Source organism: Methylovorus mays, assembly GCF_020531915.1.
GTDB lineage: Bacteria > Pseudomonadota > Gammaproteobacteria > Burkholderiales > Methylophilaceae > Methylovorus > Methylovorus mays.
This window is the reverse complement of record NZ_JAJAVG010000004.1, coordinates 802,307-893,677: the sequence shown is the minus strand read 5'-3', so window position 1 is coordinate 893,677 and position 91,371 is coordinate 802,307. Positions and strand designations below refer to the sequence as shown.

The 91,371-nt window shown below is 59.0% G+C and carries 98 protein-coding genes, 3 tRNA genes and 1 pseudogene (1 of these 102 running past the window's edge); 41 read left to right on the top strand and 61 right to left on the bottom strand.

Annotation, left to right across the window (positions count from 1 at the left end; translation table 11 throughout):
• Nucleotides 1–1,327: T6SS phospholipase effector Tle1-like catalytic domain-containing protein (locus LG203_RS06540; RefSeq protein WP_230345015.1), on the top strand; the 1,327-nt coding region annotated here is incomplete at its 5' end.
• A 3-nt stretch (nucleotides 1,328–1,330) separates the two neighbouring features.
• Here LG203_RS06540 and tadA read toward each other — a convergent pair.
• The 6 genes from tadA to LG203_RS06510 all read right to left on the bottom strand — a co-directional run bounded on the left by tadA (nucleotide 1,331) and on the right by LG203_RS06510 (nucleotide 7,302).
• Complete coding sequence (gene tadA, locus LG203_RS06535) at nucleotides 1,331–1,864, bottom strand: tRNA adenosine(34) deaminase TadA (protein WP_230345014.1); 534 nt, start codon at nucleotides 1,862–1,864, stop codon at nucleotides 1,331–1,333.
• Nucleotides 1,865–1,924: 60 nt separating this feature from the next.
• Entirely contained in the window at nucleotides 1,925–3,886 is a 1,962-nt protein-coding gene (locus tag LG203_RS06530; RefSeq protein WP_230345013.1) for a transglutaminase TgpA family protein, read from the bottom strand.
• Nucleotides 3,883–4,860 carry a DUF58 domain-containing protein gene (locus tag LG203_RS06525; RefSeq protein WP_230345012.1) on the bottom strand — a complete coding sequence of 326 codons (978 nt, stop codon included), beginning with the start codon at nucleotides 4,858–4,860 and terminating at the stop codon, nucleotides 3,883–3,885. The genes LG203_RS06530 and LG203_RS06525 overlap by 4 nt, the downstream gene beginning before the upstream one ends.
• A 19-nt stretch (nucleotides 4,861–4,879) precedes the next feature.
• Nucleotides 4,880–5,800, bottom strand: coding sequence for an AAA family ATPase (locus tag LG203_RS06520; RefSeq protein ID WP_230345011.1), 921 nt, complete (start codon nucleotides 5,798–5,800; stop codon nucleotides 4,880–4,882).
• A 4-nt stretch (nucleotides 5,801–5,804) separates the two neighbouring features.
• The gene (locus LG203_RS06515) at nucleotides 5,805–6,287 is read right to left on the bottom strand and encodes a phosphate-starvation-inducible PsiE family protein (RefSeq protein ID WP_230345010.1); all 483 of its coding nucleotides are present in this window, start codon (nucleotides 6,285–6,287) and stop codon (nucleotides 5,805–5,807) included.
• Between the two features lie 112 nt (nucleotides 6,288–6,399).
• Nucleotides 6,400–7,302, bottom strand: coding sequence for a LysR family transcriptional regulator (locus LG203_RS06510; RefSeq protein WP_230345009.1), 903 nt, complete (start codon nucleotides 7,300–7,302; stop codon nucleotides 6,400–6,402).
• 246 nt (nucleotides 7,303–7,548) lie between these two features.
• On the opposite strand from LG203_RS06510, the gene LG203_RS06505 reads away from it, so the two are divergent.
• The 5 genes from LG203_RS06505 (at nucleotide 7,549) to LG203_RS06485 (ending at nucleotide 11,038) form a co-directional block, all read left to right on the top strand.
• The gene (locus tag LG203_RS06505; protein WP_230345008.1) at nucleotides 7,549–8,118 is read left to right on the top strand and encodes a flavodoxin family protein; all 570 of its coding nucleotides are present in this window, start codon (nucleotides 7,549–7,551) and stop codon (nucleotides 8,116–8,118) included.
• A gap of 31 nt (nucleotides 8,119–8,149) precedes the next feature.
• On the top strand, nucleotides 8,150–8,725 hold the full coding sequence (locus LG203_RS06500; protein ID WP_230345007.1) for a YceI family protein: 576 nt from the start codon (nucleotides 8,150–8,152) through the stop codon (nucleotides 8,723–8,725).
• A gap of 70 nt (nucleotides 8,726–8,795) precedes the next feature.
• Nucleotides 8,796–9,872, top strand: coding sequence for an alkene reductase (locus LG203_RS06495; protein WP_230345006.1), 1,077 nt, complete (start codon nucleotides 8,796–8,798; stop codon nucleotides 9,870–9,872).
• Nucleotides 9,873–9,932: 60 nt separating this feature from the next.
• Nucleotides 9,933–10,532: a nitroreductase family protein gene (locus LG203_RS06490; protein WP_230345005.1), complete on the top strand. Its 600-nt coding sequence runs from the start codon at nucleotides 9,933–9,935 to the stop codon at nucleotides 10,530–10,532.
• 116 nt (nucleotides 10,533–10,648) lie between these two features.
• Complete coding sequence (locus tag LG203_RS06485; RefSeq protein WP_013441814.1) at nucleotides 10,649–11,038, top strand: thioredoxin family protein; 390 nt, start codon at nucleotides 10,649–10,651, stop codon at nucleotides 11,036–11,038.
• A 94-nt stretch (nucleotides 11,039–11,132) separates the two neighbouring features.
• Here LG203_RS06485 and LG203_RS06480 read toward each other — a convergent pair whose 3' ends face one another.
• The 9 genes from LG203_RS06480 to purB are packed head-to-tail and all read right to left on the bottom strand — an operon-like array spanning nucleotide 11,133 to nucleotide 17,957.
• Complete coding sequence (locus tag LG203_RS06480) at nucleotides 11,133–11,465, bottom strand: hypothetical protein (RefSeq protein WP_230345004.1); 333 nt, start codon at nucleotides 11,463–11,465, stop codon at nucleotides 11,133–11,135.
• A gap of 27 nt (nucleotides 11,466–11,492) precedes the next feature.
• Complete coding sequence (locus LG203_RS06475) at nucleotides 11,493–12,527, bottom strand: peptidoglycan DD-metalloendopeptidase family protein (protein WP_230345003.1); 1,035 nt, start codon at nucleotides 12,525–12,527, stop codon at nucleotides 11,493–11,495.
• A 14-nt stretch (nucleotides 12,528–12,541) separates the two neighbouring features.
• Nucleotides 12,542–13,210: a protein-L-isoaspartate(D-aspartate) O-methyltransferase gene (locus LG203_RS06470; protein WP_015829760.1), complete on the bottom strand. Its 669-nt coding sequence runs from the start codon at nucleotides 13,208–13,210 to the stop codon at nucleotides 12,542–12,544.
• A 9-nt stretch (nucleotides 13,211–13,219) separates the two neighbouring features.
• Nucleotides 13,220–13,963 carry a 5'/3'-nucleotidase SurE gene (gene surE / locus LG203_RS06465; protein ID WP_015829761.1) on the bottom strand — a complete coding sequence of 248 codons (744 nt, stop codon included), beginning with the start codon at nucleotides 13,961–13,963 and terminating at the stop codon, nucleotides 13,220–13,222.
• 53 nt (nucleotides 13,964–14,016) lie between these two features.
• Nucleotides 14,017–14,406 (bottom strand): DUF2069 domain-containing protein, encoded by a 390-nt coding sequence (locus LG203_RS06460; protein ID WP_230345002.1) that lies wholly within the window; start codon nucleotides 14,404–14,406, stop codon nucleotides 14,017–14,019.
• Nucleotides 14,403–15,116 carry a HugZ family pyridoxamine 5'-phosphate oxidase gene (locus LG203_RS06455; protein ID WP_230345001.1) on the bottom strand — a complete coding sequence of 238 codons (714 nt, stop codon included), beginning with the start codon at nucleotides 15,114–15,116 and terminating at the stop codon, nucleotides 14,403–14,405. The genes LG203_RS06460 and LG203_RS06455 overlap by 4 nt, the downstream gene beginning before the upstream one ends.
• A 41-nt stretch (nucleotides 15,117–15,157) precedes the next feature.
• Entirely contained in the window at nucleotides 15,158–15,751 is a 594-nt protein-coding gene (wrbA, locus tag LG203_RS06450; RefSeq protein ID WP_230345000.1) for an NAD(P)H:quinone oxidoreductase, read from the bottom strand.
• The gene (locus LG203_RS06445; protein ID WP_230344999.1) at nucleotides 15,748–16,575 is read right to left on the bottom strand and encodes an NYN domain-containing protein; all 828 of its coding nucleotides are present in this window, start codon (nucleotides 16,573–16,575) and stop codon (nucleotides 15,748–15,750) included. Before LG203_RS06445 ends, wrbA begins: the two co-directional genes overlap by 4 nt.
• 11 nt (nucleotides 16,576–16,586) lie before the next feature.
• A complete protein-coding gene (purB, locus tag LG203_RS06440; RefSeq protein ID WP_230344998.1) occupies nucleotides 16,587–17,957 on the bottom strand; it encodes an adenylosuccinate lyase in 1,371 nt (456 codons plus the stop codon).
• Nucleotides 17,958–18,320: 363 nt separating this feature from the next.
• Between purB and LG203_RS06435 the strand changes: the two genes are divergently transcribed.
• Entirely contained in the window at nucleotides 18,321–18,596 is a 276-nt protein-coding gene (locus LG203_RS06435; protein WP_230344997.1) for a calcium-binding protein, read from the top strand.
• A gap of 91 nt (nucleotides 18,597–18,687) precedes the next feature.
• Here the strand turns inward: LG203_RS06435 and LG203_RS06430 are convergent, their stop codons facing one another.
• Entirely contained in the window at nucleotides 18,688–20,721 is a 2,034-nt protein-coding gene (locus LG203_RS06430; RefSeq protein WP_230344996.1) for a bifunctional diguanylate cyclase/phosphodiesterase, read from the bottom strand.
• Nucleotides 20,722–21,460: 739 nt separating this feature from the next.
• On the opposite strand from LG203_RS06430, the gene LG203_RS06425 reads away from it, so the two are divergent.
• The 6 genes from LG203_RS06425 to LG203_RS06400 all read left to right on the top strand — a co-directional run bounded on the left by LG203_RS06425 (nucleotide 21,461) and on the right by LG203_RS06400 (nucleotide 27,590).
• Complete coding sequence (locus LG203_RS06425; protein WP_230344995.1) at nucleotides 21,461–22,099, top strand: S24 family peptidase; 639 nt, start codon at nucleotides 21,461–21,463, stop codon at nucleotides 22,097–22,099.
• Nucleotides 22,100–22,388: 289 nt separating this feature from the next.
• Nucleotides 22,389–24,953: a bifunctional aconitate hydratase 2/2-methylisocitrate dehydratase gene (acnB, locus tag LG203_RS06420; protein ID WP_230344994.1), complete on the top strand. Its 2,565-nt coding sequence runs from the start codon at nucleotides 22,389–22,391 to the stop codon at nucleotides 24,951–24,953.
• Between the two features lie 208 nt (nucleotides 24,954–25,161).
• Nucleotides 25,162–25,896 (top strand): CsgG/HfaB family protein, encoded by a 735-nt coding sequence (locus tag LG203_RS06415; protein WP_230344993.1) that lies wholly within the window; start codon nucleotides 25,162–25,164, stop codon nucleotides 25,894–25,896.
• A 3-nt stretch (nucleotides 25,897–25,899) separates the two neighbouring features.
• On the top strand, nucleotides 25,900–26,259 hold the full coding sequence (locus LG203_RS06410; RefSeq protein ID WP_230344992.1) for a DUF4810 domain-containing protein: 360 nt from the start codon (nucleotides 25,900–25,902) through the stop codon (nucleotides 26,257–26,259).
• On the top strand, nucleotides 26,256–26,924 hold the full coding sequence (locus LG203_RS06405; RefSeq protein ID WP_230344991.1) for a DUF799 domain-containing protein: 669 nt from the start codon (nucleotides 26,256–26,258) through the stop codon (nucleotides 26,922–26,924). Before LG203_RS06410 ends, LG203_RS06405 begins: the two co-directional genes overlap by 4 nt.
• A 153-nt stretch (nucleotides 26,925–27,077) precedes the next feature.
• Nucleotides 27,078–27,590: a DUF3016 domain-containing protein gene (locus LG203_RS06400; protein WP_230344990.1), complete on the top strand. Its 513-nt coding sequence runs from the start codon at nucleotides 27,078–27,080 to the stop codon at nucleotides 27,588–27,590.
• Between the two features lie 3 nt (nucleotides 27,591–27,593).
• On the opposite strand, the gene LG203_RS06395 is transcribed toward LG203_RS06400, so the two are convergent.
• The 4 genes from LG203_RS06395 to sodC all read right to left on the bottom strand — a co-directional run bounded on the left by LG203_RS06395 (nucleotide 27,594) and on the right by sodC (nucleotide 30,358).
• Nucleotides 27,594–28,229, bottom strand: coding sequence for a hypothetical protein (locus tag LG203_RS06395; RefSeq protein WP_230344989.1), 636 nt, complete (start codon nucleotides 28,227–28,229; stop codon nucleotides 27,594–27,596).
• Nucleotides 28,230–28,335: 106 nt separating this feature from the next.
• On the bottom strand, nucleotides 28,336–28,875 hold the full coding sequence (locus LG203_RS06390; protein WP_013441832.1) for a TIGR00645 family protein: 540 nt from the start codon (nucleotides 28,873–28,875) through the stop codon (nucleotides 28,336–28,338).
• A gap of 97 nt (nucleotides 28,876–28,972) precedes the next feature.
• A complete protein-coding gene (locus LG203_RS06385) occupies nucleotides 28,973–29,818 on the bottom strand; it encodes a 23S rRNA (adenine(2030)-N(6))-methyltransferase RlmJ (protein ID WP_230344988.1) in 846 nt (281 codons plus the stop codon).
• Nucleotides 29,819–29,836: 18 nt separating this feature from the next.
• Nucleotides 29,837–30,358, bottom strand: coding sequence for a superoxide dismutase family protein (gene sodC, locus LG203_RS06380; RefSeq protein WP_230344987.1), 522 nt, complete (start codon nucleotides 30,356–30,358; stop codon nucleotides 29,837–29,839).
• Between the two features lie 190 nt (nucleotides 30,359–30,548).
• On the opposite strand from sodC, the gene LG203_RS06375 reads away from it, so the two are divergent.
• The 9 genes from LG203_RS06375 (at nucleotide 30,549) to LG203_RS06335 (ending at nucleotide 37,298) form a co-directional block, all read left to right on the top strand.
• Nucleotides 30,549–30,848, top strand: coding sequence for an EF-hand domain-containing protein (locus tag LG203_RS06375; protein WP_230344986.1), 300 nt, complete (start codon nucleotides 30,549–30,551; stop codon nucleotides 30,846–30,848).
• Between the two features lie 117 nt (nucleotides 30,849–30,965).
• Nucleotides 30,966–31,967, top strand: a complete 1,002-nt coding sequence (locus LG203_RS06370) for a cation diffusion facilitator family transporter (protein ID WP_230344985.1) — start codon at nucleotides 30,966–30,968, stop codon at nucleotides 31,965–31,967.
• A 72-nt stretch (nucleotides 31,968–32,039) separates the two neighbouring features.
• Entirely contained in the window at nucleotides 32,040–32,222 is a 183-nt protein-coding gene (locus tag LG203_RS06365) for a tautomerase family protein (protein WP_230344984.1), read from the top strand.
• A 126-nt stretch (nucleotides 32,223–32,348) separates the two neighbouring features.
• Nucleotides 32,349–34,151: an excinuclease ABC subunit UvrC gene (uvrC, locus tag LG203_RS06360; RefSeq protein WP_230344983.1), complete on the top strand. Its 1,803-nt coding sequence runs from the start codon at nucleotides 32,349–32,351 to the stop codon at nucleotides 34,149–34,151.
• Between the two features lie 44 nt (nucleotides 34,152–34,195).
• On the top strand, nucleotides 34,196–34,765 hold the full coding sequence (gene pgsA, locus LG203_RS06355; RefSeq protein ID WP_013441840.1) for a CDP-diacylglycerol--glycerol-3-phosphate 3-phosphatidyltransferase: 570 nt from the start codon (nucleotides 34,196–34,198) through the stop codon (nucleotides 34,763–34,765).
• A gap of 57 nt (nucleotides 34,766–34,822) precedes the next feature.
• Nucleotides 34,823–34,898 (top strand) — tRNA-Gly (locus LG203_RS06350).
• A 69-nt stretch (nucleotides 34,899–34,967) separates the two neighbouring features.
• Nucleotides 34,968–35,041: transfer RNA gene (locus LG203_RS06345), tRNA-Cys, on the top strand.
• Nucleotides 35,042–35,047: 6 nt separating this feature from the next.
• Nucleotides 35,048–35,123: transfer RNA gene (locus LG203_RS06340), tRNA-Gly, on the top strand.
• Between the two features lie 225 nt (nucleotides 35,124–35,348).
• Complete coding sequence (locus LG203_RS06335) at nucleotides 35,349–37,298, top strand: tyrosine-type recombinase/integrase (RefSeq protein WP_456085639.1); 1,950 nt, start codon at nucleotides 35,349–35,351, stop codon at nucleotides 37,296–37,298.
• Nucleotides 37,299–37,438: 140 nt separating this feature from the next.
• Here LG203_RS06335 and LG203_RS06330 read toward each other — a convergent pair whose 3' ends face one another.
• Nucleotides 37,439–37,720 carry a hypothetical protein gene (locus tag LG203_RS06330; RefSeq protein WP_230344982.1) on the bottom strand — a complete coding sequence of 94 codons (282 nt, stop codon included), beginning with the start codon at nucleotides 37,718–37,720 and terminating at the stop codon, nucleotides 37,439–37,441.
• 99 nt (nucleotides 37,721–37,819) lie between these two features.
• Here LG203_RS06330 and LG203_RS06325 point away from each other — a divergent pair, with 99 nt between their 5' ends.
• Nucleotides 37,820–38,707 carry a LysR family transcriptional regulator gene (locus LG203_RS06325; RefSeq protein WP_230344981.1) on the top strand — a complete coding sequence of 296 codons (888 nt, stop codon included), beginning with the start codon at nucleotides 37,820–37,822 and terminating at the stop codon, nucleotides 38,705–38,707.
• Between the two features lie 175 nt (nucleotides 38,708–38,882).
• Here the strand turns inward: LG203_RS06325 and LG203_RS06320 are convergent, their stop codons facing one another.
• From LG203_RS06320 to LG203_RS06300, 5 genes are all read right to left on the bottom strand, one after another.
• Nucleotides 38,883–39,875, bottom strand: a complete 993-nt coding sequence (locus LG203_RS06320; RefSeq protein ID WP_230344980.1) for an aldo/keto reductase — start codon at nucleotides 39,873–39,875, stop codon at nucleotides 38,883–38,885.
• 81 nt (nucleotides 39,876–39,956) lie between these two features.
• Entirely contained in the window at nucleotides 39,957–40,637 is a 681-nt protein-coding gene (locus LG203_RS06315; RefSeq protein ID WP_230344979.1) for a dienelactone hydrolase family protein, read from the bottom strand.
• Between the two features lie 69 nt (nucleotides 40,638–40,706).
• The gene (locus LG203_RS06310; RefSeq protein ID WP_230344978.1) at nucleotides 40,707–41,120 is read right to left on the bottom strand and encodes a nuclear transport factor 2 family protein; all 414 of its coding nucleotides are present in this window, start codon (nucleotides 41,118–41,120) and stop codon (nucleotides 40,707–40,709) included.
• 48 nt (nucleotides 41,121–41,168) lie between these two features.
• A complete protein-coding gene (locus LG203_RS06305) occupies nucleotides 41,169–41,918 on the bottom strand; it encodes an SDR family NAD(P)-dependent oxidoreductase (protein ID WP_230344977.1) in 750 nt (249 codons plus the stop codon).
• Between the two features lie 43 nt (nucleotides 41,919–41,961).
• Nucleotides 41,962–43,023, bottom strand: coding sequence for an aldo/keto reductase (locus LG203_RS06300; RefSeq protein WP_230344976.1), 1,062 nt, complete (start codon nucleotides 43,021–43,023; stop codon nucleotides 41,962–41,964).
• Between the two features lie 154 nt (nucleotides 43,024–43,177).
• Here LG203_RS06300 and LG203_RS06295 point away from each other — a divergent pair.
• Nucleotides 43,178–43,394, top strand: a pseudogene (locus tag LG203_RS06295) (IS3 family transposase); the annotation flags it as partial.
• Nucleotides 43,395–43,497: 103 nt separating this feature from the next.
• Here LG203_RS06295 and LG203_RS06290 read toward each other — a convergent pair.
• From LG203_RS06290 to LG203_RS06265, 6 genes are all read right to left on the bottom strand, one after another.
• Entirely contained in the window at nucleotides 43,498–44,388 is an 891-nt protein-coding gene (locus LG203_RS06290) for a LysR family transcriptional regulator (RefSeq protein ID WP_230344975.1), read from the bottom strand.
• 118 nt (nucleotides 44,389–44,506) lie between these two features.
• Nucleotides 44,507–44,845 (bottom strand): SDR family oxidoreductase, encoded by a 339-nt coding sequence (locus tag LG203_RS06285; protein WP_230344974.1) that lies wholly within the window; start codon nucleotides 44,843–44,845, stop codon nucleotides 44,507–44,509.
• 87 nt (nucleotides 44,846–44,932) lie between these two features.
• The gene (locus LG203_RS06280; protein WP_230344973.1) at nucleotides 44,933–45,988 is read right to left on the bottom strand and encodes an aldo/keto reductase; all 1,056 of its coding nucleotides are present in this window, start codon (nucleotides 45,986–45,988) and stop codon (nucleotides 44,933–44,935) included.
• Nucleotides 45,989–46,042: 54 nt separating this feature from the next.
• A complete protein-coding gene (locus LG203_RS06275; RefSeq protein ID WP_230344972.1) occupies nucleotides 46,043–46,303 on the bottom strand; it encodes a DUF6506 family protein in 261 nt (86 codons plus the stop codon).
• Nucleotides 46,304–46,329: 26 nt separating this feature from the next.
• Nucleotides 46,330–46,923, bottom strand: coding sequence for a flavin reductase family protein (locus LG203_RS06270; RefSeq protein WP_230344971.1), 594 nt, complete (start codon nucleotides 46,921–46,923; stop codon nucleotides 46,330–46,332).
• Complete coding sequence (locus LG203_RS06265; RefSeq protein ID WP_230344970.1) at nucleotides 46,901–47,554, bottom strand: NAD(P)H-dependent oxidoreductase; 654 nt, start codon at nucleotides 47,552–47,554, stop codon at nucleotides 46,901–46,903. Before LG203_RS06265 ends, LG203_RS06270 begins: the two co-directional genes overlap by 23 nt.
• Before the next feature lie 424 nt (nucleotides 47,555–47,978).
• Here LG203_RS06265 and LG203_RS06260 point away from each other — a divergent pair, with 424 nt between their 5' ends.
• From LG203_RS06260 to LG203_RS06250, 3 genes are all read left to right on the top strand, one after another.
• Entirely contained in the window at nucleotides 47,979–48,827 is an 849-nt protein-coding gene (locus LG203_RS06260) for an SDR family NAD(P)-dependent oxidoreductase (protein WP_230344969.1), read from the top strand.
• 228 nt (nucleotides 48,828–49,055) lie between these two features.
• The gene (locus LG203_RS06255; protein WP_230344968.1) at nucleotides 49,056–50,555 is read left to right on the top strand and encodes an aldehyde dehydrogenase family protein; all 1,500 of its coding nucleotides are present in this window, start codon (nucleotides 49,056–49,058) and stop codon (nucleotides 50,553–50,555) included.
• A gap of 435 nt (nucleotides 50,556–50,990) precedes the next feature.
• Nucleotides 50,991–52,172, top strand: coding sequence for an NAD(P)H-dependent flavin oxidoreductase (locus LG203_RS06250; RefSeq protein ID WP_230344967.1), 1,182 nt, complete (start codon nucleotides 50,991–50,993; stop codon nucleotides 52,170–52,172).
• Nucleotides 52,173–52,337: 165 nt separating this feature from the next.
• Here the strand turns inward: LG203_RS06250 and LG203_RS06245 are convergent, their stop codons facing one another.
• On the bottom strand, nucleotides 52,338–53,258 hold the full coding sequence (locus LG203_RS06245; RefSeq protein ID WP_230344966.1) for a LysR family transcriptional regulator: 921 nt from the start codon (nucleotides 53,256–53,258) through the stop codon (nucleotides 52,338–52,340).
• 125 nt (nucleotides 53,259–53,383) lie between these two features.
• On the bottom strand, nucleotides 53,384–54,265 hold the full coding sequence (locus LG203_RS06240; RefSeq protein ID WP_230344965.1) for a LysR family transcriptional regulator: 882 nt from the start codon (nucleotides 54,263–54,265) through the stop codon (nucleotides 53,384–53,386).
• Between the two features lie 141 nt (nucleotides 54,266–54,406).
• Between LG203_RS06240 and LG203_RS06235 the strand changes: the two genes are divergently transcribed.
• From LG203_RS06235 to LG203_RS06215, 5 genes are all read left to right on the top strand, one after another.
• Entirely contained in the window at nucleotides 54,407–55,180 is a 774-nt protein-coding gene (locus LG203_RS06235) for an SDR family NAD(P)-dependent oxidoreductase (protein ID WP_230344964.1), read from the top strand.
• A 102-nt stretch (nucleotides 55,181–55,282) separates the two neighbouring features.
• Nucleotides 55,283–55,747: a putative quinol monooxygenase gene (locus tag LG203_RS06230; protein WP_230344963.1), complete on the top strand. Its 465-nt coding sequence runs from the start codon at nucleotides 55,283–55,285 to the stop codon at nucleotides 55,745–55,747.
• A 121-nt stretch (nucleotides 55,748–55,868) separates the two neighbouring features.
• Nucleotides 55,869–56,216 (top strand): putative quinol monooxygenase, encoded by a 348-nt coding sequence (locus tag LG203_RS06225; protein WP_230344962.1) that lies wholly within the window; start codon nucleotides 55,869–55,871, stop codon nucleotides 56,214–56,216.
• A gap of 39 nt (nucleotides 56,217–56,255) precedes the next feature.
• Nucleotides 56,256–57,389 carry an NADH:flavin oxidoreductase/NADH oxidase gene (locus LG203_RS06220; RefSeq protein WP_230344961.1) on the top strand — a complete coding sequence of 378 codons (1,134 nt, stop codon included), beginning with the start codon at nucleotides 56,256–56,258 and terminating at the stop codon, nucleotides 57,387–57,389.
• Between the two features lie 269 nt (nucleotides 57,390–57,658).
• Nucleotides 57,659–58,639: an aldo/keto reductase gene (locus LG203_RS06215; RefSeq protein ID WP_230344960.1), complete on the top strand. Its 981-nt coding sequence runs from the start codon at nucleotides 57,659–57,661 to the stop codon at nucleotides 58,637–58,639.
• A 62-nt stretch (nucleotides 58,640–58,701) separates the two neighbouring features.
• Here the strand turns inward: LG203_RS06215 and LG203_RS06210 are convergent, their stop codons facing one another.
• The 5 genes from LG203_RS06210 to LG203_RS06190 all read right to left on the bottom strand — a co-directional run bounded on the left by LG203_RS06210 (nucleotide 58,702) and on the right by LG203_RS06190 (nucleotide 62,419).
• Nucleotides 58,702–59,232, bottom strand: a complete 531-nt coding sequence (locus LG203_RS06210; protein ID WP_230344959.1) for a cyclic nucleotide-binding domain-containing protein — start codon at nucleotides 59,230–59,232, stop codon at nucleotides 58,702–58,704.
• Between the two features lie 21 nt (nucleotides 59,233–59,253).
• On the bottom strand, nucleotides 59,254–59,883 hold the full coding sequence (locus LG203_RS06205) for a LysE family translocator (RefSeq protein ID WP_230344958.1): 630 nt from the start codon (nucleotides 59,881–59,883) through the stop codon (nucleotides 59,254–59,256).
• Between the two features lie 255 nt (nucleotides 59,884–60,138).
• Nucleotides 60,139–60,630, bottom strand: coding sequence for a DUF1097 domain-containing protein (locus tag LG203_RS06200; RefSeq protein WP_230344957.1), 492 nt, complete (start codon nucleotides 60,628–60,630; stop codon nucleotides 60,139–60,141).
• A gap of 98 nt (nucleotides 60,631–60,728) precedes the next feature.
• Nucleotides 60,729–61,625 (bottom strand): SDR family oxidoreductase, encoded by an 897-nt coding sequence (locus LG203_RS06195; protein ID WP_230344956.1) that lies wholly within the window; start codon nucleotides 61,623–61,625, stop codon nucleotides 60,729–60,731.
• Nucleotides 61,626–61,678: 53 nt separating this feature from the next.
• A complete protein-coding gene (locus LG203_RS06190; protein ID WP_230344955.1) occupies nucleotides 61,679–62,419 on the bottom strand; it encodes an SDR family oxidoreductase in 741 nt (246 codons plus the stop codon).
• 134 nt (nucleotides 62,420–62,553) lie between these two features.
• Between LG203_RS06190 and LG203_RS06185 the strand changes: the two genes are divergently transcribed.
• Complete coding sequence (locus tag LG203_RS06185) at nucleotides 62,554–63,453, top strand: LysR family transcriptional regulator (protein WP_230344954.1); 900 nt, start codon at nucleotides 62,554–62,556, stop codon at nucleotides 63,451–63,453.
• Nucleotides 63,454–64,057: 604 nt separating this feature from the next.
• On the opposite strand, the gene LG203_RS06180 is transcribed toward LG203_RS06185, so the two are convergent.
• Nucleotides 64,058–64,996: a LysR family transcriptional regulator gene (locus LG203_RS06180; protein ID WP_268867356.1), complete on the bottom strand. Its 939-nt coding sequence runs from the start codon at nucleotides 64,994–64,996 to the stop codon at nucleotides 64,058–64,060.
• Between the two features lie 97 nt (nucleotides 64,997–65,093).
• Between LG203_RS06180 and LG203_RS06175 the strand changes: the two genes are divergently transcribed.
• Entirely contained in the window at nucleotides 65,094–65,843 is a 750-nt protein-coding gene (locus tag LG203_RS06175; RefSeq protein WP_230344952.1) for a glucose 1-dehydrogenase, read from the top strand.
• Between the two features lie 160 nt (nucleotides 65,844–66,003).
• Here LG203_RS06175 and LG203_RS06170 read toward each other — a convergent pair whose 3' ends face one another.
• Together LG203_RS06170 and mobH are read right to left on the bottom strand one after the other, a co-directional pair.
• The gene (locus LG203_RS06170; RefSeq protein ID WP_230344951.1) at nucleotides 66,004–66,927 is read right to left on the bottom strand and encodes an AraC family transcriptional regulator; all 924 of its coding nucleotides are present in this window, start codon (nucleotides 66,925–66,927) and stop codon (nucleotides 66,004–66,006) included.
• A 236-nt stretch (nucleotides 66,928–67,163) separates the two neighbouring features.
• The gene (gene mobH / locus LG203_RS06165) at nucleotides 67,164–68,972 is read right to left on the bottom strand and encodes a MobH family relaxase (RefSeq protein ID WP_230344950.1); all 1,809 of its coding nucleotides are present in this window, start codon (nucleotides 68,970–68,972) and stop codon (nucleotides 67,164–67,166) included.
• A 305-nt stretch (nucleotides 68,973–69,277) separates the two neighbouring features.
• Between mobH and LG203_RS06160 the strand changes: the two genes are divergently transcribed.
• The 3 genes from LG203_RS06160 to LG203_RS06150 are packed head-to-tail and all read left to right on the top strand — an operon-like array spanning nucleotide 69,278 to nucleotide 70,458.
• Nucleotides 69,278–69,595, top strand: a complete 318-nt coding sequence (locus LG203_RS06160; RefSeq protein ID WP_230344949.1) for a type II toxin-antitoxin system PrlF family antitoxin — start codon at nucleotides 69,278–69,280, stop codon at nucleotides 69,593–69,595.
• A complete protein-coding gene (locus LG203_RS06155; RefSeq protein ID WP_230344948.1) occupies nucleotides 69,595–70,053 on the top strand; it encodes a type II toxin-antitoxin system YhaV family toxin in 459 nt (152 codons plus the stop codon). Before LG203_RS06160 ends, LG203_RS06155 begins: the two co-directional genes overlap by 1 nt.
• A 27-nt stretch (nucleotides 70,054–70,080) precedes the next feature.
• The gene (locus LG203_RS06150; RefSeq protein WP_230344947.1) at nucleotides 70,081–70,458 is read left to right on the top strand and encodes a DUF3742 family protein; all 378 of its coding nucleotides are present in this window, start codon (nucleotides 70,081–70,083) and stop codon (nucleotides 70,456–70,458) included.
• A 13-nt stretch (nucleotides 70,459–70,471) separates the two neighbouring features.
• On the opposite strand, the gene LG203_RS06145 is transcribed toward LG203_RS06150, so the two are convergent.
• The 17 genes from LG203_RS06145 to LG203_RS06065 form a co-directional block, all read right to left on the bottom strand.
• Nucleotides 70,472–71,989, bottom strand: a complete 1,518-nt coding sequence (locus LG203_RS06145) for a conjugal transfer protein TraG N-terminal domain-containing protein (RefSeq protein ID WP_230344946.1) — start codon at nucleotides 71,987–71,989, stop codon at nucleotides 70,472–70,474.
• A 15-nt stretch (nucleotides 71,990–72,004) separates the two neighbouring features.
• A complete protein-coding gene (locus LG203_RS06140; protein WP_230344945.1) occupies nucleotides 72,005–72,364 on the bottom strand; it encodes a hypothetical protein in 360 nt (119 codons plus the stop codon).
• A complete protein-coding gene (locus tag LG203_RS06135) occupies nucleotides 72,361–73,758 on the bottom strand; it encodes an integrating conjugative element protein (protein WP_230344944.1) in 1,398 nt (465 codons plus the stop codon). The genes LG203_RS06140 and LG203_RS06135 overlap by 4 nt, the downstream gene beginning before the upstream one ends.
• Before the next feature lie 9 nt (nucleotides 73,759–73,767).
• Nucleotides 73,768–74,715 carry a TIGR03756 family integrating conjugative element protein gene (locus tag LG203_RS06130; RefSeq protein WP_407665360.1) on the bottom strand — a complete coding sequence of 316 codons (948 nt, stop codon included), beginning with the start codon at nucleotides 74,713–74,715 and terminating at the stop codon, nucleotides 73,768–73,770.
• Nucleotides 74,712–75,158, bottom strand: coding sequence for a TIGR03757 family integrating conjugative element protein (locus LG203_RS06125; RefSeq protein WP_230344943.1), 447 nt, complete (start codon nucleotides 75,156–75,158; stop codon nucleotides 74,712–74,714). Before LG203_RS06125 ends, LG203_RS06130 begins: the two co-directional genes overlap by 4 nt.
• Before the next feature lie 157 nt (nucleotides 75,159–75,315).
• A complete protein-coding gene (locus LG203_RS06120) occupies nucleotides 75,316–75,810 on the bottom strand; it encodes a JAB domain-containing protein (RefSeq protein ID WP_047350887.1) in 495 nt (164 codons plus the stop codon).
• Nucleotides 75,811–75,994: 184 nt separating this feature from the next.
• Nucleotides 75,995–76,759, bottom strand: a complete 765-nt coding sequence (locus LG203_RS06115) for a DsbA family protein (RefSeq protein ID WP_011871455.1) — start codon at nucleotides 76,757–76,759, stop codon at nucleotides 75,995–75,997.
• Between the two features lie 13 nt (nucleotides 76,760–76,772).
• Nucleotides 76,773–79,640, bottom strand: a complete 2,868-nt coding sequence (locus LG203_RS06110; protein WP_230344942.1) for a conjugative transfer ATPase — start codon at nucleotides 79,638–79,640, stop codon at nucleotides 76,773–76,775.
• Nucleotides 79,640–80,080, bottom strand: a complete 441-nt coding sequence (locus LG203_RS06105; RefSeq protein ID WP_230344941.1) for a TIGR03751 family conjugal transfer lipoprotein — start codon at nucleotides 80,078–80,080, stop codon at nucleotides 79,640–79,642. The genes LG203_RS06110 and LG203_RS06105 overlap by 1 nt, the downstream gene beginning before the upstream one ends.
• Nucleotides 80,061–81,479 (bottom strand): TIGR03752 family integrating conjugative element protein, encoded by a 1,419-nt coding sequence (locus LG203_RS06100; RefSeq protein WP_230344940.1) that lies wholly within the window; start codon nucleotides 81,477–81,479, stop codon nucleotides 80,061–80,063. Before LG203_RS06100 ends, LG203_RS06105 begins: the two co-directional genes overlap by 20 nt.
• A complete protein-coding gene (locus tag LG203_RS06095; protein ID WP_230344939.1) occupies nucleotides 81,469–82,386 on the bottom strand; it encodes a TIGR03749 family integrating conjugative element protein in 918 nt (305 codons plus the stop codon). Before LG203_RS06095 ends, LG203_RS06100 begins: the two co-directional genes overlap by 11 nt.
• The gene (locus tag LG203_RS06090) at nucleotides 82,383–83,072 is read right to left on the bottom strand and encodes a PFL_4703 family integrating conjugative element protein (RefSeq protein WP_230344938.1); all 690 of its coding nucleotides are present in this window, start codon (nucleotides 83,070–83,072) and stop codon (nucleotides 82,383–82,385) included. The genes LG203_RS06095 and LG203_RS06090 overlap by 4 nt, the downstream gene beginning before the upstream one ends.
• On the bottom strand, nucleotides 83,069–83,479 hold the full coding sequence (locus tag LG203_RS06085) for a TIGR03750 family conjugal transfer protein (RefSeq protein WP_230344937.1): 411 nt from the start codon (nucleotides 83,477–83,479) through the stop codon (nucleotides 83,069–83,071). Before LG203_RS06085 ends, LG203_RS06090 begins: the two co-directional genes overlap by 4 nt.
• A gap of 12 nt (nucleotides 83,480–83,491) precedes the next feature.
• Nucleotides 83,492–83,851 carry a TIGR03745 family integrating conjugative element membrane protein gene (locus LG203_RS06080; protein WP_027015295.1) on the bottom strand — a complete coding sequence of 120 codons (360 nt, stop codon included), beginning with the start codon at nucleotides 83,849–83,851 and terminating at the stop codon, nucleotides 83,492–83,494.
• A 16-nt stretch (nucleotides 83,852–83,867) separates the two neighbouring features.
• Nucleotides 83,868–84,101 carry a TIGR03758 family integrating conjugative element protein gene (locus LG203_RS06075; RefSeq protein WP_003050225.1) on the bottom strand — a complete coding sequence of 78 codons (234 nt, stop codon included), beginning with the start codon at nucleotides 84,099–84,101 and terminating at the stop codon, nucleotides 83,868–83,870.
• Complete coding sequence (locus LG203_RS06070; RefSeq protein ID WP_009876602.1) at nucleotides 84,098–84,478, bottom strand: integrative conjugative element protein, RAQPRD family; 381 nt, start codon at nucleotides 84,476–84,478, stop codon at nucleotides 84,098–84,100. The genes LG203_RS06075 and LG203_RS06070 overlap by 4 nt, the downstream gene beginning before the upstream one ends.
• 136 nt (nucleotides 84,479–84,614) lie before the next feature.
• Nucleotides 84,615–85,517 carry a bacteriophage abortive infection AbiH family protein gene (locus tag LG203_RS06065; protein WP_017514686.1) on the bottom strand — a complete coding sequence of 301 codons (903 nt, stop codon included), beginning with the start codon at nucleotides 85,515–85,517 and terminating at the stop codon, nucleotides 84,615–84,617.
• Between the two features lie 104 nt (nucleotides 85,518–85,621).
• On the opposite strand from LG203_RS06065, the gene LG203_RS06060 reads away from it, so the two are divergent.
• The 4 genes from LG203_RS06060 (at nucleotide 85,622) to LG203_RS06045 (ending at nucleotide 90,225) form a co-directional block, all read left to right on the top strand.
• Complete coding sequence (locus tag LG203_RS06060; protein WP_011871451.1) at nucleotides 85,622–86,296, top strand: hypothetical protein; 675 nt, start codon at nucleotides 85,622–85,624, stop codon at nucleotides 86,294–86,296.
• A complete protein-coding gene (locus LG203_RS06055) occupies nucleotides 86,289–86,447 on the top strand; it encodes a hypothetical protein (protein ID WP_230344936.1) in 159 nt (52 codons plus the stop codon). The genes LG203_RS06060 and LG203_RS06055 overlap by 8 nt, the downstream gene beginning before the upstream one ends.
• Nucleotides 86,448–87,500 carry a DUF3800 domain-containing protein gene (locus LG203_RS06050; protein ID WP_230344935.1) on the top strand — a complete coding sequence of 351 codons (1,053 nt, stop codon included), beginning with the start codon at nucleotides 86,448–86,450 and terminating at the stop codon, nucleotides 87,498–87,500. It abuts the gene before it with no gap.
• A 100-nt stretch (nucleotides 87,501–87,600) separates the two neighbouring features.
• Nucleotides 87,601–90,225, top strand: a complete 2,625-nt coding sequence (locus LG203_RS06045) for an ATP-binding protein (protein WP_230344934.1) — start codon at nucleotides 87,601–87,603, stop codon at nucleotides 90,223–90,225.
• 29 nt (nucleotides 90,226–90,254) lie between these two features.
• On the opposite strand, the gene LG203_RS06040 is transcribed toward LG203_RS06045, so the two are convergent.
• Nucleotides 90,255–91,004, bottom strand: coding sequence for a TIGR03747 family integrating conjugative element membrane protein (locus tag LG203_RS06040; RefSeq protein WP_230344933.1), 750 nt, complete (start codon nucleotides 91,002–91,004; stop codon nucleotides 90,255–90,257).
• Nucleotides 91,001–91,371: the final stretch of a type IV conjugative transfer system coupling protein TraD gene (gene traD, locus LG203_RS06035; protein WP_230344932.1), read on the bottom strand. Its footprint extends 1,816 nt past the window's final position; the window shows 371 of its 2,187 coding nt (coding positions 1,817–2,187); its start codon lies off the right edge, out of view; it ends in the stop codon at nucleotides 91,001–91,003. Before traD ends, LG203_RS06040 begins: the two co-directional genes overlap by 4 nt.

The window sequence follows — 91,371 nt, the reverse complement described above, 5'->3', positions numbered from 1 at the left end:
CGATACGCATAACAAAGATGAGTTTATCAATACGGGGGCCATGTTCGGTGACAAGGGCGAACACCGTATTTTGTGGGCGATGATACAACTGCTGAATGCCCCGCAACGCTATGTAAAGCGGGGGAATTTTCCGTTACTTCCCGATTCTGAAGCCAAAGTCTGGTGTGATAAATTGGCACCGATTAGCGTACCCTCGGCCATGCGCGTTACCCAGTTCAAACGGTGGCAATTCGAGCTCCAGAACACCCTGTATGCCTATAAACCGAAGATCACCACGCTGAATGTATCAGTGTTTGGCTTCAGCCGGGGCGCTGCCGAGGCGCGCGTGTTTGTGAACTGGCTGATGGAGGTGTGTGAACGCACGGCGCATGGCTGGCTGTTCGCCGGGATACCGCTCAATGTGCAGTTCCTTGGGCTGTTTGACACGGTAGCCTCGGTAGGCGTGGCGGATACGATGGGGGGTGGCACGCTGGAAGGCCACATGAGCTGGGCGGATAACGCCTTGCAGATACACCCAGCCGTGAGGCGTTGCGTGCACATGGTGGCGGCGCACGAGGTAAGAGCCTCCTTCCCGCTGGATTCAGCGCGGGTACATGGTCGGTACCCCGGTAACGTGCAGGAGATCATGTACCCTGGAGCGCACTCGGATGTGGGCGGCGGCTATGCCCTGGGGGCTATCGGGGTATACCCGCGCATGGGGGATAACCTGAGTGTATTTGCCGGGCAGGACATGTACCATGCAGCGCGGATTGCAGGGGTGCCACTTGTTCCTTGGCAGAAGCTTCCTGACTTTGTATCGTCCGCCTTGTTACCTTCGAAAGAGCTCATCCGCGCCTACAACGGTTATCTGAATGCTTGTGGGGTGGGTGCCGGGCCGGTGGATGAAATGCATCGCCAGCACATGGGGCTTTACCACAGCTACCGTTATAAATGGCGCAATGAGTTCACCACCCGCAAGATGGCATATCGGCATGCACGCACGGCAGCCGAGCAGCAGGGCTTGCTCAAGGTGCAAAACCGATTTTTGCAGGCAATGGCCTTTGGTGTGACACCTCCTGACAAGACTGGCATTTCGCCTGTTGCTGCAGCCCAGCTTTTTGAGCGAAAGCACATTGAGCTTGGCCTTCAAATGACAGCTGAGGGCAAGCAGCGTATGGAAGTTGCGCGGTATATTCAGCCTGAACGGGTAACGCCTGAAATCGACTTCTTGTTTGACTGGTTCGTGCACGACTCCATGGCAGGCGCTTTGGGAGAGGGGCTGGATGAGTTTAAGTACAACATTATGGGTGCAGCCAGATTCAGGCGGATTTTCAAGGGAAATGATTGAGCTTTATTGGGATTCGGCGGTATCCGGCTTGCTGGATAGCGCTTTTTTGCTGGCACGGCGGGCCGAGAAAAAGCGGCTCAGCATGCTGCCGCATTCTTCGGCCAGAATGCCGCTTTCCACTTCGGTATGGTGGTTGAGCCTGGGTTCTGCCATCAGGTCGATCACGCTGCCGCAGCTGCCGGTCTTGGGGTCGCGGGCGCCGTATACCAGCCGCGCAATGCGGGCATGCTGGATGGCGCCGCTGCACATGGCGCAGGGTTCCAGCGTGACATACAGCGTGCAGCCTACCAGTCTGTAGTTGCCAATGGCGGCGGCGGCCTCGCGCATGGCCTGGATTTCTGCGTGCGCAGTGGGGTCGTGGCGGCCTATGGGGGCATTCATGCCGCGCCCGATGATAGCCCCATCCAGCACGACGAGCGCACCGACAGGGACTTCACCAGCGTCAGCGGCGGCTTGCGCCAGTTGCAGTGCCTGTTGCATGAAGGCCTGGTCGATGGCGAGCTGTTCGTCTGGGGTGAGAGGTGTTGGCGGCGTCATGAGTAAATGGTTTGCTAATGAGTGAGTTATAACTGTTATAGACTTGTAAGTTGTTAATACTTATAGATTCCTGATCTGGCGCTTGAGCATTTGCAGCGAGGCCGCAGAGGGCCGGCCGTAACGCAATTGCAGATAAAGCGCCGTGATCGCCGCGATCTTCGCTGCCTGCATGGGCAACTGCTGTTGGGCCCGGCGGCTGAAATCCTGTGCGCCTTCCTCGGGCGCTTGCTGCAAGCCTGCGCGCGCCATTTTTCGCAGAAATCTGGTATACACCTGTTGCAGCGGGTCGCGCGTTGTTTTGTCTCGCAGCAGTACCCAGCTAATCAGGCCTAGCGCCAGTGCCGTCACCGCGATAAACAGCGCCGTGAGTAGCGACAATGGAAAAGACGCGCCAAAAATCCGGGATAGCAACTCAGCCTGTTTTTGCTGATTGTAACCCAGCACCCACTGGTTCCAACCGTTGTTGATGGCATCCCAGTTGAGGTAGAGCTTGCGCAGCATGGGGTAATCGCGCCGTGCCAGCAGCGGCAGGCTGGCAGTTTCGCTAATGGCGCTGGCGATGCCCGCTTCGATACGCGATGGCGATACGGCGGCCGTGGGGTCTACCCGCACCCAGCCGCGATGGGGCAGCCAGACTTCGGTCCAGGCATGGGCGTCAGATTGGCGCACGATCATGTACTCGCCCACCGGATTCAACTCACCGCCCTGATAACCCGTGACCACCCGTGCTGGTATCCCCGCGGCCCGCATCAGAAAGGCAAAGCTCCCGGCATAGTGCTCACAGAACCCGCGGCGCGAGTTGAACAGAAAGTCGTCGATACTATTTGCGCCCAATGGCGGCGGGGTCAGCGTGTAATAGAAGTCCTGTTGGCGAAATATGCGCAAGGCCGCCTCTACAATGGCCTGATGGTCTGGCAGTTGCGCACGCCATTGTTCGGCCAGGGTGCGCGCCTTGGGGTTGCCCTGCTGCGGCAACTGCAGCAGGTAGCGTTCTGCCACAGGCGATAACTGATCCGCCAGCGTGTACTCGAGATGCGATACGCCTTCATAGCGTATGCGGGTGCGTACCGGTTCCCGCGCCAGAATCTGAAGATCCGGGCTCGCCAGGGCGCCTTCGGGCAATTGCGATGGCATGTCCAGTACCAGCATCCATGGCTGGTTGTGCGGTTCCAGCGTCACGCTATAGCGGACAGGTTCTCCACGCACCGAGAGCGATTCCCTTGGCAGATAAGCAGCGCGAGCATCGGCACGCCATTCCCGGCCATCAAAATAACCAAACACAGGCCCGCGCCAGTAAAGCTGGCTGGGCATGGGTGGCGCTCCGGCAAAGCTGACCCGAAACGCCGTGGCACCAGACAGGCTGAGTTCGCTGATATCGCCCGGGCGCATGCGGTCAGAAAGACCGGTCATGCTTTTGTAGCTATCTTTGGGTACGCCCCACAACGGCCCCGGCAGGCGCGGGAATAGCACAAACAACACCAGCATCAGCGGAATGGCCTGCCCCAGCAGGGTGAGCGCAAGGCGTAACTGCAGGCCTTGGTCAGAGGCCGCCTGCGGCTTCTGCAGGCCGATCAGGGCAGCTGTCAGGCCCGTCACCGGGATCAACATGCCAGCCGCGACCAGCATGGATTGACCGAACAGGAAGGCGTTGACGGTGAGGAAATAGGCAATGAAGATTACCAGCATGAAATCGCGGCTGGTACGGGACTCCAGCAGCTTCAGCCCTAGCATGAGCGTGAGCAGGGCGACGCTGGCATCGCGCCCGAACAGCCCATCGAAGCTGGCGACGATGCCGGCAATACCGAGCAATGTTAGCGGCAGCAACACTGGCATGCGCGGCAGCGACCAGCTGCGTGACTCAATCAGCCAGCGCCAGCCGAAGATGAGGGCCATCAGGCCATTGATCCACAGCGGCAAATGCGCGATGTGCAAGCCCCATACCGCCAGCAGGGAAAGCAGCAGCCAGATCACATCATGGCGCTGCGGCGTGAAGTTGCGCAAGGCGTGGCGGGTGACGCTCATGTGGGCAATTCCATCAGCGCCAGGGCTTGCAGGCAGCGATGGTAATGTGCTTCACCGCGATCTGCCGCCAGCGTGAGCTGCGGCAAACGCAAGCCATAGCGGCCGCCACCCTGATGCGCTTCCATCACCCAGCGTACCAGCTGGCAGATGCGTTCTTCGCCATCCGTCCCTTTGGTTTCATGCCAGTCCAGCCAGGCGCTGGAAACGGGCTCCCCCTGAAAATGCTTGCTGTACATGCCTTGCTCGCGAGAAGAGGCCTTCCAGTCGATGCGGCGTGGCGAGTCGCCCGGACGATAATGGCGCAGTCCGGCAAAATCCTGATCCCCCAGCAGACTGTCCCGGCTGCCTTTGCCTGCCTGATCCGTGCTGGTGGCATGACTGCTGCCAGATGCTGCCGGGCGCGGGTAAACCAGTACCCGGCAATCCGTGTCGGCATACGACCATGCCTGCAACAGGCCCAGCGGAAATACCGTAAACAGGGTCAGGCGCCCGGGCTCGCTCCAGCCGCGCCGGGTGGTGGGGTAAATCAGCGTGATCGTACCGGATTGCCTGGGGGGGACGTCGGTGCTCTGCGGCTGCAGGCAGCTTTCGCAAGAGGCATAAATGGCATGGCGCATGCGGCCGGAGGATTCCTTGAGCCGGACTTCCAGCGCGGCATCTTTGCCGGCAAAGACCGGGCTGGCCTGACAGTGGCTGACTTCAAGCCAGGCGAGATTGCGCCAGGTATGCAGCATGCAGACGATGCCCAGTGCAGCCAAAAGAAAGGTCAGTACAAAGCCCAGGCTCAGGCTGTAATTGATGCTGCCCAGCAGCATGGCAATGATGATGGTGCCGTAAATGGCGCCAGCGCGAGTAGGCAGGATGTAAATATGGCGCGTGGTGAGAACGGGGCCGCGGCGGGCATCCGCGCGTGCAGTGCGTAGCCAGCGTGTCCAGTTCAGGGAATGTTTTATAAAAGCGGTGGGGCGGCTCACAGGCGTTGGGCTGGCCGCGCTAGGGGATGGCGACCGCGTTCAACAAATGCAGCCCGCTATCCGCATGCGACTCCATGCCGACGGCCCATTGCAGGCGGTGGCCTGCTACTCCGGGAAGCACGGCCTGGATGTCTTCCGGAATGACAAAGTCGCGGTTGTGCATCAGTGCCCAGGCTTGCGCGCATTGTCGCAAAGCGAGTCCGGCGCGTGGCGATAGCCCGGCGGTGTAATCCACCGCTTGCCGGCTGTATTGCAGCAGGGCTTGCAGGTAATCGAGCAGGGCATCTGAAAGGTGCACGTGGTCTACTTCGGCCTGCAAGGCCATCAACTCGACCGCACTGATGCAGGCTTCGACTTCGCCAACATGGGCCCGGCCACCATTGTTTTGGAGCAAGGCGCGCTCGGATTGCGGATCAGGGTAGCCCAGCCGGATGCGCATCAGGAAGCGATCCAGTTGCGATTCCGGCAGGGGGAACGTCCCGATATGGTGGGTGGGGTTTTGTGTGGCGATCACGAAAAAGGGCGTTGGCAACGGGCGCGTTTCGCCTTCCAGGGTGACCTGGCCTTCTTCCATGACTTCCAGCAGCGCGCTCTGGGTTTTGGGTGTGGCCCGGTTGATCTCGTCGGCCAGCAGCACGTGAGTGAAGACCGGGCCGGGGTGAAACGTGAAGGCGCCGATATTGCGGTCATACACTGAGATGCCCAGCACATCGCCAGGCAACAGGTCGCTGGTGAATTGCACGCGGTTGAACTGCAAGCCCAGCACCTGCGCCAAGGTATGCGAAAGGGTGGTCTTGCCCATGCCGGGCAAGTCTTCGATCAGCAGATGTCCGCGCGCCAGAATGCACGCCAGCGCCAGCTTGATCTGCTGCTCCTTGCCCAGAATGATGCTGGAAGTGGCATGGATGATCTGGGCGGCAACAGGGTGCAGGCTGGACATAGGCTTAGTTGGTTTTGCCGAATTTGTTGGACCAGCGCACCAGCACATACATGATGCCCAGCATCAGGCCCGCGCCAACCCACAGGGCGACATCGGAAGGGATCAGCGAGCCATCTTCTACTGGCATGACGATCAGCTTGCGCAGGACCACGATCATGGCAACTTCGATAAAGGCTTCCACTTCCAGCTGGCTGCCACGCAGGTAACGGATCTCCGCGGTAATCAGCGCCGAGATGGACCACAGCAGCATGAGGGTGCCGAGGGCATGCAAAAAGCCATGTACCAGATTGTGGGCGGAGGCCGCATCGCGAACGTCTACATAAAACAGCCAGGTAAACATCAGCACAGCCACGGCCAGTGCCAGCCCGATAATGATGTGGGCAAAGCCATTGAGCCATACCATGGCTTTGACGGCATAGCGGTTAACGGCATACAGCTCGCGTGGAATATGCACTTTGTCGAATTGTTCTGGTTTTTCTCTGATCATGATGGCAACTCTTGATGGATGTTGGTGAGTGAAATGGCCTTCCCCCGGCCATGCCCTTGGTGTTGTGCGCTCTCTGATAGGAGGCACTATGGACACACCATGGATTTTGGCACTAGATCAGCAGTTCATCCAGTGCTAGTTTGGAAAATTCGCGAATCAACCAGGCCTGGGCTTTGCCACCATCGCTGCGCCAGGCAAGGAAACACGGAACTTCTGGTTTGGGTTCGGCTACCTGTTTGATCACCAGCGTGCCATTGGCAACGTGTCTGGCGGCCATGGAGCGGGGCAGGTAACCCACCCCCAGGCCGCGTTGCTGGGCCAGAAGTTTGGATGCCATGTCGGATACCGTCAGCACATCCTGCCCCTGCAGAATGCCGGAGGTGCGCGGAGCCAGGTCACGCGAGCTATCGGCGGCCGAGATGGAGCGGTATTGCTGGATATCCTGGTTTTGCAAGGGTTCGGGCAGCGCGGCCAGTGGATGATGCGGGGCTACCACGTAGTCAAACTCCACCGTGCCCATGGTGTGGGTAATGTAACCGCCGCCCGGCGGACCATCGCCCGGCGCACCTATGGAAATGTCGGCACGCCCGGTGACCAGGGCATCCCAGCTGCCACCATACACCTCGCGCATCAGCCGGATGCGCGTACCAAAGCCTTGCGCATAAAACTTTTCCAGCACCTGATAGACCGGCGCGACGGTAAACAGATCGCTCAAGGCAATGCCGAGTTCGGTCTCTACGCCGGTGGCCACGCGCTTGACGCGGGATTCGATCTCCTGCGCCGCCTGCAATAGGCGTCTGCCTTCACGCAGCAGCTCGGCGCCTGCTTCTGTCAGCTCCGCCCGATGGCCTTTGCGATCAAAAATGGCAATGCCAAGATCACTTTCCAGCTTGCGAACTGTGTAGGTGATGGCCGATGGCACGCGAAACAGCGATTCTGCGGCCGCCGCGAAGCTGCCCTTGCGCGCGATGGCATCCAGCACTTCCAGTGCATCCATGGTGAGAGAGGTGTTCATATTTTTTGAATGAGATATGCAAAATTATTTGCTAATGTCGGCTTTGCCTTAGGTTTAATATGCTTAAAGTCATTCAATATAATTGAATCAATCATTCATGATCAAGCGGAGAACGTCGTACGGAAAAATGGCAGGCACCGTAGCAGAGGTGCTTCTGTTTGATCTGCCTGCCCATCACATTTCCGCAACGCAGTCGTTCTAAGGTCTTTTCTGTCTATCTCACTTAACGCATCAGGAGCATACCCTATGGCAACAATTGCAATCGTGTATCACAGTGGCTACGGCCACACCGCCGCACAAGCTCAGGCCGTTGCACGCGGTGCAGGCAAATCCGCCGGTACGCAAGTTCACTTGCTGACCAGCGAAGAGGCTCAGCAGCAATGGGAACTTTTGGCAGGGGCCGATGCCATTATCTTCGGCAGTCCGACTTACATGGGCTCGGTGTCGGCCAAGTTCAAGGAGTTCATGGAAGCGAGCTCCAAGATCTGGTACGAGCGTGGCTGGCAAGACAAGCTTGCCGCTGGCTTTACGACGTCTGCCAGCCAGAGCGGCGACAAGCTGGATAGTCTGATCCAGCTGTCCGTGTTTGCCGCTCAGCATGGCATGCTCTGGGTCAGTCTGGGGCTGTTGCCCGGCAATAATCATAGTCAGGGCTCAGTAAACGATTTAAATCGACTGGGCAGTTTTCTGGGCGCAATGGCACAAGCCAATAGCGACCAGGGTGCCGATGTGGCGCCTATACAAAGTGATCTGCTGACTGCCGAACATCTGGGTGAACGCGTAGCCGAGCTTGCCAAGCGTTTGCAGACTTCTTAATTTATAGCTCTATTTTTTCATGGGGATTTCAATGAAACACATCATCGCCTCTCTGGCGCTCGTAAGCTTTGCTGGCGTTGCATCTGCCGCTGTCGATACCTACAACATCGATACCGCACACAGCTTTGCCAACTTCAAGATTCGCCACGTGGTTTCCAAGACTGCAGGTAGCTTCAATGACATCAAGGGTGTGATCAAGCTGGACCCGGACAATCTGGCGAATTCCAGTGTTGACGCCCGCATCAACGTATTAAGCATTAGCACCGGCCTGGCCAAGCGCGATGAGCATATCCAGAAGCCTGAGTATCTGGATGCTGGCGCCTTCAGTGAGATCCAGTTTGTCAGCACCAAGATCGAAGCCAAAAGCAAAACTCAGGGTGTGATTACCGGTAAATTTACGCTGCATGGCGTGACCAAGGAAATTTCCTTCCCATTCCAGGTGCTGGGTTATGGCAATGACCCATGGGGTGGCCAGCGTACCGGGATCGAAGCCTACGCGGTGATCAAGGCTTCTGATTATGGTTACACCTGGGGCCAGAAGGTCGGCTCCCCGGTAGGTGACGATATTGAAGTCAATCTGCTGATTGAAGCAGTGAAGCAAAAGTAGGGTAATTCCTGATCCTCAACTTTGGCGTGCTTGCACGCCATTTGTATTTAAAACGTAAAGGAATATCACAATGACGGATCTATTCAGCCCGGTAAGCCTGGGTTCCATCCAACTCAAAAACCGCATGGTCATGGCGCCATTGACCCGTAACCGTGCCGGCACCGGCAATGTGCCGACCGACCTCAATGCGCTCTATTACCAGCAGCGTGCCAGTGCTGGATTGATCATCACCGAAGCCACGCCTATTTCCGCCATGGCCCATGGGTATCCAGCAACGCCTGGCATCCATACCCCGGCGCAGGTAGAAGGCTGGAAAAAAGTCGTGCAGGCCGTGCATGCCCAAGGCGGCAAGATCGTTCTGCAACTCTGGCATGTAGGCCGCATCTCGCATCCTTCCTTGCTGCCGGACAATGCCTTGCCCGTGGCCCCCTCTGCCATCAAGCCTGCCGGGCAGGCCTTTACCTATCAGGGACTGCAGGATTTCGTCACGCCGCGAGCACTGGAGCTGGCCGAGTTGCCCGGCATCGTGGCTGATTACGCCGCCGCCACCAAACATGCGCTGGAAGCGGGTTTTGACGGTGTGGAAGTGCATGCCGCCAATGGGTATCTGCTGGATCAGTTCCTGCGCGATGGCAGCAACAAGCGCACGGACCAATACGGTGGCAGCCTGGAAAATCGCAGCCGTCTGTTGCTGGAAGTGGTGAACGCGGTGGTCGCCGTGGCGGGGGCAGACAAGGTGGGCGTGCGTATTTCGCCACTCAATCCGTTCAACGACATGGCGGATTCCAATCCTCAGGCACTGTTCAATCATGTGGCCGACGTATTGAGCCCGCTGGGGCTTGCCTATCTGCATGCCGTAGAAGGTGGCATGGGCGGGGGCGAGGTAGCGCCATTTGATTTCAATGAATTGCGCAAACACTTCAAGGGCCCATACATCGCCAATCTGGCTTATGACAAAGCAAAGGGCAACGCAGCGATTGCCAGCGGACATGCCGATGCTATTGCCTATGGCGTGCCTTTTCTGGCCAATCCGGATCTGGTGGAACGCTTCCGCCAGAATGCGCCATTGAATGCGCCGGATCAGGCCAGCTTCTACGGTGGCACGGAAAAGGGCTACACTGATTACCCGACACTGCAGCAAGCATAATCTATCGCTTTCAGCCCTGATCTGATCAGGGCTGATTTTCATCAGAACTAAGGAGTACACATGAAAAAGCCAGCTACCACGCAAGTCCCTGTTGCTGACATTATCGCCAACCGTTGGAGTGGGCGCGCGTATGACGCAGCCAAAGCCATTAGCCGCCAGCAGATCATCAGTTTGCTGGAAGCCGCGCGCTGGGCACCATCCTGCTTTGGTGACCAGCCATGGCGTTTTATTGTCTGGGATCGCAACCATGATGCCGGCGCCTGGCAGCAAGCCTTCGAGTGTCTGGTTGAAGGCAATCAGTCCTGGGTGCGCAATGCGCCGGTGCTGTTGCTGGTGACCGCCAATACGCTATTTGATCACAATGGCAAGGAAAACCGCTGGGGCAGCTATGATGCGGGCGCCGCCGCTGAAAACCTGTGCCTGCAGGCGGAAGAACTGGGCCTGATGGCGCACCAGATGGGCGGGTTTGACACGAAAAAGACGCGGGAAGTCTTCGCTATCCCTGAGCAATTTCAATTGATGGCCATGATTTCGGTGGGCTATGCCGCAGATGTCTCCACGCTTTCCGGTGACATTCTGGAACGGGAAACGGCTCCGCGTGCGCGCAAAGCCTTGGGCGATATCTTTTTTGATGGGGCCTGGGCCAAGCCAGTAGCATAAGCCGGACTTGATTCTGTCGCAGGCTGGATATCGATTCGGGGCGCCTTTGGGTGCCCAGAACGCTTTTTCATCTGCTAGAATCGCAGCCTATTTACTATAAAAGCAGGGGTCGGATCATGGCAGTGGTAACCTTAAATCGCAGTAACTTCAAAGACACAATCGTCAACAATGCCATCGTCATTGTCGACTTCTGGGCGCCATGGTGTGAGCCTTGCGTGAACTTTACCGACGTATTCACCGCGGCTTCCGAGAAAAATCCTGACATCGTGTTTGGCATGGTGGATACGGATGATCAGCCCGAGATTGCCGAATACTTCGAAGTGAAAAAAGTACCTGGCATTCTGGTGATTCGCGAGCAGGCAGGCATTCATGCGCAAATTGGCGAGATCGGTGCACCCGCGCTGGACAAGCTGATTGAATGGACGCGCGATTTTGATATGACGCAGGTACGTGCTTATCTGGCGGAAGAAGACGCCCGCCTGGCAAAAGAAGCTGCCGCCAAGTAATTCCCGGATACTACATCCATCTGGATCGGGTACAGCATGTCTTGAGCATGTGCTGCACCCGACGCCATCCCAATAGCGGCGTTCGCCGCCATGCTCATAAACTTCCGGTTGTCATCAGGCGATACAGAAAGTAGGCGCCTATGCCCATCATGATGTACATGGGCAGATCGCCACGTGTTGAGGATTTGCCATCCGTGGCCGTGCCGAGCCAGCGGTTGAACAGATAGAGCGCCAGCAGTGCCAGCGGGATGGAGAATATCCCGAGTGGGGAATCCAGCATTTTTGTGAATAATTGCTTCAGCAGGCCGTTGTCACGAAAAATCTCCACCGCCAGGCCGACGATACCGAGCAGCATGATGCCGATTTTGGCTACTGCCAACAGAGTGCTTTTCAATGAATCCGGTTTTTCGGGCTGGCTGGTTTTCATGATGCAGACACTCCCATGAGATCGCGGTTACGGATTGCTGCCGGGCAGGTATTTGGCGGGGTCGACCGATTTGCCTTGCTGGCGTATTTCAAAGTGCAGCTTGACCTTATCGGTATCGCTATTGCCCATCTCGGCAATTTTCTGGCCGCGGCTCACCTGCTGGCCTTCCTTCACCAGAATCTGATTATTGTGTGCATAAACCGAGAGATAGGTCTTGTTGTGTTTGATAATGACCAGCTTGCCATAGCCACGCAGGTCTGAGCCGCTGTAGATCACCTTGCCAGGTGCGGCTGCCACTACGGGCTGCCCCTGCGAGCCTGCAATATCAATGCCTTTGCCACTGCCTGTGTCGCTGAAGGTGCCGATGACCTTACCGTTGGTGGGCCATATCCATTCCAGGGATTCGTCGTTGCCAGCAGCGGCAGTATCCGTTTTGGCGGCGGTATCGGCAGGCTTCGCGTCGGCGGGTTTGGTCTCGGGTGCCTTTGCTGTGTCGCTTGGTGCGGCGGCGGGCACTGGCGTCACCGCTGGTTTGACCGGCGCCACCTGCATGGCTTGCTCGCTGTATGGCACACGCAATGCCTTGGGCTCGCTCAGCACCGGAATGCCAGTGGCCGGGCTGGTGGCGGAGGCGGGAGCGCTACTGTCGCTGCCCAAGGGACGGATCACGACATTGCCATCGCCACTGCCCAGGGGCGCTGTTACCACCCCCGTTGTCGTATCGGTCGATTCCTTGCTGTCCAGCGACTTCAGCTGTAGCTGCTGGCCGATGCGAATGATGTAAGGGGGCGGGATGTTATTGGCCTGTGCGATTTCCTTGTAGTCATAGCCGTATTCCAGGCCAATGCTGAACAGGGTATCGCCTTTTTTTACGGTGTAGCGATCAGGGCGCCAGTCTTTGCCGGGCTGGCTGGCAGCAGCAGAGCTGGAAGATTTTACGGTGGGTGCCTTGCTGGTCGGAGGCATGCGGTCTATGACAGGTGCTGGCTCATGGGTGGCGCAGGCTGCCAGCACGAGTGCGGATGCAGCCGTCAGATAGCGAAAAACAGGTTGTATACTCAAATGATGGTTTCCACTCAATTCGTTCCGCCCAGAAGAGGGACGAATTTCACCGGCTCGAGCTTGGTTTGCCGGTATTCGCTGCCATTGGTGGTGGCAACATGTTCAATCAGGTAGAGGATTTGTTCTTCGGTGCCCACCGGGATCACCATGCGTCCCCCTACCGCCAGCTGCTCCAGCAGCTCTTGTGGTACATGACTGGCAGCCGCTGTGACAATAATGCCGTCGAATGGTGCCATCTCGGGCAAGCCCATGGTGCCATCCGCATGCTTGAGCTTGATGTTGCTCATGCGCAGCTCGCGCAAGTGGCCGCGGGCTTTCATCAGCAGGGGGCGTATGCGCTCTACCGAGTAGACCTCTTTTGCCACTTTGGACAAGACCGCGGTCTGATAGCCGCAGCCGGTGCCGATTTCAAGCACGTTACCGAGCGGTTTGCCAGCACGCAGGATTTCCGTCATGCGGGCGACGATATACGGTTGGGAGATGGTCTGACCGAAACCGATAGGCAGCGACACATCCTCATAGGCGCGGGAAGACAAAGCCTCATCGACAAAAATATGGCGGGCAATGCTGCCCATGGCAGAAAGGGTGACTTCATCGCGGATGCCTTGCTCACGCAGACGCGCCAGCATGCGCTCACGCGTACGAAGAGAGGTCATGCCTATGCCACGGATTACGCTACTCATGGGTCTTGATCAGAAGTCTAGCCAGGTTTTCAGGGAGCTCAGCTGGTTGTAGTGCGTGAGATCAATCTGCAGGGGTGTCATGGAGACACGGTTGTTGGCAACGGCATAAAAGTCGGTGCCATCACCTGCATCCTGCGCGCCACCTGCGGCACCTACCCAGTATACGGTTTCGCCACGCGGCGTAGTCGACTTGATCACCGGTTCTGCCTTGTGGCGCTTGCCCAGGCGGGTAATCACACGTCCTTGCAGGGCATCGTAAGGCACATCGGGAATATTCACATTGAGCAGCATGGGCGGCGGCATGTCTTTTTTCTGGATATGCTGCACCAGCTCAACGGCTACGCGGGCGGCGGTCTCGAAATGGGCCGGATTATGCTGCGACATGGAGAACGCAAAGGAGGGCACGCCCAGCAGATAGCCTTCCATGGCGGCGGCCACGGTGCCGGAGTATATCGTATCGTCGCCCATATTGGCGCCATCATTGATGCCGGAAATCACCATGTCGGGCAACTGGTCCAGCAAGCCGGTCACGGCAAGGTGCACGCAGTCGGTGGGGGTGCCGTTGACATAGTAAAAACCATTAAGCGCCTTGCGCACGGTCAGTGGGCGATCGAGTGTCAGTGAGTTGCTGGCGCCGCTACGGTTGCGCTCGGGGGCGACCACGACGACTTCGGCGATCTTGCTGATGTGCTCGGCCAGAATGCTGAGGCCAGGCGCAAAGTAGCCGTCGTCGTTGGATAGTAGAATTCTCATGCAATTATTATAAGGGAATAATGACGGCGTTGGGGCAGGCTTAACGCGATTGGTCAGCTTGGGGTTTGGCCTTGCGCTGACGCTTTATTGGCTGCAGTAGCCATCTGGCTGGGGCGAGTAAGACGGGCATAAAAAATCGCGCAGGTGAAAAACACCAGCGTCAACGCGACTTCCAGCAGGGCTAGTCTCGCGGATAATCCCTGATCTGCCCATGCGCGTACGCAGCCTTCGGTAAAGTAAAACAGGATAAACATGCAGGCCCACTGATAGGTGTAGCGCTTGCCGCGCAATACGCCGAAAAGCGCCGGCAGCAGAAAGGCGGCTTTCCAGATCAACATGGAGCCCCCGGGGCGCAAGGGCGCGAGCCAGCCTTCCCAGGCCAGACACAATAAAATCAGGGCAATCAGGCTGATGCTGGCGCCGAGTCGCAGACCTTTGATCATGGGCGGCACGCCTTTGCCATCGCTACCAGTGCCTGGCGGGCTTGCATGGCATCCTGAATGGGTTGCTCGAATTCAAAGCGCAGTATGGTGGGCGGCTGGTGTGCCTTGGAGGCACGTACGTCAAACCCCAGGCTGTCTATGCCTATCATCTCGGCCTGTTCGGTATCCAGCTGGTGAACGTGCTGGCAATACGCACGCAGGTTGTCGGCGTGGTCAGTATTCATGTGCTCGATGATGCCGGTTTCCTGCTGTGCCAGCGGCGGCAACGGCGTGGTGAGCGCAGCGCCTGCTTCCCAGCCCATTTTGCCAAAGCCCGCGATGTAGCGCGCTTGCACCGGCGTAATGCGATAAAACGAGAAATCATGCATATCAAAATAGCCCGCGGCTTGGGGGAAGTAGCGCAAATAGCGGGCACGCAGATCGGCATCGGCTTTGTCAGCCGCCTGCGCTTGCCCGAGTACGGTCAGGCGCGCATTGGCCTGCATGTCATCGGCATCATCCAGCACGATCAGCGAAACGTGCGGGTTTTGCAGGATATTTTTGGTGTGCTCGGCCAGTGTGCTGATGAGTATGATGGGGCAGCCGGTATGGTCCACCACAAAAGGCGCGATGGAGCCAAAGGGGTAACCCGCAAAGCGCGCCGAGTGCGTGGATAGCACGCCCTTGCGCGAACGATGCAGAAATTGTCGGGCTTCAGTGCTGAGGTTCATGCGTCAGGTTTTGTATCGGATTGGCTGCCATGGTGTTTGAATCAGGCGATAAGCTTGGCTGCGGTGGTGGCCAGGCGCTTGCCCAAGGCAATGCACAGCTTGCGTTCGTCTTCGGTAATTGGCCGGTCATCGCTGGCGCCACCGATATGGCTGGCGCCATAAGGCGTGCCACCGCTGGTGGTGGATGCCAGGGCTGGCTCGGAATAGGGCAGGCCGACAATCAGCATGCCGTGGTGCAGCAAGGGCAGCATCATGGTCAGCAATGTGCTTTCGTTGCCACCATGTTGCGAGCCGGTGGACGTAAACACGGCGGCAGGTTTGCCGATCAGTGCACCCTTGAGCCAGAGGCTGGTGGTGCCATCCAGAAAGTATTTCATGGGGGCTGCCATATTGCCGAAGCGAGTGGGGCTACCGAGGGCCAGGCCCACGCATTCTTCCAGGTCTTTCAGTTCAACATAAGGGGCGCCAGATGCCGGAATATCCGGCTCGGTCGCTTCGCAATTGGCTGACACTTTAGGTACCGTGCGCAGTCGCGCCTGCATGCCCGGTACGCTATCAATCCCGCGGGCTATCAGTTGCGCCATGTCGCGCACGGCGCCGCCCTGTGAGTAATACAAGACCAGTATGTCGCTCATTTCTTGCGCTTGTCCTTGATGCGTTGCTTTTGCGTGTCGGCTTCAAACAGGCCGGTGGCCTTGATCAAGTCGCTGAATTTGCCATAGCCATAATTGCGCGAGTCGAATGCCGAGAAGTTTTTCACGATGTGTTTTTTGACCTCGCCCATATGGGCGAAGCCATCATCGTCCGACAGGGCTTCAATTGCCGAGCGTATCAGCGTCACCAGCTTGGTATCCATCGCCAGTTCCTTGGCGCTTTTGCGGATGCCGGGGGCGGTGGCAGGCTCAACGGCAGAAGGTCTTGCAACCTTTGCTGTTCTGCCCTTGGTCGTTTTGGCAGCCTCCTGCGCTGCTGGTTCCGGCTCGATGGGAGCGCTATCTGCCAGCTTGTTCTGCGAGAGAATCTCGATGTAAATGAACTGATTGCATGCCGCCATCAGCGACTCAGGCGTTTTTTGCTCACCGAAGCCGTACACCATTTTTCCGGATTCACGGAAACGGATCGCCAGACGCGTGAAATCGCTATCGCTGGACACAATGCAGAAGCCATCAAGCGGGGCGGTATACAGCAGGTCCATGGCATCAATGATCAACGCGCTGTCAGTTGAGTTTTTGCCCTTGGTATTGGCATATTGCTGTATCGGCTGTATGGCGTGCTTGGGCAGGATTTCCTTCCAGCGATTCAGCTGGTTTTGCGTCCAGTCACCATAGATGCGCCGGACGCTGGCATCGCCAAACTTGGAAATTTCCTCGAACAGCTCGTCGATGATGTCGATCACCTTGAAGGTATTGTCCGCGTCTATCAGTACAGCCAGACGAGGATTGTTCCGGTCGGTGATCATGGCATGCTCGATCAAATGCGCTTGGCCAGCTCAACCGCCTTGCCGATGTAACTGGCGGGAGTCATGTCGAGCAACAATTGTTTGGCATCCTGCGGAATTTCCAGATCCTGAATAAATGCCTGCAGGGATTCCTTGCTGATGCCGCCCTTGCCACGTGTCAGCGCTTTCAGCTGTTCGTAGGGGTTGGCGATGCCATAACGACGCATCACGGTCTGGATTGGCTCTGCCAGTACTTCCCAGTTGTTGTCCAGGTCTTCCAGCAGGCGCGCACGGTTGGCTTCCAGCTTGTTCAGGCCTTTGAGGCAGGAGTCGTAGCCTAGCAAGGTGTAACCCAGGGCGACGCCCATGTTGCGCAGCACGGTGGAGTCGGTAAGGTCACGCTGCCAGCGCGAGATCGGCAGTTTTTCAGCCAGATGGCGCAGCACGGCATTGGCCAGGCCCAGATTGCCTTCGGAGTTTTCGAAGTCGATCGGGTTGACCTTGTGCGGCATGGTGGAAGAGCCGACTTCGCCTTCTTTCACCTTTTGCTTGAAGTAGCCCAGGGAAATGTAACCCCAGACATCGCGATCCAGATCGATCAGGATGGTATTGATGCGCGACAGGGCGTCATAAAGCTCGGCCATGTAGTCATGCGGTTCAATCTGAATGGTGTAGGGGTTGTAGGTCAGCCCCAGCGCGGTGACGAATTTCTGGGCAAAGTTTTCCCAGTCAAAGTCAGGATAGGCCGACAGGTGGGCGTTGAAGTTGCCGACGGCGCCATTGATCTTGCCCAGAATTTCTACCTCAGCCAGTTGCTTGTGCTGACGGCGCAGGCGATAAACCACATTGGCAATTTCCTTGCCCAGGGTAGTGGGCGAAGCAGGCTGCCCGTGCGTGTGCGACAGCATGGGTGCATCGGCCAGGTCATGGGCAATCTCGGTCAGGCGCGCGATCATCTGCTCCAGCATGGGCAGCATGACCTGGTTACGGGCTGCCTTCAGCATCAGGCCATGGGAGAGATTGTTGATGTCTTCAGAAGTACAGGCGAAGTGAATGAACTCGCTCACCTTGCGGATTTCGCTGTTGCCGTCGAATTGCTCCTTGAGCCAGTATTCGAGGGCTTTGACGTCGTGATTGGTGCGCGATTCAATGGCCTTGACCTGTGAGGCTTCCACTTCGCCGAAGTTGGCGATGGCCGCATCCAGATCCTGAATGGTTTGCGGGCTGAATGGCGCGATTTCTGCCAGCGCAGGCTCAGCCGCCAGTGCTTTGAGCCATTCGACTTCCACCAGGGCGCGATGCCGGATCAGCGCATATTCGCTGAAAAAAGGGCGTAACGGATCCAGTTTGGCTTGATAACGACCATCAAGCGGTGAAAGTGCATTGAGTGATGTGAGTTCCATCAGCAGCCTTTGCTCAATTGTAAAAAGAACAAGATTTTACCCTACATCGAGGGTGGGCAAAAATCTGATCATGAAATATTTGGAATGTCATGCCGATGACGAGGTCAGAGGATTGAGGCTCGCACGGTTGAGATTGATCGGCTGTGTGATCCATCATGCTTTCCGTAGCGATCAGCGCCATACAGGGTAATGATCATGAATGGTATCCGGGGCAAGGGCTTATGTGGTTAAATAACAAGCAGCTAACGGTCTGCTTAGGTGTTTCAATCGTGTGCCGCAATCCGCTTGGCGTCAATGAAAATTTTGTTTTTTCAAATGGCGATGAAGGCCATTCATGCAATCGGGAACGAAGGTGGAATCAAAATGGACATCATGAAGATCGACATGTGGAAATTGGCCGGGCTTGCCATTGCCGCCTGTGCTATTCCGGTTGCCGCCGCCGAGTCGCCATTTATCACGGTGGAAGAGCGCTTGCAGAAAATGGACAAGGACCATGATGGTATGGTGACGGTGGATGAAGTGCGCGCCTATATCGAAACCGTGCATGGCAAGGATTTCAACAAGCCGGTGATGGACGAAATGGTGTCGGCTGCTAACAGTAAAAGCTGCGGTTCGCCATTCTCCCGTTCGTTTTACTAGAGACTCTCCAACGGATACCGCATTTTTTGTTGCTTTTCCCCTTGTCAGCCTTTGAGCTTGCGTTGGTGACAAGCCCTCCTCATTCATAGTCTCAGTGCTTCAGCATGTCATCCAGTGGGGCCGGTTTGTGGCGCAGGTAGCCCTGCGTATAGTGAATGCCCATGCCGCGCAGCAGGTTTTCCACTTCTACGGTTTCGACATACTCTGCAATGGTCTTTAATCCGGTGCCGTTGGCAATTTCGCAGATGCACCGCACCATGGCCTGATCAATCACATTGCTATCAATCGCACGAATGAACTGACCATCAATCTTGAGGTAATCCACGTCCAGATTCTTGAGGTGTCCAAACGAGGATACGCCACTGCCAAAATCATCTAGTGAAAAGCGAATGCCGAAGCGGCGCATGGAGGCAATAAAACTGTTGGCATCGGCCAGGTTGGTAATGGCGGCGGTTTCCGTGATCTCAAAACATAATTTGGAGTAAGTGGCTGGCGTGGAAACGATCAGTTCCAGCATATATTCATGAAAGGCCCGATCACCGATGGATTGTCCGGAGAGATTCACGGATAGCACATCAATATGGTCGATCACATGCTCATGCTCCATGATCCAGTGCAGCACGCGTTTGGTTACCCAGCGATCAATGCGGGAGGTGATGTGAAAGCGTTCCGCCGCTGGCATGAAAGCGCCAGCAGGGATCATGCCGCCGTTGCCATCTGGCAGGCGCAACAGGATTTCGCCATGCATGCCGCTGTTTTCGTTGAGCGGAAGAATGCGCTGGCAATACAGGCTGAAGCGGTTTTCTTCCAGGGCGAGCTCCAGCCGGTTTACCCACTGGATTTCCTCATGATGTTTTTTGATGGCGAAGTCGGTATCGCGATAAAGATGCGTGCGGTTACGTCCCTCCTGCTTGGCGGTGTAACAGGCGGCGTTGGCGATTTGTAACAAGGCACTGATATCCTGCCATTGGTGATCTATTCTGACCAAGCCTATGCTGGCGCTTACATGAAAGCGTTTTTGCTCATGCGCAAAGCGGAATGCTTCAATTCTGTTGCATATGTCATCGGCAATCTTGCCAGCGGCATCGCTGTCGCAGCATAGCAACAGAATGGCAAACTCATCTCCGCCCAGCCTTGCCAGCAGGGCGTCTGCGCTGAGGCAGCCCCGTATGATGCTGACGATTTGCTTGAGTAGAGCATCGCCAACGGCATGACCGCAGGTATCGTTGACGATCTTGAACTGGTCCAGATCAAGATACATGAACATATGCCGCTCGCCCTGCGTATGCGCAGAAGTGAGCGCGGCTTGCAGGCGGGTTTCAAGAGTGATGCGATTGTGAATGCCGGTCAGCGGGTCCATTTCCGAATGGCTGAAAGAGGCTGCGTGCCAGTGTTGCATTACGATGATGGTGCCTGCTTTCTGTCGATCTTCTGGCCTGAAAGGAGTGATGGTGCTACTCATCATGTCTTGCTCATGCTTCTGTCGAGCCAGCAGGCGCAACGGAAGGTCAAGTCGGCGGTTCTCTCGCATGCTGATTTGCAGCGCGTCATCAATCGCTGCCGACGGGCTACCCTTTGCCAGACTGATAAAGTGACGTAGAGGCTGACCGCCAACATGGCTGAGTGCTTGCCCCAGCAGTTTCTCGGCTGCGACATTCAGAAACTCGATATGGCCGCGATGGTCTGTGATGATGACGGCGTCCCGCACTGCTGACAGCGTGGTATGCCAACGCTGCTGTTCCAGCTGAAGGGCATCGCGTATGCGATTGTGTTCCGTCAGGTCATGTACGACACGTGAAGCGCCAATGATGTTGCCCAGGAGATCCCAAAGTGGGGTGAGGGTGTTAAGGATGAGCAGCATGCTGCCATTCTTATGCTCTTGCTCAGTCTCAAAGTGCATGATACATCTGGCTTCACGCAGCTTGCTAAGGCGGTTTTTCTCCAGGGCTTGCTGATCTGGTGTGCACAAGGCACTGAATGGTTGGCCAATGACTTCTAGTGACGAGTAGCCAAACATATCTTCTGCGCGCTGATCCCAACCAGTAATGATGCCATCCAGGCTTTTTCTGATATGTGCGCCCCTGGAGCACTTGATTATTTCTAGCGGTGGGTTAGATTTCATCATGGCCTGATTTGCTGAAAATGGCGATGTGGTTTATCAAGGGCTGGAGGCGCATGGCGAGGTCAGCGATGCCGTTTTCGATATTTGCCTGAAAGGAGGCGTGGAACAGATGGATGAAATGCCTGTATCTCTTTGGCTTGCGCGGGCTGCGGCGGTAGTATGATGAGGTACGAAGTCAGGCCAAAGGGGGCTTGTTTGCCAGGCAGGCATTGGTAATACAACTGCAGTAAGTCAATCTGCATGGTGGTACCCCCTTAATCCAATGGCAGTCATTGGTAAATTTATTCCGCCTTGCATCCATAAGTGTTGCAAGGTTATTCATCAAGGGCTGCCCAATCGAAGCGGGAAGCCGGGTTGAATAGTTACTAAAGCCGCAGAACTGAGGGAGTGAACGTGAAGCAGCCGATGCGAGTAGATTTGGCGATAAGCGCTAAATCCAGACGCGGACTGAAAGCAATTGCACCCCCTTGTACGGTTTTAATTTCGCTTGATTTGCGTGAGCAATCAAAGCGTTTTTGGTTGTGAGGCAATGTTAGGAAATATTTCTCAACTTGTCAACACGATCTTGTGAATTTTTACGAATAAAAACCAATATCAATAAATATATATAAAAAACATATAGTTAAATAAATACGCATGCCTAACATTTTCCCAACATTTTTATTAACCGGGACGAATCCATATGGGCATTAAGCAATGGTTTTCCGCATCCGAGTTGGCTTTACTCTCTCAGCATTTGGTGGTGAGGTTGCCGAACTCCATTCGCGGCTGCAGAGACAAAGCAAAAAGAGAGAGTTGGCCCTCCCGTCAAGTCAACGGCAAGGGCGGCCCCAATGGCATTCTGAATGAATATTTGCCTCCTCCTGAGCTTGCTGAAGCCATCAGCGTATTTCTCGAGTCTCGTCCGGATTTTTTTGGGTCCGCCCCGCGCGTCAAAATGGTCGAGGTTTTTCATGATGAAAGTTTATGCGTGGAGCGCTATTGTGCGGACCATGCCTCATCGAGTCAGCTGCTGATTCATGAAAATCATCTGATCAAAAAGGTAGAGCTCAATGCTGATTCCGGGCTGGGGGGCGTGCCGTCGCGCTACCTCAAGCTCGTGCATGTGTATGGCGATGGCATGGAGCCTTTGTTGAGCGATGGTGATGAAGTGTTCATTGATATTCGGTGCAATGCTTTCGATGGGGATGCCCTGTATGCCATCCGCCAGCACGGACGCATCATGATCAAACGGGTGCAGGTGCGACTGGATGGCAGCGTCGCCATCAAATATGACAACGATGGTGGTTTCCCTATCGAAGTCTATTCAGCAGAAAACGCAAAAGACGTGGAAGTGGTGGGCAAAGTCATGCCCTTCAAGTTCGGCAAGTTCCGAGCCTAAGCGCGGGCACCAGTTTGGGGCATAGTCCCGGCTGGGGAGGACTGGTGCCGCTCAATCGCGCCGGACGCTTCCTCCCGTAGTCCTCATGCTGGAGCCATGGCAGCCACGCTGGCGAGTCCTTGGTCGCGTGCTTGCCCGGGTGGCTGTGGCTCGTCTTTGAAATGTGAATGCCGCATCAAGGCAGGCACAGTCATTGCATATAGTTTGCATGTTGCTGCCCGCACGATTTATAGCGCTTGCAGCGCACTGTATAATCCCATCATCTATTACTTATCCTCGAATGAGTGCCATGCTGAAAAATTACCGTGAACATGTAGCCGAGCGCGCCAATGCCGGTTTGCCTCCATTACCCCTTACCGCTGAGCAAGTTGCCGAGCTGGTGGACCTGCTGAAGAATCCGCCAGCCGGTGAGGCGGACGCCTTGCTTGAGTTGCTGGCAAACCGCATTCCGGCCGGAGTGGACCAGGCGGCTTACGTCAAGGCTGCCTTTTTGGCAGACATTGCCAAGGGCAATGCCACATCGCCGCTGGTCAGCCCGGCCAAGGCAGTAGAGCTGCTGGGCACCATGCTGGGCGGTTACAACGTGCAGGCACTGGTGGAGCTGCTGGATGGCACCATGGCCGAAGATGCAGTCAAGGCGCTTTCCAAGACCATACTGATGTTTGATGCCTTCCATGATGTGGCCGAGAAAATGAAAGCGGGCAACCCGCATGCCAAGAAGCTGGTTGAATCCTGGGCAGCTGGCGAGTGGTTTACCAACCGCCCGGCCTTGCCTGCGGAGATTCGTGCCATTGTGTTCAAAGTGCCTGGCGAAACCAATACCGATGACTTGTCGCCTGCGCAAGAGGCATGGTCACGTCCAGATATTCCGTTGCATGCCAAGGCCATGCTGGTCAACAAGATGCCTAATGGCTTGCAGACCATTCTGGACCTGCAGCAAAAAGGCCTGCCGCTGGCCTATGTTGGCGATGTGGTCGGTACCGGTTCCTCACGCAAATCTGCTATCAACTCCGTGCAATGGCTGATGGGTGACAACATTCCGAATATCCCCAACAAGCGTAGTGGCGGCATTGTGCTCGGCGGCAAGATTGCCCCGATTTTCTTCAATACCGCAGAAGACTCGGGTGCGTTGCCCATCCAGTGTGACGTTGGCCAGATGAATACCGGCGATGAAATCATCATCCAACCCTATGAAGGCAAAGTGCTGAATGCCGCTGGCGAGGTGATTTCCACCTTTGATCTGGCGCCATTGACCATGCCGGATGAAGTCCGTGCTGGTGGCCGAATTCCCCTGATCATCGGCCGCGGCCTGACTACCAATGCCCGCCAGTTGCTGGGTCTGCCGCCATCCGATCTGTTCATCAAGCCCATCGCCCCCAAGGATACCGGCAAGGGTTACACCCTGGCCCAGAAGATGGTTGGTCGCGCATGTGGCTTGCCAGAAGGGCAGGGCGTGCGCCCTGGTACCTATTGCGAACCGAAAATCACGACCGTGGGTTCGCAGGATACGACGGGCGCCATGACCCGTGACGAGCTGAAAGAGCTGGCCTGCCTGGGCTTCTCGGCAGATCTGGTGATGCAGAGCTTCTGCCATACCGCTGCTTACCCTAAGCCGGTGGATATCAAGCTGCAGCACAGCCTGCCTGAATTCATGTCCAGCCGTGGTGGCGTCAGCCTGCGTCCTGGCGATGGCGTGATCCACTCCTGGCTGAATCGTCTGATTCTGCCTGACACCGTCGGTACCGGTGGGGATTCGCATACCCGCTTCCCGATCGGGATTTCCTTCCCTGCAGGCTCTGGCCTGGTCGCGTTTGCCGCCGCCATGGGCGCCATGCCGCTGGATATGCCGGAGTCGGTGCTGGTACGCTTCAAAGGCGAAATGCAGCCTGGCATTACCCTGCGTGATCTGGTGAATGCCATTCCGTATGCCGCCATTCAGAAGGGTGATCTCACTGTAGGCAAGCAAGGCAAGAAAAATGTATTCAACGGCCGTATTCTGGAAATTGAAGGCCTGCCTGACCTCAAGGTCGAACAGGCATTCGAGTTTGCCGATGCCTCCGCCGAACGCTCGGCCAATGGCTGCACCGTCAAGCTCAACAAGGAGCCAGTGATCGAGTTTCTGCAGTCCAACATCGTGTTGATGCAGAACATGATCGATAACGGCTATGCTGACGCCCGTACCCTGCAACGCCGTATTGAAGCCATGCAGGCCTGGCTCGCCAGCCCCCATCTGCTGGAGCCGGATGCCGATGCCGAATACGCCTATGTGCTGGAAATCGACCTCAATGAAATCAAGGAACCGCTGGTGGCTTGCCCCAATGATCCTGATGACATCAAGCCGCTTTCTGCCGTCGTAGGCGACAAGATAGACGAAGTGTTTATCGGCAGCTGCATGACCAATATCGGCCACTACCGTGCTGCCGCCAAGGTGCTTGAAGGTTCGGGTGGCATTCCAACACGCTTGTGGATTGCGCCGCCTACGCGCATGGACGAGAACCAGCTGCGAGATGAAGGCGTGTATTCCGTGTTTGGCGTAGCGGGCGCGCGTACTGAAGTGCCGGGCTGCTCGCTGTGCATGGGTAACCAGGCGCGCGTGGCCGACAAGGCGACTGTGTTCTCCACCAGTACGCGTAACTTTGATAACCGCATGGGCAAGGATGCCCGCGTATATCTGGGTTCCGCCGAACTGGCCGCTGTGTGTGCTCGTCTGGGCCGCATGCCGACGCCTGCCGAGTATCTGGAAACCGTGGGCGACAAGCTCAGCAAAAACGCCGACAGCATCTACAAATACCTTAATTTTGACCAGATGCCGGAATACACCAAAAAGATCATCCCGATTGCCGAGGTTATCTAGCAGCACGTTGGTGAAGTTAAATAAAAAAAGCCGCGAAAGCGGCTTTTTTTATTTGCCGCAATTGAGCCGTTTCCGATCATATCAACACCGCAAATAAAGGCTGGCACCCTCGTCTGGTGATGGAAAACACAGAAAGTAAGCCGTCATTCATTGCGCATATGGCCGTTGTTATATAGTCCGGCCTTGTAGCTAGCTCGCATAGGGCGACATGGCCATCAGTATATTCGTCGTGTTGATTATCCCCATCTTGTTCAACCCCAAATTGTGTAGAAACGGTATGAAAAAAATAGCCCTTTTCACATTAAGCGCTTTAATCATCAGCGCCTGTTCGACCCATGAAACCTCCAGGACATTACCTGTGGCCAAAGTTGCTACTAGCGACACTAACTATAGTGGGCAGAAAACTACCTTGGCCATAGGTAAATTTGACAACCGCTCAAGCTTTTTGCGCGGATTGTTCTTTGATGGCGTAGATCGCCTGGGTGGGCAGGCCAAAACCATTTTGCTTACCCACCTTCAACAGTCCCGGTATTTTAATGTTGTGGAACGGGACAATCTGGCTGAAATAGCCCAGGAAGCCAAGTTTAACCAGCAAGCTCAAGCCATCGTCGGCGCGCATTATGTGGTTGTAGGGGATGTCAGCGAATTTGGCCGCAAAGAAGTGGGTGACCAGCAGTTGTTTGGCATTCTTGGCCGGGGAAAATCCCAGGTAGCGTATGCCAAGGTCAATCTTAATATTGTGAATGTGAAAACTTCCCAAGTGGATTTTTCGGTGCAAGGTGCGGGTGAATACACCTTAAACAATCGCGAAGTTGTCGGGTTTGGAAGTACCTCCAGTTACGATTCCACACTGAATGGCAAGGTGCTGGACCTGGCGATTCGTGAAGCAGTAAATAACTTGGTTGCGGGCGTTCAAAACGGCAGTTGGAAACCCGTTGAATAGCGCATGCAGTTACCTATTTTGTTTATATGGCCTGCCGCCTGTCTGTTGCTGCTGGGTGGTTGCGCCACTGAGCCCAAAACGCTTTATGGCTGGGGTGGATATCAAGCGCAGCTTAACCATTATTTCAAAGCAGATTCAGCGCCTGAACAGCAGATTGGCGAGCTTGAGGCTGAGCTTGCCAAAATGCAAGTCAAGGGGCAGAAGCCGCCGCCTGGTTATCTGGCCCACATAGGATTTTTATATGCTTCCATTGGCAATGCTGGAAAATCTGCTGAGGCATTTAATAACGAGAAAAAACAGTTCCCAGAGTCTGCCGTATTCATGGACTTGATGCTGAAAAGATTGAAGGGGGACGCTCAATGATGAGGATGCTCGCCCATGGGGTGGCCGGTGGCATGTGGCTGCTCGCGCTCTTGCTCTCAGGCTGCGCGACCCCGACTAAGGCTGGCTATGATTATTCTGAATATCGCCAGGCCAGGCCATTATCCATACTGGTGTTGCCGCCGCTGAATAGCTCGGTGGATGTCGCAGCAAGCGACGGTATGTTGGCGCAGGTGACCTTTCCATTGGCCGAGTCTGGCTACTATGTCATGCCAGTGGCAGTGACGGCTGAAACCTTCAAGCAGAATGGCTTGAATAATCCAACAGATGTACATGGCTTGCCTATCGCAAAACTGCGGGAGCTATTTGGGGCGGATGCCGTTTTGTATATTGATGTGAAAGAGTACGGCACGTCTTATAAAGTGATTGCGAGCTATACCAATGTCAAGGCTCAGGCAAAGCTGGTGGACCTGAGATCGGGCAAGCTGCTGTGGGAGGGCGAGTCTTGGGCTTCCAACCAGGAGGGGCAGCAAAGCCAGGGCAGCTTGGTGGGTGTGCTGATTTATGCAGTAATTAACCAGGTGATAAGCAATCTTACTGATCAAATTACGCCTGTCGCAGCGGCTGCTGCCAATCGTTTATTGGCAGCAGGCCAACCCAATGGCATGTTATATGGCCCACGATCGCCGCTCTATCAAAAAGATTAAAGTTAATAGGTCAGTATCAAAAGAATAAAGCGCCTCAGGGCGCTTTATTCCTTCATGGAGGCATACGCTTGGTACAGTTTTATCGCCCGATGTAACAAGAATTTATATGGAGATTCAGCGTCATATGCCATATTGCATACATGGATGTGTAAGATGGATTTCAGAGTGATGGGCATGCGATGTGGCGCGATGGCGATGCTGGTATGTGGCTTGACCAATGCGTATGCGGAGCCGCCAGCGGGCGCGGTGGCGGTGGAGTTCGTTCAGCCCGAGAAGTTTACCGATGCGGGTAATGACAGTTTTGGCGGATATAGCGCGTCCATATTGGCATCGTTACGAAAATATATAGAACGCACGGCTCTGCGCTATTTGCAGCCGGGGCAGCAGCTCAGCATCCGAATTACCGATATCGATCTTGCCGGTAGTTTTGAACCCTGGCGCGGCCCGGAGCGTGATGTGCGAATTGTGCGCGATGTGTATCCGCCACGCATCAAGTTGCAATATGAATGGCGCGATGCCGATGGGCATATCCTTGGGCAGGGCGAGAAAAACTTGCGCAATCTGGGGTTTCAGATGACGACAGTAGCGCGGGACAGCGATGCATTGCGCTATGAAAAAGCGCTGATCAATGACTGGCTGGCGAGCGAATTTTCGCCATCCAGATAAGCATCAAAACAGGGTGAATGCCTTGGCGATCAGCGACTTGAGGGTGGCGAGGTTGAGGTTTTCAGCGCGTAGCCGATCCAGTTTTTGTTTCAGCGAAGGCGCGCCTGCCAGAATGCGGGCAGAGACCGCCTGATCCTTGATCTGGCTGCGGATAATCTCGTCAAACTCGCTGCCCGCCCGCTCGGCGTGCTCCATGATCAGCTCCAGCAAGCGTGCCGCTGAGATGCGCAAGACTTCACGGTTCAAGGTGTATTCGGCGTGATGCCCGCGCGATTTCAAAAAGTTTTCCAGCTCGCGTCGTTCCAGCGGGTCTTCAAGCGAGATATCAATTTTGCCATCGCTCAGCTCGGCAAATTGCTGGCTGCCGATCAGCCGCTCCACCACCCTAGCCAATATCGCACGCGGGTTGATGTCCTGATGGCGCAAGGCGGCATTGAGCTTGAGTGATTTGATGCGTGATTCTGGGATGCCAAAGGTATTGGCGAGTTCGTAATTGGATTTGCCCCTGTGCTCGGCACTCTGGATCAGGGCATGAAACACAAACAGATCAATCTCGCGCTTGGGCAGGCTACCCAAGCCCATGGAAAGATAAAGCGTGAGAAAGTCGTCGGCAAACGCGATTTTTTCCTGTGGCGTCATGGAGCTTCCTTTGCGTGGTGGCAGCTGTTACCCGAAGCTGCGCGTTTTTTGATCTGCAAATGGATTGCAAGCCGCGTGGGCGGCTTGCAGGAGATACATCAGGTACTTAATGCTTATTGTCAGCGTGCGTCATCAGGCGGTCTATCCAGGCAATCGATACCGCCGACAGCACAAAGGCCATATGAATGATGGTTTGCCATATCAGCGTTTTTTCATCCAGATTGGGCGCGTTGATGAAGGTCTTCAGCAGGTGGATGGAGGAAATGCCGATGATGGCTGTGGCCAGCTTGACCTTGAGCAGATTGGCATTCACATGCGAGAGCCAATCAGGTTCGTCAGGGTGGCCTTTGAGATTGAGGCGTGAGACGAAGGTTTCATAGCCGCCCACGATCACCATGATGAGCAGGTTGGAGATCATCACCACATCAATCAGGCCCAAAACGATGAGCATGATGTCGGCTTCATGCATGTCGGGTACTTTTTGCACCAGATGCACGAGCTCGACCATGAAGTGAAACACATACACACCCTGCGCCACAATCAGGCCAAGGTAGAGCGGCAATTGCAGCCAGCGGCTACCGAACAGGATGGTAGCCATCGGGTGCATCTTTTGCGTCGTATTGCGGGTATTGCTAGCGGTCGCCATGAAGGTTCCTCGTCAAAATAAAATCGGTATGGGTCTTGCTGCCTGAAGTCGAGAGGATGCAGACATTATGCATGATGAATCCTCTCGGCAGATGGGTTCAAGGGATGAGATGCTCCAAGGTATAGTCGGCACCGTTGTCCTGGCCAAGAGACTCGGTCAGCCAGGGTAAAGTTTCTTGCAGCGTGGCAGGCAGCGTCCAGGGTGGATTCACAATAAACAGCCCGCTGCCATGCATGCCGAAGCCTTCTTCCGATGGGTGTTGCACCGTCAGCGTGACATGCAGCCAGCTGGGCAGTTGCAAACGCTTGAGTTTGTCTATCATCTGCTGGGGCTCGGCACGCTGCAACAGGGGATACCAGATGATGTAAGTGCCAGTGGCAAAACGTTGCAAGGCATCCTGCAGGGCGGTCACCACGCGCTGGTAATCCTGTTTTTCTTCGTAGGGCGGATCTATCAGCACCACGGCCCGCCGCGGTGGTGGTGGCAGCAGGGCCTTGATGCCAGCAAACCCGTCATCGGCAAACAGCATGACCTTGCGCCCGCCATGTTGAAAGGTCTGACGCAGCAGCTTGAAGTCATTCGGATGCAGTTCAAATAGCCGCATGCGATCTTCATCGCGCAGGCAGGCTTCGGCAACCGCGGGAGAGCCGGGGTAAAGGCGCAGCTTGCCATCCGGATTCTCCTGTCGGATCAGGTGCACATATTCCGCCAGCGGGGCGGGCAGGTCGGTGGCTTGCCACAGGCGCGAAATGCCGCTTTCAAATTCGGCATTTTGTGTCGCGTAGCCGGTATCCAGTGCATATTTTCCCGCGCCAGCATGGGTGTCGATATACCAGTAAGGCTTGCCTTTCTGGCCGGTGTACTGCAGCACTTGCATGAGTACAAAATGTTTAAGCACGTCGGCATGATTCCCCGCGTGAAAGGCGTGACGATAACTCAGCATGTGCTTGTTGTTTCCCTGTTATTCAATAATGCCGCAAGCCACACGGGCGCCACCACCGCCCAATGGTTTTGGCTGATCGCTGTAATTGTCGGCACCGGCATGCACCATCAGGCTGCGGCCAATGATGTCAGAAAGCTTGAGATTGGGCGCGACCAGTATCTGGGTAGCGCTGCCATCGGCCTTCACCTGCAATGCAGGCAGGTCACCGGCATGACCGTGTCCCTGCGGACCTTCGTGCTTGGCTGTTTTGGTGGGGTCATAATGACCGCCTGCAGCAAGACCGGCAGTTTTTTTGCCATCTTTGTCAGCGGCTTCACAACTCGGATTTTCATGCACATGCAGGCCGTGTTCGCCGGGGCTGAGGTCGCCCAGGTCGGGGTCTATAACCAATCCCTTTTCGCTATCGCTCAGCTTGACGGTGCCGATGATCTTGCCGACACCATTGTCGCTGATGGCATTCACCACGACGATTTTTTCAGCCGCCAGTGCGGGCAGGCTGGATAGCAGAAGGGCGGTTAATACAGAGGTGACGATTTTCATGGCGGACTCCTTGGCGATGGATGGCTATATTATAAGGCGGTGTCAGCGTGGTGCTGGCAATTTTGCATGAGGAATTGGTCAACGCGATTGACGGCAGGTTCATTTTGCCTAAGGTATATGCTATGTATATGAGGCCTGTACGTTTTTACCTGGCGTGGTCTCCCTCCATTTCACAAGGAGATTTTGAAGCATGCAACATGGTTACTGGATAGTTCCTCCCATGGTCTTGTTAATCGGCCTGGCGCATGCTGCTGAAGATGGTGCATCCCCCAAAAGGCACCATATGCGGGCAGACACCAATGGCGACGGTCGCATCAGCTTGCAGGAGTTTCGTGAGTCCGAGTTCAAGCCTTCAGAAAAAGTGTTTAAGCGCATGGACAGTAACAAGGATGGGTTCATTGACCCAGCCGAGAAGGCATCCGCCAAGGAGAAATTTCGTGCACGTATCCGCGCAAAAGACGGCGAGCTTACCGCGCCGCCTGCGCCTTGATCGATACCAGCTGGGGCTGTGATTTGACTGTTCAACCTGCCTTACGGCTGGCGTCAGCCATGCCAGGGGCTTTTTGTTATTGGATTTGCCATATCAGGCTGTTAGCATAGCAACTCTATGAAACACGACCATCACACCCACGCACACCAAGCTCCTGGACATGATCACGAGGGACATGGCCATCATGACCATGCGCATGGTTCAGATCACCATCATGGACACGCCCATTCCCACGCAGGTAACAGTCTCAAATGGCCCTTGTTGCTGACCCTGGCATTTGCCTGTATCGAGGCGGTGGGCGGCTGGTACTCCGGTTCACTGGCCCTGATGGGCGATGCCGGGCACATGTTTTCTGACTCTGCTGCGCTCGGCCTGGCCTGGCTTGGCACCTGGATTGCGTCCAAACCTGCCTCACAAAAGCATAGTTATGGTCTGATGCGTGCCGAAATCATTGTGGCCTTCGTGAACTGCCTGGTGATGCTGGCGGTTGTGGGGGCCATCGTTCTCGAGGCGATCCAGCGCCTGCAGAACCCGCAGCAAGTGCATAGTCTCGAAGTCATGGCCATCGCCTTTGTCGGTCTGCTGGTCAACCTGCTGGTGGCAAGGCAATTGCATCAACATCAGGATAACGTGAACCATAAAGCCGCGCTGCTGCATGTGTTGGGCGATATGCTGGGCTCAGTGGCGGCGCTCGCGGCAGGTGCCGTGATCTACTTCACCGGCTGGATGATGATTGATCCGGTTTTGTCGCTGCTGATCTCAGCCCTGATTCTGTTCTCCACTTTCCGATTGTTGCGCGAAGTGCTGCATGTGCTGATGGAAGGCGTGCCTTCGCATATATCAATTCAGGAAGTGACGCGCGCCCTGCATGGTGTGCCGGAAGTGCAAGAGGTGCACAGCGTGCATATCTGGTCGCTGTCTTCCGAGGTGAGTGCCTTGTCGGCACACATTGTCCTGAATGATATGGAGCAATGGCATGAAGTCTTGAATGCGATACGCACCTTACTGCATGACCGTTTTGATATCGAGCATGTCACCTTGCAGCCCGAAACAGTGGCAGCGCTCAATGCGGGCAAGGTGGGTTGCTGGCTGACCAAAAAGGCCGGGCAGCCAGCCTGAGCTGTCATTGGCCATGGACGGGAGGGCTTCCTCCTGTCACCGCGAATCTTCAACACGCAACAGGAGGATAAAATGCCTTATATCAATATCAAGCATGCCGGCCCACTGAGCCGCGAGCAAAAAGCAAAAATTGCCGAAGAAGTGACCAAGACCATGGAGCGCGTGGCGAACAAGCCTGCCAGTTATACCTACATCACGTTTGATGAAGTGGAATATGAAGACTGGGCAATCGCCGGGAAACTGCTCGACGCGTAATCGCCCGGCACACACTGCCAGCGGTGAGCGCTGCCCCATATAAGGGGCGTGACGCCTGCCGCTGGTGACCATGCGGGCTCAACTGTCTCTGCTTAACCCATCCAGGCTGGCCCTTACCTGAACCCTATGTTTGACCCTAAACCCATACTGAAAAACCTGCCGAATCTGCCGGGCGTATATCGCATGATCAACGCCGAGGATGCGGTGATCTATGTGGGCAAGGCGCGCGACCTTAAAAAGCGCGTGTCGTCCTATTTTCAGAAGAATCTGCCCAGCCCGCGCACGCGCATGATGGTGTCTCAAATCGAGCGCATCGAAACTACCGTCACCCGCTCCGAGGCGGAGGCCTTGCTGCTTGAGAACAATCTCATCAAGAGCTTCATGCCGCGTTACAACGTGCTGTTTCGCGATGACAAGTCCTATCCCTATATCACCCTGACTGGCGATGCGTTCCCGCGCCTGGCTTTTCATCGGGGCACGCAGCGCAAGGGCAACAGCTATTTTGGCCCTTTTCCCAATGCGGTGGCGGTGCGCGAGAGCATACAGTTGCTGCAAAAAGTCTTCCGCCTGCGCACCTGTGAAAATACGGTGTTCGCCAATCGCTCGCGCCCCTGTCTGCAATACCAGATTCAGCGCTGCACCGCGCCCTGCGTTAACTTTATTTCGGAAGAGGATTATCGGCGCGATGTCAGTCATGCCACCCTGTTTTTGCAAGGGCGTGAACAGCAGGTGATGGATGAGCTCAGCCACAAGATGATGCAGGCGGCCGAGGAGCAGGAATACGAGATGGCGGCTGTTTACCGTGACCGCATGCAAAGCCTGCGGCAGGTGCAGGCCAAGCAGTTCGTCAGCGACTTTACCATCAGCGATGCCGATGTGATTGCCTGCGCCGAGCTGCATGGTCAGCTATGTGTCAATCTGGTGATGATACGTGGCGGTCGCCATCTGGGGGACAAGAGTCATTTCCCCAAGAACGCTGAAGGCGCGGATGCCCGCATGACGGCTGAAGCTTTCCTGGAACAGCATTACATGCCGCAGAATACGCCGCCCCTGATTATCGTCGGGGTCGAAGGCATGGAGACGGCAGAGCTGGAAGAAGTGTTGAGCGAACAGGCCGGGCGAAAGGTCAAGATCAATACCAACCCCATCGGCGACAAACGCGTGTGGCTGAAGATGGCGCAAACCAATGCCGAACTTGCCCTGGAGCAGCGCAGTGCTGCCAATGCCAATCAGCAGGCGCGTCTGGTGGCCCTGCGCGAGGCCCTGGATTTGCCAGAAACGACGGAACGTATTGAGTGTTTTGATATCAGCCATACCATGGGGGAGGCCACCGTCGCTTCCTGTGTCGTGTTTGATCGTGGCGCCATGCAGAATTCAGAATACCGCCGCTACAATATTACGGGCATCACCCCGGGCGACGATTACGCCGCCATGCGCGATGCCCTGACGCGCCGCTATAAAAAGGTCGCGGCAGGCGAGGGGCTGCTGCCGGATCTGGTGTTTATTGATGGCGGCAAAGGGCAGCTTGGGGTTGCGGTGGAAGTCATGCATGAAGTAGGCTTGCCGGACATCCAGCTGGTGGGCATTGCCAAAGGCGAGGAGCGCAAGCCGGGCCTTGAGCAAATGTTCTTCCCTGATCGCGATACTCCCGTCGGGTTGCGCAATGATCACCCGGGTTTGCATCTGCTGCAGCAGATACGCGATGAAGCGCACCGCTTTGCCATTACCGGCCACCGTGCGCGTCGAGGTAAAGCCCGCATGCATTCAAGTCTGGAAGACATCACAGGCATTGGTGCCAAGCGGCGCCAGCGCCTGCTGACCCGGTTTGGCGGGCTGGATGGCGTCAAGAATGCCAGTGCCGATGAGCTGGCGCAGGTGGAAGGCATCAGCCCGGCGCTGGCGCAAAAAATATACGACGAATTACATTAACAATAACAACGCATTATCTGACCAGAAAAAAGGCGACCCCATTCATGCATTGGAACATACCCAATACGCTTACCGTGACACGCATCCTGATGATTCCGATTTTTGTCGGCATCTTCTATATGCCGGTCAGCGTGATCCCGGCACATTGGGTGAACTTCAGTGCTGCCGTGCTGTTTGCGCTGGCAGCGCTGACCGACTGGTTTGATGGCTACCTCGCCCGCAAGCTCAACCAGACCTCGGCCTTCGGCGCATTTCTGGATCCGGTAGCCGACAAGCTGATGGTGGCCGCCGCGCTGGTAGTGCTGGTGGATTTTGAGCGCGTGGGGGCGGTGATCGCCTTTATCATCATTGGCCGTGAAATCGCCATCAGCGCATTGCGTGAATGGATGGCGGGCATGGGCGAAGGCAGCAGTGTGGCTGTGGCGCAAATCGGCAAGTTCAAGACCACGGTGCAGATGGCGGCCATCCTGTTTTTGCTTTATCACGACCCAATCGCCGGGCTGGACATCCAACTCGTCGGCACGGTGCTGGTGTGGATCGCGGCATTTTTGACATTGCTGTCAATGGCTTACTATTTGAAGGCGGCCTGGCCCCGCATGAAAGAGAGAAAATAAGGCGTGGCGGGTGTTGACACAACCCCGAAAATCCTTAAAATGGCGCCTTCTTTCGATGCGGGAATAGCTCAGTTGGTAGAGCGCAACCTTGCCAAGGTTGAGGTCGCGAGTTCGAGACTCGTTTCCCGCTCCAGATTAAAAAAAGGGAAAGCAGCGCATGTATGCTTTCCCTTTTTTGCTCCGGATTGAACTCCGGCGCGATGGCGCGATAGCAAAGCGGTTATGCCGCGGCCTGCAAAGCCGTTTAGGCCGGTTCGACTCCGGCTCGCGCCTCCAGTACATGCGGGAATAGCTCAGTTGGTAGAGCGCAACCTTGCCAAGGTTGAGGTCGCGAGTTCGAGACTCGTTTCCCGCTCCAAATTATGATCTACAGACTTCCACTGGGGTCTGTAAGTCGTTGAAAAGAGGAGCTTCGGCTCCTTTTTTCATTCCAGCAAAAGCCACTGGAATCCACTGACAGCCAGCGTTTTTGAGGCCAAAAACAAGGCCAAAGAATGCGGGTGGTGTCGGTTCCGGGTTGTTGCTGGGGTTGGATCGGGATGACCAGCAGCATCGGGCCTAAGTCCAAGACTTAGGAGCTTCGATGATGGCACTCTCTGATCTGACTGTGCGGCAAGCCAAGGCCGCTGACAAAACCTACAACCTCCCCGATACCGATGGCCTCGGCCTGGTGGTCGCCCCTACCGGCGGCAAATCGTGGCACCTGCGCTACTACTGGCTCGGCAAGCAAAAGCGCATCTCTCTGGGCAACTATCCCGAGATCGGCCTGCGTGAAGCGCGCACCTTGCGCGATGAGGCCCGTGCACTCCTGGCCAAGGGCGTCAACCCTCACACCGACCGCAAGCAGAAGCGCCATGCCGTGAAGTTGGCGGCCGACTACACGTTCAAGGCGGTCTTCGATGCCTGGGTCGAGCATCGGCGCAAGGAACTCAAGGAAGGCCGTCAAAGCACCCTCTCGCAGATTCTTCGGATTTTCGGCAAGGACGTGCTGCCCACCCTCGGGAAGATGTCGATCTACGACATTCGCCGGCCCCAGCTTCTGGGCGTTCTGGCAAGAATCGAGGAACGCAAGGCCTTCACCACGGCAGAAAAGGTCCGTACTTGGTTGAGTCAGTTGTTCCGCTATGCTCTCGTGATCGTCGAGGGGCTGGAAGCCAATCCGGCTTCCGACCTGGATGTGGTGGCAGAGCCCAAGCCCCCGGTGACCCACAACCCGTACCTGCATCTGTCCGCGCTGCCCGAATTTCTCCAGAAACTCCGGCTCTACAACCCGCGTGGCTGGCAGACCCAGCTTGGTATCCGGCTGCTGTTCCTGACCGGGGTACGAACCGGCGAACTGCGGCTGGCGACCCCAGATCAGTTCGACCTGGGCCGCGGCCTGTGGATCATCCCGCCGCAGATCGTCAAGCAGCTTCAGGACGAGATGCGCAAGGCCGGCAAGCGTCCGCAGGACGTGCCGCCCTACATCGTGCCGCTATCCCTCCAGGCCATCGAGATCGTGCGTTACCTCCTGGGGGTGATGCGGCCGGCCCAGCGCCATCTGCTGGCGCACCGCAGCGAACTCAAGAAACGCATCAGCGAGAACACCCTGAATGCCGCCTTGAAGCGGATGGGCTACGAGGACCAACTGACTGGCCACGGCATTCGCGGGACCATTTCGACGGCGCTCAACGAGATCGGCTACCCCAAGATTTGGGTGGATGCGCAGCTTTCTCACTCCGACCCCAACAAGGTGAGTTCAGCATACAACCACGCCAAGTACGTGGAACCGCGCCGTCGGATGATGCAGGACTGGGCCGATCGCCTCGACTTGCTCGAACAAGGCGAAGTGGAGGCTGCGAGCGCGCACCTGACCATCCGTATCGACGGAGTCCCGGCGATGGCGGAAGTGGAGGAATCGGCGGAGGCAGCCCCCACGGTGGTCGAGCCAACTGCCCCCGACGTCCCGCCCGTGGGCGCCACGCCCATTGTCGTGACCCCGAATAGCGGCGGGATGACGTTCCAGCGACTGTCGCAGGTGCCGCCGCTTCCGACGCATGCCCCGGAACCGGAAGTCTCCGCGATCCAACGCGAGCGCGAGGAAATGCTGGCCATCTACGAGTCACCGAACAATCTGCCGGTCCCGCTGTTCGGGAAGCTAGCCGGGAAGTCTAAGGACCAGATCAACCGCGAACTGAAGGCGGGCAAGCTGCTTTCCATCAGCCTGGGTAACCGGGGGCAGCGAGTTCCCGACTGGCAACTGGTGCCGCTCAAGCACAGGCTGGCGCAGGTACTCATTAACCAGTGCCCGCATGCGGACTCATGGGATCTGTATCGAATGCTGACCCAGCCGCACTCTGACCTGGGTGATCGCGCGCCCATTGATGTGGTCACGCCGACTAACGTGCCTGCGATCATTCGGGTCATCATGGGCGACTACTACCAGCGCCATGTGGATGTGCCCGAGACCGTTGCCCTGGGCCCCATCCCCGAGAATGTGCGGCAGAGCGTCCGTCGGCTGGTGGATGGCGCAGTGGTGTTTGAGGGGGCGTAACCCCTGTACTTCAACTTATGGCCGGGGTGATGGCTCCGGCCATAGGGGGGCACGTCCTGGCAACTTGCAGCGCTCTGCTCACCAACTGCTCCGAAGCTGATTCAGCTTGTGCGCGAGGTCGTTGCAAATACGTCCAGATTTCATAGGGGGCATCGGCGAGCGGTCGCATGGTGATCCCCCGCCCATGGGCACGCTTGATGCGTGATCGCGGACACCCCGACGCCATATCCGGCTGCGACCCATGGTGCCATCATCTCGAAAGAAGTCACCCGCTGGATGTTCTCCTGATCCTCCGGCATGAGATAGCTCAGGTTCTCAACCAGCGGTGGGCAAATCTCTGCTTGCCAGCAGCGATAGAACGGGTATTCCTGGAGATCGGGTATGGTGAGCTTCGCCTGGTCGAATATCCGCATGGCCGCCATGATTAATGATGGACGGGTCAATGAGCGATTAATGAAATGTGAAAAGGAAGATTGAATTAAAAGATAATGAAGTTCTCATCCCGAAGAATCGAAGACCGTATGGACTGGAATGATCTAAGGTATTTCCTCTGCGTCGCCCGTCACGGCAGTCTGACTCAGGCGGCCGGGGACCTGAATGTGAGCCAATCCACGGTCAGCCGCCGTATAGGAGAGCTCGAGGCTAGCCTCGGAAGCAACCTCTTCGTCCGGAGTCAGACCGGTTACTTCCTGACCGATGAGGGCCGTGAGGTTTTGAAGCATGCCGAACAGGTTGAAGACCGCGTCATGGCGCTTGAGCGCGGCGTAGCAGGGCTGGACAGGACGCCTGTGGGAACAGTCAGGCTAGCGACGTCGGAGAATCTTGCAACGGACCTCATCATTCCTGCCATGCCTTCCTTCAGGAAGCGATATCCTGGTATTTGCCTTGAACTCATCACGAGCACTGTCACCGCAGAACTCAGTCGGCGAGAGGCCGACATCGCCCTACGGGTGATCCGGCCTGCTCGCGGAAATCTGAAGATCCGACGGGTGGGTCATATGACCTACTCGGTCTACGGTAGCCGAGCATATCTCGAGGAAAATCCTGCGGTGCCGGGCCAGCCGCTGGACGGGCGCCAATTCATCGCCTGGGATGAAAGCCATGCGCATCTGCCCGCCGCCACCTGGCTCGCCCGGGAGCATCCCGGATATAGAGCCGCGCTGGTCACGAGCAGCCTGCCGGCGCAGATTGCGGCGGTTCGAGCTGGCCTCGGGCTGGCCGTCATTCCCGACTTCCTCGCGGTAGGCGACGACTTCGTGCGTGTTGTCCCATCGGATCAGGTATTCAGCAATGAGTTGTGGCTGGTGACTCACGCGGACCTCGTTGCATCGGCGCGGATACGCGTCGTTGGCGATTTCCTTGCCGAACAAGTGGTAAATGCCAATCCCGATCTCACTCGTGATCGTTAGCGGTGATCGAAAGCTGTTGGGTTCGCGCCGGTGCGCACCCCCTCGCGCCTCGTTCATGTCCGCGAGGCCGCTATATGCAACACGGCAACATGCGAATTTTCCTGGGCCGGGCAAGGGACCTAATGAGCGTCAGGAGGCCGCGCAAGACCGCCCCTTGACGCTGAACCCGTAACCCCTAGCGTTTCACCGTAGCCATCCCAGCCGCAGCGTAACGCGGCCCAGCGGTTGCGCCGACAGGCGCGGCAGAAGACAGCGCGGCAAGATCGATCGCGCTCAGCTCGACGCCCGGCGCTTTTGCACTGTCGCGCATGGTTTCGAGTCGCTTCACGCCCGGAATTGGAACGATGTTTTCACCTTGAGCGAGCAGCCAGGCGAGCGCGATCTGAGCGTTGGAGACCCCATGGGCGGCCGCAATCGAGGAAATTGCTTCGACGATCGCCATGTTCTTGGGGAAGTTCTCCGGTGACCAGCGTGGATCGTTGCGCCGCCAATCATTGGCTGGCAAATCGTCCAGGCTTCGGATATCACCGGTCAGGAATCCACGGCCAAGCGGACTATAGGGAATGAAGCCGATTCCGAGCTCGCGGCAGATCGGCAGAATTTCTGCCTCCACATCGCGCTCCCAGATTGAGTATTCGGTCTGGAGTGCTGCGATCGGATGGACTTTTGCCGCCCGGCGGATCGTGTCGGGCGCGGCCTCGCTGAGTCCGATGTAGCGGACCTTTCCCTCCTTCACGAGCTCGGCCATCCCGCCGATTGTCTCCTCGATCGGCACATTGGGATCGACACGATGTTGGTAAAAAAGGTCAATCGTGTCGATGCCCAGCCGTTTCAAAGACCCTTCGCAGGCGCGCCGTGCGTTCTCGGGGCTTCCATCGATGCCGGTCGGCCTATTGCCGTCCCAGCGCATGGCGAACTTGGTCGCGATGACAAGCCCATTTCGTCGTCCCTTGATAGCACGACCGACAAGCTCTTCGTTTGTGAATGGTCCATACATTTCGGCGGTGTCGAACAAGGTGATTCCGAGATCGATCGCTTCGTGGATCGTGCGCTCGGCAACGCCTAAATCAACCTTTCCGTAGGTGATATTGCCGTCCTGGATCATCGGCATACAACCGATGCCAATGGCCGACACCTCGAGACCCTGACCAAGATTGCGGTATTTCATGAAGAGCTCCTGATAATTGTCGGAAGGTCATGCGTTGCCCGCAGGTTCTTCCAAGCGATGAATGAAGCCGCTGGATTGCGATCAACTGCTGCTCACGTTTTTCTCGAAGAGATCGAGCGTTCTCTGACGTGCCAGTTTCACGTCGGCGGGATCGGCATCCGGTCCCTCATTATTGAAGCCATGGCCCGAGTTTACGTAGATGTAGACGGGGAGATCGGGATGCGCCGCTTTCACCGCCGCCTCGCTCTCGGTGGCAGGGATGTAAGGGTCCTTGCCGCCGAAGTGGCAGATGATCGGACAAGACGGTTGCAACGTAGCTGATGCGGCCACGCCAGCGCCGTAGTAGCTTGAGGCAGCTGTCAGTCCTGTCGTGCGCGCCGCTGCGCGCCACGTGATCGTTCCTCCGTAGCAATAGCCGACGAGATACACCGGCCCCTTGTCTTTCAAGGCATCGATGCAGGCCTGGACGTCTGAGATCGGATTGTCCTCGCCGTTCTCACCTGCGTATTTGAGGCCAACCTGTAGTCCTTCGGCATCGTGCGTTGCAACGAAGCCGCGCTCTTGACGATCGAACATGGAGGGTGCGATCACCTCGAAGCCGAGTGCGGCCCAACGGGCGACGTCACGTTGCACCGCTGTATCGATCCCGAAGACCTCCTGGATGACGATGACCCCGCCACGGCGCGTCCCTTCCGGCTGAGCGTGCAGGGCGGTAAATTCAAAACCGTCGATCCTGGAGGTAAGCGTGATGGTCCTTGTCATAGGGGCCTCTTAGTATTTCGTTGATTGATTTTGTCCGCGAGACTCAGACTTTTGCGTACAGGCGGCCTTTTAGTCATGCTGGAACGAGCGCCAGAGAGCGTAGGAGTCCTCAATGAAGTTGTATGCGCTGACCTTGCCGTCTCTCACCGAGCAAATTGCGGCGAAGTCGCTTCCGAACTCCTTGCCCGTGCTCAGGATGCGGTGTTTGAAGTGTCCAGTCATGACAACCTGATCGCCGTTCTCGAAGGTTCGTTCGATCTGGAAGTCGAGCGGCTGGAAGTTGACCGGAAACAATGCCATCCACGCGCGAACCTCCTCTTTGCCGTACCGTACGCCGATCGTCGGCACGTCGGGGGCACCCTGCACCTTCCAGACGACGTCATCGGTCAGGCACTCGAGGGTTTTATCAACGTCCTTCTTGAAAAAGGTGTCGAGGTAGTGTTTGACGACCTGTCCGGGCGTCATGTCGGTTGTCGTTGCCATCTCAACTCTCCTTGCCGCCCCTCAGGCAGGCAAACGTGAATGTTCTGATTAGCGGTGTCCGCCAGCGAGCACCATGAATTCGCCCGTGGTCCAACTCGATTCGTCGGAGGCCAGGTAGACGACGGCGGGCGCGATATCATCGGGTACGCCGAGCCGGCGTAGCGGCGTCTTGGCTGTGGTCTCGCGACCGAATTCCGACTCCAAGAACCCGCCTGCCTGAACGCCCTCGGTTGCGACCACGCCCGGTTTGATCGCATTCACGCGTATCTTGAGTGGCGCGAGCTCGTTCGACAATGCACGGGTGAGCCCGTCGATCGCGCCCTTCGTCGCAGAGTAGACCGACGCGTTTTCCGGTCCGAAGAGCGTGACGGTGGAGCTCATATTGATGATGCTGCCGCCTATCGGCATGTATTTGACCGCTTCCTTGATGGCTAGCATGTAGCCGAAAACGTTCAGCTCGAAGTGCTTGCGGAAAAAGTCGAGCGTGAGGGTCTCGATGGGCTGGAAGTCATAGACTCCGGCATTGTTTACGAGCACATCGACGCGGCCATAAGCCTGGTTCGCCTGCGCGAAGAGCTGCTCGACTTCGGCTGGGTCACTCATGTTCGCCTTGATGGCAATGGCATTGCCGCCGGCTTTGACGATCTCGTTCACGACATCATCGGCTGCGCCTTTGCTGCTTGCATAATTCACCACCACCGATGCACCTTCGGCTCCAAAGCGTTTCGCGATGGCGGCGCCCAGGCCCTTCGAAGCGCCGGTGATAACGGCGACCTTTTCTTGCAGTCGATGACTCATGATCGTTCTCCTATTGGAATAGCAGTTATATCGCCGCTGACGGTTAGGAAGCGGACGACACCTTGCCGCCCCACAGATCGACTGGGCCGAGGCGATCTGCGCCTTGCGTGGCGAGCATCCAGCCTGGATATTCCGCGGGCAGTTCGCTGACTGCGTCGAGCTGGCGGATTTCTTCTTCGCTGAGTGCAATGTCCACTGCCGCGATGTTGTCTTCGAGCTGGCTCAGACGCTTGGCACCGACCAGCACCGACGTCACGATCGGCTTCGAAAGCAGCCACGCCAGTGCAATCCGAGCTGGGCTGCAAGCATGTGCTTCGGCGATGGGACGCATCACATCGATCACGTCCCAGGCGCGCTCTTTATTGACGATCGGGAAGTCGAATTCCGAGCGGCGCGAACCTTCCGGCGATTGGTTTTCTCGGTTGAATTTTCCGGACAACAGACCTCCGGCCAAGGGGCTCCAGACGAGCAAGCCCATCTTTTCCGCTTCGAGCAATGGACCCAATTCACGTTCGAGATCACGGCCCGCGATTGAGTAGTAGGCCTGCAGCGTGTTAAATCGTGCGAGGTTCAGGCGGGCCGAAATCCCGAGTGCGGTCGCGATACGCCATGCCTGCCAATTTGACACGCCGATGTAGCGGACCTTGCCATGGCGGATCAGATCGTCCAGCGCGCGCAACGTCTCTTCTGTCGGGGTCAGCGTATCGGTGGCATGGATCTGATAGAGGTCGATGTGATCGGTCTGCAGCCGCTTGAGGCTCGCCTCGACAGCATCCATGATGTGGCCGCGCGACGCGCCGACATCGTTTCGACCATCACCCATGCGGCTATACACCTTGGTGGCCAGCACATAGTCTTTGCGCGCGATGCCGAGGTTCTTGAACGATTGGCCGAGTGTGCTTTCGCTCTCGCCACCGGAATAGACATCGGCTGTATCGAAGAAATTGATGCCAGCCTCGATACTCGCCTTAACGAGTTCATCGGCACCAGCCTGATCGACATTGCCAATATGCTTGTAGACGCCGCTGCCGCCACTGAAGGTCATCGTGCCCAGGCAAAGCTGCGATACGAGCAATCCGGTATCACCTAGTGTCTTGTATTTCATTTTGCTCTCCTTAAGAGGACTTCGAAGTGAATGCTGTGGACCTACCATCGTCCGTCGGGCTCTGGCTTGACGACAGTTTGTTCTTTCTTAAAATGAAAATGAAGACACATTTTCGCTAATTTATTTTCTATTTTTAGAAAACAATCGCGTGGCGCTACATGCCAAGATTGACCAGTTGACGCTGGAAAATGATTTTTAGAGGGCGCGCTCACCAAGGCGCGCTTGCTGAGCGCAAAGCGATGATCGACCGTACGCACCCGCTGCCGGTATCGAGGCAAGCGAAGCTTGTCGGCATTGCCAGATCGAGCGCGTATTATCGGGCTCAACCTGTCAGCCAGACCGATCAGTTGCTAATGCAGCGCATCGACGAGCACGTGCCCACGCTTCCCCCCCCCATACTGAAAATTTCTACGGCGCTAAGGATAATCGCGGCTTAACTGATGATGCCGGAAGGTGTCGGCCTGCGGGGTTTCGTCAGCCAACCGAAGAGTCGCGTAGGCGGACGATAAACCGCTCCAGCGAAGCCGATAAATTGCTGTTGTCGGGCCGAAGCAGATAGGTGGTAATCACTGCGGAATCCATTGCCAGGGGGCGGATCACCACATCCGGCCGTTGGGAGACCGGAATCTTGGCCTTCGTCATGAAGCCGACACCATAGCCTGCACCGACCAAGGTGAGCATCATGTCCAGCGAGGATACTTCCTCCACGACGTTCAGCTTGTGCTCCACCGTCTGCAAGATGCGTCCCAGCTCGCGGCAATAGCCCTCGCATGCGTGCGGATCGCACAAGACAAGTGGATGCCCTCCGAGTTTGTGGAGTGGAACCGCCTTGTGGGCGAGCAATGCGTGCCGGGCTGGCACGGCGATCACCAACGGATCTTGCCAGATGGGTTCGGCAACAATGCCCTCACCCACATCAGCAGTGTGCGCGAACCCGATCATGAAATCACCCGACCGCAGACCGCGCAACTGCTCGGACAGCGGCAGTTCGGAGAGGCGGATCTCGATCTCAGGTTCCTCTGCGCGGCAACGAGCGAGAAACGATGACAGCCGAGGATCGATAGCTCCGTCGGACACCACGATGCGCAAGCTGCCTCGCAAGCCGGAGCCAACGGCCTTGGCATTCTCTCGTGCTTGGTCCAACACAGTGAACAGACGGCGAACATCCTTCAAAAAGATGGCACCCGCTGCGGTCAACGCAGTGCCACGGCGGTTTCGGTCGAAAAGCACCGCCCCCAGTTCGTCCTCAAGCTCCTTGATGGCACGGGATAGAGGTGGTTGCTCGATGTGCAGGCGCTCTGCGGCATGCGTGAAATGCAATTCCTCGGCGAGGACTACGAAGTAGCGAAGATGTCGTAGCTCCAAAGGCCGCCCTCCTGGCTCAATCCGTCAAACACCGTTTCGTCCCTTATCGAGAAGCGTAGCTGCAGCCCACCAAGGCCGAGCCATCGGTGGTCGAATGCTCGACTTGGTACCGCGTACTTCAAAGGGTGTAGCCGCCGTCAGCTAGGAAGTCCGCAGCGGTCACAAAGGAGCTTTCGTCCGAGATCAGGTACCTCGCCAGTGACGCGATGTCCCCCGGGCACCCCAGGCGGTTGAAGACAGCGTCGATCACTCGCTCCCAATCCGACGCGGAGGAAACATCGTGGCGGACCAAAATTTCATGGCCGCCAAATGCTTCGGCTGCCGATGTGCCGTTGACCTCGTCGAGGTCAGTGAAGACGACGTACGCACCCGACTGCGCGAGCAGATCGGCTTCCGCTCGTCCGATGCCGTTGGCTGCGCCAGTAGCAATAGTGGTCTTGCCTTGTATAGAGGTCATGATTGGGATTTCCTTGCTGCAGCCGTGTCCGAACCGCAGGCGACTCGGACACGGCAGAAGACTTAGGCGAGATGCTCGTTACCGGTCTCAGGAAGTGCTAGCTGCCGACCACAGATCGACCGTGCCTAGCCTGTCGGCACCCTGGGTATTCAACATCCAGCCCGGGTACTCAGGCGGAAGTGCGCTGACTTCGTCGAGCTGGCGCAATTCATCCTCGGTCAGGATCAGGTCGATAGCTGCGAGGTTGTCCTGGAGTTGGTCCAGGCGCTTGGCCCCCATGATCACCGAGGTGACGACTGGCCGGGACAGCAGCCACGCCAAGGCGACGCGCGCCGGGCTGCAACCGTGGGCCTGTGCGATAGGCAGCAGAACGTCGATGATGTTCCAGGCGCGATCTCGGTTGACGATCGGGAAGTCGAACTCGGAGCGACGCGAATCACCAGGCTTCTGATTGTCGCGAGTGAATTTGCCCGAGAGCAGGCCGCCTGCAAGCGGGCTCCATACCAGCAGGCCCATCTTTTCCGCTTCCAGCAGCGGGCCGAGCTCCCGTTCGAGGTCTCGACCGGCCAGCGAATAGTAAGCCTGCAACGTTTCGAAGCGCGCCAGATTCCGATGCTCGGAGGTTCCCAGCGAACGAGCGATCTTCCAGGCTTGCCAGTTCGAGACGCCGACGTAGCGGACTTTGCCTTGTCGGACCAGGTCATCAAGGGCGCGCAGCGTTTCCTCCACCGGCGTCACCGTGTCGTTGGCGTGAATCTGGTACAGGTCGATATGATCGGTCTGCAGGCGCTTCAGGCTCGCCTCCACGGCATCCATGATGTGCCCACGCGACGCGCCCACGTCGTTGCGGCCTTCTCCCATGCGACTGTACACCTTGGTCGCGAGAACGAAATCCTTGCGCGCGATGCCAAGATTTTTGAAGGCCTGGCCCAGCATCTGTTCGCTGGCGCCGTCGGAGTAGACATCGGCGGTATCGAAGAAGTTGACGCCTGCGTCCAGTGCAGCCTTGACCAGATCGTCGGCGTCTTTCTGTCCCGCGGCGCCGATGTGCTTGTAGATCCCGCTACCGTCACCGAACGTCATGGTGCCGAGACACAGTTGGGAAACGAGAAGGCCGGTGTTGCCTAGAGTCTTGTATTTCATGATGGATCTCCAATAGGAATGAAGTGAAAAAAGCTGCCCGTAGGGCGGGATCTCTTACGGGTACGTCACGCGCCCGATCTCGCAGTCGGGGAAACGGCGACGCAGCTTTGTCGCCTCCTGCGCCGAGAAGCCGCCGCAAAGTTCGACAACCTGCGTACCTGCACCGGCAAGGTCTTCGATGGCAGCCAGCGCTTCGTCAAAGTCCTCCACACCGATGAATTTTGCGTCGAACGCAGGCGATTTCATGTGTGCTTTGTGCGTGTTCCGGCGGTAGCCGGGTGCCTTGATGATGAAGGCGTACTTGGTATGGTCCATATCCGAAACTCCAAAGGTGTACGCATTTACAGGTCAACTTGGAATTGCTTCCAAAGCGTCATGCGGTCTCGCAAATCGAAGCGCTCCCCGTCGGCAGTGAACGTGCCGTCGCCGTGGTGGTGCAAGAAGCGGCGTTCCTTGCGCGAATCGTTGGACCAGGCAGCAACAGCTTCGAGGATGAAAAGCTGATACTTGTCGACCAGTGTGTCGTCGTGCACGACACACTCGATGTTATAGAGGCAGTCGCTCAATAGCGGAGCTTTGACCTTCGCAGCTTTGGAGGTGGCCAAGCCGAAGTGTTCGAACTTGTCCACTTCCGCGCCACTGCAGTTTCCGACGTCAACGACAGTGCGCGCCAGGTCAGCACCGGGCACTGCGAGAACGCATTCGCCGGTCGCGCGGAGCGCGGTGAAGCTGTGATCCCAGGGGCCGACGACGCATCCGATCAACGGTGGCGCGTGCTGAACCATCATGTGGAAACCCATGGTCATGATGTTGGAGCGTGCGCCATCGTTTGTGCAGACCATGACGATGGGGCCAGATTCAAGTATCCGGTAGGTCTTTGACGCTTCAAGCCGGCGCATCGTGGTCCCCCGCTCAGGCAGTTGCTGCTTGCGCATGCCATGCCGCCGTCTCTTCTCCGCCGTCCGCTGCAGGGATCGGGAAGAGCTGCGCCAGGTGTTCGCGAAGCCGCACGATGTCCTCGGCCACATGCGGGTCCTTGATGACGTTGAAAGACGAGAAGGAAGGGAGAACCTCTGCGCCGCAGAACCGGTAGTTGGCGGTGTTGGCGACCATGACGTCGTCGACGGACTTTCCCTCGAAGAGGTACTGGCCTTTGTCGTCAAAAGCCGCGCGCGGGGCATTCCAGGTCAAGGACAGCATGTACTTCTTGCCCTGCATCAAGCCGCCAGTGCCGTACTGTTTGGAGGGATCGCCTAGGACACGCCCATCGTTCACGATCAGAACTTTCTGCAGTAGTCCTGCCGTAAATATCTCGTCGGCATACTTCTTGTAGATCCAAGGGGCGCCAAACCAATGGATTGGGGTCTGCAGGATGATTACGTCCGCCCATAGATGCTTTTCGACTTCTTCTTGTACGACGTAGCCCTGCTCGATATTCGTCGTTCGGACCTCGTAGCCCCTGCGCTCCAACTCCTCCTGGATTACGCTGGCCATCGTCTTATTGAGCTCTCCCTTGGAGAATCCTTCATACAACTGAAATGCATTAATAACTAAGGCGTGTTTCATATCAATCCTCGATAGATGTGGTAGTCGAACCGGAGCGTGCGCTGGAGAGGTATCGCCATTAGTCGCCCAAGTGGACTCGACATGTGGTGTCTCCAACCTCAGTAGCTGCGTTTACTATCGGGTAAAGCAGCGAAGTTGGGCTGTCTGTTCTTCCACAGTTAGTGCATAAAAATCCGAATTTTGACCCGGCAGATAGGTCGATGCGAACAAGTCAGTGAAGACTATCGTCTGCTACGAGCGTCAGGTGCGGCCCCAGGGAAGATTCGGACTTTTATGCATCATTAATCCCTGATCGTGCACATCGGTGGATATGGTGGAGAAGATAATCAATCAACCCACGCCGCAAGTGCGGCCAGCAGCGACACTGCCGCACGATGACCATTGCGGCTTGCATCGCTTTTATCCATCCACTTAGAGGATCATCATGAGTAAGAACGAGAAAACATGGCTTGTCACCGGTGCTTCAAAGGGCATCGGTCTGGCGCTAGTGCGCGAGCTTCTGAAAAGCGGTGCCAACGTGGTCGCTACGTCGCGTACATTGGCTTCGCTCGTCGATCTGATTGGGCCTGCGTCCGATACGTTTTTGCCCGTACAAGTCGATCTCGTCGATGAGCGCAGCGTGCAGGCCTGTGTCGCTCAAGCCATCGCTCAATTCGGGCGAATCGATGTGATTGTCAACAACGCAGGCTATGGTCTGCAGGGCACCATAGAGGGGACATCCGACGAAGAACTGCGTCGCAACTTTGAAGTGAACCTCTTTGCACCAGCACATGTCCTCCGCCACGTGCTACCTCATATGCGTCAGCAGCGCAGTGGACACGTCTTCAATGTCGGTTCGATTGCCGGCTTTCAGGGCGGGTATGCAGGATGGGGAATCTACGCGGCTACCAAATTCGCACTTGCAGGACTGACGGAAGCTCTCGCGGCCGAAGTCGCGGAATTCGGTATCAAGGCAACCTTGGTCTATCCGGGGCCTGTTCGTACCGAGTTCCTGTCGTCCGGTTCGCTGGTAGTCGCACAGCACAGCATCCGGGAATACACCGCCGCACAAACATTGCTCGACGTGCATCTGGATGAAATGGCCGGAAAGCAAGCGGGCGACCCGAACAAGCTCGCTTCTTTGATCATCCAAGCCGCAGGTGCGGCTGAGCCTCCCCTGCATCTGTTCGCGGGAAAGATTGCAAACGATCTTGCATTCCAGAAATTGGCAGCAGTGGAAAAAGATCTAACGGCCTGGCGCGAAGTATCTGACGCAACTGACTTCCCTGATTAAGTGGGGTGCATACGAGGGGCGGGCAGGCCTATTGGCGAGTCAAAGGGAAATATTCCCATCCCCAAGACCGCTGAAGATGCGGCGATATCTCTAGCGCCAACCCATCTCCAATGGCGCGTTGCGCCATCAGTCTTGTCATCTAGGTCCTTCCCTCGGTTTGAGTTGTGCCAGATGCTATCCCCGACCTTGCCGCACCCATTGGCTGCTTCTTAACCGGAGAAAAACATCATGTCTCATGTCGAATTTTCCGCTGCGGCGACCGCACCGCGGCGCTATGAAGGGTTTGCGGATCAGTACATCTCAGGCCATTGGCGGACGGGAAGGCTTGGCACTGTGCGGATGGATACCGATCCTTATACAGGCGAGACCTTGGTTGAAATCCCAAACGCCAACGCCAGCGATCTGGACGAGGCCTATCGCGCAGCAGAGCAGGCTCAACGTCAATGGGGTACCGCAGCGCCGCACGAGCGGGCACGAGTCCTGACCCGTGCTGCGGACATCATGATTTCCCGACATGAAGAAATCGTGGATTGGCTTATCAGCGAGGCGGGCAGCACCCGAACCAAGGCTGAAATGGAGTGGCAGGTCTCTGTTGGAATCACCCAAGAAGCTGCGACCTTCCCATACAGGACCGAGGGACGTCTGTTGCCCATTGATGCGCCTAGCAAAGAGAGTCGCGCGTATCGTCAGCCTCTCGGCGTGGTGGGAGTGATCAGCCCGTGGAACTTTCCTCTCTATCTAACCCAGCGGTCAGTGGCGCCGGCGTTGGCTCTGGGAAACGCTGTTGTTGTGAAGCCTGCCGAATATACCCCTGTCACTGGGGCTTTGCTGCTGGCGAAGATCTTTGAGGAAGCAGGATTACCTGGCGGCCTGCTCAACGTCGTCATTGGTCCATCCGAAGAGATTGGAGATGCTTTTACTTTGCATCCCGTACCCAGAATGATCTCGTTTACTGGCTCGACGCGGGTTGGCAGGCGGGTCGGGTCTCTCGCTATGACTGGGCCACGGATAAAGCGCGTTGCGCTTGAGCTAGGCGGTAACGCGCCGCTCGTTGTGCTTGATGATGCCGACTTGGAGCATGCTGTTCGTAGCGCTGTCGTCGGGCGATTCTTGCATCAGGGTCAGATATGCATGAGCTCGAACCGAATCATTGTCGACGCGAGGGTGCATGATGAATTCGTGGAGCAATTTGTCGAGCACGTCAGGACGCTCAAATATGGCGACCCGCGCGACCCGGCTGTGGCGATTGGGCCCGTAATTAGCCAAAAGCAGCTCACCGCACATCTCGCCATGCTGAAGCTCGCCCAAGATACCGGCGCTAAGCAGCTACTGGGAGGAGATGCTCAAGGTCTGGTGCTGCCACCCCATGTATTCGTCGATGTCAATAACGACTCCCCCTTTGCTCAAAGTGAAATGTTCGGCCCAATCGCGCCGATTATCAAAGTTTCCGGTGATGAGGAAGCTTTGCGCGTCGCCAACGAGACGGAATTCGGATTATCGTCCGCAGTGTTCACCCAAGACCAAGATCGAGGAGTCCGGTTCGCGCTGGGCGTCGAAGCAGGAATGACGCACATCAACGATCATAGTGTTGACGATTCACGCTCAGGCCCCTTTGGCGGCGAAAAGAACAGCGGTCTTGGGCGCTTCGGTGGTGAGTGGATTCTCCATGAACTAACAAGAGACCACTGGGTCACGATCCAGCACAACAAGGGAACTTACCCGTTCTGACAAGTGATTCGGCCTATAGGAACTTCCTGAAGTCCGCTAGCAGACCTGATGTATAGATGGCGGCAACCACGGATAGATTCACAGGGTGCTGTCGTTATCGAACCCGCCGCAACTCCTCGCGGCGGGTTTTTTTTCACACAGTTTCCGCAGACACACGTGTGCTTTTGACCAACTACGCCAGCTTATGCGGATTGTAGACCGCGTACCGCAGCGTGAGCGCCAGCGCGTTGTGGGCCAGCGGTCATCCCCCGCCCGCACTTTCCAGACTTACTGATACGGCACGAAGGCCGTCCCATCCGGGCAGGTGTGCGGAATGGTGGTCGCGCGGGTTGCCATATTTGAGCGTGCCGACGTGCTGGCCACTTCTCGGCAGAGATTCTCCTATCTAGATTTTATTTCGTCATAAATGACTTACTAAAGACGCATCGGAGCCGCTTGCACCTCAAGCATGTTCAGTCGAAAGAAGAAAGTATCGTCTTGAATATCGAGAAGCCGCTTGTTAAGAAAATCAATAACAGTGTTTTATCCGACGGGCTAATTTTTTCCGTCTCCACTTGGCGTAGCCTCTCGTTCAAGGATCATCGATTATCCGAAGCGCCCAATTTTTTGCTTTTACTGAATCTACACTGGAACGTCGCCATGCATATCAATCGCATCTGTAAAATTCTCGGAATCGAAAAGCCTGTTATTCAGGCTCCTCTCTCTTGGTTGACTGACGCGCGTCTAGTCGCGGCTGTTGGCAATGCCGGTGGCCTGGGAGTCCTCGGCCCCAACGCAGGACTAACTGCCGAGACCGCAGTATCGACTCCGGAGGAGACCGCCGAAAAGATGCGCGACGAAATCAGAAAGACAAAAGCGCTCACAGATAAGCCGTTTGGCGTTAACTTGATCCCGATGGCGGAGAACGACATTTGGACTCCGCATATCCTGAAAGTGATGAAGGAAGAGGGTGTCAAAGCGACCCTATACACCGGCTACGGTGAAGGAGCGGTAATTCCCAAATTGTTTGACGAATTAAAGGAGGCTGGGATCAAAATCATCTACCGCGACCTTAATCCTACGCCGGAAAACACTCGACTCGCCGAGAATGCTGGTGCTGATATTATTGTTGCTACTGGTTTTGACGAAGGTGGTACTCTGCCTGGCACGGCCCTTGGCACCTTCTCTATTGTTCCACTGATCGTCGATGCGGCAAGAGATGTACCCGTCTTGGCCGCCGGTGGGATCTCCGACAAGCGCACGGCTCGGGCAGCGCACGCCTTGGGTGCCAGTGGAGTTTCCGTGGGTTCCGCGTTTATTAGCACCGTGGAAAGCCGCGTTCCTCAATCTGTAAAGGACAAGATTGTCTCTTCCAACGGGCTTGATTTGCTTCTCTTCCGCACAATGCCTGATTACTACCGATCCCTGCCCGGAAAACTGGCGCATAAATTAGTAGAGTTGGATAAAGCGGGCGCCAGCAACGAAGATCTTGGCAAGCTGATGGGCGGGCTGCGTGGTTTGCGAATTGGTATGCTGGAAGGCAATACTGACGACGGCTATATTTCGCTCGGAACAGGTATTGGAAACATTCGTCGCATCAAGACTGTTGCCGAAGTGGTGGATGAGCTAGCCATATAACTCATCCGCCTCTTAGGGTGAATTGTCTGATCTGACGTTCCTCATTACTGGAATTGCGAAATTCAGCTTTCGCTGCCAATTTTCACCCCGTCTCCCCGCGCACTCGCTAGGAGGCGGGGCAAAGGGGCTTGGGAAGTTAAGACAAGTCTAAGGATGCCAGAGCGGCTAAGTTTGGCTTTCTATCCAAATATCGTCGATGCTCACAAATCTCTCCACTAACCAGTTGAAGAAAATTTGAAGGTGAGGTGCTAAATAGCTTCGTGTCGGATAAATGAGCGATATCGGCCGGGGCGCTGGTTTAATATCATCAAGAATCGCAATGAGAGCCCCGCTGGCAAGATGTTCATCAACGGCGATGCCGGGGGCTTGAATGATGCCGAACCCAGCCAAACCACATCGAATATACGCTTTCGATTCGTTGGCGCTTATGCTTCCGCGGCCGGTATAGGTACGATCTTCTCCGTTAATGCTGAAGTGCCATGGCAACGGGCGGTTGCTCATACCAGACACGAAACTTACGCTTCGATGGCTCGGAAGATCCTCGATTGAACTAGGGCTTCCGAACTCCGCAAAATAGCTTGGCGACGCGCAAGTCACCATTACCGCGTTGCCGATCCTCCGCGCCACCATGCTGGAATCGCGTAGCTCGCCAATCCTCAATGCACAGTCCACCCCTTCAGAAATCAAATCGACCGCACGATCGGTCACGCCAAGGATAAGCTCAATCCCAGGGTGAAGCCTGTGGAATTGCATCAATAGATCCATGAATTTTTGTTGTGCGAGCGCGGCAGAAATATTCAAGCGTACCCTGCCCGCAGGCGGTGCTCCGGAAGTACCGAACATCGTCGAAATCTCTGATACGCTCCGAAGAATCTCTTCGGCTCGTTCGTAAAAACTCTCTCCCTCCTGGGTGAGGCTGACCTTTCTTGTCGTTCTTTGGAAAAGTCGGACGCCGAGCTTCGTTTCAAGTTCTTGAATGGCAACCGTCACTTGAGGGCGACCAATTTCCATCGCATCGGAGACCTTCGTGAAACTTCCGAGCTCTGCCAATTTCGAGAACACACGCATTAATTGAATAAATTCCATCCGTCTCTCGCTTTTTTTCTAGAACGAAACAAGGTGATCTGCGGCACCCGATTCCATTAGATTGCTTGAACTGGCCCATCTCGCGGTATCGACCCCTGCATTTGCCGATCGAATCCGGTGTTACCTCACGCCTTCATGATCTCAACCAACGCTCTCAGCCCCGCCGATTGGTGCTTGCGGCTCGGGAAGTAGAGAAACACGCTTTCGTCGGTGGTGCACCAGTCTTCGAGGCAGCGGCGCAGTCGGCCGTCGCGCAGATACGGAGCGGCGCGATCCTCCCATATGTATGCGAGGCCCAGCCCCCTTGCTGCCGCATCCGCCATCAATTCCTGGCTATCGACCGTCAGGGGACCAGCGACCTCGACCTTCACTATCTCGCCCTCCTTGACGAACTCCCAATTAAAGGTAGTCCCGCTCGGAAAAGCATATCGAATGCAATCGTGATCATGCAGATCGTGAGGTGCCATGGGAGGTGGCTTCCTCTCGAAGTAGCTTGGTGAACCGACGACGGTAAATCGAAACTTTGGCTTGATTCGCACCGCGATCATGTCCTGCGACAGGCGCTCACCGAAGCGAATACCTGCATCGAAACCTTCCTGCACGATATCGACTAGCGCGTCGGTGGCAACGACTTCCAACTTCAGCCCAGAGTTGGCGGCCAAGAGTTCCATTGCATCCCCCAACACATAGGGCGCGATCGAGTTTGGAACATTTAACCTGATAGTGCCGAACGGTGTGGCACGGAACGAGTTCAACCCATCCAGGGCGCTCCGCATGTCAGCTAGTGCTGGCTGCAACCGGGCATGCAGCGCTTCGCCCGCTTCCGTCAGAGACACGCTGCGCGTGGTGCGATGAAAAAGACGCACGCCCACGCGGCCCTCGAGGCTGCGTATCGAATGACTTACCGCCGAAGCGGACGTCCCCCGTTCCGTAGCTGCTTGGCGGAAGCTCAGGTGCCTTGCAACTGACGCAAATACGGCCAACTCGGCGAGTTCTGCGTTCTCCATTGTTGAGCCTCATTCATCATCGTAACAAATATTGGCTACTTTATCATATCAATCGAACGCTCCAGAATACCGTCAAAGAAAGGAGTAGGAGTCCTATATCTCGCTTCTTTACGGTCTAACCATTTGAATCTGGAGAAAAAAATGAGCATTCAAGTCTCGCCCCGGACGCTTTCCGGGAAGGTTGCGTTGATCACCGGTGCAAGCTCCGGCATCGGCCGAGCTACTGCCATCGAGCTCGCTCGCCGTGGCGCCAAAGTAGTCGTCAGTGCGCGCCGTCGTCCTGAAATCGAAGCGCTCGCCGCCGAGATCCGGAACGAAGGCGGTGAAGCGACGGCCGCTGTTGCCGACATCAACATCGAGCAGGACGTGATCGATCTGGTCGCCACGACGATCTCGACCTATGGCCGGATCGACGTCGCTTTCAACAATGCTGGTACCGAAGGCGAGTTCACGCCGTTCGTGGAGCAGTCGAACGAGGTCTACGACACGATCTTCAATGCCAACGTCCGTGGCGTCTTCTGGTCGATGAAGCACGAGGCGAAGGCCATGCTGGCGCAAGGCGGCGGCACCATCATCAACAACGCGTCGATGGGCGGCGTGATCGGCTTTGCAAACGCCGGTCTCTACATCGCCAGCAAGCATGCAGTACTAGGGCTGACCAAGACCGCATCGATCGAACTGTTCAAGCAAGGCGTGCGCGTCAACGCCGTCAATCCTGGAATCATCGACACGCCGTTCCAGGACCGCATCTGGCCGAGCACTGAAGCGAAGGACGCTTTCGCGGCCTCGACCGTCCCCGGTCGGGCAGGCTTGCCGGAAGAGGTTGCGACCGTGGTGGCGTTCCTTGCTTCCGATGATGCGTCGTTCGTGTCGGGCCACGGCCTGCTGGTCGACGCCGGCTATTCGATCGCCTGATCGAAGACGACCTGCCAGACATCCGGCGGTGCTTATCCCGATTACAACGTCATCCCGTTCCGGGATAAGCCGCTGAATACTCAAACCTTTTAGGAGAATCTGATGAATAACTTCAAGAAATACATCCTGGGCGCTTTCGTCGCCGCAACGGCAATCATTTCGTCGCAAAGCGCGTTGGCCCTTGATATCAAGGCAGGGCCTACCGGCGAAGTTGCCCTCGTCGTCAACTTCGACGTGAAGCCGGGCGCCGAAGCCGAGTTCGAGAAGGTTTTCCAGCGCTCAGTCACTTGCTCTCGCCTGGAGCCCGGCAACGTGACTTTCAATGTCCACAAGGTTCTCGGTGCCGAGCGTAGCTATGTTCTCTACGAAATCTGGCGCAACAAGGAGGCTCTGGACAGTCACTTCGAGCGTCCCTATACCAAGGCGCTCTTCGCGATGTTCGAGCAGAACCTGGCGCGTCCGCTCACGGAAGGCGCGGGCGGCCTGAACTTCGTCGCCGACCTCGCCCCGGCGCCGCGCCCAGCGCCCGTGACGACGGACCCCACTTCTGTCGCCGAATGCCGTTGAGCTCAGGGACGAGCGCATCCGGGAAGCTGGATACACCCACGCGCGTTGCCCTGGCTAAAGGCTGCAGGATGCCGCTACCTGGTCGGCACGCAGCGTAATTTTACTGATTCGGAAGAAAATCATGACCGCACAATCCACACTCGCCACGCCGGCGCCGACATACGGCGTACAACTCACGCTCATCGCATTCATTCGAGCCAAGCCCGGTCTCGGTGACGAACTGGGAAGCCGTCTCGGCGCCCTGGTCGAACCCTCGCGCGCCGAGGCTGGCAACATCAATTACGACCTGCATCGTTCGAATGACGATCCGGATGTCTGGGTGCTCTACGAAAACTGGAAGGAAGAAGCTGATCTGACGTTGCATTTCGAGCAGCCCTACATGAAGGCATTCGTCGCGGCACTTCCTGAAGTGCTGGAAGGTGAAATGGATCTGCGCCGTTGCTCAATGGTCACCAATATCGCCGGATAACCAGCGCAACTTAAAACCTCACTAAAAAGGATCGGAAAAGTGAAACTCTTCGAACCTGTTGCGCTGCGCGACGTGACACTGCGCAACCGTTTGGTCGTTTCCCCGATGTGCCAATACTCGGCGCAGGAGGGTTATGTTAACGATCATCACCTCATCAATCTTGGGCGATTCGCCATGGGGGGCTTTGGCCTGATCATGGTCGAAGCGACGGCGGTCGTTCCCGAGGGCCGTATCACCCATGGCGATCTCGGCCTCTGGTCGGACGATCACATCCCCGGCCTGCGGCGCATTGCGGAGGCGCTCAAGATGTACGGCGCCGTGGCAGGCATCCAGATCGCGCATGCCGGGCCGAAGGCGGCCAGCCAGCGGCCTTGGCAAGGTAACGGCGCCCTCGATGACAGCGACTTCCAGCGCGGCGAGCAGCCGTGGCCGGTGGTCTCTGCCTCCAACAAGCCGTATGCCGATGGCTGGTTAAAGCCTACGGCTTTGACAAGCGCGACAATGGCCGATGTTAAACAGGCTTTCGTCGACGCGGCGCGACGTGCCGACGCAGCCGGCTTCGATGTGATCGAGGTGCATTGCGCGCACGGCTACCTGCTCAACAGTTTTCTGTCGCCCGTGACCAACGACCGAAAGGATGAGTACGGCGGCGACCTCGAAGGCAGAATGCGTTTTCCCTTGGAGGTCGTACAGGCAGTGCGAGCGATCTGGCCGCAGGATAAGCCGCTCTTCGTGCGGGTCTCTGCCGTCGATGGCCTACGTGAGGGCATGTCTATCGAGGACACGATAGTCTTTGCCCGTCGTCTCAAAGCGCTCAGTGTAGACATCGTCGACTGCTCGTCGGGAGGTATCGCCCCGCGCTACGAGTACCCGTCGAGCTATGGCTACCAGGTTCCCTATGCTCAGAAGGTGCGCAGCGAAGTAGGCATCGGCACCGCTGCGGTCGGTCTGATCGTCAATGGTCGTCAAGCGGAAGCTATCGTGGAAAGCGGCCAGGCAGATCTTGTCGCGATCGGCCGAGAGGCGCTGGCCGATCCGAACTTCGCTCTACATGCCGAAGCCGAACTTGGCACTGTCGATCCCAAAGCCCCATTTGCCTCGTGGCCCACACAGGTTGCCTGGTGGCTTCAGGGGCGGTCGGTACAGATCCAGACATTCAGTGGGCGGTCGTGAACAACGGCATGAGCGCACCACGGCCGAGGCGAGTACACCTTGCGAAGTATCGTGGCTGCGCTGCCGTCCCCGTCGATTGCATGAAACCGTTCCTAGACGAACACCGCAATCGTCCAGGAGCGGATCATGTCCACTCGGTCTATCTGGTGCGTGAAGTCTTTGAGCACTTTTCGCGCGCTCCTTTCGGGAACTGCGCTTGATCAACCCCTGGCGTCCAGGCACGGCCTGACTAGTCATCTAAGGCGCCACACATCTTTAAGGATACAGATATGGAGTACGTGAAATTCGGCAGGACGGGAATGGATGTGTCGCGCTTGGTACTCGGCTGCATGAGCTTTGGCGATGCTTCGCGCGGCGATCACGCCTGGACACTGGACGAAGCCGCCAGTCGGGAGATCATTAAACAAGCGCTGGAGACTGGCATAAATTTTCTGGATACGGCGAATGCCTACTCCGACGGTACGTCGGAGGAAATCGTTGGTCGGGCGATCAAGGACTACGCTCGGCGCGACGAGATCGTACTGGCAACGAAGGTATTCATGCGTATGCACGCTGGCCCGAACGGTGCCGGACTGTCACGTAAGGCGATATTCGCGGAGATCGACAACAGCCTGCGACGGCTGGGCACTGATTACGTGGATCTGTACCAGATCCATCGCTGGGATTTCGATACACCGATCGAAGAAACGCTGGAGGCACTGCACGATGTGGTGAAAGCAGGTAAAGCTCGATACATTGGGGCATCTTCCATGGCGACATGGCAATTTGCCAAGGCAATCTACACTTCTCGCCTCAATGGATGGACGCCCTTCGTCAGCATGCAGAATCACCTAAACCTGTTGTACCGCGAGGAGGAGCGCGAAATGCTGCCGTTCTGCCGCGACCAGGAGCTGGCGGTAATCCCATGGAGTCCCTTGGCGCGCGGTCGGCTCACTCGGGCATGGGATGAGACCACCAGTCGACTGGAGACCGACAAGATCGGACGATCACTCTATGTCGAAAGCGACGCTCAGATCGTTGAGAGAGTCGGAGCAATCGCGCAGGCGCGCGGAATTCCTCGAGCTCAGGTCGCGCTCGCCTGGCTACTCCAGAAACCGGGTGTCACGGGACCGATCATTGGCGCCACCCGCGCGCAACACTTGGTGGATGCCGTCGCCGCGCTGTCGGTGAAACTGACCGATGAAGAGATCAAGGACTTGGAGGCGCCATATACACCTCATGAAGTCAGCGGCATTACGGTGATCAGGTAATTTACGAGCGAGGACGAGACAGCTAGCTAAGGACATGAATTCTGCCATCTGGCTGCTGGCATCTATGGGCGGGGCGCCGCCGGCCCGAACAACATCCTGTAGTAGGCCTTGCCATCGCGCAGATGCGAGTCGAATGTGAAGTTCTTTGCCAACATAATGTCCATGTCCTCGCGGGTGATCCGCATAACGTAGCTGTGTTCAGTCGTGACTAGCCGCCAAGTGCCGCTGGCTTCGTTCGCACTGAACCACTTTCCTGGATCGGCATGGCCGGCCGGGTGCGAGCGGCCGTTCTCCTCCAACTGCCAGCGTCCGTCGAGCAATATCCAGATCGAGTCATCGGTCATCGCAGAATCTCCTGGTCCGGATGCGATAACTGCTCCTGGGTCGGTCTCCCATTCGCGCGAATGGTCGATTGTCCAGCGTAATTGCGATGTATTGAGCGACGTGAAGAACGGGGTATGACGCAAGAGGTGCAAGTAGGTGACGGAGGGCTTCATCGTGGAGGCGGCCTGGGTGGTGTGGCACGGTGCCACGGACAGAACACACCCGACCGTGAGCAGGGAAAGAAAGATCGCGAGAGAGCGGCGCATCATGATTGAACGTCTTATGGGGCTTCAGCGACGCGAGGTCACGGCGAGCTTAACTGCCAGTGCGAGGAACACTGTTCCTGCGAACCAGTTCAAACAGCGCTGCAGGCTGGTCGAGCGCATGAACGTCTGACCGACTGCGCCGGCTGTCCATGCAATGCCAGCGAAGACCGCTAGGGCTGCAACGGCAAAAACCAGCCCCAGCACGGCGATTTGCAGCGTGACTTGGCCCCGCTCGGCGGTAACGAACTGCGGCAGAAAGGCCAGAAAAAACACGATCACCTTAGGATTGCTTAGGTTCATGGCGACACCCTTGGCATACGATTGCCATACGGAATGCAGTTCCAGCTTCGATGTCTCGGTGACGCCCACTGGTGCACGAAACGCCTGCCACGCGAGGAAGGCGAGATACGCGGCACCGAGGGCCTTGAGAATGGTGAAGGCCGTGAGCGAGGCCGTCAGAACGGCGCCAAGTCCCGCGGCCACCAGAGCAGTGTGGGCCATCAGGCCCGTACATAGGCCCAATACGGTGGCAAGACCGGAGCGCACACCGTAGCGGGCGGATTGGACGAGGACGAAGAGATTGTCTGGCCCCGGCGTGAGCGCCAGCAGCAGCGAGATGCCGGCAAAGGGCAACAACGTGTCGACGGATGGCATGGCTGTGCTCCAACGCAGGGTTTGTCGATACCGATCGTCAGCCACGCCCACTTTTGAGGTGGCGTGGTTGATGGCTTATTACGTATTGAGGCGCGGCTTGAACAGGTCGAACAGTCCAATCCGATGCAGTTCTATGAGCGGACGAGGCCCAATAGCGCGAAGCCCGAGTCCGCACCGTCCTAAGCAGGATCGATGTGCAAGCGAAGCAACCGCTTGCCGAAGGCATACTGAATATTTTCACGATGGCCGCGGCCATTAGGACGGCTTCACGATTCTGGCTGGCATGTAGTGCGAGACCCATCCCGCCGCCGAGCCGATCGTGCTAGCGCCCAGGAGATGCGCCAGGCTTTCGGTGGACGGTTCCAGGTGTGCGGCGAACCACGCGACCAGGCCGAGGAAGTAGCCCAGCAGATTGTTTAGGATTGGCATGCCGCGCATGGCAACCACGAGCAGTGCGACGACAAACACTACGACAGGCAGTGCCAAGCGTGGCCCAACGATAGATCCCACGTGCGGCAGGCTGAATGCCGCAATCGCACCAATCGTCAGGCCCAGTCCGACGCAAGCGAGATTTTCAAAGGCGCTTCGCGTATTCATGCCGCGCGTGAAGAATGCAATCCAGCCGATGAACATGGCCCAGACGGGCAGCGAAAGTGCCGCACTGCTCGCTGCCGCGACGGCGGCCGTGACAGCGGCAATGAGAGTTGTAATGATGAAAGAAGTGGGAGATTGGCGAGCGTGGCTCATGGGATGCTCCAAGATATAAGGGTTTCATTGGGCAAGTCACCGGTCGCGCACCCAAGGAAGGCAACAGCGATCGGCGAACTCATTCGGGGTTCGACCGTTCAATTGGTCCGCGGCTTGAGCAGGTCGGAAAGTCCTACTCGGTGCAACATCTCGGCACGCACGCGGTCCAGCACGGTGAATCCGACGTCTGCGCCGTCCTGGGTCGGATCGATATGCACGCGGAACGGACGCTTGCCGAACGGCGTATCAACGACCTTGACGATCGCTTCGGCCACCAGGCCCGCATCGGCATCCGCCGGCACGATCTCGGCAAAGGCCTTCTGCACCTGTTCGCCAAAGCCCGCGTACGGACCGGCCTCGTACTCGGCCGCGCGCGCCGCATCGGCTGGCGTGCCGGTATGGGCGAAATGGTTGGTGCCGCTGGTGAAGGCACCGGGCACGATGATCGAGGTCTCGATGCCCCAACGCGACAGTTCGCGCGCGTACTGCACGGCGATCGCATCCATCGCCGCCTTGGCACCGAAGTAAGGTGCCAGATAAGGGGGCGTGCCGCCGGCCGAACTGCTGCTCGATACCCATATCAGCAGCCCATCACGCTGCCGGCGCAGGTGCGGCAGCACGGCGCGGTTGACGCGCTGCGTGCTCAGCACATTGACGTCGTAGAGCTGTGCATACTGCTCGGGCGTGAAGGCTTCGGCCGGACCGAACACCATGTGACCAGCATTGTGCATCAGCACGTCGATGCGACCGGCCTCGGCGATGATGCGCGCCACGGCGGCGTCTGCCGAGTCCTGCGATTGCACGTCCAGTTCGACCGTGCGCAAGTCCGCGCCGTTGTCCTTCGAGAAGGCGGACATCTGTTCGACCACCGCGGCATTGCGGCCGGCGGTGTTGCGCATCGAGGCATAGACGGTATGGCCGGCGCGAGCCAGCGCTTCGGCAGTCAGGCGGCCGAAGCCGCTGGAAGCGCCGGTGATGAGGATGATCTTGCTCATGAAGGTTCTCCTGATAGGAAAGACTATGAATTCGGGTGGGGGGAAACCCGTGATCAGACCATCCCGCCGTTTGCGCGCAGAACCTGGCCGTTGATCCAGCCGCCGGCCGGACTGGCCAGGAAGGCCACCGCATGTGCGATGTCATCCGGCGTACCCAAGCGTTCCAGCGGGTTCATCTTCGACATGCGCTCGATCAATTCAGGGGACTTGCCGTGAAGGAACAGATCGGTCGCGGTCGGACCAGGTGCCACGGCGTTGACCGTAATCGAACGGCCGCGCAGCTCCTTCGACAGGATGGCGGTCAGCGTCTCCACGGCAGCCTTGGTCGCGGCATAGACGCCATAGTTCTCCAGCCTCAACCCGATTACGCTGGTGGAGAAGTTGATGATCCGGCCGCCATCGCGCAGGCGGCGCGATGCGAGGCGCAACGTGTTGAAGGTGCCTTTCAGGTTGACGGCGACTTGGCTATCGAACAACGCGTCATCGCTATCGGCAAGCGGCGCGAGCTTCATGATGCCGGCGTTATTGACGAGAACGTCGATGCCGCCGTAGGCCGCTTCGGCACCGTCGAACAGGCGCGACACGGCGGCCGCGTCGCTGACATCGGCCTGGGCACTGATCGCGCGTCCGCCGGACTTCTCGATATCGGCGACCACTTGTTCGGCCTCGGTCGCATTGCCGGCGTAGTTGACAACGACGGTGAAGCCATCCGCGGCCAGACGTCGGGCAATGGCCGCACCGATGCCACGCGATGCGCCCGTCACTAGGGCAATTTTCTCTTGAGGGGTAGTCATGGAAGTTCTCCTTTCAGGCCGCGGGGATCGCGGCGTTAGAAGAACTATGCGATCTCCCCGGCCAGAGATAATCGGTGTAAAGTGCACATCACTATTTCTTGAGGACGAACAATGGGTAATCTGGGGAACATGTCATGGATCGTTTGGATGCACTAAGGCTCTTTGTGCGCATCGTGGAGCGGCGCAGCTTCACGTTGGCGGCAAACGACTTGGAAATCCCTCGCTCGACAGCAACGAAAGTAGTCGCCGAGATGGAAGCCAGGCTGGGTGTGCGGCTGCTACAGAGGACCACACGCGTGGTGCGTCCGACGCTTGACGGTGAGGCTTTTCACCAGCGATGCGTCCGCATCCTGGACGACCTGGAGGACGCGGAAGGAGCCTTTCTTGGCGCGCAACCCAAGGGGCAGTTGCGTGTCGAAGTACAGGGTACTCTTGCTCGCCACTTTCTCATGCCCGGCTTGCCATCGTTTTTCGAGCACTATCCGGACATCGAACTCTCGATGAGCGAAAGCGACCGGTGGATCGATCTGGTGCAGGAAGGTATGGATTGCGCGCTGCGCTACGGCAGGCTGCCGGACAGCGATCTCGTCGCGCGGCAGGTGGCCATGCTGGAACGCGTGACCTGCGCCACGCCCGGCTATCTGAAGAAGTTCGGCACGCCGACCGATGTCGCTTCCCTCGCCGGGCATCGTATGGTGGGCATCCGCCTGATTTCGAGTGGCAACTTGATGCCGCTCGAATTCACCGGCGGCGAGGCGCACGAAAGCATCACGCTACCGGCCACGCTATCGGTGACAGGACCGGAAAGCTATCTGGCCAGCACACGGCTTGGTTTCGGTCTAGCGCAGATGCCGCGCTTCCATATCGATGAAGACCTCAAGCGCGGCAGCCTCGTCGCCGTGCTGCGTGAACGGCCGCCGCCGTCGGCGCCAGTGTCGCTCGTCTATCCGCGCAACCGGCAATTGTCGCCACGCGTACGCGTGTTCCTCGACTGGGCAAGCAATGAGTTCAAGACGCGTGGCGCGTCCCGCTGAGTGCCTGTCTCTACGTGGCGCTCTCTGTGAACGCCCCACGTGCAGTCAACCGGTCAAGCCCCCCCGGCGAGAGTCGCCAGCGAGAAGTCGCAGACTAAAGGCGCCTTCAGCGGTGCGCTGCCCAAGGGTTTACTACGAAATCGAGGTTCAGCGCACGTTGGCGCGAAGTTTCCTGTTGTCAGGCTTGCCGGACTTCCTAGCCTGCTACCCGGATATCGAGCTTCCGATGAGCGATATCGGTCACTGGGTGGACCGACCTGGTCCAGGAGGGCGTGGACTGCGCGTTACGCTGGGGACATCTGCGCTAGGCGGGTGTCGTTCCTCGAACGGCTCATCTGTGCAACGCCAGGATACCTGGAGAAATTCAGTGATCCTTCGGACATCGAGAATCTAGCCGGTCATCGCTCTGTCGGACTGCGCTCCTTGAAGCAGTGGTGCGGTCACTTAGCTGGAGTTGGCCGGGATGCCAGCACACTGTGCACGACCTCTTTGTCGAGTACGCTCTCGGTGACCGGCACCGAGAGCTGCCTCGCCGGCATCTCCTTGGCTCCGGGCACGCGCTGGTGCCGTGCTTCCATGCTGGGCTTGCCGCCTCTGACATCGCTTACGTTCGATGCGGAGACGGAAGATAGTCATCCGGACCGAAGGGGCGCCTCATCCGTTCGCGAGCGAATTCGGCGAAGGCGCGCAACTTCGGCAGTGCGTGATTGCGGCTGGGGTAGTAGAGCACCAACCCGGGCTCTTCGATGGCGTAGTCCTCCAGCGTTGTCTGCATGTCCGCCTTGGCGATGTAGTGCATCGCCAGCGTCAGCGGCATCTGGGCGAGACCGATTCCCTTGAGTACCGAATGGATGCTCATCTCCACGTCGTTGACGATCAGCGGCCCGTCCACCGTCACCTTCATGCGCTGGCCGTCGAGCGCGAATTCCCAAGGGTGAATGGCACCTTCGGAACCTCGCAGTTGAATGCACGGAAACCGGTGCAAATCCTTCGGATGATCGGGCAGGCCGTGCTTGCGAAAGAAAGCTGGAGCGCCGACGACCGCGATGCGCAACGGTGGAGAAAGGGGAACTGCCACCATGTCAGCCTGGAGCAGTTGCCCCAGACGGATCCCTGCATCGAAGCCTCTCTCGACGATGTCAACCAGACCGTCCTCCCCGAACAGTTCCAATTGCACATGGGGATAGCGTTGCAGGAACTCCGGCAGCAGACGGTTCGCCAACAACGGCAGGCTGGGACGAGGCACATTAATGCGCAAGCGACCACTGGCTTCTCCCGCCAGCCCGGCCGCTGCGTCCAGGCCCAACGCCAGCATCTCGATGGCCGGCCGCGCGTGGGCGAGCAGGCGTGCCCCTGCCTCCGTCAATCCGACGCTGCGTGTCGAACGGGACAACAGCGGCGCACCGACGCGCTCTTCAAGAGCACGGATGGTCTGGCTGACCGCAGACGGTGTGATGCCCAAATGACGCGCAGCAGCGCGAAAGCCATGGAGTTCGGCCACGGCTACGAACACCACTAGGCCATCTAGGTGACTCCGCTCCATTGGTAAGCGCATCTGAACAGCCCGTTCTCTGTGTGCTGGATTGTGGAACAGTACTGCTGCTCGTAATCTCTGTCTATTGAAATCGATGGAGTTGAAAATGGGAAAACTCAAAGGAAAGATCGCACTCATCACCGGCGGCGCGAGCGGGATCGGCCTCGCATCCGCCAAGGCCTTCGTGGCGGAAGGTGCTCAGGTCGTCATTACTGGCCGTGACCAGGCCGCAATTGATGTAGCGCTCGCGGAAATCGGGGAACGGGCCATGGGCGTGCGGGGCGATGTGTCCAATCTCGCGGATCTGGACCGGCTCTACAGCGAGATCGGCAAGCGTCTTGGGCACCTAGACATCGTGTTCGCCAACGCTGGCGCCCTGACCCTCGCACCTTTCGAGGACATCACCGAAGTGCAGTTCAACCGCGAGTTTGACATCAACGCTAAAGGGGTCTTCTTTACGGTCCAGAAGGCGCTTCCTCTGCTGAAAGACGGTGGCTCGGTCATCCTCACGTCATCGATTGCGCACTTCAAGGGCACACCTGGGTATAACGTCTACGCGGCCACCAAGGCTGCAGTCCGTTCCTTTGCCCGTAGCTGGACCGTTGATCTGAAGCACCGCAACATCCGAGTGAACTGCCTCAGCCCAGGGCCGACCATTACGCCACTGGCGGGCAAGATGGGCATCCCGGCCGAGCAGGCCGAGAGCTACGGCAAGTACATCCTTGAACAGATTCCGATGGGCAGGTTCGGCAACGCCGAAGAGACAGCAAAAGCGGCCCTGTTCCTCGCATCGGACGACAGCTCTTTCATCACAGGCGTGGACCTTTGCGTCGACGGAGGAATGGGGCAGATCTAGCCCCAAACTGCGATCGTGCTATGCCGGCAGCGCAGCTGTTGGGCAGAGTAGAGGCCAATCAAGGTTCTACGCGCTTCAAGATCATGACTCTGATTGGCAAGCTGGAGATGCGTCTCAGTCGAGAAGTAGTAGACTAATTGGCACGTTGGCATGACGTGTTTCAAGACTCCGCTCGAAGTCTCATCGCATCCTGCATAGGGGGCGCACCGAACAGTCTCTTATATTCGCGATGGAACTGCGACTGGTTGTCATAACCTACCATCGAAGCCACGATCCCCACATCGCTTGCGCGCTTCAGCATAAGACGGCGCGCTTCGAAGAGTCGCAACCGTTTCTGATATTGCAGGGGACTCAGTGCCGTCGCTTCTTTGAAGTGTTGATGCAATGAGGAAACGCTCATGTTTACGTGCTCTGCCAGATCGTCGATCCTCATAGGTACATCGAAGTGAGCCTTAATCCACTCGACAGCCTTGGCCACTTTGAAAGCGCGACTGTCGGCCACTAAAGCGTGACGCAGGCGCATCCCCTGACTGCTCATCAGCAGCCGATAAATGATTTCCTGCTCAATCAACGGCGCCAGTACTGGGATGTGCTTGGGCGTGTCAAGGAGTCTCGCCAGCCGGTATGCGGCATCCAGCAAATCCAGCGATAGATCCCCTACGCTGATGCCGAGCCCGAGCGGGGTCTCATCGGGGAGGGGTAGTTCACGTGTAGCAACCAGATGTGCGACCTTTTCCATGTCAATCTCAAAGGAGAAGCACAGGTAAGGTTTTTCGCGGCTCGCTTTGGTCACTCGACCGATGATCGGGATATCAATCGATGTGACCAGACAGCGTTCAGAGTCGTAGTCGTAGCTCATATCGCCAGCAGTAACAGTCTTTGCTCCTTGCGCGGCGAAGATAAGTGCCACTTTGCTGAAGGCTGACTCCTCCTTGGATGGTGCGGAGAAGCGCCAGAACGTCAGTGATGGGATCGCAACGCGATGCTCGCCATCAATGGGCGAGAAGCGCTCCACGATCGAAGCGAGCTCACTGGAGATGGCCTCCCGGGAGGTCAGCGGTGTTTTGTGATCTAGTAGATCCATACTATTTTAGTCTAGGAATGTGCCATCACAATTTACACAATACTGGCTATCCTTGCTCCAAGAAGTCTGACAATTCAGAGAATAGTATCTAATTCTCGGAGGATTGTAGATTTCCATTGAAGGCTTCGGATTGAGAATTCTGTGTACGCGGATCAGTCCTCGACTTCCGCTACTCCTCTGCCGGAGATGCTTCCAGGCCGTCTCGAAGCCTTCATCGATCGCGCTCTGGAAGCGGGTCAGATACGCGACGAACGTACCTGCACCGACAGGTATGGGTTGTCTGGCGGAAGTTCCTCAAACAGCTCCGCAGGGGCATCCAGGAGGTAGCCGTGCAAGCGACGCGCCTTGCGCGGGCCGGTCACATCGCACGTCCAGATGTTGAGGCCGCTCGCCTGCTTGCGATGCAGATGCAACCGCTCGAACTGTTTTTGAACCCACTGCCAATCGACCACGTTCTCCAGCCCTGCCAGTCTGGCAACCTGCGGATGTTCCTGGGCATATCGCTGAAACAGCCCAGGACTGACTAGAAAGGCCGTGCCGTCCACGGTATGCACCAGCGCACGTGTGTCGTTGATGATGAGTTTGCGGCTTTGGATGGCCCTCTTGAGCCAACCCATGAAGTGTTCACCAGACACTTGGGCTATGATCGGAACAGTGACCTTCTGCTCCGAAACAACAATCTGCGGCGTCGCATCCCCGATCGATGCTGCGGGAGCAGATCCAAAACTCTCCGTAATGGGCTGCATGTCAGTGCCTAGCAACCCAAGCAGCACATCGACGCCGTCAGCGGATGGTGCCGTTATGGATTGAGCCGGAGCAGCGGGCGCTGGCATCCCCGCGCCACCTCCTGCTGCAAACTCGCCTGTTATTTCTATCTGTGGCTCCGTCGCTGTAACGGTCTCCACCTGGATCGTGCCGCTGAATGGCGCAGGCCGCTCGGTCGCGTCCCAGATCAAGGCGGGGGTGAGACGCAACAGAGTGAACGAATGGGACCAGCCGGTCGCGCTGGTCACGGTGGCGCGCCAGACCGCCTTGCCGTCCAGCGTGGGCTGCAACATGCCATGATCCTGCAACACGTTGAACACGGCGGTGTTGTTCGCGGGAATGCCGTCAATGCCTTGAGACAGCAGATGCGCGCGCAGCTTGTCGGAAACCGTCTTGCTCACCAGCCATAGTGCGTCCTCGGTGAGCCAGCCATCAGAGGCCTCGGGCTGGTTCAGCTTCAACTCTTCCTTGAGCAGATAACGCAGCCCGTCGAGCAGCTTGCGTTGCAGTGCGTGCTTGGGCGCGGCCATGACGCGGGCCGGATCACCACCCAGCTCCTGCGCCACAGAAGCGCGATCAGCCTGCACGACAAGCTCGCCCAGGATCCCGGCATGCTCGTACTGTCCGGCCAAGACGTAGAGCAGCGGGGCCCATAGCGCCGGGTAGCCACTGAGCCAGTCCAAGACGTGCCGATCGAGCAGTTGGCGGTAGAGCAGACCTGTTGCAGCACTATGCAAGCGGTATTCGCGATCCTCACGATAGCGGAAGCGGTATGGCTGGAGCAGCGGGCCGTGCCAGGGATGCCAGGTGTTGCCGTCGGCCAGCTCGACATGCAGATCGACGGCGATCTTGCCGATGTCGTGCAGCAGCGCGGCGTAGGCTACAGCGGCGGTCCAGGCCTCGGATTGCGCCGCCTGGTCCTCGGGGCTGGCACCGACGGGCAGCAGATGGGATTGCCGTAGCTTCAGGCTGTAAGCGACGATTTCGAGGCCGTGATCGAGCATGCCGCCCGGGTAGGAGTGGTGGTGGCTTTCCGAGGCGGGGAACTGCTGGACCAGTTCGGCGTAGCGCTCCAGCGGTATGCGGTACAGGGTGGCGAACTGTTTGCGCGAGAGCGATGTGCGATGCCAGATGTGCTCCAGCAGCTTCTGCCGGCGCGGCGTCGCCAGCAGCGATGCAGCCGACTCGGGCCGCAACAACCCTTTCGGAAGATCGGTGGCGGGCGCTGGCGACGGAGCGGCAGCGACCGGGGGCCGTTTTCGCTGGAACAGTGAGAGCATGTAAGTGTCCTGGTGGCGGGCCGACCGGGAGGCCTTTTCGCCTTTTCGAGGTAGGGCCTTTCCCCTTGCACCCCATTCCCTTGCCCTTTCTGCCCTTTGGCCTTTAACCATTTGGGTATAGGGCGTGGGGCATTGACCGTCCACGGCCAATGCGGGGTTCGGCGGGCCGGATTGATGCGTGAAGGCTTGGTGTTCCCGCACTACGATGGGCCGATTCTTGGACTCGGGAGGACGCCATGCGACCCCATATTGACACGGTAAGGAATATTCCTTACCATCGAGGCATCGCTATTAGGAGAACGGCCATGCCTGCCATTCATGAAATTGCCACCCTGACCTCAAAAGGCCAGATCACGCTGCCCAAGCCCATCCGGCAGGCGCTCGGTGTCGATGCCGGCGGCAAGGTTGCGTTCGACCTGCGTGACGGAGAAGTCATCGTGACCCGTGCCGACGCTGAACACGAGGACCCCGCCATCGGTGCGTTCCTGAGTCTGCTGGCCCGCGACATCGAGGCGGGCCGGAACGTCCATGGCCTGCCCGAGGATCTAACTCGCGCCATGCTGGAGCAAGCGGGTCACGGCGTGAAGCTGGACGAGGAAATCGACGGCGAAGTGGAACTCTGATGCAACGGCATGGCTGGGCATTGCTGTTCCACGACTGTGTGATCGAGCAGTTGCAGAAGCTGCACGCAGCCGCACGGCGCGCGCAGGAGAACGACCCGGAGGGCTTCGAGTCCAATGCCAACGTCAAGCTCTTCCGGGCCTTGAACCAGTTGATATTAGATGTGGTGCCCGGTGATCCGGCACGCGACGAGTACCGCCAGGGCAACACCCTGGGGCCGGCCCACCGGCACTGGCGAAGGGCCAAGATCGGAAGGCGGTTCCGGTTGTTCTTTCGGTACGACTCGAAGGCCAAGGTCATCGTGTACGCCTGGGTCAATGATGAGCAGACCTTGCGGTCTTCGGGGAGCAAGTCAGATCCCTATACCGTGTTCGAGAAAATGCTCGGGCGTGGGAATCCGCCAGACGATTGGAACGTATTGGTGCAGGCAAGCAAGCAGGATTGGAGCAAACTGGAATAGGCATTCCTCATGTAGCAGGAGACGACCATGAACACGACAACCCGCATCAGCACCGCAGAACGCCTCGGCCGCAGCGTTGGCCGTGGATGGCGCGCCTATGCGCGCGGCGAGCGAAGGTTGTCGAGTTGGCTCGCCTCCAAGGGGATGCCGCTTGCCGGGGCCACCGTGCTCGTATGGGTAGTGAAGCTGGTCGCGCTGGGATTGCTGTTCTACGCCGCATTCTGGCTGGCGTTGGTGCTTCTGGTTGGGGTTGCCGCAGCATGGACGGCCAGCAATTCGACGGTCGATGATGATCGCTGGACGCAACCGGACGAACTGCGAAACGGCGAGGCAGGCTTTGGCCTGTATTCGTCCAGCGGTCAGCGGATCGACCCGCACGACCCGAACGATCCGTTCAATGACTGAAATGGGCGACCGATCAAAGCACCTTGCCGGTAACCTTGTTCACGCCTGATCCCGCGCTATCGCGTGCTTCCTTGGAACCGACAGCCAGGTTCTGAGCGATTACCCCGGCTTTTACTCCGACCCACCCAAGAGCTGCCACCCAGAAAGTCGGCAGGACCAAGAACATCGTGCCGGTGACGAACATCAAAAGCATGTCGCCGAAGGCATTGTTCAGCCCCACCAGCGGGTCGAAGTTGGTATGCGGCCGGTTCCAGCCAAAGCCCCACCCGTAGAGCGCATCGAGGATGGTGCTGTCGATCCAGCGTGCGAGCTGAAACCAGAAGTCCGTGAAGAACAGCGCAAACTGGACGGTGCTGACGGTGACGACCATCTTCAGGTCATAGGTGCCCACGACCAGCACTAGCGGAATGCAGATCACGAGCGCCATCTTGAGCAGCGCGAGCACCATGGGCAGTGCTTGGCGCACTACGTCCATTGCCGGGAAGGCGGCGAGAGCCCCAACCGCCAAGCCAACATCGCTGGTGGCACGGTTGACGACATTGGGCAATGTCTTGTCGATCTGACCGCCGTAGTCCGTATAGACGCTGCCTTGGTTCAATTTCTGCTGCCGCGGTGACGCGATGGCGCGGATCACGGAGTCGTCCACCTCGGCCCGGCTCAGGAATCCAGCCCAGCCCGCCAGGCGATTCAGCAGGCTCGGGTCCACTTGCCCCAGCAGCCGCGCGCGCAGTCCGTTACTGCCGTCGGACCACCACTGCCTGCAGGTCGGGTAGCCGCCACCATTGGCAACCTGCGCGAGCCCAGCATCGCGGGTGTCGTCATAAGGCCACGCCTCGCGCGCCGTACTGGAGCGGTAGCTGTCGTAGTAGCCACCCGTGTCCGTGAAAAAGCGCGAGCCAATCCAGGTCACGTCGTGCATCTGCTGCTCATCGAGATCCGGGCGCTGCATGAACAGCTTGGCGCGCGCCGGTCCGTAGCAGTCCCGAGAGAAATCCGCCACCTCCTGAGCCAGCACCGGATCGTCGATACGGGTCGCATCGATCTCCATCCGCATCTGCCGCAGATCTGTGCCGCACGGGATCGCAGCCACCGAGGCGCTCGTGACGGCGCGCGAAAGCGCGTGCATGAAAGCCCACCAGACCGGAACCTTCGCCGACTGGTTGTTGATGGTGCTGAAGGACTGCGACCAGCCAGTTTGCGCGGGCTGCGGCACGCTGACTTGGCACTGCGCCGAGCGCGAGCTGTCGTACTGGATAGTGTTGAGGTCGACATCGATGAACGGAATGCCGGCGAACATCACGACCACGATGGCCACAAATACTCGGTTCTCGATGCGCGCCGCCGAGAGCACGCCCTTGTTGCCTTCGTCGGCGCCCTCCGCTCTGGCCTTGAGCCATTCCTGGATGACGATCGCCACAAAGGGCAGCGCAAACACCCCGCTGGACACCAGCACGGCCCAGATGCCGTTGTTGACGATCCAGGACACGAGGGTGAGGTAGTACTCCAGGTAGTCGGTCGTGAAAAGCGTCATGGCCTCGATCTCCCCTCAAGCGGCCTGCATCAACAGGCTGGCTTCGAGCGCCACAATGGCAAGGACGCCGGCGACCTCTGCGCGGATCAGCCGACGTCGCGCCTGCGTGCTGTCTTCGCGGGCCAGCAGCCGACGGCGCATCCAGACCCATCCATAGGCCGTACCGCCGTACAGGCACAGTCGCCAGATGAAGAAATACCCTGCGGATGCCGCCACCCACCGCTCCCAGGCCGCGACACTGCCGACCAGGTAAATGCCCGCGACGTTGGCCCCTACGGCGGCGGCCACGACCAGCACAAGCCATAGCAGGGTTTTCGCCGCGTGCCGGCTGAACAGCCAGCGTAGTGGACGCCAAGTCATGCGAGCCTCGCTCATGGCCGACCTCCCGGATTGCCCTTCTGGAGTTGGTCGAGACGGTCGGGCACCGGATCGCCCTCGTAGATGCCGCGCGAACCCGAAGCGCGCGTGCTATGGCGCTGAATGATGGCCATCGGCGAGTTGTTGGCCAGCTCGCGGCGCAGTTCCAGTTCCGTTTTGAGGTTCTGGATCTCGCGGTCGAGCGTATCGCTCTCCTTGTTCACGGCCTCCACCGCAAGCTCGTTGGCCGCGACGTTGGGCTCTTTCTTGCCCGTGAGCAGCGTGCGCTGTAGCAACAGCGCCTTCTCCAGCACGGAGGACAGCGCGACCTCGGACGCCAGGCGCTGCGACAGCAGGTGCTGGTCCGGCTCGTCACGCAGCGCCTCGATCACGCCGCGGGTGATGGGCAGCGATGCACTGCCAGCCTCGCGCAGGTTCTCCGGCGTCGTGTTCTTCGCCTTGGACACCAGATCCTGGAGCGCCTGCAGCTTGGCGTCGTATTCTTCCTGGATCAACGGCGTCAGCCCTACGCCGGGCGTCGTCTCGGTCTTGGTGCAGGCATCGCAAGTGCGCTGTTCCTTCTCGCCGAGTACGCGCGTGGCCCACTCGACGGCGGCCTGCGGCGAGGTCCAGGTCTGGCACGAGAGACTGCTACAACTGGTCGGTGCGATGGACGACGTATCGGTCACGCCGCGGCCGTTGACCAGGTTGTAACCGGCGCGGGTGACATCGCCGACAACCTTGATCGCGGGCTGGCCGGAGCCTCCCGCGTTACTGCCCCCGACCCACGGCACACCGTCATTGCCGCGGCGCGTCTCGGCCTGCTCGATGGCCGAGACCGCATCCGTGCTCGACACCGCATCGCGCAGCGCCAAGCCTTCTGCCATCTGGCTCCAGCCGAGCTGCCCGCCCGCCGTCTCGGCCATCCTCTCCGCCATGGCACGGCACGTCAGCTTGGAGCGGTCGAAATCGAGCCGTGCCTGCAGCACGCCATTGGTGAGCAGGTTGTAGAGGCCGGGATCGGCCCGCTGAATGATCAGTGCCGGCAGCGACGCCACCGCGCTGGTGGCGCTTTGGATCACCGATGACATGATTTGCTGGAAGCCGTTGGTGACGCCGTTGAGCTGATTCTTCAACGTGGTCTGGATGCTCATGTCACCGCAGATCAAGTTGCTGTTCCAGCCCACGCCGACCCCGAGAGAGCGCATGCCAGCCGCACGTCCCATCGACACGGCGTTTCCGCCGCCGATCGAGTACATGACGTCATCGCCGATGACACTGCCGCCGGTCTGGTAGCCCAGTTGGCTCCAGGCCACACCGCTCGTCAGCGCGAGCGCACCGGCCACCGCCAGGACGATCCTCGTGCGACGTACCCGGCGGGAGAACGGATTGAATGCAGGACGGAACTTCATGGCACCACCTCAGAGGAAATCGACGCTGCCGAGAAACACCTGGCCCCGGCGTTCGCAGCACGCATAGGGCCGCCACAGCGCCCAGGCGTAATCGCCTTGCCGGGCCTGTGTCAGGGCGCCGCTGCGCGGGAAGACCGAGCAGGACGAGGACAGGACTGGCGTGAGTTCCTGCCACTTGCCCGTCGAGGCATCGCTCTCCATGAGCGCGCCAGCCGGCCAGTAGCCATCGCGGGAGTTGGCGAGCAGCGGCTGATAAACGTGGATCTGCCCCCGGCGCGTGACGACATCGCCTGCGCGCTGGGCCACCACTGCACTGGCCTTGTGGTCGTCGGTCTGGTGCAGGAAACCCCCGCGGGGATACACGTTGCCCCAGAGGTTCATCGTGGTGCGTGCGCCGACCTCACGCATGCCGGGAATCAGCGCCTCCGGGTAGGCCATCTCGGGCACGTTGTAGCGCCAGGCCAGCGTGTCCAGGGTGCCTAGCAAGTACGGCATGAACGCCGTGCCCGCACCCTCGCAGAAGTAGCCCGAGGACGACACGAACTGGTTGAACACCTCGACGCCCGGGTGCCCGATGACGTCCGCGTTCTTGAACTTGGCGAGGTTGTTTTCGTGGTCCTCGTTCGTCGTTCCGTCCCCGCCGGCTTGGGCGGATGGGTTGGGCGTGCTCATCGGCCGGACTTCGATCCAGGGGTTTTCGCCGGTGTTGCTGTAGCTGGAGACGACCGCATCGGGGATGTAGTGGCGGACCTTGATGGACGTGCGTACCGTACAGCCCGTCCAGGTGCAGTAGAGCCAGTAGCAGATCCCGACGACGCGGTATTCGAGGCAGTCTGGCGATGCCACCGAGCCGACGATGGTTGCGGTGTTGAGCGCGTAGCTGCCCGTGGCGCTGAGCAGCAGAACGGACGCCACGCCAGCACGCAGGCGGCGCATCAGGTCGAATGGGCGGGTCACGGCTGGGCCCTCCAGTGCTGCTCGATGCGAGCGACTGCGCGGGCCACATCCGGTTCGCCATAGACGACGTAGCGTTGATCCACCACGACGGCCGGGATGCTGGTGATGCCCAGGCTCCATGCGTCGGTGACGCCCTGGTAGGCGGAAGCGATGCGGCGTTGGAGATCGGTGCCGCCGCTGTTCAGTCGGCGCTTGACGATGGCGGTCGCCTGCTCGGGTTCGGCGGGCAGTTCCGCAGAAAGCTCCGCTTCAATCCGGTGCGCTTCGTCCAGCTCGATCAGCCGCTCGCCGCCCATGGTCTTGACCGGATGGCGGCTGTCGGTGATGACCAGCACATCGGCAGCGAATGTGGCCGGACTGAAGACACCCAAGGACACCGGCAGTGCACCGGCCAGGCCAAGGGCTCGCCAGCTTGGCGCGAACCTGGGAAAAGATGCTGGCATGACACGTGCCCCGGAAGTTGATCAGGGCCATAGTCAAACGCCGAATCCGGTGCAGCCCCACAAACAATGCGCATCGCGGACACCCCGCATACCTGCTTGCTTCGAGGCAAGGAAGAAACGGAGGCCGAAGCCCCCGTTGTGATCAATGAACGATGCGCTACAGCAAGCTGTGCTCCGCGAAGGAGTACGGAATCCCCTGGCCAACGATGATGTGATCCAGTACCCGAACATCGATCAGCGCCAGCGCTGCCTGCAGTTGCTGGGTCAGCGCACGATCGGCGCTCGACGGCTCAGTGACACCCGAGGGGTGCTGGTGCGCGAAGACCACTGCGGCGGCTTTCAGCTCCAATACACGCTGCACGACGACACGGGGATAGACCGCAGTCGAATTGATCGTGCCCCTGAACATCGGCTCGTAGGCCAACACTTGGTGCATGCTGTCCAGGAAAACGATTGCGAATACCTCGTTGGGCTCAGCGACCAGTTTTAGACGCAGGTAGTCCCGCACGGCGGCCGGTCGGCTGAGGCACGGTCCGACTTTGAAGATCCGTCTCTCCAGCAGCGCGATAGCCTGCTGGATGATCCAGTCCTCATGCTGGGCTGCGACAGCGGAAAGCGACTCCACGCAGGAGTCATTGACGACGAGAGACATGGCGAACCTCCGGATGATGAGATCAGAGGGCGCACGCCCTGGGAGGGCAAGCCCTCCTGGGGATGAGAACAACGGAACAAGGTGCATCCACCACCACGCAGCGGTGATTGTTCGCGGCCAGGATGCGGAGCGAACGGGGAGCGGTCAGCGCAGAAGACTGCGCCGTAGCCTCAAGGACCGCGGGCTACCTGGGCATGTCGCCGACAACGTCGGCAGGCATTTCGGTGGCGGGTGTGGCGGGTGGTTCATCAGCGGACAGCATGTCCATGGCCGACAACAAGGCATCGCCTTCGATCGGTCCCTGCAGCAGGATGGACTGGCCCGTCTGGCGATCGAGCAGGCGCAGCGACGGCGTGGCCGTCACGCCGCTTTTCGTGGCTTCCGCGGCCTGGGCGCGGATGGCCGCGTCGACCCGCTCGCTTGCCATGCACTGCTCGACGGCCGGCGTCGATTCGGGGTAGCGCAGGCCATCGGGCAGTCCCAGGCCGTCGCTGCGCGTGTGGGCATAGACCCACTCGACGGCTCGCCAGAAGGCAGCATGCCCGCCGGCTTCGGCGACGCACTCGACCAGACGCGCCTCGGCCAACGCGGCCGGCTCGTGCGCAGCCAGCGGCTGGTGGTGCCATTGCAGGGTCACGTCGGCGTTGCTGCCGACCCAGCGCTTGAGCTGCGGGAAGTACTCCCGGCAGAACGGACATTCCAGATCGGCATAGAGCGTCAGTGTGAAACGGCCCTCGGGGTTGCCCATTTTCCAGGGCGGCCCGGCCATCTGCGCCGTGCTAGCCGGCGTGGGCGACTGCGATGAGGATTCGCCGGGCGACCGGGACACGAGCCAGATCAGCAGCAGCGCGACCAGCGCAGCAGTCAAGGCCCAAGGCCAGCGGGGCCGCCTGTGGCGACGGCGGAACGCCTGGACTTGTATCGGAATGGAAGGACGCTTCTGCTCCATGGTGTTCTCCGGCTTACGACAGTTCCAAGGCCGGCGACTCGATGCCGCGTGCCTGGTCGATCTTCTCGGCGACCTTGAAAGCTGCTTCCAGCTCGGTGCAGCCGTATTGCTGCATGAGCTGGTAGCGCTCTGCCTTCTCTTCGGGTTCGGTTTGCGCGAGCGCGAGGTACAGGCTCGGCGGCACGGCGCGGAACAGCACTTCCATGCTCTTGGAGAGGATGACGCCCTCGGTGAATTTCCCCGCCTCTTTGCGCGCCGAAAGCATCAGCGCCTTCTGCGCGGGCGAGAGTTCGCGGAACCGGGCGATCTTCTCCACCTCGTCCGGCGGCATCGACAGGCAGATCCACCACTCGATCATGTTGAGCATGGGTTCCGCGGCGCGCGGCAGATCGTCGATATTCTGCGTCGCGAGCCAAAACCAGGCACCCAACTTGCGCCACATCTTCGTGATCTTCACGACGTAGGGCGCGAGCAGCGGGTTCTTGGTGATGATGTGCCCTTCATCGGTCACGTTGATGATCGGGCGGCCCAGGTACTGGTCGCGCTCGGCGATGTTGTTCACCGTGCTGATCAGGCTGATGTAGGCGATGGAAAGCTGCGCGTTGTAGCCTTCGCGGGCATAGGTCGCCAGATCGACCAGGGTGATGTCGGCCTCGGGCCACGGCGTGCCGTCGCGGTCGAACATTTCGCCATCGGTGCCTTGACAGAACATGTCCATGGCATCTGCCATCTCCAGCAGCCGCACGCGCCGCATCTCTGGCAGCGTTGGGTCCTGGCCGCGCTCGCGCAGCGCGTTGCGCACGTCGCGCGTGAGCACCGTGCGCTTCTCGGCCACGCAATGCTCGGCGGCGTCGAGGATGCACTGGCGGATGAGCGAGCGATCGGCCCGCGTCATCCGGGCCTCTTCTTTATCCTCGCCGCCGGTGATCATCAGCCGTGCGGTGATTTCCAACTCGCCGAGTACGTCGCGCTGCTCGTCCGCTTCCATGGCCGATGCATCGGGTGGCATGTCCTCGTCCAGCACATCGGCATCCAGCGTCTGCACGTCGCTCGGCGTTTCGATCAGCCGACGCGCGTCGGCGAACGGCGCCAGGCTGATGCCCGAGCCTGGGGCCAGCTTGACCCGGTTCACAGTCAGGCCCAGGCGCTTGGCGAAATCGCTGAACAAGCCGAAGCTGTTGCCGGCTTCCACGATGAAGAGGCGCGGCCGGTAGATGGCCGTGACCTGGTTCAAGAGGTTGTTGAGCGTTGCGCTTTTGCCGGAGCCGGTGGGGCCGAACAGGAACAGGTGCGCGTTCATCTGCCGATCCAGGCGGTTGAGCGGGTCAAAGGTGATCGGCCCGCCGCCTCGATTGAAGAACGTATTGCCCGGATGGCCCGTGCCCTGGCTGCGGCCCCAGGCCGGTGAGAGGTTCGCCACGTGCTGGGCGAACATCAGTTGGGTGAACCAGTTCCGTCGATCCTGGCTCGGGTTGTAGCAGCACGGCAGCCAGCGCAGATAACTGTTCAAAGGCGCGACTTCATCGTCCTCGCGCACGGGCTGCAAACCGGCGTTAAGCATCACGTTCGCCAGATCAAGGCCGCGCCGGTCCAGTTCGGCTTCATCCCGGCCGCGCAAATAGAACGCCAGTGTTCCCCGGTACAGCTTGTGCGCGCTGCCGATCAGCGAGCGGGCCTCCTGCACATCCTTGAGCGTCTGTTCCGATGCCAGTGTTTCGCCGACTGCCTTCTTCGCCAGGTGGTTCAGGTGCGATTCGAGGATGTCCTGGGGTGTCGCCACCATGGTCAGACACATCGTCGTGTCCTCGGGCATCTGATCGAACAGCGTATTGATCGCATCGCCTTTGCGAGTTTCGCCAGTCAAATGCCCCGTGCCGGGCGGCATGCGCAGCCGGTCAGTGACCAGCACACGATGCGGCATGCCGTCGAAGTGCCAGGTGCCGTGCTCAGCGTCCGAACGTGGCTGGCTGAAGAAAAGCCGCTGGCTGAAATCCCGTCCGCTCGCCAGCTCGATCTCACCGTCTTCTGTCTCGTCGGGGTAGCGTGCCAGCGCATAGAAGCGTTCGCGGTCCTCGACCCCAGGGCCGAGCAGCGTGGGACGCGGGTTAAACCACCGCAGTAGCCAGTCATGGACGTCGGCCGCGACCATGCGCCGGGCCTGGATGCCGGCGTTCGCCAGCCCGCCACACAGGCGATCACAGACGATGTTCAGCATCTGCTCGGGCGTCTGGCCGCGGCGGCTCGCCTGCCCGGTGGCCCGGCGATAGACGACCATGCGCACGCGCCGCGTCTGGCCGCGCCAACGCAGCCGCGTGACCACCGTGTCCTCGAACAGCCCGCCCGGCTTCGCTACCGCGCGCAGGTGGTGTCCGAAGAAGCGAAGGTAGAACTCGGTGAAAGCCGTATTGCGGGCGCGCGGCTGCACGTAGTCGCGCAGGGTCTGCATGTACTGGTCGAAGCTGGGTTCGTCCTGGGCGTAGAGCTGGAGTACCCAGGGGTTCTCGTCCAGTTCATCGAACGAGTCCTGGAGCGCGTTCTCCAAGGCGTCGCGGGCATGCGCGAGCCAGCCGGGTTCCCGGCCCTCGGTGCCCAGCGGCACCAGCTCGTAGAACGCCGCGACCGATTGCCCGTCTTCCAGCAGCATCGACTTCGACTGGGGCAGGAACTCCACCCAGGGCAGGAATTCCGCGAACGACGGCGCAACGTCGTACAGCGCCTGCTCGTCGGCCACGGTCGCCGGCCTGTGGCCATGGACCGCCGTGCCGGGTTCGGGGATGCCGGCCTGACGCAGGGCCTTGACGTGGCGCTGCCAGCCGTCCGGCTGCTCGTCATCGTCTGCGTCGGATGCAGTCAGCTTCGGCCAGGGGAGTTTCCAGCGCATCAGTAGTCCTCCACGCGCTCGCCGGGCATGGCGTACTGCACGCGCTGGTACAACGGGAAGACCGTCGTGTAACCCGGAACAGGTACAGGGTCCGTGCCCGCCAGGTGCGGGAACACGTACATCACCAGATCGGGGTTGGGCAGGCGCTGGAACTGGCGATAGACCTCGTTGCGCGCCGTGCGGGTGTAGCGCACCTGTTCGACGGGCGCGGTCTGCACGTCGGCTTCGGTCAGCGGCCGGCGCAGGCTCTGGCGCGCATCGAGCAATTGCCTGCCTGCCACCTGGCCGGCACCACCGCCGCCGTCACCGGCGTTCTGCTGCCAGATGTCCATCATCGTGCTGTCGCTGTGGGGCAGCAGCTTTTCCTTGCTGGTGGCACAGCCGCCGAGCACCGCGACGGCAAGGGCCAGCACCAGGCCCTTATTCAAGTTCGAGAGCATGGCTTTCTCCTGCGCGGTGATCGACCTTGCGGCCTTCGGGATCGAAATCGATGGCGAGCGGCTTTTCGAGGTGGACGGCGACCTTCGCGCCGGGTTGGACATAGACGGCGGCGAAGGCCTGGCCGTACAACTTGTTTACCCAATCGGCCATGTCGCGCACGCCACCGGCCAGGATGCGACCTACGGCCTCGTTGCTGGAAATGCCGACGCTGCCGATTGAACCGTCCGCGCCCACGTAGGACATCTGGCCGCTGTCGCTGTCGATGAGCGAAGCCACGCCAGCACCCGCCGCGGTGATCAGCGCCTGCGAACCGAGGTACTGCTGGGCGTTGCTGCGCCGCTCTCCGCTGACGCAGGGAATGCCATAGGGGTCGCTGATCCAGCCCAGGCCGTCGCGCTGCTGGTTGTTCTGCTGGTTACCCTCGCGGTCTTCGGGAATCGTCCGAATGGTCCCATCATGGAACACAAAGGTGATGCTGCGCACCTGGCCGCGCACGCAAGAGAGCGTCCAGTCACCCGAGGCCGTGCCGGAAAACACGGCGCCCGCCACGTCGGGAATGTCAATTCCGTTTGCCGTGAGGTTGTCGGGACCGACCAGGACTTTGAACGGATACGGATCGTTGACCGTACCGTCGATCGGCACGCGGCCGATCAGCGCCGTCATCGCCACCGATCCCATCAGCGTCGAGTTGGTCGGCACCGTATAGACCGGTTTGGCGCTCTTGACGCCTGCGGCACGGGCGCCCGCGTTCGTCACGGTTTGTGCCGTGGTTTCCAGCGTGCTCTGCGCGGGGCCGAAGCTCGTCGGAAAGCTCATGCCGCCACCCGTGCCACGACTGCCGTTACGCCCATCAGTGGGCTTCGCGTCGTCCGGCTCGACCCAGCGCACGCCGCCTTCCATGCCTGCCTCGTCGCCGTCATGCAGCCCCAGGCCCACGGGTAGATCGGCGTGGCCGCCGCCGCGCCCGCCGATGCCTTCCAGGCGCCGCTGCAGGTCGGCGAGCAGCCCCTCGGTCTGCTGGCGCTCGCTGGCCGCCTGCTGCTGGTCGCGGCGCAGGCTGGAGCGCTCGGATTCAAGGGCCGAATTGATGCGCTGGTCGATCGAGTTCTCGCGTTGGCGCAGGCGCTGGTTCTCTTCGCGCTGGGATTTGTTGTCGGACAGCGCCGTCTGAAGTTCGGTGCGCAACTGCTTCACTTGCGCCACGAGCGTCGCCACGGTATCGCGGGGGGTATCGCCCTCGATGCCCAGCGCCTTCATTTCCTCCGGCGTGAGCTTGGCGCCCGCATCCGCGGCGGGCGGCGCCGACGAGCTTCCACCCGAAAACAGCCGGATGGCGACGAACAGCACCAGCAGGGCTACGGGGATCATCAACCACTTCAGGAGTCCGTTACTGCGCATGGCGGGACTCCTTGACGTCGGTGGACTCGGCTTCGGGCTGCGGCAGATGCGCGGCTGGGTCGAAGCGGTTGATTGCCGGCAGCAGCGATTGCGCGAGGCCGTGCCCCCGCGTCACCAAGTACAGGACAGTCGTGTCCTCTGGTGTCCCGCGCGGGCCGAGTGCTTCGTGCTGGAAGGTGGCGGTGAGGAAATCGCCCTGCAACACGCGCGGGTCGAGGGCGATCCAGCCGCCGCTGCTATTGGTGAGGCGTACGGCAGTGACCCACTGGTCTTCCAGACGCCACGAGGCGAGCGCGACCGCGCGCACCGGCAGCGTCGGCACCAGCGTGCCGAGGTCGAGGTCGCGGCGCAAGTTCACCCGCATGACGCCCGGCAGCGGCTCCACGGTACGCAGCGGTGCGTAGAGGTTCTGCGCGGCGAAGCGCGTCAGCACGACCGGAACCGGGGTTTCACGCCGCGCTGCCCGCGCGCCTGCCTGGTCCTGGGCGCGCGCCGGGGCGTCGTCTGCTCCGTCGCCTTGATCGCCATACCGCGTCGGGGTGCGGTCGCCCTCGACGATGCGCACCGGCTCCAGCTCGGCTTCGCCGTCCTTGGGCGGCTCGGCCGCGATATCGAGCAGAATCAGCGCGCCCGTGTCGGCATCCTGCAATTGCAGCCGTGTGGGCTCGATCGGCTCGCTCGCGCGCAGGTACACCGCGCCGCCCGCACTCTGCACCCGCAAGCGCTCGCCGACGCCTGCGGGCACGCCCACGCGGACGTTTCGGTTGATAAACACGACGCGCTCCTGCCCAACACGCAGGGGCACGGCCAGAGGCATGCGTTCCCAGCGAAGGATCTCCACGGCCTGGGCAAAAGGCGCCGAGGCGACGGCCAGCAGCCCCACCAGTGCGAGTACAAGGTGCTTCATGGGGTTTCTCCTTGAGGCGCTTGCGGAGTCAGGCCGCCAGGTGCCGGGCGCGACGGCTCCGGTGTGCTGATGCGCTGGGGCGCGCCCTCGTAGCAGTCGAGCGCCAGGCCAAACGGATTGCGAGCGGGATCGACGTCCACCCGCGTGACTTTCACGGGGTAGCGCACCAAGGCCCGTTTGACTTGTTCCGCCCCGTAGTACTCGTCCGCGGTGATGTCCAGCGTCACCACCCAGTCGCGGTCGGACACCACGCGCACGCGCGCCGTGGGGTCGTCACCGTAGCCGCGACCGGGGATTTCGTAGATGCCGCGCACGCGCTGACGCAGCTCGCCCGTGGAGCGGCGGTAGTCGTAGTCCGCCCGCAGGAAGGCCTGGCAGGATGGGGTGAGGTACGGCGAGAGCGTGTGGAGATTACGCGGATAGTCCTCTTCGCCATTCGTCGGCCAGCGGTTGAGGGTCTGAAACACGTAGAACGTGAACGCATAGACCGATTCGGGCGGCACTTCCCACCACTTGCGGGTACTGCCGGAGCGCAGATCAGGCGGGACGTGGATGGTCAGGTCGCGCGGAGCGCTCCACCAGCCCCCGCCCATGACCAGGGCGACGATGACCAGCGCGCCAGCACCCAGGCGAAGCGTCTTGATGTGCGCCTGCAGATGGGTGATCTCGTTCTTGTAGCGGCTCATCGTGCCCCCCTTGCAGCAGACCTTCGGGTGGTCCAGAAGCCGGAGCGTGAGATCAGCACTTGGCCGCCCACCCAGCCCGCCACCAGCGGATAGCGCGTGGCGATGCGCCACTGGAGTTGCCGATACAGCCAGGTGTCGGGACGCCCACGCTTGAGGCGACGCAGGATGCCGCCCCCGATGAACACGCCGAAGGCCACGCCCAGCACGACGAACGTGGGCGCGAGCGCGATCGTGCGGAACACCCAGGACAGCGGCGCGCCGACCAGCAGGCCGGCGGCACCGGACAGGCCGCAGCAAATCCACAGCTCGTCTGCGGTGAGGCCGCGCACAACAACGGGATGGCGGTTGAGCCGGTGCGGAAGGAACGTGACCGTCCCGTCAGCACGGACGTGCTGCTGCTCGGACATACCGGCCTCGCCTTACAGGATGCCGGTGGCTTCGGTGAGCAGCCAGATGCCGATCACGAGCAGCACCGCGCCGATGGCGACCGTGAGGCCGAATTGCCCCCAGGTCTTGCGACCAGTGTGGATTTCCGCGTAGGTGCCGTAGGCGTGGTAGCACACGCCAATGAACATCGACGCCACGACCAGCAGGGCCACGAGCATGATGATGTCGTAGCCGTAGTTCCTGATCGTTTCCATGATGCCGTTGCCCGTGCCGCGGGTCGGGTTCTCCAGTTGCGGCAGCCCCTGCGCGAACGACAGCGCGGGCAGCGCGGCGGCGCCCAGGGCCACGGCGGCGCGCTGGACAAAACGGGAAGTGAGGATGCGGTTTTGCATGGTCAGGCCTTTCAGGTCAGGAGAGGAGGAAGAAACTCAGGACGAGGTACATCGCGACGAAGCGGATGCAGACGCCGAGGAACTGGCGCTGGTTGAGGCGGCTCTCGGACCACCCCACGTAGGCCGTTCGGATGGCCCAGACGCCCCAGACGAGCAGGACCGCGAACACGACGCCGACCAAGACGGTCGCCATCGCGGAAGGCGCGATGCCGCTGTTGGCTTGAAATGCCGAGACCTGGGCGCCGTTCATGGCTTGACCTCCGCGGTCGTCGGCGATGGCTCGACGGCCCGCTCAGTGCGGTAGTCGCCGGCCAGTTCGGAGGGGTCGCGCGGCTGGGCACGCGAAGGTGAGAGGTGGGCCTGGATACCGGCGCGCACGCGCGCTAGGTCAGCCAGCAGCCGCGGGTAATCGAAGTGGTAGCGCTCTCCCGGCTGGATGGGGGCATGCGCGGCGCTGTCGGCGACGGTGCGCTCCAGCGCGTCGAGCTGGCGCAGCGCCGCGACCAGTTCCTGGCGCTGCGTGGGGGGCTCGGCTAACGCCATCGGGGACTGGCCCAGCAGGAGGGCCGTCACGAGAAAAGTGGGCACGCCGCGATGCGCGGCGCGCAGCCAGATCGGAGCCAACATCGCGCCATTCCTGTGAAATCAGCAATGGCTTGATCGTGGAGATCAGGGCTGCTTTAGGCCACAAACAATAGGAACTGGGGCCGACCGGATTAGGTGTGCAGCGATCCGCAAATACAGGAGCGAACGACGCTTTGTTCTACAGTGCGTCCCAAGAAGATGGCTGTCCAGCACCAGGCCACAAACCCAGGGCGACGAGCCGTTGTTCCTTATCAGGCCACTCTTGTTTGCTGCGGCATGCGACTGTCCATCGCGCCGCGGCAACGCTGGGCTGCTGAAGGAGCGCCTGGAAGTAGATCGCATCCACGGGGGACAGAGAGTGGCCAAGCACGACGACCTTCTGGATGGCTCCCAACGCCTGAAAAAACGTCCTATGCTGGGCGATCAGTTCCTCGGAACGCTTGAAGGTGGCTGAGAAGTAGTCGTCGATGATGTCGTTGGCTTCAGCCACCCGGGTATCGATCTCCTCGATATCCGGACGGTCGTTGAGCGAGGGGCGGGATTGGGGATTCCAGGCGTGGCCCAAGACCAACTCATCGTCTGCCGCATCGGATCGGCCGTGGATGTGCAGAACACGTGCCAGATCGATGCCATAGAGAGTGTCCAACGTGCTCGTGTAGTTGAAGGTCAGGAACAGCGCCTGTGGATCCAGCGTCGCAAGCCGTCGCGGGGCGGTGTCGTGTGTCGGGATGGGCAAGTCTCGGATCCATTCGGCAAAGCGCGTCCGAAGCCCCTTGGACAGTCGCTCGACGACGTTCCCCACCTCGTACTGAAAGTCGTGGTGCCCTGAATCACTCCAGTCCTCGGCACCATAGGCCCCCATGAAGTGCCCCAAGTTGTCGACCAGCATATCGGCATCCAGTTCAGCCAGGGCTAATTCCAAGTCGCACCAGTCGTCTCCGGCTGGAAGGTAGTCCTCGACCTCGCGATGAATGTCCCGGTCTGTGGCCAGGACATACTCCTTGAACTGTCCGAGGCCCGATGGAATGCCGTGCCACAGGTCGAATCCATTGCCGACTACATAAAGCGTGGTGGGGTGCACGGTGTGCTCCTTAGGTCCCAAGAATCCGAAGTGTCTGGGCATTGAAGGTTATGGTCGATATAGTAATATCAAATAGCGTAAATAACCCATTTGAGGAGTCAGTCATGAGCGTCGTTGCAGACCGTCTCGGCGTGTCGACCCTTGTGGGTACGCCCAAGGAGATTCAGGCTCAACTCGCTCGGTCGCAGGCTGACCACGTGCTGGTGGTGGCGTTCGACCACATCAAGCCCAGTGTTTTCGCGGCGTTGGCGGAAAACTTCACCAACGTCGCTTCATCCATGTTCGAGGTGCTGCTTGAACGTCAGGACCGCGAATCGCTCGAACGGCTGGCAGAAATGCTTGTGCCGCGCAATCCGCTGTCGCCCCGGCTGCTGAAGGAAGCGAGCCTGCTGGTGCAGGCGCGTAAGGCGGTGTTGGAAAGTGGAGACTGGTTGACCGCCGCGAACATCGCACAACTCGCGGAACTGAGCACCCGGAACCCGAGCGCTCAGCCCAATAAGTGGAAGAAGCAACGCCAAATCTTCGCTATCAACCACGGTGGCATCGATTACTTTCCGGACTACGGGCTGGATCGTGACGCTGGTTTCCGTCCACTGAAATCGCTGGCCAAAGTGATTGAAACCTTCGAAGGACACAAAGACGGCTGGGGCATGGCTTATTGGTTCCGCTCCGAAAACAGCTTCCTGGGTGGAAATCGTCCCCAGGATCTACTCGCTTCGGCACCGGACCGTGTCATCGCGGCCGCTGTGGATGAAATTCTTGAAATGACCCATGACTAAGCGATGCGCCAATCTGCCCGCCGATGGCGAGCCACCTAGTGAACCATCCTCGGCCGCGTCTGAGCCTTCGCACAACGACGTCGGTGCCTACGATGCCGTGCTCGAATTGGCCGACAGGATCGGAGTGTCCATTGTCCAGGGGAAGAGTTGAATGGAATGCTTCCGGATCGATGAAAGTGGTTATACCGGCTTTGACCTGATGAACCCTGAGCAGCGGTTCCAAGGAGCGACGGCCATCGCCATTGAGGATGACGAGGCCGGGCGCCTGATCCGGGAGCACTTTCCCAAGCTTCAGGCGGACGAGCTCAAGTACCGGGCGTTGGCTCGGCGCCCAGCCAATCACCCCCGTCTGATGGCGCTGCAGCGCGACTTGCTAACCGACCACAAGTGCGTGACCTACGTCTGCGACAAGCGCTACCTGTTGCTGCTGATGTTCCTGGACTACGCGGTCGAGCCGTTCTACTACGAGCGCGGCATGGACTTCTACGAAGACGGGCAGAACTACTCGCTTGCGTCGCTGCTGTATACGGTTGGACCGACGCTCCTCGGCAAAGGCGCGCTCGACCGGCTGTTGGTCAGCTTCCAGCGCGCGGTGAAGGAAAAGAGCTCGGAGGCGCTTGGGAACCTGATCGATGCGGCGTGCGCATCGCGCTGGTGGGAACTGCCGGAAGCGCTTGGCCCGCTTGCGCAGTTCGCTGCCCCTGAATGCCTGAAGGCGATCGTCACGCCGGGCGTCAACACCGATGCTGCTTTCGTGGTGCTGCAGTCCCTGGTCAGTCGGATGGAAATCATGGCTGACGGCCCGTATCGGGTCGAGCACGATCAGTCCAAGAACCTGCTCACTTATCACGACCTGCTGCAGCGGTACATCCGCCATGAGAAACCGATCACGTTTCGTCAATCGGAGATCGCCAGCATCACCTTTCCGCTCAAGCTTCAGTCCGTGACTCAGATCGATTCAAAGCACAGTCCTGCAGTGCAAGTGGCGGACGTGATGATCGGCGCGGCCCTCGAAGCGGCGAATACGCTTACCGGACAACGCGCCGGGGTACTGGATGCCGAGAAGGTCATGGCGCTGTACGCCGATCATCAACTGATCCATATGCTGCCCTCGATCGACTTCGAGGAGCAAAAGCGTTTCCGTCAGGGATCCCAAGCGGGGCAGGTCATCGACTATTTTGCTGAGAACTTCCACAAACCGTAATAGCGAATGGAAGCATGACCCGCCTGTGCCTACTGCGCTGGCGACCGATCAACATCATCAAGGACGCCATCGAAGCGTCTTCCTGTGTAGAGGGGGCTGCATGGCAAGCATTCATTCGGAGTACCACCGCTTCTTGGCGCACTTGGCGCAACGCCAGGTGCATGACGACGTGTGCCGGCTCGCGCATCTGGTGCTTGATCACCTGCAACCTCTGGCTGAAGTTGGTGCAGCGCGCCGTGGACGCTCCACCCGCATGGCGCCACTGGCAGTCGCCCATTTGGCGCAGATGCCGGTCGCGTACCAGGGAGGTGGCCACGGACCCGAAGTCGGGCCGGCGCTGGGGCGCCTGCGCCAGCTTGAGGTGGGACCGTTTCGCGGATTCATGCGGCAAGAGACATTCGACCTCAGCCACGACATCACTTTGGTCTATGGCGCCAACGGTACCGGCAAGAGCAGCTTCTGCGAGGCGCTGGAAGTGGCGATGCTCGGCTCCATCAGCGAGGCCCAAGTCAAGCGGGTCGACCAACGGACATACTGCAACAATGCCCGGTTGCGTCGCCATGTCGCGCCCGTCCTGTCTTCCGGAGCACCAGACCAGGCCCAGGCTGTGCAGCCCAACGAAGCGGAGTACCGCTTCTGCTTCATCGAAAAGAACCGCCTCGATGACTTCGCCCGCATCGCGGCGCGTACTCCGGGCGATCAGCGGCAGCTCATCGCTACCTTGTTCGGCGTGGATCAGTTCAGCGACTTCGTGCGCGGCTTCAATCCCGCGCTCGACCAAGACCTGATGCTCGTCGGCGCCCAGGCTACTCAACTCGCGCAGCGGCGCTTGCAGTTGGCGAACTCTGAACAGACGATCGCTGCTTATCCGCAAAAGATCGCGACGGTGGAGAACTCCGAGCAAGCGCTGGCGCAACGCATGTCGCCCGGCGCGACGTACCAGGCTTGCGTTGACTGGCTGCTCGGCACACCGGAGCAGCAAGGGCGGCTGCCGTACGTCCAGGCGCAACTGGTTGCCGTCCCACCTGCCGTTCATGAGGTGAGCCAAGCGCGGCTGCAGACGCTGCTGGATGAGGCTTATCACCTTCAAGGCCTGTGGCAGGCGGCCACCGGACAGCTTTCGGCGCGTGCTGGGGAAGTGTCGTACGCTAAGCTCTACGAGGCTGTGCTGGCCTTGGCTGACGGGGCGACCACCTGTCCCGCATGCGGAACCGGATTGGCTGCTGTCGCACAGGATCCTTTCGCCAAGGCCCGCACGGGCCTGGAGCAGCTCGCGCAGTTGGCCACCCTCCAGCAGCAGGAAGCCGGCCTACGGACGCAGTTGAGCGAGGCGGTGCGGGCGCTGTGGGACGAGATGCGTCGGGTAGTCGCGGTTGGCGCAAACGCTTGTCCTGCACAGTTGCAGGCAGCAGGCCTGCCTCCATTGCCGCCTACCTCGACAGGCGCCTGGCTTGGCGCATGGGTCGATGGCGACCGGCGTGCCTGGAACGCTCTGCTGCAGGTCACGGAAATCATCGAGCGCGCCGACGCGCAAGCCCGCGAAGCGCATGCCCTGCGCGGGGCGCTGGCCCGGGAGCGGGACGCACTGGACCAGCACCGGCTGGAGATCGAACGGCTGCGGACCATACGCATGACAGCCGACCAAGAAATGGCCGCTGCCCGCCAGACCGTGGCCCAATTTGACGAGGCGAACCGTGAGTTGATCGAGTCGGTCGCAACCGAAGTGCCGGTAGTCGCGCACCACCTGCGGGTCAAGGCCGCCTACGACGGCTTCTTGCCCGAAATCCAAGCCTACTTGGCGGCATTGCCGGGCGTGCTGCTCCAGGGCCTCGGAGAACAGGCACGCAATCTGTACAACGCATTCAATCGTGCTGATCCGCCTGGCGACCTCTTGCACGCGTTGTGGCTGCCTGTCGCCGAAAACGGCAAGATCGAAGTAGAGTTCACCGGTGAGCCTGGCGTGCGCTATGACGCGCTGGTGGTCTTCAGCGAAGGGCATATCAAGTGCCTGGGTCTGGCGATTCTGCTGGCGAAGAACATCGCGCAGGGGTGCCCCGTGGTCATTTTCGATGACGTCGTCAACGCGATCGACGATGACCATCGTGACGGAATCTGGCGTACCTTCTTCGAGGATGGCTTGCTCGTCGGCAAGCAGGTCATCCTCACCTCACACGCCGAGGAGTTTCTGCACCGGATCCAGCAGGAATTGGGCGCCCGGCGGGCCGGGTCCATCAAGCGCTACAAGTTCCTCCCGCACCAGGGCGAGCATGAGCTGCGCGTTGACAGCGATCCACCGACGAAGAACTACGTCCTGTTGGCCCAGCAGGCGTTGGCAGCCGATGAGAAGCGTGAGGCGCTGCGCCAGGCGCGGCCCGCGCTGGAGAGTCTGACTGACCGTCTCTGGACTTGGCTGGGCCGGCGAGCAGATGGGCGCATCGAACTCAAGCTAGGCGGGCCACGCTCCCCCTGGGAATTGAACAACAAATGCGCAAAGTTGAGATCAGCCGTCGATCGCATCTCCGCGCAGCATGCTGGCGCGCCAGACGTCGTTGTCGCTTTGACCCGGCTGCTTGGTGTTGGTGCAGGAAGCATTGAATGGGGGTGTCTCAACAGCGGTGTCCACGATTCCCAGCGAGACCACGAGTTCGACCGCTCCTTAGTGAGAGTCATTGTCGAATCGATTACGGCGTTGGACGCTGCGTTAGATGTTCTGCAGAACCGATGAGCACTACAGCCACGCGGGACAGCATTCGCCTAAAGGTATTTCTTGAAGCTGCCCGCGGTCAGGCTCACGGCCAGCCCCAGCAAGGCGGCGCTCGGCAGCAGAATCAGCAGTGGATGCACCGAGATCGGCAAGGCCAGGTACGTGACCCAGGGCAGAACGGCCAGCGGCATCAGGCTTGCTTTCGCGCGGTGGTAGATGAAGCCCGATTCGCGGCCCGCGCCGAACCGGCGCACGTCCCTCCGCACTAGGCCGTCGATCAGGCCGACGAATGCCGCGGTGAGGATCAGCGGCAACGTGAGCACTAGAACGAGCAGGCGCACAAGGAAGGTCAGCGTCGTGAAGGCCGCGGCGATCAGGTAGCTCTCGGTCCAGACATAGACCTGGCTGACGTAATAGCGGAAGTTGCGCGTCTGGCCGTGGCTGGGCGCACGGGTGCGCTCGGCGGTCTGGCTCATGCGTTCCAGCAGTCCCGAGCGCACGAATACCCATTCGTAGCCGGTATCCACCAGCTCATGCGCCGTGCGCCCCGGCTCCTGCACGACCACGCTGCGCGTGAAGTGGTTGGACAGGTGCCCCAGCTCGTACTGCAACATCTGCTGGGAGTGACGCCAGCCCTGGTCCTTCCAGAACAGGTGCATGCCGACGCATTCCACGACGATGGAGAACAGCAGCGAGCCTATCAGCACCCCGAGCAGCCGGAACGGCAAGGTGATGGTGCCGACGATCAGGCCTTGGCGCTGGTTCTGCTCCCGCTGCGCGGTCGAGGCGGCATCCTTCATGGCGAGGCCTCGTTGCCCGCGCTGTCGTCGGTGGCCACCGGGCCAGGCTCGGCCGCAGCGACATCATCCAGCAGGTCGTCGGGCAACGCCCCGTCCTGCAAGGCCGGGGAGTTGGTGAACTCCCACCACTGCGTGGCCTCACTGTAGCTTTGGCGCATGTAGCCCGCGAGTTGTTGCAGATCCTGCGGCATGACCTCATCGGGGTCCGGTGCCGGCAGCGGCATGCGAACCTTCCAAAGCTGGCCGCCCTGCAACAACGCGAAACACTGACCCTTGGGTAAGGCGACAACGTGCGACGGCTCGATCATCGGCACGCTGGACATGCTGATGCGGTCCTGCGTGTTACTGGTGAAATCCGTCGCCCCGC

Bases quoted from the DNA above. Each gene is read 5' to 3' on its own strand.
- LG203_RS06085 (WP_230344937.1), bottom strand. From the start codon at position 83,479: ATGTCCGAGCAGCAGCACGTCCGTGCTGACGGGACGGTCACGTTCCTT.
- LG203_RS06245 (WP_230344966.1), bottom strand. From the start codon at position 53,258: ATGGAATTTATTCAATTAATGCGTGTGTTCTCGAAATTGGCAGAGCTC.
- LG203_RS06435 (WP_230344997.1), top strand. From the start codon at position 18,321: ATGGACATCATGAAGATCGACATGTGGAAATTGGCCGGGCTTGCCATT.
- LG203_RS06315 (WP_230344979.1), bottom strand. From the start codon at position 40,637: ATGACAAGGACCATCACGCTTACCTCCAGGATCGACGGTTTTGAATTT.
- LG203_RS06225 (WP_230344962.1), top strand. From the start codon at position 55,869: ATGACCGCACAATCCACACTCGCCACGCCGGCGCCGACATACGGCGTA.
- LG203_RS06200 (WP_230344957.1), bottom strand. From the start codon at position 60,630: ATGAGCCACGCTCGCCAATCTCCCACTTCTTTCATCATTACAACTCTC.
- LG203_RS06140 (WP_230344945.1), bottom strand. From the start codon at position 72,364: ATGAGCGAGGCTCGCATGACTTGGCGTCCACTACGCTGGCTGTTCAGC.
- LG203_RS06185 (WP_230344954.1), top strand. From the start codon at position 62,554: ATGGATCGTTTGGATGCACTAAGGCTCTTTGTGCGCATCGTGGAGCGG.
- LG203_RS06215 (WP_230344960.1), top strand. From the start codon at position 57,659: ATGGAGTACGTGAAATTCGGCAGGACGGGAATGGATGTGTCGCGCTTG.
- LG203_RS06075 (WP_003050225.1), bottom strand. From the start codon at position 84,101: ATGAACGGCGCCCAGGTCTCGGCATTTCAAGCCAACAGCGGCATCGCG.
- LG203_RS06510 (WP_230345009.1), bottom strand. From the start codon at position 7,302: ATGAACACCTCTCTCACCATGGATGCACTGGAAGTGCTGGATGCCATC.
- LG203_RS06080 (WP_027015295.1), bottom strand. From the start codon at position 83,851: ATGCAAAACCGCATCCTCACTTCCCGTTTTGTCCAGCGCGCCGCCGTG.
- LG203_RS06210 (WP_230344959.1), bottom strand. From the start codon at position 59,232: ATGATGCGCCGCTCTCTCGCGATCTTTCTTTCCCTGCTCACGGTCGGG.
- LG203_RS06445 (WP_230344999.1), bottom strand. From the start codon at position 16,575: ATGATCACCGACCGGAACAATCCTCGTCTGGCTGTACTGATAGACGCG.
- LG203_RS06285 (WP_230344974.1), bottom strand. From the start codon at position 44,845: ATGACCTCTATACAAGGCAAGACCACTATTGCTACTGGCGCAGCCAAC.
- LG203_RS06100 (WP_230344940.1), bottom strand. From the start codon at position 81,479: ATGCGCAGTAACGGACTCCTGAAGTGGTTGATGATCCCCGTAGCCCTG.
- LG203_RS06500 (WP_230345007.1), top strand. From the start codon at position 8,150: ATGAAACACATCATCGCCTCTCTGGCGCTCGTAAGCTTTGCTGGCGTT.
- LG203_RS06335 (WP_456085639.1), top strand. From the start codon at position 35,349: ATGATGGCACTCTCTGATCTGACTGTGCGGCAAGCCAAGGCCGCTGAC.
- LG203_RS06115 (WP_011871455.1), bottom strand. From the start codon at position 76,759: ATGGAGCAGAAGCGTCCTTCCATTCCGATACAAGTCCAGGCGTTCCGC.
- LG203_RS06480 (WP_230345004.1), bottom strand. From the start codon at position 11,465: ATGAAAACCAGCCAGCCCGAAAAACCGGATTCATTGAAAAGCACTCTG.
- LG203_RS06415 (WP_230344993.1), top strand. From the start codon at position 25,162: ATGGCCATCAGTATATTCGTCGTGTTGATTATCCCCATCTTGTTCAAC.
- LG203_RS06205 (WP_230344958.1), bottom strand. From the start codon at position 59,883: ATGCCATCCGTCGACACGTTGTTGCCCTTTGCCGGCATCTCGCTGCTG.
- LG203_RS06395 (WP_230344989.1), bottom strand. From the start codon at position 28,229: ATGACGCCACAGGAAAAAATCGCGTTTGCCGACGACTTTCTCACGCTT.
- acnB (WP_230344994.1), top strand. From the start codon at position 22,389: ATGCTGAAAAATTACCGTGAACATGTAGCCGAGCGCGCCAATGCCGGT.
- LG203_RS06405 (WP_230344991.1), top strand. From the start codon at position 26,256: ATGATGAGGATGCTCGCCCATGGGGTGGCCGGTGGCATGTGGCTGCTC.
- LG203_RS06120 (WP_047350887.1), bottom strand. From the start codon at position 75,810: ATGTCTCTCGTCGTCAATGACTCCTGCGTGGAGTCGCTTTCCGCTGTC.
- LG203_RS06095 (WP_230344939.1), bottom strand. From the start codon at position 82,386: ATGAAGCACCTTGTACTCGCACTGGTGGGGCTGCTGGCCGTCGCCTCG.
- LG203_RS06305 (WP_230344977.1), bottom strand. From the start codon at position 41,918: ATGAGTCATCGACTGCAAGAAAAGGTCGCCGTTATCACCGGCGCTTCG.
- LG203_RS06050 (WP_230344935.1), top strand. From the start codon at position 86,448: ATGGAATGCTTCCGGATCGATGAAAGTGGTTATACCGGCTTTGACCTG.
- LG203_RS06105 (WP_230344941.1), bottom strand. From the start codon at position 80,080: ATGCTCTCGAACTTGAATAAGGGCCTGGTGCTGGCCCTTGCCGTCGCG.
- LG203_RS06410 (WP_230344992.1), top strand. From the start codon at position 25,900: ATGCAGTTACCTATTTTGTTTATATGGCCTGCCGCCTGTCTGTTGCTG.
- LG203_RS06070 (WP_009876602.1), bottom strand. From the start codon at position 84,478: ATGTTGGCTCCGATCTGGCTGCGCGCCGCGCATCGCGGCGTGCCCACT.
- LG203_RS06530 (WP_230345013.1), bottom strand. From the start codon at position 3,886: ATGAGCGTCACCCGCCACGCCTTGCGCAACTTCACGCCGCAGCGCCAT.
- LG203_RS06125 (WP_230344943.1), bottom strand. From the start codon at position 75,158: ATGCCAGCATCTTTTCCCAGGTTCGCGCCAAGCTGGCGAGCCCTTGGC.
- LG203_RS06375 (WP_230344986.1), top strand. From the start codon at position 30,549: ATGCAACATGGTTACTGGATAGTTCCTCCCATGGTCTTGTTAATCGGC.
- LG203_RS06460 (WP_230345002.1), bottom strand. From the start codon at position 14,406: ATGATCAAAGGTCTGCGACTCGGCGCCAGCATCAGCCTGATTGCCCTG.
- LG203_RS06055 (WP_230344936.1), top strand. From the start codon at position 86,289: ATGACTAAGCGATGCGCCAATCTGCCCGCCGATGGCGAGCCACCTAGT.
- LG203_RS06180 (WP_268867356.1), bottom strand. From the start codon at position 64,996: ATGGAGCGGAGTCACCTAGATGGCCTAGTGGTGTTCGTAGCCGTGGCC.
- wrbA (WP_230345000.1), bottom strand. From the start codon at position 15,751: ATGAGCGACATACTGGTCTTGTATTACTCACAGGGCGGCGCCGTGCGC.
- LG203_RS06485 (WP_013441814.1), top strand. From the start codon at position 10,649: ATGGCAGTGGTAACCTTAAATCGCAGTAACTTCAAAGACACAATCGTC.
- LG203_RS06045 (WP_230344934.1), top strand. From the start codon at position 87,601: ATGGCAAGCATTCATTCGGAGTACCACCGCTTCTTGGCGCACTTGGCG.
- LG203_RS06280 (WP_230344973.1), bottom strand. From the start codon at position 45,988: ATGAAATACAAGACTCTAGGCAACACCGGCCTTCTCGTTTCCCAACTG.
- LG203_RS06470 (WP_015829760.1), bottom strand. From the start codon at position 13,210: ATGAGTAGCGTAATCCGTGGCATAGGCATGACCTCTCTTCGTACGCGT.
- pgsA (WP_013441840.1), top strand. From the start codon at position 34,196: ATGCATTGGAACATACCCAATACGCTTACCGTGACACGCATCCTGATG.
- LG203_RS06255 (WP_230344968.1), top strand. From the start codon at position 49,056: ATGTCTCATGTCGAATTTTCCGCTGCGGCGACCGCACCGCGGCGCTAT.
- LG203_RS06370 (WP_230344985.1), top strand. From the start codon at position 30,966: ATGAAACACGACCATCACACCCACGCACACCAAGCTCCTGGACATGAT.
- LG203_RS06155 (WP_230344948.1), top strand. From the start codon at position 69,595: ATGCAACGGCATGGCTGGGCATTGCTGTTCCACGACTGTGTGATCGAG.
- uvrC (WP_230344983.1), top strand. From the start codon at position 32,349: ATGTTTGACCCTAAACCCATACTGAAAAACCTGCCGAATCTGCCGGGC.
- LG203_RS06385 (WP_230344988.1), bottom strand. From the start codon at position 29,818: ATGCTGAGTTATCGTCACGCCTTTCACGCGGGGAATCATGCCGACGTG.
- LG203_RS06320 (WP_230344980.1), bottom strand. From the start codon at position 39,875: ATGAAATACCGCAATCTTGGTCAGGGTCTCGAGGTGTCGGCCATTGGC.
- LG203_RS06270 (WP_230344971.1), bottom strand. From the start codon at position 46,923: ATGCGCAAGCAGCAACTGCCTGAGCGGGGGACCACGATGCGCCGGCTT.
- LG203_RS06150 (WP_230344947.1), top strand. From the start codon at position 70,081: ATGAACACGACAACCCGCATCAGCACCGCAGAACGCCTCGGCCGCAGC.
- LG203_RS06265 (WP_230344970.1), bottom strand. From the start codon at position 47,554: ATGAAACACGCCTTAGTTATTAATGCATTTCAGTTGTATGAAGGATTC.
- surE (WP_015829761.1), bottom strand. From the start codon at position 13,963: ATGAGAATTCTACTATCCAACGACGACGGCTACTTTGCGCCTGGCCTC.
- tadA (WP_230345014.1), bottom strand. From the start codon at position 1,864: ATGACGCCGCCAACACCTCTCACCCCAGACGAACAGCTCGCCATCGAC.
- mobH (WP_230344950.1), bottom strand. From the start codon at position 68,972: ATGCTCTCACTGTTCCAGCGAAAACGGCCCCCGGTCGCTGCCGCTCCG.
- LG203_RS06240 (WP_230344965.1), bottom strand. From the start codon at position 54,265: ATGGAGAACGCAGAACTCGCCGAGTTGGCCGTATTTGCGTCAGTTGCA.
- LG203_RS06330 (WP_230344982.1), bottom strand. From the start codon at position 37,720: ATGGCGGCCATGCGGATATTCGACCAGGCGAAGCTCACCATACCCGAT.
- LG203_RS06455 (WP_230345001.1), bottom strand. From the start codon at position 15,116: ATGAACCTCAGCACTGAAGCCCGACAATTTCTGCATCGTTCGCGCAAG.
- LG203_RS06135 (WP_230344944.1), bottom strand. From the start codon at position 73,758: ATGAAGTTCCGTCCTGCATTCAATCCGTTCTCCCGCCGGGTACGTCGC.
- LG203_RS06400 (WP_230344990.1), top strand. From the start codon at position 27,078: ATGGATTTCAGAGTGATGGGCATGCGATGTGGCGCGATGGCGATGCTG.
- LG203_RS06490 (WP_230345005.1), top strand. From the start codon at position 9,933: ATGAAAAAGCCAGCTACCACGCAAGTCCCTGTTGCTGACATTATCGCC.
- LG203_RS06175 (WP_230344952.1), top strand. From the start codon at position 65,094: ATGGGAAAACTCAAAGGAAAGATCGCACTCATCACCGGCGGCGCGAGC.
- LG203_RS06275 (WP_230344972.1), bottom strand. From the start codon at position 46,303: ATGGACCATACCAAGTACGCCTTCATCATCAAGGCACCCGGCTACCGC.
- LG203_RS06190 (WP_230344955.1), bottom strand. From the start codon at position 62,419: ATGACTACCCCTCAAGAGAAAATTGCCCTAGTGACGGGCGCATCGCGT.
- LG203_RS06310 (WP_230344978.1), bottom strand. From the start codon at position 41,120: ATGGCAACGACAACCGACATGACGCCCGGACAGGTCGTCAAACACTAC.
- LG203_RS06325 (WP_230344981.1), top strand. From the start codon at position 37,820: ATGGACTGGAATGATCTAAGGTATTTCCTCTGCGTCGCCCGTCACGGC.
- LG203_RS06430 (WP_230344996.1), bottom strand. From the start codon at position 20,721: ATGATGAAATCTAACCCACCGCTAGAAATAATCAAGTGCTCCAGGGGC.
- LG203_RS06495 (WP_230345006.1), top strand. From the start codon at position 8,796: ATGACGGATCTATTCAGCCCGGTAAGCCTGGGTTCCATCCAACTCAAA.
- LG203_RS06145 (WP_230344946.1), bottom strand. From the start codon at position 71,989: ATGACGCTTTTCACGACCGACTACCTGGAGTACTACCTCACCCTCGTG.
- LG203_RS06505 (WP_230345008.1), top strand. From the start codon at position 7,549: ATGGCAACAATTGCAATCGTGTATCACAGTGGCTACGGCCACACCGCC.
- LG203_RS06520 (WP_230345011.1), bottom strand. From the start codon at position 5,800: ATGTCCAGCCTGCACCCTGTTGCCGCCCAGATCATCCATGCCACTTCC.
- LG203_RS06110 (WP_230344942.1), bottom strand. From the start codon at position 79,640: ATGCGCTGGAAACTCCCCTGGCCGAAGCTGACTGCATCCGACGCAGAC.
- LG203_RS06515 (WP_230345010.1), bottom strand. From the start codon at position 6,287: ATGATCAGAGAAAAACCAGAACAATTCGACAAAGTGCATATTCCACGC.
- LG203_RS06090 (WP_230344938.1), bottom strand. From the start codon at position 83,072: ATGAGCCGCTACAAGAACGAGATCACCCATCTGCAGGCGCACATCAAG.
- LG203_RS06195 (WP_230344956.1), bottom strand. From the start codon at position 61,625: ATGAGCAAGATCATCCTCATCACCGGCGCTTCCAGCGGCTTCGGCCGC.
- LG203_RS06390 (WP_013441832.1), bottom strand. From the start codon at position 28,875: ATGGCGACCGCTAGCAATACCCGCAATACGACGCAAAAGATGCACCCG.
- LG203_RS06060 (WP_011871451.1), top strand. From the start codon at position 85,622: ATGAGCGTCGTTGCAGACCGTCTCGGCGTGTCGACCCTTGTGGGTACG.
- LG203_RS06300 (WP_230344976.1), bottom strand. From the start codon at position 43,023: ATGAAATACAAGACACTAGGTGATACCGGATTGCTCGTATCGCAGCTT.
- LG203_RS06040 (WP_230344933.1), bottom strand. From the start codon at position 91,004: ATGAAGGATGCCGCCTCGACCGCGCAGCGGGAGCAGAACCAGCGCCAA.
- LG203_RS06260 (WP_230344969.1), top strand. From the start codon at position 47,979: ATGAGTAAGAACGAGAAAACATGGCTTGTCACCGGTGCTTCAAAGGGC.
- LG203_RS06235 (WP_230344964.1), top strand. From the start codon at position 54,407: ATGAGCATTCAAGTCTCGCCCCGGACGCTTTCCGGGAAGGTTGCGTTG.
- LG203_RS06230 (WP_230344963.1), top strand. From the start codon at position 55,283: ATGAATAACTTCAAGAAATACATCCTGGGCGCTTTCGTCGCCGCAACG.
- LG203_RS06160 (WP_230344949.1), top strand. From the start codon at position 69,278: ATGCCTGCCATTCATGAAATTGCCACCCTGACCTCAAAAGGCCAGATC.
- purB (WP_230344998.1), bottom strand. From the start codon at position 17,957: ATGGAACTCACATCACTCAATGCACTTTCACCGCTTGATGGTCGTTAT.
- sodC (WP_230344987.1), bottom strand. From the start codon at position 30,358: ATGAAAATCGTCACCTCTGTATTAACCGCCCTTCTGCTATCCAGCCTG.
- LG203_RS06365 (WP_230344984.1), top strand. From the start codon at position 32,040: ATGCCTTATATCAATATCAAGCATGCCGGCCCACTGAGCCGCGAGCAA.
- LG203_RS06170 (WP_230344951.1), bottom strand. From the start codon at position 66,927: ATGGATCTACTAGATCACAAAACACCGCTGACCTCCCGGGAGGCCATC.